General features: G+C 57.5%; 107 protein-coding genes (2 of these 107 only partly in view). 49 read left to right on the plus strand and 58 right to left on the minus strand.

What is annotated here, in order from left to right; all coding sequences use genetic code 11:
- Together Q0802_RS10415 and Q0802_RS10420 are read left to right on the plus strand one after the other, a co-directional pair.
- On the plus strand, positions 1-205 hold the end of the coding sequence (locus Q0802_RS10415; RefSeq protein WP_298917525.1) for an AMP-binding protein. The gene continues 1,301 nt to the left of window position 1, outside the view; only the last 205 of its 1,506 coding nucleotides appear in the window; its start codon lies beyond the left edge, outside the window; it ends in the stop codon at positions 203-205.
- A 100-nt stretch (positions 206-305) separates the two neighbouring features.
- The gene (locus tag Q0802_RS10420) at positions 306-1,355 is read left to right on the plus strand and encodes a hypothetical protein (protein WP_298917528.1); all 1,050 of its coding nucleotides are present in this window, start codon (positions 306-308) and stop codon (positions 1,353-1,355) included.
- 29 nt (positions 1,356-1,384) lie between these two features.
- Here the strand turns inward: Q0802_RS10420 and Q0802_RS10425 are convergent, their stop codons facing one another.
- The 5 genes from Q0802_RS10425 to Q0802_RS10445 all read right to left on the minus strand — a co-directional run bounded on the left by Q0802_RS10425 (position 1,385) and on the right by Q0802_RS10445 (position 6,674).
- Positions 1,385-2,140, minus strand: a complete 756-nt coding sequence (locus Q0802_RS10425; protein WP_298917530.1) for an ABC transporter ATP-binding protein — start codon at positions 2,138-2,140, stop codon at positions 1,385-1,387.
- A gap of 57 nt (positions 2,141-2,197) precedes the next feature.
- On the minus strand, positions 2,198-2,962 hold the full coding sequence (locus Q0802_RS10430) for an ABC transporter ATP-binding protein (protein WP_298917533.1): 765 nt from the start codon (positions 2,960-2,962) through the stop codon (positions 2,198-2,200).
- Between the two features lie 10 nt (positions 2,963-2,972).
- The gene (locus Q0802_RS10435) at positions 2,973-4,172 is read right to left on the minus strand and encodes a branched-chain amino acid ABC transporter permease (protein WP_298917536.1); all 1,200 of its coding nucleotides are present in this window, start codon (positions 4,170-4,172) and stop codon (positions 2,973-2,975) included.
- A 4-nt stretch (positions 4,173-4,176) separates the two neighbouring features.
- Positions 4,177-5,208: a branched-chain amino acid ABC transporter permease gene (locus Q0802_RS10440; RefSeq protein ID WP_298917539.1), complete on the minus strand. Its 1,032-nt coding sequence runs from the start codon at positions 5,206-5,208 to the stop codon at positions 4,177-4,179.
- A 116-nt stretch (positions 5,209-5,324) separates the two neighbouring features.
- Positions 5,325-6,674 carry a substrate-binding protein gene (locus tag Q0802_RS10445; protein WP_298917542.1) on the minus strand — a complete coding sequence of 450 codons (1,350 nt, stop codon included), beginning with the start codon at positions 6,672-6,674 and terminating at the stop codon, positions 5,325-5,327.
- 234 nt (positions 6,675-6,908) lie between these two features.
- Here Q0802_RS10445 and Q0802_RS10450 point away from each other — a divergent pair, with 234 nt between their 5' ends.
- The 5 genes from Q0802_RS10450 to Q0802_RS10470 all read left to right on the plus strand — a co-directional run bounded on the left by Q0802_RS10450 (position 6,909) and on the right by Q0802_RS10470 (position 13,060).
- On the plus strand, positions 6,909-8,198 hold the full coding sequence (locus Q0802_RS10450) for a helix-turn-helix transcriptional regulator (protein ID WP_298917545.1): 1,290 nt from the start codon (positions 6,909-6,911) through the stop codon (positions 8,196-8,198).
- A 165-nt stretch (positions 8,199-8,363) separates the two neighbouring features.
- Complete coding sequence (locus Q0802_RS10455) at positions 8,364-8,747, plus strand: response regulator (RefSeq protein WP_298917548.1); 384 nt, start codon at positions 8,364-8,366, stop codon at positions 8,745-8,747.
- Positions 8,748-8,750: 3 nt separating this feature from the next.
- Positions 8,751-9,029: a hypothetical protein gene (locus tag Q0802_RS10460; protein WP_298917550.1), complete on the plus strand. Its 279-nt coding sequence runs from the start codon at positions 8,751-8,753 to the stop codon at positions 9,027-9,029.
- On the plus strand, positions 9,029-11,722 hold the full coding sequence (locus Q0802_RS10465) for an ATP-binding protein (protein WP_298917553.1): 2,694 nt from the start codon (positions 9,029-9,031) through the stop codon (positions 11,720-11,722). Before Q0802_RS10460 ends, Q0802_RS10465 begins: the two co-directional genes overlap by 1 nt.
- 126 nt (positions 11,723-11,848) lie before the next feature.
- Complete coding sequence (locus tag Q0802_RS10470; RefSeq protein ID WP_298917556.1) at positions 11,849-13,060, plus strand: flagellar motor switch protein FliM; 1,212 nt, start codon at positions 11,849-11,851, stop codon at positions 13,058-13,060.
- Positions 13,061-13,066: 6 nt separating this feature from the next.
- Here Q0802_RS10470 and Q0802_RS10475 read toward each other — a convergent pair whose 3' ends face one another.
- The 3 genes from Q0802_RS10475 to Q0802_RS10485 all read right to left on the minus strand — a co-directional run bounded on the left by Q0802_RS10475 (position 13,067) and on the right by Q0802_RS10485 (position 14,801).
- Complete coding sequence (locus Q0802_RS10475; RefSeq protein WP_298917559.1) at positions 13,067-13,498, minus strand: TIGR01244 family sulfur transferase; 432 nt, start codon at positions 13,496-13,498, stop codon at positions 13,067-13,069.
- A gap of 133 nt (positions 13,499-13,631) precedes the next feature.
- Positions 13,632-14,495 (minus strand): MBL fold metallo-hydrolase, encoded by an 864-nt coding sequence (locus tag Q0802_RS10480; protein WP_298917562.1) that lies wholly within the window; start codon positions 14,493-14,495, stop codon positions 13,632-13,634.
- Between the two features lie 63 nt (positions 14,496-14,558).
- On the minus strand, positions 14,559-14,801 hold the full coding sequence (locus tag Q0802_RS10485) for a hypothetical protein (RefSeq protein WP_298917564.1): 243 nt from the start codon (positions 14,799-14,801) through the stop codon (positions 14,559-14,561).
- A 217-nt stretch (positions 14,802-15,018) separates the two neighbouring features.
- Here Q0802_RS10485 and Q0802_RS10490 point away from each other — a divergent pair, with 217 nt between their 5' ends.
- On the plus strand, positions 15,019-15,303 hold the full coding sequence (locus tag Q0802_RS10490; RefSeq protein ID WP_298917569.1) for a DUF2312 domain-containing protein: 285 nt from the start codon (positions 15,019-15,021) through the stop codon (positions 15,301-15,303).
- 108 nt (positions 15,304-15,411) lie between these two features.
- Here the strand turns inward: Q0802_RS10490 and Q0802_RS10495 are convergent, their stop codons facing one another.
- Entirely contained in the window at positions 15,412-16,314 is a 903-nt protein-coding gene (locus Q0802_RS10495) for a LysR family transcriptional regulator (RefSeq protein ID WP_298917572.1), read from the minus strand.
- A gap of 94 nt (positions 16,315-16,408) precedes the next feature.
- On the opposite strand from Q0802_RS10495, the gene Q0802_RS10500 reads away from it, so the two are divergent.
- Positions 16,409-17,485, plus strand: a complete 1,077-nt coding sequence (locus tag Q0802_RS10500) for a sodium-dependent bicarbonate transport family permease (protein ID WP_298917576.1) — start codon at positions 16,409-16,411, stop codon at positions 17,483-17,485.
- A gap of 128 nt (positions 17,486-17,613) precedes the next feature.
- On the opposite strand, the gene Q0802_RS10505 is transcribed toward Q0802_RS10500, so the two are convergent.
- Positions 17,614-18,615: a D-cysteine desulfhydrase family protein gene (locus tag Q0802_RS10505; protein ID WP_298917579.1), complete on the minus strand. Its 1,002-nt coding sequence runs from the start codon at positions 18,613-18,615 to the stop codon at positions 17,614-17,616.
- A 269-nt stretch (positions 18,616-18,884) separates the two neighbouring features.
- Here Q0802_RS10505 and Q0802_RS10510 point away from each other — a divergent pair, with 269 nt between their 5' ends.
- Genes Q0802_RS10510 through Q0802_RS10535 form a run of 6 tightly spaced genes read left to right on the plus strand, consistent with a single transcriptional unit; the run spans position 18,885 to position 25,663 of the window.
- Positions 18,885-19,637, plus strand: a complete 753-nt coding sequence (locus Q0802_RS10510; protein WP_298917582.1) for a GntR family transcriptional regulator — start codon at positions 18,885-18,887, stop codon at positions 19,635-19,637.
- Positions 19,627-20,532, plus strand: coding sequence for a dihydrodipicolinate synthase family protein (locus Q0802_RS10515; RefSeq protein ID WP_298917585.1), 906 nt, complete (start codon positions 19,627-19,629; stop codon positions 20,530-20,532). The genes Q0802_RS10510 and Q0802_RS10515 overlap by 11 nt, the downstream gene beginning before the upstream one ends.
- Complete coding sequence (locus tag Q0802_RS10520; protein ID WP_298917587.1) at positions 20,532-22,022, plus strand: aldehyde dehydrogenase; 1,491 nt, start codon at positions 20,532-20,534, stop codon at positions 22,020-22,022. Before Q0802_RS10515 ends, Q0802_RS10520 begins: the two co-directional genes overlap by 1 nt.
- Positions 22,019-22,777 (plus strand): NAD(P)-binding domain-containing protein, encoded by a 759-nt coding sequence (locus Q0802_RS10525; protein WP_298917590.1) that lies wholly within the window; start codon positions 22,019-22,021, stop codon positions 22,775-22,777. Before Q0802_RS10520 ends, Q0802_RS10525 begins: the two co-directional genes overlap by 4 nt.
- Positions 22,774-24,324: a trimethylamine methyltransferase family protein gene (locus Q0802_RS10530; RefSeq protein WP_298917593.1), complete on the plus strand. Its 1,551-nt coding sequence runs from the start codon at positions 22,774-22,776 to the stop codon at positions 24,322-24,324. Before Q0802_RS10525 ends, Q0802_RS10530 begins: the two co-directional genes overlap by 4 nt.
- 7 nt (positions 24,325-24,331) lie before the next feature.
- Positions 24,332-25,663, plus strand: a complete 1,332-nt coding sequence (locus tag Q0802_RS10535; RefSeq protein ID WP_298917596.1) for an FAD-binding oxidoreductase — start codon at positions 24,332-24,334, stop codon at positions 25,661-25,663.
- Positions 25,664-25,667: 4 nt separating this feature from the next.
- Here the strand turns inward: Q0802_RS10535 and Q0802_RS10540 are convergent, their stop codons facing one another.
- A complete protein-coding gene (locus tag Q0802_RS10540) occupies positions 25,668-27,071 on the minus strand; it encodes a helix-turn-helix transcriptional regulator (protein ID WP_298917599.1) in 1,404 nt (467 codons plus the stop codon).
- A 137-nt stretch (positions 27,072-27,208) separates the two neighbouring features.
- On the opposite strand from Q0802_RS10540, the gene Q0802_RS10545 reads away from it, so the two are divergent.
- The 4 genes from Q0802_RS10545 to sucD are packed head-to-tail and all read left to right on the plus strand — an operon-like array spanning position 27,209 to position 31,488.
- Positions 27,209-28,411: an aminotransferase class V-fold PLP-dependent enzyme gene (locus Q0802_RS10545; protein WP_298917602.1), complete on the plus strand. Its 1,203-nt coding sequence runs from the start codon at positions 27,209-27,211 to the stop codon at positions 28,409-28,411.
- A gap of 33 nt (positions 28,412-28,444) precedes the next feature.
- Complete coding sequence (locus Q0802_RS10550; protein WP_298917605.1) at positions 28,445-29,386, plus strand: CoA ester lyase; 942 nt, start codon at positions 28,445-28,447, stop codon at positions 29,384-29,386.
- Positions 29,387-29,402: 16 nt separating this feature from the next.
- Positions 29,403-30,578 carry a malate--CoA ligase subunit beta gene (locus Q0802_RS10555; RefSeq protein ID WP_298917608.1) on the plus strand — a complete coding sequence of 392 codons (1,176 nt, stop codon included), beginning with the start codon at positions 29,403-29,405 and terminating at the stop codon, positions 30,576-30,578.
- 13 nt (positions 30,579-30,591) lie between these two features.
- Positions 30,592-31,488: a succinate--CoA ligase subunit alpha gene (gene sucD / locus Q0802_RS10560; protein WP_298917611.1), complete on the plus strand. Its 897-nt coding sequence runs from the start codon at positions 30,592-30,594 to the stop codon at positions 31,486-31,488.
- Positions 31,489-31,863: 375 nt separating this feature from the next.
- Here the strand turns inward: sucD and Q0802_RS10565 are convergent, their stop codons facing one another.
- The 15 genes from Q0802_RS10565 to Q0802_RS10635 all read right to left on the minus strand — a co-directional run bounded on the left by Q0802_RS10565 (position 31,864) and on the right by Q0802_RS10635 (position 52,119).
- Positions 31,864-32,499 carry a response regulator gene (locus Q0802_RS10565; protein WP_298917614.1) on the minus strand — a complete coding sequence of 212 codons (636 nt, stop codon included), beginning with the start codon at positions 32,497-32,499 and terminating at the stop codon, positions 31,864-31,866.
- Complete coding sequence (locus Q0802_RS10570; protein WP_298917617.1) at positions 32,483-34,828, minus strand: cache domain-containing protein; 2,346 nt, start codon at positions 34,826-34,828, stop codon at positions 32,483-32,485. Before Q0802_RS10570 ends, Q0802_RS10565 begins: the two co-directional genes overlap by 17 nt.
- A gap of 156 nt (positions 34,829-34,984) precedes the next feature.
- A complete protein-coding gene (locus tag Q0802_RS10575) occupies positions 34,985-35,443 on the minus strand; it encodes a GAF domain-containing protein (protein WP_298917622.1) in 459 nt (152 codons plus the stop codon).
- Positions 35,444-35,748: 305 nt separating this feature from the next.
- Positions 35,749-37,137 (minus strand): PepSY domain-containing protein, encoded by a 1,389-nt coding sequence (locus Q0802_RS10580; protein WP_298917626.1) that lies wholly within the window; start codon positions 37,135-37,137, stop codon positions 35,749-35,751.
- A gap of 934 nt (positions 37,138-38,071) precedes the next feature.
- The gene (locus Q0802_RS10585; RefSeq protein WP_298917629.1) at positions 38,072-40,210 is read right to left on the minus strand and encodes a bifunctional diguanylate cyclase/phosphodiesterase; all 2,139 of its coding nucleotides are present in this window, start codon (positions 40,208-40,210) and stop codon (positions 38,072-38,074) included.
- Between the two features lie 24 nt (positions 40,211-40,234).
- The gene (locus tag Q0802_RS10590; protein WP_298917632.1) at positions 40,235-40,870 is read right to left on the minus strand and encodes a glutathione S-transferase family protein; all 636 of its coding nucleotides are present in this window, start codon (positions 40,868-40,870) and stop codon (positions 40,235-40,237) included.
- A 197-nt stretch (positions 40,871-41,067) separates the two neighbouring features.
- Positions 41,068-41,520 carry a carbon monoxide dehydrogenase subunit G gene (locus Q0802_RS10595; RefSeq protein ID WP_298917635.1) on the minus strand — a complete coding sequence of 151 codons (453 nt, stop codon included), beginning with the start codon at positions 41,518-41,520 and terminating at the stop codon, positions 41,068-41,070.
- Positions 41,521-41,614: 94 nt separating this feature from the next.
- Positions 41,615-42,385: an XdhC family protein gene (locus Q0802_RS10600; protein ID WP_298917637.1), complete on the minus strand. Its 771-nt coding sequence runs from the start codon at positions 42,383-42,385 to the stop codon at positions 41,615-41,617.
- Positions 42,386-42,411: 26 nt separating this feature from the next.
- Positions 42,412-43,593 carry a VWA domain-containing protein gene (locus Q0802_RS10605; RefSeq protein WP_298917639.1) on the minus strand — a complete coding sequence of 394 codons (1,182 nt, stop codon included), beginning with the start codon at positions 43,591-43,593 and terminating at the stop codon, positions 42,412-42,414.
- The gene (locus Q0802_RS10610; RefSeq protein WP_298917641.1) at positions 43,590-44,465 is read right to left on the minus strand and encodes a MoxR family ATPase; all 876 of its coding nucleotides are present in this window, start codon (positions 44,463-44,465) and stop codon (positions 43,590-43,592) included. Before Q0802_RS10610 ends, Q0802_RS10605 begins: the two co-directional genes overlap by 4 nt.
- A gap of 50 nt (positions 44,466-44,515) precedes the next feature.
- Positions 44,516-46,933 (minus strand): aerobic carbon-monoxide dehydrogenase large subunit, encoded by a 2,418-nt coding sequence (locus Q0802_RS10615; RefSeq protein WP_298917643.1) that lies wholly within the window; start codon positions 46,931-46,933, stop codon positions 44,516-44,518.
- Positions 46,930-47,424, minus strand: coding sequence for a (2Fe-2S)-binding protein (locus tag Q0802_RS10620; protein ID WP_298917645.1), 495 nt, complete (start codon positions 47,422-47,424; stop codon positions 46,930-46,932). The genes Q0802_RS10615 and Q0802_RS10620 overlap by 4 nt, the downstream gene beginning before the upstream one ends.
- 12 nt (positions 47,425-47,436) lie before the next feature.
- Positions 47,437-48,291: a xanthine dehydrogenase family protein subunit M gene (locus Q0802_RS10625; RefSeq protein ID WP_298917647.1), complete on the minus strand. Its 855-nt coding sequence runs from the start codon at positions 48,289-48,291 to the stop codon at positions 47,437-47,439.
- A 138-nt stretch (positions 48,292-48,429) separates the two neighbouring features.
- Complete coding sequence (locus tag Q0802_RS10630) at positions 48,430-49,554, minus strand: MHYT domain-containing protein (protein WP_298917648.1); 1,125 nt, start codon at positions 49,552-49,554, stop codon at positions 48,430-48,432.
- Positions 49,555-49,698: 144 nt separating this feature from the next.
- Positions 49,699-52,119, minus strand: a complete 2,421-nt coding sequence (locus Q0802_RS10635) for an FAD-dependent oxidoreductase (protein WP_298917649.1) — start codon at positions 52,117-52,119, stop codon at positions 49,699-49,701.
- 189 nt (positions 52,120-52,308) lie between these two features.
- On the opposite strand from Q0802_RS10635, the gene Q0802_RS10640 reads away from it, so the two are divergent.
- Positions 52,309-53,835 (plus strand): trimethylamine methyltransferase family protein, encoded by a 1,527-nt coding sequence (locus tag Q0802_RS10640; protein WP_298917650.1) that lies wholly within the window; start codon positions 52,309-52,311, stop codon positions 53,833-53,835.
- On the opposite strand, the gene Q0802_RS10645 is transcribed toward Q0802_RS10640, so the two are convergent.
- From Q0802_RS10645 to Q0802_RS10655, 3 genes are all read right to left on the minus strand, one after another.
- A complete protein-coding gene (locus tag Q0802_RS10645; protein WP_298917651.1) occupies positions 53,819-54,805 on the minus strand; it encodes a LysR family transcriptional regulator in 987 nt (328 codons plus the stop codon). The two genes, Q0802_RS10640 and Q0802_RS10645, sit on opposite strands and share 17 nt — an antisense overlap.
- Positions 54,806-54,924: 119 nt before the next feature.
- Positions 54,925-55,848, minus strand: a complete 924-nt coding sequence (locus Q0802_RS10650) for a kelch repeat-containing protein (protein WP_298917653.1) — start codon at positions 55,846-55,848, stop codon at positions 54,925-54,927.
- Positions 55,849-55,952: 104 nt separating this feature from the next.
- The gene (locus Q0802_RS10655; protein WP_298917655.1) at positions 55,953-56,630 is read right to left on the minus strand and encodes an HAD family phosphatase; all 678 of its coding nucleotides are present in this window, start codon (positions 56,628-56,630) and stop codon (positions 55,953-55,955) included.
- Positions 56,631-56,716: 86 nt separating this feature from the next.
- Here Q0802_RS10655 and Q0802_RS10660 point away from each other — a divergent pair, with 86 nt between their 5' ends.
- The 5 genes from Q0802_RS10660 to Q0802_RS10680 all read left to right on the plus strand — a co-directional run bounded on the left by Q0802_RS10660 (position 56,717) and on the right by Q0802_RS10680 (position 62,527).
- Complete coding sequence (locus Q0802_RS10660) at positions 56,717-57,472, plus strand: DeoR/GlpR family DNA-binding transcription regulator (protein ID WP_298917657.1); 756 nt, start codon at positions 56,717-56,719, stop codon at positions 57,470-57,472.
- Positions 57,465-58,601 (plus strand): MFS transporter, encoded by a 1,137-nt coding sequence (locus tag Q0802_RS10665; RefSeq protein WP_298917659.1) that lies wholly within the window; start codon positions 57,465-57,467, stop codon positions 58,599-58,601. The genes Q0802_RS10660 and Q0802_RS10665 overlap by 8 nt, the downstream gene beginning before the upstream one ends.
- 449 nt (positions 58,602-59,050) lie before the next feature.
- Positions 59,051-60,958 (plus strand): hypothetical protein, encoded by a 1,908-nt coding sequence (locus tag Q0802_RS10670; RefSeq protein ID WP_298917661.1) that lies wholly within the window; start codon positions 59,051-59,053, stop codon positions 60,956-60,958.
- Complete coding sequence (locus Q0802_RS10675) at positions 60,955-62,073, plus strand: hypothetical protein (protein ID WP_298917663.1); 1,119 nt, start codon at positions 60,955-60,957, stop codon at positions 62,071-62,073. Before Q0802_RS10670 ends, Q0802_RS10675 begins: the two co-directional genes overlap by 4 nt.
- 154 nt (positions 62,074-62,227) lie before the next feature.
- Positions 62,228-62,527 carry a hypothetical protein gene (locus Q0802_RS10680; protein WP_298917664.1) on the plus strand — a complete coding sequence of 100 codons (300 nt, stop codon included), beginning with the start codon at positions 62,228-62,230 and terminating at the stop codon, positions 62,525-62,527.
- Between the two features lie 138 nt (positions 62,528-62,665).
- On the opposite strand, the gene Q0802_RS10685 is transcribed toward Q0802_RS10680, so the two are convergent.
- The 5 genes from Q0802_RS10685 to Q0802_RS10705 all read right to left on the minus strand — a co-directional run bounded on the left by Q0802_RS10685 (position 62,666) and on the right by Q0802_RS10705 (position 66,861).
- Positions 62,666-62,944, minus strand: coding sequence for a hypothetical protein (locus tag Q0802_RS10685; RefSeq protein ID WP_298917666.1), 279 nt, complete (start codon positions 62,942-62,944; stop codon positions 62,666-62,668).
- A gap of 154 nt (positions 62,945-63,098) precedes the next feature.
- Positions 63,099-64,097: a peptidyl-alpha-hydroxyglycine alpha-amidating lyase family protein gene (locus Q0802_RS10690; protein ID WP_298917668.1), complete on the minus strand. Its 999-nt coding sequence runs from the start codon at positions 64,095-64,097 to the stop codon at positions 63,099-63,101.
- A gap of 5 nt (positions 64,098-64,102) precedes the next feature.
- Positions 64,103-65,017 (minus strand): dihydrodipicolinate synthase family protein, encoded by a 915-nt coding sequence (locus tag Q0802_RS10695; protein ID WP_298917670.1) that lies wholly within the window; start codon positions 65,015-65,017, stop codon positions 64,103-64,105.
- 21 nt (positions 65,018-65,038) lie between these two features.
- Positions 65,039-65,956, minus strand: a complete 918-nt coding sequence (locus Q0802_RS10700; protein ID WP_298917672.1) for a phytanoyl-CoA dioxygenase family protein — start codon at positions 65,954-65,956, stop codon at positions 65,039-65,041.
- Positions 65,953-66,861 (minus strand): PfkB family carbohydrate kinase, encoded by a 909-nt coding sequence (locus Q0802_RS10705; protein WP_298917673.1) that lies wholly within the window; start codon positions 66,859-66,861, stop codon positions 65,953-65,955. The genes Q0802_RS10700 and Q0802_RS10705 overlap by 4 nt, the downstream gene beginning before the upstream one ends.
- Before the next feature lie 133 nt (positions 66,862-66,994).
- Between Q0802_RS10705 and Q0802_RS10710 the strand changes: the two genes are divergently transcribed.
- The 6 genes from Q0802_RS10710 to Q0802_RS10735 all read left to right on the plus strand — a co-directional run bounded on the left by Q0802_RS10710 (position 66,995) and on the right by Q0802_RS10735 (position 73,495).
- Positions 66,995-67,870, plus strand: coding sequence for a dihydrodipicolinate synthase family protein (locus tag Q0802_RS10710; RefSeq protein WP_298917675.1), 876 nt, complete (start codon positions 66,995-66,997; stop codon positions 67,868-67,870).
- Positions 67,867-68,523 (plus strand): GntR family transcriptional regulator, encoded by a 657-nt coding sequence (locus tag Q0802_RS10715; RefSeq protein WP_298917677.1) that lies wholly within the window; start codon positions 67,867-67,869, stop codon positions 68,521-68,523. The genes Q0802_RS10710 and Q0802_RS10715 overlap by 4 nt, the downstream gene beginning before the upstream one ends.
- A gap of 72 nt (positions 68,524-68,595) precedes the next feature.
- Positions 68,596-69,588 (plus strand): TRAP transporter substrate-binding protein DctP, encoded by a 993-nt coding sequence (dctP, locus tag Q0802_RS10720; protein ID WP_298917679.1) that lies wholly within the window; start codon positions 68,596-68,598, stop codon positions 69,586-69,588.
- Positions 69,589-69,676: 88 nt separating this feature from the next.
- Complete coding sequence (locus tag Q0802_RS10725; protein WP_298917681.1) at positions 69,677-70,234, plus strand: TRAP transporter small permease subunit; 558 nt, start codon at positions 69,677-69,679, stop codon at positions 70,232-70,234.
- Positions 70,231-71,526 carry a TRAP transporter large permease gene (locus Q0802_RS10730; protein WP_298917683.1) on the plus strand — a complete coding sequence of 432 codons (1,296 nt, stop codon included), beginning with the start codon at positions 70,231-70,233 and terminating at the stop codon, positions 71,524-71,526. Before Q0802_RS10725 ends, Q0802_RS10730 begins: the two co-directional genes overlap by 4 nt.
- 148 nt (positions 71,527-71,674) lie before the next feature.
- The gene (locus Q0802_RS10735) at positions 71,675-73,495 is read left to right on the plus strand and encodes an ATP-binding protein (RefSeq protein ID WP_298917685.1); all 1,821 of its coding nucleotides are present in this window, start codon (positions 71,675-71,677) and stop codon (positions 73,493-73,495) included.
- 24 nt (positions 73,496-73,519) lie between these two features.
- Here the strand turns inward: Q0802_RS10735 and Q0802_RS10740 are convergent, their stop codons facing one another.
- Positions 73,520-74,053, minus strand: coding sequence for a GNAT family N-acetyltransferase (locus tag Q0802_RS10740; RefSeq protein ID WP_298917687.1), 534 nt, complete (start codon positions 74,051-74,053; stop codon positions 73,520-73,522).
- A 171-nt stretch (positions 74,054-74,224) separates the two neighbouring features.
- Here Q0802_RS10740 and Q0802_RS10745 point away from each other — a divergent pair, with 171 nt between their 5' ends.
- From Q0802_RS10745 to Q0802_RS10755, 3 genes are read left to right on the plus strand one after another with little or no spacing between them, the layout of a single operon-like run.
- Positions 74,225-74,569 (plus strand): metalloregulator ArsR/SmtB family transcription factor, encoded by a 345-nt coding sequence (locus tag Q0802_RS10745; RefSeq protein WP_298917689.1) that lies wholly within the window; start codon positions 74,225-74,227, stop codon positions 74,567-74,569.
- Positions 74,562-75,002: an SRPBCC domain-containing protein gene (locus Q0802_RS10750; protein ID WP_298917690.1), complete on the plus strand. Its 441-nt coding sequence runs from the start codon at positions 74,562-74,564 to the stop codon at positions 75,000-75,002. Before Q0802_RS10745 ends, Q0802_RS10750 begins: the two co-directional genes overlap by 8 nt.
- Positions 75,002-75,379 carry a DUF1761 domain-containing protein gene (locus Q0802_RS10755; RefSeq protein WP_298917692.1) on the plus strand — a complete coding sequence of 126 codons (378 nt, stop codon included), beginning with the start codon at positions 75,002-75,004 and terminating at the stop codon, positions 75,377-75,379. The genes Q0802_RS10750 and Q0802_RS10755 overlap by 1 nt, the downstream gene beginning before the upstream one ends.
- 60 nt (positions 75,380-75,439) lie before the next feature.
- On the opposite strand, the gene Q0802_RS10760 is transcribed toward Q0802_RS10755, so the two are convergent.
- From Q0802_RS10760 to Q0802_RS10770, 3 genes are all read right to left on the minus strand, one after another.
- The gene (locus Q0802_RS10760; protein ID WP_298917694.1) at positions 75,440-75,754 is read right to left on the minus strand and encodes a Rieske 2Fe-2S domain-containing protein; all 315 of its coding nucleotides are present in this window, start codon (positions 75,752-75,754) and stop codon (positions 75,440-75,442) included.
- 141 nt (positions 75,755-75,895) lie between these two features.
- Positions 75,896-76,633: an SDR family oxidoreductase gene (locus tag Q0802_RS10765; protein ID WP_298917696.1), complete on the minus strand. Its 738-nt coding sequence runs from the start codon at positions 76,631-76,633 to the stop codon at positions 75,896-75,898.
- Between the two features lie 29 nt (positions 76,634-76,662).
- The gene (locus tag Q0802_RS10770) at positions 76,663-77,346 is read right to left on the minus strand and encodes a GntR family transcriptional regulator (RefSeq protein ID WP_298917698.1); all 684 of its coding nucleotides are present in this window, start codon (positions 77,344-77,346) and stop codon (positions 76,663-76,665) included.
- Between the two features lie 180 nt (positions 77,347-77,526).
- Here Q0802_RS10770 and Q0802_RS10775 point away from each other — a divergent pair, with 180 nt between their 5' ends.
- Positions 77,527-78,546, plus strand: a complete 1,020-nt coding sequence (locus Q0802_RS10775; protein ID WP_298917700.1) for a sterol desaturase family protein — start codon at positions 77,527-77,529, stop codon at positions 78,544-78,546.
- Between the two features lie 55 nt (positions 78,547-78,601).
- Here Q0802_RS10775 and Q0802_RS10780 read toward each other — a convergent pair whose 3' ends face one another.
- The 6 genes from Q0802_RS10780 to Q0802_RS10805 form a co-directional block, all read right to left on the minus strand.
- A complete protein-coding gene (locus tag Q0802_RS10780; RefSeq protein ID WP_298917703.1) occupies positions 78,602-79,546 on the minus strand; it encodes an ABC transporter permease in 945 nt (314 codons plus the stop codon).
- Positions 79,543-80,481 (minus strand): ABC transporter permease, encoded by a 939-nt coding sequence (locus tag Q0802_RS10785; protein WP_298917705.1) that lies wholly within the window; start codon positions 80,479-80,481, stop codon positions 79,543-79,545. The genes Q0802_RS10780 and Q0802_RS10785 overlap by 4 nt, the downstream gene beginning before the upstream one ends.
- Position 80,482: 1 nt before the next feature.
- Positions 80,483-81,958, minus strand: a complete 1,476-nt coding sequence (locus Q0802_RS10790; RefSeq protein WP_298917707.1) for a sugar ABC transporter ATP-binding protein — start codon at positions 81,956-81,958, stop codon at positions 80,483-80,485.
- 23 nt (positions 81,959-81,981) lie between these two features.
- Positions 81,982-82,998 carry an ABC transporter substrate-binding protein gene (locus Q0802_RS10795; RefSeq protein WP_298917709.1) on the minus strand — a complete coding sequence of 339 codons (1,017 nt, stop codon included), beginning with the start codon at positions 82,996-82,998 and terminating at the stop codon, positions 81,982-81,984.
- A gap of 170 nt (positions 82,999-83,168) precedes the next feature.
- Positions 83,169-83,906 (minus strand): response regulator transcription factor, encoded by a 738-nt coding sequence (locus Q0802_RS10800; protein WP_298917711.1) that lies wholly within the window; start codon positions 83,904-83,906, stop codon positions 83,169-83,171.
- Entirely contained in the window at positions 83,903-85,225 is a 1,323-nt protein-coding gene (locus Q0802_RS10805) for an ATP-binding protein (protein ID WP_298917713.1), read from the minus strand. Before Q0802_RS10805 ends, Q0802_RS10800 begins: the two co-directional genes overlap by 4 nt.
- Positions 85,226-85,431: 206 nt before the next feature.
- On the opposite strand from Q0802_RS10805, the gene Q0802_RS10810 reads away from it, so the two are divergent.
- Both Q0802_RS10810 and Q0802_RS10815 read left to right on the plus strand, forming a co-directional pair.
- Entirely contained in the window at positions 85,432-86,322 is an 891-nt protein-coding gene (locus Q0802_RS10810) for an SMP-30/gluconolactonase/LRE family protein (protein WP_298917715.1), read from the plus strand.
- Between the two features lie 328 nt (positions 86,323-86,650).
- Positions 86,651-89,827: a PAS domain-containing protein gene (locus Q0802_RS10815; protein WP_298917717.1), complete on the plus strand. Its 3,177-nt coding sequence runs from the start codon at positions 86,651-86,653 to the stop codon at positions 89,825-89,827.
- Between the two features lie 171 nt (positions 89,828-89,998).
- Here the strand turns inward: Q0802_RS10815 and Q0802_RS10820 are convergent, their stop codons facing one another.
- Both Q0802_RS10820 and Q0802_RS10825 read right to left on the minus strand, forming a co-directional pair.
- Positions 89,999-91,126 (minus strand): amidohydrolase, encoded by a 1,128-nt coding sequence (locus tag Q0802_RS10820; RefSeq protein WP_298917719.1) that lies wholly within the window; start codon positions 91,124-91,126, stop codon positions 89,999-90,001.
- Complete coding sequence (locus Q0802_RS10825) at positions 91,119-92,138, minus strand: pyridoxal-phosphate dependent enzyme (RefSeq protein WP_298917721.1); 1,020 nt, start codon at positions 92,136-92,138, stop codon at positions 91,119-91,121. Before Q0802_RS10825 ends, Q0802_RS10820 begins: the two co-directional genes overlap by 8 nt.
- An 83-nt stretch (positions 92,139-92,221) precedes the next feature.
- Between Q0802_RS10825 and Q0802_RS10830 the strand changes: the two genes are divergently transcribed.
- The 3 genes from Q0802_RS10830 to Q0802_RS10840 all read left to right on the plus strand — a co-directional run bounded on the left by Q0802_RS10830 (position 92,222) and on the right by Q0802_RS10840 (position 94,782).
- Positions 92,222-92,698 carry an Lrp/AsnC family transcriptional regulator gene (locus Q0802_RS10830; RefSeq protein WP_298917723.1) on the plus strand — a complete coding sequence of 159 codons (477 nt, stop codon included), beginning with the start codon at positions 92,222-92,224 and terminating at the stop codon, positions 92,696-92,698.
- Positions 92,699-92,871: 173 nt separating this feature from the next.
- Complete coding sequence (locus tag Q0802_RS10835; protein WP_298917727.1) at positions 92,872-93,756, plus strand: bifunctional 5,10-methylenetetrahydrofolate dehydrogenase/5,10-methenyltetrahydrofolate cyclohydrolase; 885 nt, start codon at positions 92,872-92,874, stop codon at positions 93,754-93,756.
- Positions 93,757-93,759: 3 nt separating this feature from the next.
- The gene (locus tag Q0802_RS10840) at positions 93,760-94,782 is read left to right on the plus strand and encodes a helix-turn-helix domain-containing protein (RefSeq protein ID WP_298917730.1); all 1,023 of its coding nucleotides are present in this window, start codon (positions 93,760-93,762) and stop codon (positions 94,780-94,782) included.
- Positions 94,783-94,784: 2 nt separating this feature from the next.
- On the opposite strand, the gene Q0802_RS10845 is transcribed toward Q0802_RS10840, so the two are convergent.
- Positions 94,785-95,630, minus strand: coding sequence for a DMT family transporter (locus Q0802_RS10845; RefSeq protein WP_298917737.1), 846 nt, complete (start codon positions 95,628-95,630; stop codon positions 94,785-94,787).
- Positions 95,631-95,883: 253 nt separating this feature from the next.
- Here Q0802_RS10845 and Q0802_RS10850 point away from each other — a divergent pair, with 253 nt between their 5' ends.
- From Q0802_RS10850 to Q0802_RS10860, 3 genes are read left to right on the plus strand one after another with little or no spacing between them, the layout of a single operon-like run.
- Positions 95,884-98,265 (plus strand): aminomethyltransferase family protein, encoded by a 2,382-nt coding sequence (locus tag Q0802_RS10850; RefSeq protein ID WP_298917739.1) that lies wholly within the window; start codon positions 95,884-95,886, stop codon positions 98,263-98,265.
- Positions 98,262-98,663: a group II truncated hemoglobin gene (locus Q0802_RS10855; RefSeq protein WP_298917742.1), complete on the plus strand. Its 402-nt coding sequence runs from the start codon at positions 98,262-98,264 to the stop codon at positions 98,661-98,663. The genes Q0802_RS10850 and Q0802_RS10855 overlap by 4 nt, the downstream gene beginning before the upstream one ends.
- Complete coding sequence (locus Q0802_RS10860) at positions 98,660-99,052, plus strand: hypothetical protein (protein WP_298917744.1); 393 nt, start codon at positions 98,660-98,662, stop codon at positions 99,050-99,052. Before Q0802_RS10855 ends, Q0802_RS10860 begins: the two co-directional genes overlap by 4 nt.
- Here Q0802_RS10860 and Q0802_RS10865 read toward each other — a convergent pair.
- From Q0802_RS10865 to Q0802_RS10900, 8 genes are all read right to left on the minus strand, one after another.
- On the minus strand, positions 99,033-99,185 hold the full coding sequence (locus Q0802_RS10865; RefSeq protein ID WP_298917746.1) for a hypothetical protein: 153 nt from the start codon (positions 99,183-99,185) through the stop codon (positions 99,033-99,035). The genes Q0802_RS10860 and Q0802_RS10865 overlap by 20 nt on opposite strands.
- Positions 99,186-99,257: 72 nt before the next feature.
- Positions 99,258-100,592: an NAD(P)/FAD-dependent oxidoreductase gene (locus Q0802_RS10870; RefSeq protein ID WP_298917748.1), complete on the minus strand. Its 1,335-nt coding sequence runs from the start codon at positions 100,590-100,592 to the stop codon at positions 99,258-99,260.
- 78 nt (positions 100,593-100,670) lie between these two features.
- A complete protein-coding gene (glnT, locus tag Q0802_RS10875; protein WP_298917751.1) occupies positions 100,671-101,999 on the minus strand; it encodes a type III glutamate--ammonia ligase in 1,329 nt (442 codons plus the stop codon).
- A 60-nt stretch (positions 102,000-102,059) separates the two neighbouring features.
- Positions 102,060-103,403, minus strand: a complete 1,344-nt coding sequence (locus Q0802_RS10880) for an FMN-binding glutamate synthase family protein (protein WP_298917754.1) — start codon at positions 103,401-103,403, stop codon at positions 102,060-102,062.
- 11 nt (positions 103,404-103,414) lie between these two features.
- On the minus strand, positions 103,415-104,092 hold the full coding sequence (locus Q0802_RS10885) for a GXGXG domain-containing protein (RefSeq protein WP_298917757.1): 678 nt from the start codon (positions 104,090-104,092) through the stop codon (positions 103,415-103,417).
- Positions 104,092-105,021 carry a glutamine amidotransferase family protein gene (locus Q0802_RS10890; RefSeq protein ID WP_298917759.1) on the minus strand — a complete coding sequence of 310 codons (930 nt, stop codon included), beginning with the start codon at positions 105,019-105,021 and terminating at the stop codon, positions 104,092-104,094. Before Q0802_RS10890 ends, Q0802_RS10885 begins: the two co-directional genes overlap by 1 nt.
- Positions 105,022-105,159: 138 nt before the next feature.
- The gene (locus tag Q0802_RS10895; protein WP_298917762.1) at positions 105,160-105,375 is read right to left on the minus strand and encodes a hypothetical protein; all 216 of its coding nucleotides are present in this window, start codon (positions 105,373-105,375) and stop codon (positions 105,160-105,162) included.
- A 14-nt stretch (positions 105,376-105,389) separates the two neighbouring features.
- Positions 105,390-106,754, minus strand: coding sequence for an ammonium transporter (locus Q0802_RS10900; RefSeq protein WP_298917764.1), 1,365 nt, complete (start codon positions 106,752-106,754; stop codon positions 105,390-105,392).
- Positions 106,755-107,032: 278 nt separating this feature from the next.
- On the opposite strand from Q0802_RS10900, the gene Q0802_RS10905 reads away from it, so the two are divergent.
- From Q0802_RS10905 to Q0802_RS10925, 5 genes are all read left to right on the plus strand, one after another.
- On the plus strand, positions 107,033-108,181 hold the full coding sequence (locus tag Q0802_RS10905; protein WP_298917767.1) for an aminomethyltransferase family protein: 1,149 nt from the start codon (positions 107,033-107,035) through the stop codon (positions 108,179-108,181).
- Between the two features lie 58 nt (positions 108,182-108,239).
- The gene (locus tag Q0802_RS10910) at positions 108,240-108,836 is read left to right on the plus strand and encodes a dimethylamine monooxygenase subunit DmmA family protein (protein WP_298917770.1); all 597 of its coding nucleotides are present in this window, start codon (positions 108,240-108,242) and stop codon (positions 108,834-108,836) included.
- Complete coding sequence (locus Q0802_RS10915; RefSeq protein WP_298917772.1) at positions 108,833-109,819, plus strand: PDR/VanB family oxidoreductase; 987 nt, start codon at positions 108,833-108,835, stop codon at positions 109,817-109,819. Before Q0802_RS10910 ends, Q0802_RS10915 begins: the two co-directional genes overlap by 4 nt.
- Positions 109,820-109,839: 20 nt before the next feature.
- Entirely contained in the window at positions 109,840-110,907 is a 1,068-nt protein-coding gene (locus tag Q0802_RS10920; RefSeq protein ID WP_298917775.1) for a DUF3445 domain-containing protein, read from the plus strand.
- A 74-nt stretch (positions 110,908-110,981) separates the two neighbouring features.
- The gene (locus tag Q0802_RS10925; RefSeq protein WP_298917778.1) at positions 110,982-111,641 is read left to right on the plus strand and encodes a PAS domain-containing methyl-accepting chemotaxis protein; all 660 of its coding nucleotides are present in this window, start codon (positions 110,982-110,984) and stop codon (positions 111,639-111,641) included.
- On the opposite strand, the gene Q0802_RS10930 is transcribed toward Q0802_RS10925, so the two are convergent.
- On the minus strand, positions 111,619-112,248 hold the full coding sequence (locus tag Q0802_RS10930) for an XRE family transcriptional regulator (protein WP_298917847.1): 630 nt from the start codon (positions 112,246-112,248) through the stop codon (positions 111,619-111,621). The genes Q0802_RS10925 and Q0802_RS10930 overlap by 23 nt on opposite strands.
- A 130-nt stretch (positions 112,249-112,378) precedes the next feature.
- On the opposite strand from Q0802_RS10930, the gene Q0802_RS10935 reads away from it, so the two are divergent.
- Positions 112,379-113,383 carry a helix-turn-helix domain-containing protein gene (locus Q0802_RS10935; RefSeq protein WP_298917781.1) on the plus strand — a complete coding sequence of 335 codons (1,005 nt, stop codon included), beginning with the start codon at positions 112,379-112,381 and terminating at the stop codon, positions 113,381-113,383.
- Between the two features lie 29 nt (positions 113,384-113,412).
- Here Q0802_RS10935 and Q0802_RS10940 read toward each other — a convergent pair whose 3' ends face one another.
- A complete protein-coding gene (locus tag Q0802_RS10940; protein WP_298917784.1) occupies positions 113,413-113,973 on the minus strand; it encodes a sarcosine oxidase subunit gamma in 561 nt (186 codons plus the stop codon).
- Positions 113,966-115,343 carry the 3' end of a sarcosine oxidase subunit alpha family protein gene (locus Q0802_RS10945; RefSeq protein WP_298917787.1) on the minus strand. 1,568 nt of this gene lie beyond the right edge of the window, so the window shows 1,378 of its 2,946 coding nt (coding positions 1,569-2,946); its start codon lies beyond the right edge, outside the window; it ends in the stop codon at positions 113,966-113,968. Before Q0802_RS10945 ends, Q0802_RS10940 begins: the two co-directional genes overlap by 8 nt.

The following is a 115,343-nucleotide window of genomic DNA, read 5'->3' on the forward strand; positions in this document are numbered from 1 at the left end:
GGGCCGTCCGCATCCCGAATGGGGCGAAGAGGTCGTGGCGTTTGTTGTGGGCTCTGCCCCGCCTGCGCGTCTTGATGCGCTCTGTCTGGAGCATATCGCTCGGTTCAAGCGACCCAAGGATTACATCCCCATCGACGCCCTGCCCAAGAACAACTACGGCAAGGTGCTGAAAACGGATTTGCGTGCGCGGTTTGAAAGCACCTGAAGGGCGCCAGCAGCCTTTGTGACGCGGATCACAGCACCGGCGCATGACGCCGTGTTAACCTGTTCGGGCAAACCGCCAGATTGAACAGGAAGACCGCATCATGCCCACGCCAAAGACCCAGCTCGCCGCCCTCAATACGGATGCCAAGGCGATTTACGCCGACATCCAGTATTTCGTCACGCCGCTTGACGAGGTGCATGGCCTTTTGTCGCAGGTGCAGGACCTGCTGAAAAAGCCCGAGGACTTTGACAAGAAACTGGGCGACATATTCCAAGTTTTGCGCGGTCTGGAGAAGGCCTGCAAATCCGGATCGTGGATACCCGAGGTGGGCACGCTTGCCAAAGGCGCAGGTGAGTTCATCGCTGGGATCAACGGGTTCATCAAACCCACGCGCGATATCCTCAGCCAGATCGAACGCGACATCAAACCTTTGCAGGACTGGATCAGGAAGCTGCAAAAACCGGTGGACCGGGCCTGGGGGGCCGTGGGCAATGTGGAAGGCAAGATTGAAGCGCTCGCCAATGTAACAGACAGCCTGCGCAAGCACTATAAAGATGCCCCGCCCAAGGGTCTGGAAAACTGTGCCGCTGTGCTGAACCGACCGCTGCATCCGGTGACACAAACGCTCAATGACGCCAAGGACGAGGCCAACGCCGGGCTGAACACGGTCGAACAACCGCTGCGGCAGGCGTGGAATGCGCTGGGGCGGCTTCTGGATTATGCCAATGTGATCGACAAGGCCTATAACGCCCTGGGGGGATTGCGCAGTTTCATCAACACGATCACCGCAGCAGTCACCAAAGCGGCCAACTATGGCAAGAAGGCCATTGAAGACGCCATTTCATGGGTGGGGCGACATACCTTTCCAAAGACCTACAAAAAGGTCAAAGCAATGATGGATGAGGTCGACCGCCAGATTGCGAAAATGCGCAAATCCTTGACTGATTTCCTGTTCAAGCCGGTGCAAGATATGGTTGCGCGCGTGGCCCGGGACATCGAGAACCGTTTCAAAGCGCTGCCCGCCGTCAAGGCGCTCAAAGCCGCGGTCGGTCAGGTGGAGGCAGCGCTGGAAACGGTCCTGCATGCCATCGAAAATCAGGCGGACCCGTGTCGTGACATGCTTAGCGGCAAGCAAAGCCCGGGTGGCTAGCGGCACCACCGGGAATTTGGCGGTGGGCGTCAGATGGCGAGGTATTCCTCGCGCAACTCCTTGTTCTCCAGCACTTCCGCTGCGGTGCCGTCAAAGACGATGCCACCGGTGTCGAGGATCACCGCCCGGTCGGCCAGTTGTAAGGCGCGCACGGCGTTCTGTTCGACCAAAATGGTGGTGATGCCCTGCTCCTTGATGATGCGCAGCGTCTTTTCGATCTCATCCACGATCACCGGGGCCAGACCTTCGTAGGGTTCATCCAGCAGCAGCACCTTGATGTCACGACAGAGCGCGCGGGCAATGGCCAGCATCTGCTGTTCGCCGCCTGACAGGGTCACGCCTTCTTGCGCGCGCCGCTCACGCAGCCGTGGGAAAAGGTCATAAACCCGGTCCAGCGACCAACCGACGGGCGGGGCGATCTGCGCGAGCTTGAGGTTTTCCTCGACCGTCAGCCCGGCAATGATCCGGCGGTCTTCGGGCACAAGACCCAGTCCTGCCTGTGACGCCTGATGGCTGGCCATCTTGTGCAAGGGTTGGTGATCAAGCCAGATCTCGCCTTTGCGTACTTCCGGGTCACCCAGCCGCGCAATGGCGCGCAGCGTCGAGGTTTTGCCCGCCCCGTTGCGGCCCAGCAGGGCCAGAATTTCGCCTTCATGCACGTTGAAGGTCACGCCCTGCACAATGTAGCTCTCGCCGTAATAGGCATGCATGTCCCAGACAGAGAGGAAGGCAGGCGCGGTCGCTGCCTGATTGGCGTGTTTGGAAAAATCCGGTTTGACGTTCATATCCATGTCCTCGCATGTTGCGGGTAAGGTGGGCTTCAGACCACCGTTGTCAGAAAATTACGCGGCGGTCTGGGTCTCTCCCAGATAGGCTTCGCGCACTTTCGGATGGCCTTTGATGTTGTCTGGCGTGTCTTCGACCAGCGGCGTGCCCTGCGCCAGCACGGTGATGCGTTCGGCAAGCGAAAACACCACATGCATGTCGTGTTCGATGATCGCGATGGTGATGTCACGCTCGTCGCTGATCTGTTTCAACAGGTCGATGGTATTGTTCGTATCGGCGCGCGCCATACCCGCCGTGGGTTCGTCCAGCAGCAGCAACCGCGGCTCCTGACTGAGACACATGCCGATCTCAAGGCGCCGCTTGTCGCCGCGTGACATCGCCGCCGCATGCATATGCCGCTTGTCGGACATATTCATGTCGTCCAGCATGTGTTCAGCGCGTTCGACGATATCACGCTGCGAGGTCACGCTGGCAATGGCATTCATCTCGAAGGCCCCGTCGCGTTTGGCAAAACAGGGGATCATCATGTTTTCCATCACCGTCAGATCGCCGAAGATTTCCGGCGTCTGAAAGACCCGCGAAATCCCCATCTGGTTGATCTCATAGGGTTTGCGCCCCAGTACTGATTGCCCGTCAAACATCACCGATCCGGTATCCGGGATCAGCTTGCCCACCAGACAATTCAGCAGGGTCGATTTGCCCGCGCCATTGGGTCCGATGATCGCATGCACCGAATTTTCCGCAATGCTCAGGTTTACGTCTCCCAGCGCCTGAAGACCCCCAAACCGCTTACCTACGTTTTTAACCTCAAGAATACCCATGTCAGTTTCCTTATTCCGCAGGTGTTGTTTTGCCATCAGCGGCATCATCGGAGGGTTTTTTGCGTTTGAACAGGCGCCCAATACGCTGTCCACCCTCGACCAGACCGCCGGGCAGGAAGATCACCACGAGCATGAAGAGAATGCCCAAGGTGAGGTGCCAGCCCTTGCCGATGAACGGGTAAACGATCGCGATCAGGAAATCCTCGATCCCGTCGGGCATGAAAGCAAACCATTGCTCCAGCACGGATTTGTTGATCTTGGAGATGATGTTTTCCATGTATTTGATGAAACCCGCCCCCAGGACAGGACCGATGAGCGTACCGGCACCGCCAAGGATCGCCATCAGCACAACTTCACCCGATGCGGTCCAGAACATGCGTTCGGCACCCACCTGCGTGTCCATGGCCACCAGCAGACCGCCCGCCAGACCGGCATACATGCCGGAGATGACGAAGGCCGCCAGCGTATAGGGTTTGGAATTGAGGCCGGTATAATTGACGCGCTGCTGGTTCGATTTGACCGCCCGCAACATCATGCCGAAAGGAGAGCGGAAAATGCGGATCGACAGGTAGAACGCCAGGATCATCACGACCGCCGCGATGTAGTAGCCGGCGTTGAAGGTGAAAACCCAATTGCCCAAGGAGAGCTCGTAGCTTGCTCCCATTTCCAGCCCGAAGAAGTTCGCGCGGGGTGTCTGGCCAGCGACAAGCGCGCCGTCCAGAATGCGTGGATCATCCACCTTGGGCTGAAGCCCGGTTTCGCCGCCGGTGATCGGTGTCAGCACCGAATAGGCCAGCGAATAGGACATCTGGGCGAAGGCCAGCGTCAGGATGGAGAAGTAGATGCCCGAGCGGCGCAGGGAAATCCAGCCCACCAGCAGGGAGAAGAGCCCCGCGACAACCACCGAGATGATGATTGCGGGCACCACATTCATGGTCAGCAGTTTCATCATCCAGATCGCCGCGTAGGAGCCGACACCTAGGAACGCCGCGTGACCGAAGCTGAGGTATCCTGTGAGCCCGAAGAGGATGTTGAAGCCGATGGCAAAGATGCCAAAGATCACCAGCCGCTGCATCAGATCCGGATAGCCCGCGTTGAACTGCGCCATGGCGGAGCCTTCGGGGAAAGGGTTGAGGATGAAGGGTGCAAAGATCGACAGACAGATCACAATGATCAGCAGGGTGGAGTCGCGTTTTGTCAGACCAAACATGATCCTATTCCTCCATGACGCCCTTGCGGCCCATCAGGCCACGCGGACGAGTCAGCAAGATGATGATGGCGACCAGATAGATGATGATCTGGTTGATGCCGGGCAGGATTTCGAGAACCGCCGACATGGAGGCGAAGCTTTCAAGAATACCCAGGAGGAAGCCCGCAAGCACGGCACCGGGCAGCGAGCCCATGCCGCCCACGACGACGACCACGAAGCTCAGGACCAGAAAATCCATGCCCATGTGGTAGTTGGGCGAGTTGATCGGCGCGTACATCACGCCGGCCAGGCCTGCTACGGCGGCGGCAATGCCGAACATGATGGTAAAGCGCTTGTCGATGTTGATGCCCAAAAGGCCCACGGTTTCGCGGTCTGCCATGCCTGCGCGCACGACCATGCCAAAGGTGGTGAATTGCAGAAAGGCAAAGACCGCACCGATGATCAGGGCAGAGAAGGCGAAATAGACCAGACGCCAGTAGGGGTAGATGATTGTGTTAGGGTCAAAGCCGAGCATCGCGCCGAAATCGAACGATCCGCGGAACGCGTCCGGTGCCGGGGTGGGGATCGGGTTGGCACCGTAGAAATACTTGATGATCTCCTGCAGCACGATGGCGAGACCGAAGGTTACGAGGATCTGGTCGGCGTGGGGACGCTTGTAGAAATGCTTGATCAGCCCGCGTTCCATGATGAAGCCAATGGCGACCATGACCGGGATGGCAAAGAGGATCGAGATGGGAACCGCCCAGTCGATGATGGCATCCCCCGTAGCCTGTCCGAAGATGTCGTAGATATAGGGCACTTCGACTTTCAGCGGATTGCCAAGAAAATCCTTCTGCGTCTCGTCAATGACGATGTGGCTCAGCGTCAGGATACGGCTGAGCGTCACGGCACAGAAAGCGCCGATCATGAACAGGGCGCCGTGGGCGAAGTTCACGACACCCAATGTGCCGAAAATCAGTGTAAGGCCCAGAGCGATCAGCGCATAGGCCGATCCCTTGTCGAGGCCGTTGAGGATTTGCAGGATGATTGCGTCCATGGTCCCACCTTCATGAAGCGATTATCGCCCGGAGCCCGGGCAAAGCGGATGGCAGGGGCTGCCGCCCGCAGTTGTTGAGAGGTGCGGGTGGCGCGCTCACGCCACCCGGCCGGGATTTATGCGCCCGGGTTACAGGTGCCCAGATTACCGCCAGCGAACTGCGGGTGATCGGGGGCATAGGTAACCTGCTCAACCGGTGTGACTTCGACGACTTCCAGCAGGTCGAACTCGGACTGCGGGTTCTCTTTGCCTTTCACGACCAGAACGTCCTTGAAGCACTGGTGGTCGGAACCGCGATAAAGCGTTTTGCCGTTGCCCAGACCGTCGAACTCGTAGTCTTCGAGCGCTTCGACAACCGCGCATGGGTTGAACGAACCGGCCCGCTCGACCGCATCCGCATAAAGCAGCGTTTGCACGTAGCAAGTATGCGCCGCCTGGCTGGGTGGGAAGCCGTATTTGGTGCCGAAGGACTGAACGAATGCCTTGGAGCCTTCGTCCTGCAGCGACCAGTGCCAGTTTGTGGAACCGAAGATGCCTTTCACGTTGGCACCCGCGCCCTTCGCCATCAGGCGCGAATAAAGCGGCACGATGATCTCGAAGTTCTTGCCGTTCACCTGCTTGTCGCGCAGGCCGAACTGAACCGCGTTGGTCAGCGAGTTCACCATGTTGCCGCCGTAGTGGTTCAGCACCAGCACGTCCGCACCCGATTGCAGAACCGGCGCGATATAGGAGGAGAAGTCGGTCTGGGTCAGCGGCGTTTTCACGGCGTTGACGGTTTCCCATCCCAGCGCTTCGGTGGAGGATTTCACCGCTTCTTCGGTGGTGTAGCCCCAGTTGTAATCGGCTGTAAGGTGATAGGCCTTGCGGTCCTTGCCGTAGTTCGCAGCAAGCACAGGCGCGAGCGCGGCACCGGACATGTAGGAGTTAAAGAAGTGACGGAAACCATTGGCCTTGCGGTCTTTGCCGGTGGTGTCATTGGAATGCGTGAGGCCGGCCATGAAGATGACGCCTGCTTCCTGACAAAGCGCCTGAACCGCCACGGCGACGCCCGATGACGACCCGCCGGTGATCATCACGGCACCATCTTTTTCGATCATCGAGCGGGCAGAGGCGCGCGCCGCGTCCGATTTGGTTTGCGTGTCGCCGGTGACATATTCGACCTTCTTACCCATGATGCCGTTACCCTGCAGCACCTTGGACGAGAACGTGTTCATCATGCCGCCGTCGCCGCCGCCATTGAGGTGTTCGACAGCAAGCTCATAGGCGCGCAATTCGTCGGCACCTTCGTCCGCATAAGGACCGGATTGGGGCACATTGAAGCCCAGCGTCACGGTGTCGCCCGTAGGTGCATTGGTAAAGCCCGAGTGCCCGTCAGCACGCAGATACGTCGGCAGCGCCAGTCCGGCGGCACCGGCAAAAGCACCGGTCTTGATCAGACCGCGACGTGTAAGTTTCGAATTGGACATGAAATCCTCCCAGTTGTTAAAACGGCGCAGTCGGTCAATTCCTCAATTACGCGACGCGTCCGGCACATTAGTGCAAATAACTTATCGCTGATGATCTGAAAACTCCGCAACAAGTGCCTTGAAATGAACAACTATTTTGTAAATTAATGAACAGGTGTTTGTGAGTGTTTGTAAATTACGTAATATTGCAGCGCAGAAACCGGTGGAAAAAGCCAAGGATTGTAGGGAGTTTTCATGGCACGCGAGGGATTGACGGGCAGCCGTATCAGGGAGCGCAGATCTGTTGTGGGCATGCGGCAGGCCGATCTGGCGCGCGCCTTGGGAATATCGGCGTCCTATCTCAACCTCATCGAACATAACCGGCGCAGAATCGGCGGCAAGCTGCTGCTGGATATTGCCCGCATCCTTGGGGTTGAACCCTCTACGCTGACCGAAGGCGCCGAAGCTGCGCTGATCGCCACATTGCGCGAAGCGGCCACGGGGGCCAATCTGCCAAGCTCGGAAATCGCCCGCGCAGACGAATTGGCCGGGCGGTTTCCCGGCTGGGCGGAAGTGCTTGCCAACGGTCATCGGCGCATCGCAAGTCTGGAGCGTCGCGTGGAATCCCTCTCTGATCGCTTGACACATGATCCTCATCTGGCCGCTTCCGTGCATGAATTGCTGACCACAGCCGCAGCCATCCGGTCAACAGCGGCTATTTTGGCCGACGAAAAGGAGTTGGAGGCAGAGTGGCGCGACCGCTTTCATGCAAACATCAACCAGGACAGCCGCCGTCTTGCAGAGAGTTCGAAATCTCTGGTGGACTATCTGGATGCCGGTCAGGGCAGCGAAGATGCCGCCGCCAGTCCCCACGATGAATTGGAGGTCTTTTTGACCGAAAACGCCTTTGAATTCGCCGAATTGGAAACGGGTCAGACGTCGGTGGAGGTATTGATTGCCGAAGCGCAGATGCTGAAATCCAATGCTTCACGGCAAATGGCGAAATCCATACTGGACCGTATTGCAGAAGATGCAGAACAGGTTCCGCTTGAGATTTTTCGGGCGGCCCTGGCCGAGGTCGGCAACGACCCGGTAAAGCTGGCGCGCCACTTGGACGTGCCCGTGGGCGTCGTGTTGCGGCGGCTTGCAAGCCTGCCGGAGCTTGAGGCGGGGTTGGTGGTCTGCGACCGTGCTGGCAGCCTGCTGTTTCGCAAGCCAGCGCAGGGTTTCGTCATTCCCAGATTTGGTGCGGCGTGTGCATTGTGGCCTCTTTTTGCGGCATTGGGGCAGCCCGGTCAGGTTTTACGCATGCCGCTGGTGCAACTGGGGCGGGGGCGTTCGGTTTTCAACTGTGTGGCCGTCGCCGAAGTTGTTGGCGGACCGACCTATAATCAGGCACCTCTGGTGCAGGCCAGCATGTTGATCCTGCCCAACGCGAGCCAGGAGCCTGATGGGGCAATTGAGGTCGGGGCTACATGCGGCGTGTGCCCGCGCAACGGATGCCCCGGGCGCCGGGAGCCGTCGATTTTGAGCGGTGGAATATGAATTCTGATGTCGCAACCCTACGCGGCTCAAACCAATGGTTGTATTTCTTTGTCGGTGGCGCGAGACTTTTGACAGTGCGGATAAAACCGACAATAGTTCACCCTCACCCCTGAGGGAGACAGACCATGGGTCTGGCAGGGCGGAGACCTTTGGGAGGAGGGCGCAATGGGCAAGCATGTGCTTTTGGTCGAAGATGAGCTGAACATCATTGAAGCCATTCGATTTCTGCTCAGCCGTGAGGGCTGGGAGGTGGACACCCATTCAAACGGGACTGACGCCGCACAGGTCATTCGGGAGCGCAAACCCGATCTCGTGGTGCTTGACGTGATGCTGCCGGGCAAGAGCGGGTTCGACATTCTCGAAGAGTTGCGCAGCCATGAGCAGACGGCGGATTTGCCGGTCCTGATGCTGACGGCCCGGGGGCAAAGCCGGGATCGCGAGATGGCCGAGAAAGCGGGCGTGAGCCGGTTCATGACCAAGCCGTTCTCGAATACCGAAGTGCTGACAGCGGTGCGCGATCTGCTTTACGTTCACGGGCAAAGGACCTGATCCATGGCCAAACCCGGCACGCCGCTCTTTCTGGAACGTGACGGATACCGCAGGCGTCGGATGATGGATGCGATACGGTTGCTTGTGATCCTAGGGGCAGGGCTTTGGATGATCCCTTTGTTATGGCCTACCCAAGGCGTCGCCGACGGGCAGGCCGTACCTACGTCAAAAGCGCTGCTCTATGTCTTTGGTGTCTGGTGGGCCCTGATTGCAATTTCGGCCTATCTTGCACGCCGTCTGGGACGCATCCCGGCACAAACGGATGATACCGGAGCCTTGTGATGGCGTCTTTGAACGCACTCATTGCCGTCTGTCTGGCTTACGTGTTTTTGCTTTTCTGCGTGGCGTTTCTCGCGGAGCGCGCCGGCATGAAGGGGCAGATGGGCTGGCTGTTGCGCTCGCCGCTGGTCTACACCCTGTCACTTTCGATCTATTGCACCGGCTGGACGTTTTACGGGGCGGTTGGGTATGCCGCACGCTCCGGGTTGGAATATGTGACGATCTATCTGGGTCCGAGCCTTGTGATCGTCGGCTGGTGGTGGGTCCTGCGTCGTCTGGTGCGGATCGGTCGTAGCCATAAGGTGACGTCGATTGCCGACCTGATTTCGTCGCGCTACGGAAAATCCAATGCCCTGGCCATTGTCGTCACGATCATGGCCGTCATCGGCGTGACACCTTATATTGCGCTTCAGTTGCAATCGGTTACCTCGTCACTGGCGATCTTTGCCGCGGCCGACGACGGCACTTTCTCGCAATCTACCGATGCGTCTGCCGCAGGCTTTTGGATCGCGGTGGGGTTGGCGCTTTTCACGGTGCTTTTCGGAACGCGCAACCTCAATGTGAATGAGCGGCATCATGGTGTGGTCATTGCTGTCGCCGTCGAGGCGGTGGTCAAGCTGATCGCGCTGATGGCGGTGGGTGCTTTCGTAGTTTGGGGGATCGCCGGGGGCGTGTCTGATACGCTTGAGCGGATAGACGCGTCGGCTCTGGGCACCTGGCAGATTGATGGCAGCCGCTGGGCAGGGTTGACCTTCCTGTCGGCTGCTGCCTTCTTGTGCCTGCCTCGCATGTTTCAGGTCATGGTCGTTGAAAATGACGATGAGCGCCATCTGCAGATCGCCAGTTGGGCCTTTCCGCTTTACCTGATGTTGATGAGCCTTTTCGTGGTGCCCATAGCCGTCATCGGCCTTGATCTGCTGCCGGCGGGGTCCAACCCGGATTTCTTTGTTTTAAGCCTGCCGCTTAGCCAGGGGCGCGAAGGGCTTGCCACATTGAGCTTTCTGGGGGGGTTTTCCTCTGCCACGTCCATGGTGATCGTCGCGACACTTGCCCTGTCGACCATGGTGTCCAATCACGTGGTGATGCCGATCTTCCTCTATCTGCGGCAGGGGGGTGCCACACAATCGGGCGATGTGCGCAACGTGGTTTTGCTGTCGCGGCGTTTGTCCATTCTGGGCATCATCGGGTTGGGCTATGTCTATTATCAGGCCTCCGGCGGCTCCAGCGCCTTGGCGGCGATCGGGTTGATTTCTTTTGCCGGGGTCGCCCAGTTTCTGCCCGCCATGTTGGGGGGGATTTTCTGGCGGGGGGCCACCCGCGTCGGGGCTTTGGTGGGCCTGGGCGTTGGCTTTTCACTCTGGGTTTTCACGATGCTTCTGCCCAGCTTCGGACCGGGTGTGGTGCTGAGTGTAGATACCTTTCAGAACGGATTTCTGGGTATCGGCTGGCTGCGGCCACAGGCGCTTTTCGGCATTCCCGGCATCGATCCTACGGTTCATGCGGTCTTTTGGAGCCTTCTGCTGAATGCAGCGAGTTTTGCCTGTGTCTCGCTGGTGACCTTTCCGCATCCGCTCGAAAGGCTTCAGGGGGCGCAATTCGTCAATGTTTTTCAGCATTCAGCCCAGACGCGCGGATGGCAGGTGTCGGTGGCTGAAAGCGAGGATTTGATGATCATGACTCAGCGAATCTTGGGAGCCCGGGAGGCCCAGCTGCTGTTTCAGCGCGAAGCGACGATGCAGGGGCGTCGGGGGTATCTGCCTGAACCTACCCCGGATTTTCTGCAACGGCTCGAAAGAGAACTGGCGGGTTCTGTTGGTGCTGCTACCGCGCATGCGATGATTGGCCAGATCGTTGGGGGGACATCCGTTTCCGTGCAGGACCTGTTGGCGGTCGCGGACGAATCCGCGCAGATGCTGGAATATTCCAGCCAGCTTGAGGCCAAATCCCGCGAACTCAGCCAGACAGCGGCCCAGTTGCGTCAGGCCAATGACAAGCTGACCCGGCTCAGCCATCAGAAAGACGCCTTTCTCAGCCAGATCAGTCACGAATTGCGGACGCCCATGACGTCCATCCGGGCCTTTTCGGAAATCATGCGCGATACCGAGGGGCTGGAGGATCGCGAAAAGGCAAAATATGCGAATATCATTCATGTGGAGGCCATTCGCTTGACGCGCTTGCTGGATGATCTGCTGGATCTGAGCGTTCTGGAAAACGGTCAGGTGACCCTAAATGTCCAGTCAGGGGAACTCTCGGATCTGCTCGACCGGGCTGTGGCGACGGCGCAGGCCAGCGAATCTCGCGAAATAGAGGTGCAACGTGAAGCTCTGCGGGAAAATGTGCAGCTTCATACGGATCTGGACCGTCTTGGTCAGGTTTTCATCAACCTGATCACCAATGCTCAGAAATACTGCCGGGCCGAGAAACCCGTTCTGCGCATCGAGGTGTCGCAGCTTGGCAAGGCCGTCGCGGTGGATTTTATTGATAATGGGTTTGGGGTGCCCCACGCTTCCCGCGATGTGATGTTCGAAAAATTCAGCCGTGTCGGCGCAGAAGATGGCAAAGGCGCAGGTCTTGGCCTGGCCATTTGTCGCGAAATCATGACCCGTTTGGGCGGTGACGTGACGTACCTCGACGGGACTGGCGGCACCGGCTTTCGGGTGCTGCTGCCGCAATCGCAGGCCCTTGCTGCTCAATAGTTTTTATCCAGAAACACCATAGATTCTGGGATCATAAAGGCAATGGTAACCATTCCCCCTTATTTCCGGGCAGAACAAAGCCACGCGTCGCGGGATCAGTGCGGGCTATTCTAACAAGGGCCAAAGATGTCAGTTTTGCAGCGCAAGGCGCAGGCAGGTAAACAGGAACATCAGGCGCGGGCCATGACCGTGCCCAAAGCGCTGCGCGTCAGCGTGGCCAAAATTGCCGACGAACTTTTCGAAATGGCGCTGGTGGTGATCGGCGTGACGCAGGAACGTTGCGACGGCGACCACATTGCCGAGAAGTTTGATGACACCTCCTTGTTGATGTTGCTGGACGGACCAACGGATAGTTCAGGTGGGGCCATGATCGGTCCTGAGCTGGTTGGTGCCATGATCCAGCAGCAAACCACCGGAAAGGTGTCGAAAAACCCCGCCACCGAACGGGTTATGACATCCACCGATGCCGCTCTCTGTGCGCCTCTGGTTGATGCATTGTTCCGTCGTGCGCATGGTCTTCTGGAAGCAGATGCAGATCGTGACACGCTGGCGGTCCTCAGGTTTGGTGCGCGGGTGGAAAACGCCCGCCTCTTTGGCCTGGCTCTGGACGCAACCGAATACAACATCTTTCGCCTGACCATTGACGTGGAAGGTGGTGCTTTCCAGTCAGTCCTGACGCTATTTTTGCCGATTGTTGAAAAGCGGCCTGAACTGGCGGCGCATGATCATGAAGAGGATGCGGCCCCGACCCCGCCAGTGACGCTGGAGAAGACGGTGATGGGTCTCAAGGCTGACCTGACTGCGGTTATGGGGCGATTGAAGTTGCCGTTGGCGGAATTAGGGCGATTAGCGCCCGGTGATGTTCTGACTTTGCGCCCGGATGCATTCGATGCTGTCGAGGTTATCACACGGGACGGGCGGGTGGTCAGCCGCGGGGCACTGGGGCAGGTGGATGGTCAGCGCGCCGTGCAACTGGAAACCAACGTCGCCACCACCGGCAATCCGAAGCGTCGCGCCGCAGATCGGGACGAGTTGGATCTACCTCAGGTGCAACCCGCTAAGCCCGCCGCCGGTGAGATGTTTGCCGATCCGGCGGCGACAATCGACATGCTTGAAGAACCCGGCGCGCTTCCGGATTTACCGGACTTGCCGGAGCTGCCCGATTTGCCTGATTTGGATGCCGCCCCGGCGCTTCCGGATTTGCCGGACATCGATATCGATGAGGCCGCGGCATTGCCTGATCTGCCCGACCTGCCGGATTTACCTGATCTGCCGGATTTTGACGGTGCAGAGGAACTCCCGGCGCTTGAAGACTTGCAGGACATCAAAACCGCCTGATCAGCGTTACTCTGTTTGACGCCTGATGGCGTCAAAGGTCGCCCGCAGATTTTCTAGATCATATCCCCAGTCCCGCGCCGCGCTAATGATGTCATCCGCCGGCATTTCCCGCGCTGCTGAGAGCGCCCAAGCTATGGTGGAGCGGGTCCCGGACGCGCAATAAGCCAGCACCGGGCCATCGACACTGTCCATCAATGCCCGGTTCGCCGCGATAATATCCGGCGTCATGGTTTGATGCGTCAACGGCTGGACCGCAAATTTCAACCCTGCCGAGATTGCCGCGGCTTCGATGGCGGCGCACTGGTGGCTGGGGGGGACCTCGACGTCAGGGCGATTGCAAATTACCAAACGAATACCAAGCGCTGCGATTTCGCGCAGGTCATCGACGCAGATTTGAGGGGCAGCAAAAAAGTCGGGTGTGATTTGACGGATATCCATGGTCAAAGACCTATGGCCAGAGAAATGCGGTGTCCAGTCTGCAACTTTTCCCAGACCGCCGGTTTTCGCAAAATTGCGCTACACATTCTGTTGACTTCGACCCGAAGTGTTGCGCGCGTCCCTGAACACGCCATCAGAGCTTGTTGATCGGCAATTTTAACATCACGTCGCCATTCTGATCGGGTTCGGGCATGTTGCCCGCCCGCATGTTAACCTGCAAAGACGGCAGGATCAGCTTTGGCATTCCAAGCGTTGCATCACGCGCTTGCCGCATTTCGACAAAACTGTCCTCGTCCTGCCCTTGGCCGATGTGGACATTTCGGGTTTTCTGCGCACCAACAGTGGTCTCCCAGGCGAATTCTTCGCGACCGGGCGCTTTGTAGTCATGGCCAACAAAAATGCGGGTGTCATCCGGCAGGCTGAGAATGCGTTGGATCGAGCGATAAAGATCATGTGCCGAGCCCCCGGGGAAGTCACACCGGGCGGTTCCGAAATCCGGCATGAACAACGTGTCACCGACAAAGGCTGCATCGCCCAGGACGTAGGTCATGCATGCCGGCGTATGCCCGGGGGTATGCATGACGTCCGCCCGCATCTGTCCGATGTGAAAGCTGTCTCCGTCGCCGAAAAGCCGGTCAAACTGGCTGCCGTCCCGTTGAAATTCAGTGCCTTCGTTGAAGACTTTGCCAAAGGTATTCTGCACCTCTGTGATCTGATCGCCGATACCGATTTTGCCCCCCAGCTTGTCCTGCAGGTAAGGCGCTGCTGACAGATGATCGGCATGCACATGGGTTTCCAAAATCCACTGTACCTGCAACCCGTTGGTTTCGACAAAGCTGATTACGTTGTCTGCGGATGTCGTGTTTGTACGGCCCGAGGCATGGTCAAAATCCAGAACGGAATCAACGATCGCGCAGGATGAGCCCTGGGGATCTTGCACGACGTAGCTGACGGTGTTTGTTGCTGGGTCGAAAAATGCGTTTACATGTGGGGACATTGTGCTGGCTCCCTTGTTTTGACCAGATTAGGCCGGAGCACTTCCTTCTGGCAAGGGTGCCCGCTATGCCAAGAAGATACCGAGGATCACCAGCATAAGTCCAATCACAGAAAGAAATAGCGCCGCGAGGTTCATCGGCAGCGCCTTTTTCAGCTTGGCACGCATTTCCTCATCCTCAAGCTGCGCTTTCCGGGCGCGCGCGATATAGATGACACACCAGATCAGGCCCAAAAAACCCGCAAGGGTCAGCAGCGCGCCGCCCCAAATGAGCAGATCAAAAACCGAAGTGGTGCCAGCGTTTTCCATGTGTGCAGCGCTACCCAATCCCTTTGAGCGGCGCAAGTAAAAGCTGGTGTAAAACTTAGGCCCGGAGATGGCGTTGGAAAGAACCTGCCGCCGCAGGGGCTGATGTCATGCCATTTTTCTCTTTCTTACGCCTCGGGTCATGAATGCCGCTTGCAGCGATGAGATCGGAGCGCTAGGCAAGGCCCGTCCGTCAAACTGGAAATGCAAGGAACCATCCATGAGTGATACTGCAACCGACCCTGCCGTTGTCGAAGCCCCGGGGGATGCGACCTACCGCGTGACCGCCAATGAGCTGCGTCAGTTTGTTGAGCGGATCGAACGGTTGGATGCAGAAAAGAAGGACCTCGCTGAGCAGCAAAAAGAGGTCATGGCCGAGGCCAAGGCACGCGGCTATGACACGAAGGTGATGCGCAAAGTCATCGCGCTTCGCAAGCGCGATGCGGACGATATCGCCGAAGAAGAAGCGGTGCTGGAAATGTACAAAGAAGCACTCGGAATGTAGTGCCTCCGGGAGCTCGATCAGGGTTAACGTAAGGCCAAACGGTTTTCGGATTGACGCGGCCACGAATGCTGGCGCCTCCCGTTTCAGCCGCGGGTCGGGCGCATTCTTTCAGCCGCCCGAATAAGATTTTTCTGGCGCGTCTGAAAATCGCGCCTGTACCAGATCACGAAGTGCTGGGTGGGGAAATTTTCGGGGGAGCGTCACCGCGAAAAAGGGTTCCATGATTTCCAGATCAAAAGGCGCGGTCATGACCGTTCCGCTTGCAATTTCATCTGCCAGAACCACGGCCGGCGCTATGGCAAGACCAGCGCCCTCACGCGCCAGCAACCGCACCATGGCCATGTCGTCGACGTTGGCTGCAATGCGCGGTTGTATGTCCAGGTTCGCGATCAGGTTCTCAAAGCCTGCTCGAATGACGCTTTCGGTCGGCAGGATCAGTGGTTCATTGGAAAGAAGGGATGTGAGCGAGCCGTAGTTGAGGCACTCGGGACGCCCATGAATGCCGACCGGTTGCTCGCTGAGCTTTTGCGCGGCAAAGGTCGAAGCGGACCCGCTCTGAGGCATTTCTGTCGTAAGCACCACGTCGAGCGCCAGGGTTTCCAGATCGGCCAGCAGTGTTTTCGTATTGCCCGATTTCAGGACAATGTTGCATTCCGCCGTTTCAAGCAACGGGCGCAGGAACTGGAGTTGAAAGTTACGTGATAGCGTTGAGAGCGCCCCGACCCGCAAGGGCGGGCTGGTTGTGCTGCTCTGCCGAAGTGTCGCCAGCAGGTCGTCGCCAGCGGTAAAAATCCGATACGCGTGATCAAGCGCGATCCTGCCTGCTTCGGTCAACACCAGGCTCCGGCCAACACGGTCAAAGAGATCATGCCCGAGGCGGGCCTCCAACTGTCGAATTTGAATAGAAAGGGCGGATTGGGAGACGTTCAACCGGGCCGCCGCACGCCCCAGGTGCCCTTCGATGGCAACCTCCCGAAAATAGCGCAGATGATGATAGTTCAATTGACCCATTGTTCTATTAAATAGAATGATTTCTTCAAAAAGATATATTTTTTTATTCTTTTGAGGCGCGGTATCAGCATCCCAATCACGAAAGGAACCGCCGATGGATACCCTCTTCACCATTCTCAGCACGTTGGTTGACCAGTTTCAGAAACCCACGCTCGCCTTCCTGATTGCAGGCATGTTGCTTGCAGCTTTGGGCAGCAAATTTGAAGTTCCTGATCCGGTTTACAAGTTCATCGTCATCCTTCTGCTGCTCAAAGTGGGTATGGGCGCGGGAATCTCTGTCAGAGAAGCCAATTTTGTCGAGCTTTTTGTGCCTGCCGTCGGCGCGGCGATTGTCGGCATCACAATCGTTTTCCTGGGCAGTTGGACTCTGGCGCGCTGGCGCGGCGTGTCGCAGATTGACGGTTTGGCGACCGCCGGCCTCTTTGGGGCGGTATCGGCGTCAACATTGGCGGCGGGCATGGCAATCCTTGATGACGGGGGCATTCCGTACGAAGGGTTCATCGGTGCGCTATATCCTTTCATGGACATCGCGGCACTTGTGACGGCAATTGTCATGGCAAAGCTGAGTGCTGCGCGGCGGACGGCGCCCGACGTATCCGTCAACACGGATGGTACACTGGCCAGGTTTGGGGCGGCCGGGCGGTCATCGGCACCCGCGGGTACGATCGAGCCCGGTCTGTTGCGTGGCATCCTTGTCGACACGTTCCGAAGCCCGGCGATTTCGGCTCTGCTTGTCGGATTGGCTCTTGGCATCCTTGCTGAACCGGACTCTGTCTATCGGAGTTTCTACGAACCCCTGTTCCGGGGCCTTCTGTCGATCCTGATGCTGATCATGGGGATGGAGGCCTGGCTGCGGATCGCAGAGCTACGCAAAGTTGCGCATGCCTATATTCTTTATGGTATTGCGGCACCTATCCTTCACGGTTTGCTTGGCTTTGGCGTGGGATATATTGCGCATGAGCTGACTGGGTTTTCTGCGGGCGGCGTGGTCTTGTTGTCGGTAATGGCGGCGTCAAGCTCCGACATTTCAGGTCCGCCAACGTTGCGCGGCGCGTTGCCTGAAGCCAATTCATCGGCCTATGTCGGGACGTCCACCGGCATCGGAACGCCGGTCGCCATTCTGAGCATTCCGATGTTCATCGCCTTGGCGGAGGTTTTCATCGGCTTGTAAGAAGGGCCAGCCCGAGAGTCGGCCGCGTTTTACCCGCTGGCCAGATTGCGGACCTTCTGCCAAAGGGCGCGAAGGTCCGCTTGGCACTTGCGGCAAATGAGTTCTCATCCATGACGCAAAACGGCCGTTCAGGGGTGAGGGAAGGCATTTTCCAATGACGATTGGTAGGCAAAGAGGGAAGCCAGGCCCCCGGTATGCACGAACAACACCCGGCTCCCTTCGGGTATTTCGCCGTTGTCAACCAACGCCGGGATCGCAGCAAAGACCTTGGCCGTATAAACCGGGTCCAGAACGATGCCTTCTGATTGTGCCATCATGGCCATGGCTTGCGCGGCGCTTGGCCCCAGCTGACCATAGCCGGGCGAGAATGCTCCATCCCAGATGACGACGTCAGCGTCGGTGACCGGAACCTTGCTGCCCAACAATTCCGAGAGGGCTTCAAGAACGGTGCTGATCCGCTGCGTCTGTTGCGTTGCATCGCGTCGCACGCAGCTGCCGATGACCCGTGCGGGGTGACCTATGGACCGCAATCCCGCGAGCATTCCCGCATGCGTCAATCCGCTACCGGAGCCGATGACAACAACGTCGAAATCGGCGTCCTGACTGACGACTTCCTCGGCGGCGCGCATGTAGCCCAAAGCGCCCAGTGGGGGATTGCCCAGAGCAAGCGGAATGACGTAGGGCACGCGACCTGCCTTGCGCTCAATCTCGGCGCGTTCACGCAGAGCGGCATCTGCCCCGGCTTCATCTTCGCCTGCAGCGTAACGCATGACCTCCGCGCCCAAAAGGCGCGCCAGCAGCACATTTCCATTTGATCCATAAAGTGCGTCCACATCCGGGACGCGATCCTCCAGTTGCACGATGGTTCGCATTCCGAGTTTCGCTGCCGAGGCCGCGGCCGTGCGGACAAAATTGGACTGAACGGCCCCGGTGATCAGGACGGTCTGCGCGTTCTTTTGCTGCGCCGCGCCGAGGTAGTATTCCAATTGCCGGGATTTATTCCCGCCCATCGTCGTTCCGGCCAGATCGTCGCGTTTGATGTGCAAATCGATGCCCAGACGGGCCGACAGATTAGGCAAATGTTCAATGGGTGTAATGGCGCTGACCAGCTCTGCTCGGGCGAAAGGCATAGACACTCCCTTTTTTGGTGATTGCAGTCACACGATTGCGAAGGCGAATGAGACATCCCATGGGAGCGTATCAGGTTGGTGCTCGGAGGTCCAAAAATCTGAACAGCTTGGTGAAATTGAGGGGTGCCACTGTGACGTCGGTCGGGATGCGCTTTGGGGTTTAAGCCAAACTTGCCCGCAAATTGATCCACAAAGGGGTGTTTCGAAACATGTGCTTATGGCCATCCACGTGATGGAGCCCGCAAAGGGGGATTGACTGGAAATTCTGAATGTATACAAAAAGTATACATTATGATGTGATCGATGTGAACCTCGCTATGCGCAAGATGACCAAGGATGAATGTCTGGACGATCTGAAGCATCGCATCCTGTCGACAGATTTGGCACCCGGGAGCGATCTGGATGAAACGGCCTTGGCCGAACACTACGGGATTTCGCGAACCCCAATGCGCGAAGTGCTGCATCGGCTTGCGGGGGCCGGGTATATTTCCAGCACGGAAAACCGCGGCTCAAAGGTCGCCTCGATGGACATCGGAACCATGCGGACGTTCTTTCAGACGGCCCCGATGATCTATGCAAACATCGCAAGTCTGGCCGCAGAGGCCCGGACGGGCCCGCAGCTCGAGGACCTCAAGGCGGCACAGCGGGCCTTTACCAATGCGACAGCTGCCAATGATGCGCAAGCTGCGGCGTTAGCCAATCATCACTTCCATGCCGTGATCGGACAGATGGCCCACAATCCTTATCTGGTGGCTTCGCTGGGCCGGCTGCTGATTGATCACACGCGTCTCAGCCAGCGGTTTTACAGGCCCGCGTCCGAAGAAGAAGAGCGCCGCATTGAAAAGGCCGGAGAGCAGCATGATGCGATGATTTCTGCAATCGAGGCCTATGAGGCACCCCTGGCTCTGGATTTATCTTTGCAGCATTGGGATTTGTCCCGGGATCGGATGGAGCGCTACGTGCGTCCTGATCCTTTGCCTGTCGATGTTGTTTCACTCAAGGATCACCGAAATGCAGTTTGAAGGTATCTACACGCCGCTGATCACGCCTTACAACGATGATTTTTCGCTCAATGAGACCGCGCTGGCCGAGACCGTGGAGCATCTGATCGGCGCAGGCGTACAGGGCCTTATCGTGGCAGGAACGACCGGCGAATATTATGCCCAATCCATGGACGAACGGGTTGAGATGATGCGCCGTTGCAAGGATCTCATCAGGGACCGTGTCCCGATGATCGTCGGCACCGGAGCCATTCGCACCGAAGACAGCATTGCCTATGCGCAGGCGGCCAAGGACGTGGGTGCCGACGCTTTGCTGGTGGCCACGCCGCCCTATGCCTATCCGACGGGGCGCGAGATTGCGCTGCATGCTCTGGCGATTGACCGCGCCGTCAACCTGCCGGTGATGCTTTACAACTACCCCGGGCGGATGAGTGTGAACATGGACGCGGAATGCCTCGACCGTTTGGGCCGCAGTCCGAATTTCTGCGCCATCAAGGAAAGTTCCGGCGATCCCGACCGCTTGCACATGCTGGCGCGGGACTATCCGCATATCGCGCTGAGCTGCGGGATGGACGATCAGGCGCTGGAGTTTTTTGCCTGGGGCGCGCGGTCCTGGGTCTGTGCGGGGTCAAACTTTGCGCCCGAAGCGCATATCGCGATGTATCGCGCCTGTGCGGTGGATGGCGATTTTACCCGCGGTCGGGCGATCATGTCGGCGATGCTGCCGCTCATGCGTGTGCTGGAACAGGGCGGCAAGTTCATTCAATGCATCAAACATGGTGTGACGATGCGCGGCATCGCGGCAGGCCCGCCACGCAAACCCCTGCAACCGCTGAATAAAGACGACAAACGCGCCTTGGAAGAGGTCATCCGCACGATGAACACCACCATTGCCGCCATTCCGGGAGCCTTTTGATGACCGACCTTCTGACCCGCGCGGAATATGCCGCCATTGCCGCCGAGCTTGATTTCCCCGCAACGCCCTTCATAGACGGGAAGTTCCGCAAAGGAACGGGGCCGATGATGCCCACACTGAACCCCGCGACCGGAGAGGAGATCACCCAAATCTCCAACGCCGGGCCAGAGGACGTGGCGCTTGCAGTGACAAAGGCGCGCGAGGCGTTTGAGCAGGGGCATTGGGCGCGCATGCATCCGTCGGCGCGCAAGGATGTGCTGATCAAACTGTGCAAATACATCACGCGGCGCAAACGGGAACTGGCGGTGCTGGAAAGCCTTGAGTCCGGCAAACCCATCCGTGACTGCGAAGAGATCGACATTCCCGAAACCATTCACTGCATCAAGTGGCACGCCGAAGCCACCGACAAGATTTATGATCAGACGGCCCCTGTGGGCGATGATGCGCTCTCTGTCATTGTTCGCGAACCCATCGGGGTGGTCGCGGCGATTTTGCCGTGGAATTTCCCGCTGCTGATGCTGGCCTGGAAGATCGGCCCGGCGCTGGCGGCGGGGTGTTCGGTGATCGTGAAACCGGCCGAACAGACCTCCATGACCGCGCTCAGGATTGCGGAGCTGGCCCATATGGCGGGCGTGCCGCGGGGTGTTTTGCAGGTGTTGCCGGGGGATGGTCCGTCGGTGGGTGAGCCGTTGGGCCGGCACATGGATGTGGATATGGTCTCCTTCACCGGATCGACCGAAACCGGCCGGCGGTTTTTGCACTATGCAGCCGACAGCAACCTCAAAAAGGTTGTGCTGGAATGCGGTGGCAAGAACCCGGCGGTGGTGCTGGCGGATGCGGAAAACCTCGATCACGTGGCCGCCCATGTGGTCAATGCCGCCTTCTGGAACATGGGGGAGAACTGCTCCGCCGCTTCCCGTCTGATCGTGCACCGCGATGTCAAGGCACCGTTGATGGCGCGTATCCAGGCCCGCCTGAGGGAGTGGAAAACCGGCGATCCACTGGATCCGGCCAATCATCTGGGCGCGCTTGTTGATGCAGGTCACGTGGCCAAGGTTGGTGCGTATCTGAAAGGCGAGGCGCTTGCAGGCGGGCAAGCCGACGGGCCGTTTGTGCCCCCAACGATCTATGAGGTGAGCCGGGAGGACCCGCGCGCGCGGGAGGAGATTTTTGGCCCCGTTCTGAGCGTCATTGAGGTCACGTCGACCGAAGAGGCCATCGCGGTCGCAAATGACACCGATTACGGGCTGGCGGCCTCGGTCTTTACTGCCAATACACGTCAGGCGATCCGCGGGGCCCGTGACATTCGCGCCGGGACCGTCACGGTGAACTGCTACGGCGAAGGCGACATGAGCACGCCTTTTGGCGGCTACCGGCAATCGGGGTTCGGCGGGCGCGACAATGGTTTGCACGCCCATGATCAGTATACCGAGATCAAGACGATCTGGATTGACCTGACCGATCCGGCAGACGGAGACGCAATCTCATGAGCCGCATCGGGTTCATCGGCACCGGGCATATCGCGGCCCCCATGGTGCGGTTTCTGGCCGGCAAAGGGCATCGCCTGACGGTCTCCGACCGCAATGCCGCGGTCGCGCATGCGCTGGCGCAGGGCCATGGCGTCACCGTTGCGCCCAATCAGGCGGTTCTGGACAGCAGCGATGTGATTTTTCTGTGCCTGCGCCCGCAGATCGCCGAGGCGGTGCTGGAGACGCTGGTGTTTCGCGAAAACCAGCAGATCGTTACCGTCATGGCGGGAGTGTCTCTGTCGCGGTTACGCACGCTTTGCGCTCCTGCCTCTAAGATCGTGGCGACGATCCCGCTGGGCTATCTCGAACAGGGCGGATGCCCCTTGCCAGCCTGTCCCGATGCGCAGCTGTTGGGCGCGCTTTTTGCCCCGGGAAACCCTGTGTTTGCCGTCGCCGATGAACGCGCGCTGAACATGCATTTTGCGGTCTGCGCAATGCTGCCGGGGGTGCTTGACCTGATGGCTACAGGCGCGCAGTGGCTGGCAGAGGACACGGGTGACGCGGCTCAATCAGATTTCTATGCCGCGCAGTTGATCGGCGGCTATCTGGGCGCCATGACCAAAGAGGCCGGGGCGCTGGCGCGGGAACGCGATGCGCTGGCAACAAAAGGCACGATCAGCCTGCAAATGACCCAAAGCTTGCGGGCAGCAGGCACGCATGCTGCGCTGCGTGACACCATGGCGGCGATTGGCAACAGGCTGGGGGGCGAGACATGAGTGTGGCCGCCGTCGGCACCACGCGGCGCGGGCGCGGCGCACGCAAGGCGCAGCGCCAGACCCGCGATGTGACCATGCTGCCCGCGTTGAAGCGGAACTTGCCCTTGACCGAGCCGATGACGGAAGAGCAGGTGGCGCGCATCGACGCGGCCTCAATGGATATTCTGGAAAACGTCGGCGTGGTTTTCCGCGACGAGATTGCCCTGGCGGATTGGAAGCGTACCGGGGCCGATGTTCGGGGCGAGCGCGTGCATCTCGACCGCGCGCTCGTGCGCGATTTGATCGCCACGATCCCCGAAACCTTCACCTATCACGCGCGCAATCCGGCCAATAACCTGCCTTTCGGCAAGGACCATGCGATTTTTGTGCCCATGACCGGCGCGCCCTACCTGCGCGATCTGGACGACGTGCGGCGCAATCCGACGCTGGCGGATCTGGCAAATTTCCACAAGCTCAGCCATATGCTGCCCGGCATGCACTCCTCGGCGCATCACATCGTGGAGCCTTATGATCACCCGATCAGTCAGCGGCATCTGCGCATCACCTATTCCTCGATGAAGCATTCCGACAAGACCTTCATGGGCATGACGACCAGCCCGAAGAACGCCGAAGATGTGCTTGATATGGCGGCTATTCTCTTTGGTGACGACTTCATTGATGCCCACCCGGTTGTGACCGGCAATTGCAACGGTAACTCGCCACTGGTCTGGGATGAAACCATGTTGGGCGCGATGCGGGCGTTTTGTCGGCGCAATCAGCCGGTGCTGTGCTCGCCTTTCGTGCTGGGCGGGGCAAATACGCCTGCTTCCGTCGCACCGACCGTTGCGCAACTGAATGCCGAAGCGCTCAGCGCGTTGGCCTATACACAGGTGATCCGCAAGGGCGCACCGGCGATCTACGGTCATTACCTCAGCACCGTATCGATGAAATCCGGCGCACCCATGGCGGGGACCCCGGAAATCAGCCTGATGAATTTCATGATCGGGCAGATGGCGCGGTTTTACAAAGTGCCGTGGCGCACATCGAACACGCTTGGCGGGGCCAAGATCTTCGATGCGCAGGCCGGGTATGAGAGTGCGATGACTCTGAATGCGGTGCTGATGGCGGGGGCCAATTACATCTGGCATTCGGCGGGCTGGAATGAGGCCGGCATGCATTGCTCCATGGCCAAATTCGTCGTCGATGCGGAGATGTGCGCCATGGGGTATCGCATGGCGCAGGGCATCAACTGGGACGACTTTGACGAAGCGCTGAGGGCGGTGGGCGATGTCGGGCCCGGCGGGCATTACCTGGGTCACCCCCACACATTGGAGAATTTCCAGCGCGCGTTCTTCATGCCGGAGATGTTTGACAACAACTCCATTGAGCAATGGCAGGCCGAAGGCAGCGTTGAAATCACCCAGCGTGCATTGCAACGCGCGCGCGAACTTCTGGACACCTATGAGGAGCCGAAACTCGACGTGGCGACGGATGAGGCCCTGCGGGACTACATTGCGCGGCGCGAACGCGAGATCCCCGCTGCCGATGCGCTCAACCAGACCGATTGAGGGGCCGATGCAGGTTACCCGTCTCCCACGTGATCCCGGCCCGGCGGGCTGGAACTGCCTTTTGCCTCCAGCCGCACCGGCACTGCCGCTGGAGGCAGATACCACCGCCGACTGGCTGGTCATCGGGGCAGGCTTTGCCGGGTTGTCCGCCGCAAGACGCCTGTCACAGCTTTGCCCGGGCGCGCGCATCGTCATTCTGGAAGCCGGTCGCGTCGGTGAAGGACCCGCCGGGCGCAATTCCGGCTTTATGATCGACCTGCCGCATGATCTTGCGTCCGAAAACTACGGCGGCGCGCTGGAGGCGGATGCGGCGCAAACGGCGGACAACCGGCGCGGCATAGATTTCGCCGCCGAAATGGCCGTAGATTTCGACCTGAGTGACGAAGCTTTTGCGCGTTCCGGCAAAATCAACGCCGCAGCCACGCCAAAGGGCCATCAGCACAATGAAGATTATGCCCGGCATCTGACCGCCATGGGCGAGAAACACACACTTCTGGATGCCACGGAAATGCAGGCGCTGACTGGCACGGACTATTATCAAAGCGGTCTTTTCACGCCGGGGGCGGCGATGATCCAGCCCGCATTATACGTGCGTTCCGTTGCCAGAGCGTTGGTGTCAAATTCAGTTGTCTTGCATGAATTGAGCCCGGTTACCGGTTTGACGCGCAAGGGTGACTGGACGGCCCAAACACCCAAAGGCAAGGTCACGGCCCCCAATGTGATCTTGGCGGTGAATGGTCATCTGGAAAGCTTTGGCCATATGACTAGCCGGTTGATGCATGTCTTTACCTATGCCTCGATGACGCAGGCGCTTTCTGCGGAGGCGTGTCAGGCACTGGGGGGCGCATCTACTTGGGGCGTGACGCCCGCCGACCCGCTGGGGACAACGGTGCGGCGCATTTCGGGCAACGGCGGTGACCGTATCGTCGTGCGCAACCGGTTTACCTTTGATCCGGGCATGGAGGTGGATGACAGGCGCATAGCACGGGTGGCGCAGGATCACGACCGTGCCTTTGCTGCGCGCTTCCCGATGCTGGCAGGCGCGCGCATGGCCTATCGCTGGGGTGGGCGGTTGTGTCTGAGCCGCAACAACGTGCAGGTGATCGGTGAGTTGGAACCGGGGCTCTGGTCGGCGTGTTGTCAAAACGGTCTGGGTACGGCCAAGGGCACTTTGGCGGGTGTTCTGGCGGCAGAGGGTGCGAACGGGGTCGGCTCTCCCGCGCTGGACCGGGCCTTGTCAGCAGCCGCACCAAAGCGCTTGCCCCCGCTACCTCTTGCGAAAATCGGTGCCTTTGCGCGGCTGCGCTGGGGCGAGGCGCGGGCGGGTCGCGAGTTATAAGCCGTCAGCTTGCATAGCGGGTGGCGCCGCGCCTTTTTTCATCCACCGGGTCTGACAGAACCACCGCATGATGCGCGCGCTGGTCACATGTGACCCGAGGGCAGATGCGGCAGTTGATCCCGATAGGCGTCATCCGAACAGCACTCAGGCTGCGCCCTTCGGCATAGCCGATGGCGTCGACATGTTCGGTGCTGCACCCCATCGCAACCGCCAGACGCACATCCTGCGCAAACCGCGTCACGCTGGGCCGGTCTACCGTACGGGCAAAGACAAAGAACTGGCTGCCATCGGGCATTTCGACAAATTGCGGCACGATGCGCCCCGGTGTGCGAAAGGAAGTGTGGACATCCAGCCGGGGACAGGCCCCGCCATATTCGGCCAGTTGGAAATCCGTGGAATTGAACCGCTTGGACACGTTGCCAGCCTTGTCGATCCTGAGAAAGAAAAAGGGAACGCCTTTGGCACCACGGCGTTGCAAGGTCGTCGCCCGGTGGCAGGCCTGCTCAAAGCTGACCCCGAACCGCGTCGCCACATGGTCGAAATCATATTCGCTGGCCAGTGCTTCTGCCAGAAAGGGGCCGTAGGGCATCAGCACCGCCGCCGCGAAATAGTTGGCCAGCTCAACCCGGCATCGCGCCCGCCCCAAAGCATCGCTGATACCGGATTTGGTGAGCAGGTCATCCAACGTGTCCTGTTGTTCGATGAGGCCGGTAACATGCACAAGCTGGAAGACGCGATTGGGGTGGTCGAGCGCTTCGGAAAGTAGAATCTCGCGCCGCTCCTCACTATATTCCCGCAGCGTATCGGGCAATTCGGCCACCGGGACAACGCGGACCTTCAAGCCCAGTGTTTCATACAATCGGGTTTTGAGCGCGGCGTAGATGTCATCGGTCGCAATTTTCTGACCGACCCAGAAAGCCTCAGCCGCCAGTTCCAGGCTGTGAAAATAATTATCGTTCTTGCGAAAGAAATTGTGGACGGAGGACTCAGTGGATTTGGGCAGCGATGTCTGCGCAGTGTCACCGGCTTGTGCAACGCTCATCAACTGGTCGGTTGCCGCCAGATAGGCCTGATGCAACCGCAAAAAACAGGTGGCCAGATCCGGGCTATGGGTCAACGCACCGCGCAGCTGTGTCAGATCCGGGCGATCCGCTTCGAAAAGAGGATCCTGCAAGACACCGCGCAAATCCGCCAGTTTGGATGTGTCATCGTCTTCGACCAGATCGCGCCAGTCGACACCGTAAACTTCGAGCAACCGTAACAGAACCGGCACGGATACACTGCGCTCGTTCTTTTCCAGAAGATTCACATAAGACGTGCTGATGCCCAGAGCCTTGCCCATTTGACCCTGGGTTTGCCCGTTATCCGTGCGCAGCCGTCGCAATTTGGGTCCAATAAAAGTCTTCATGACCATTCAATACTGAAAAGTTTACAAATTTACAAATGTTATTGTTTGTAAATTTTTGCATCCACAGCAGGACCCGGTTCCGTTTTACCTGCACCCTTGATGGTTGCATGGTTGACGAAATCTTAAAGGAGAGCCTCATGCGTACCGGTCACACCCATCTGTTCATCCCCGGCCCCACAAATGTGCCGGAAGACGTGCGTCAGGCCATGAACGTCCCAATGCAGGACATGCGCGCGCCAGATTTCGGGGATGTCACCTTAAGTCTCTTTAGCGACCTCAAAGGGATTTTTCGGACGGAAAAAGGTCAGGTGATGATGTTTCCCGGTTCCGGAACCTCCGCCTGGGAAGCGGCCATCACCAACACGCTCAACCCCGGTGACAAGGTTCTGATGGCACGCCACGGCCAATTTTCGACCCTCTGGGCAGAGATGGCTGAACGTCTTGGCCTTGATGTGCACCTTGTCGATGTTCCCTGGGGGGCAGGCGCGCCGGTGAAGGAATTTGAACGGCAGCTGGCGGCAGACACGGATGATGAAATCAAGGCCGTTTTTGTTACGCATAATGAAACTGCAACCGGCGTGACGTCGAACGTGGCCGGGGTGCGCAGGGCGCTCGATGAAAACTTCCATGACGCGCTTTTGTTTGTGGATGGTGTGTCCTCCATCGGATCGCTCGATTTCCGGATGGACGACTGGGGCGTCGATCTGGCCATCACTGGCAGCCAGAAGGGGCTGATGATGCCCGCAGGTCTGGGCATTCTAGCCGCCAGCGAGCGGGCGATGGAGATGTCGCAAACTTCGACAATGCGCCGGGCCTACTATGATTTCGCCGACATGGTGAAGATGAATGCTGATGGCTATTTCCCTTACACGCCGCCCACGCAACTGCTGCACGGGCTGCGCAAATCGCTCGACCGGATCGCCACGGAAGGGTTGGACAACGTCATCGCGCGCCACACGCGGTTGGCCGAGGGCGTGCGCCGCGGTGTTGCCGCTTGGGGTCTTGATCTGGTCGCCGAGCATCCATCGCTTTATTCCAACACGGTTTCTGCGATCCGCACGCCGCAGGACGTGGATGCGCGCGACGTGATCCGCATCGCCTATGAAGATTACAACACGTCGCTCGGCAGCGGGTTGGCGCGGCTGGCGGGCAAAGTGTTCCGGATCGGACATATTGGTGACCTGAACGAAGGTATGTGCCTGACCGCCTTGTCGGTCGCCGAAATGGCCCTGATCCGCGCAGGTGTGCGATTGGAAATGGGCTCTGGCGTTGCGGCAGCTCAAAGCTGGTTCGTCTCCGACGTGCAGACAGAGCAGCATTTCCATGTTGCCGCAGAATAACAGTCATCTTCTCTACCAAAGGACGAAAATCTAGTGTCTCACACGTTATATCCATTGAAAAAACAACGTCTTCAACGCTCCGAACTGGCTGTGCCTGCGTCGAACCCCACAATGATCGACAAGGCGGCCAGCGGGGATGCGGATTACGTTTTTCTTGATCTTGAAGACGCAGTGGCCCCGCCGGAAAAAGAGCAGGCGCGCCGCAATGCCATTCAGGCGCTCAACGATATCGACTGGACCGCCCGGGGCAAAACCGTCTCCGTGCGCATCAACGGGTTGGACACACACTACATGTACCGCGATGTGGTCGATGTGATGGAACAGGCGGGTGACCGGGTGCACACGTTGCTGGTGCCCAAAGTTGGGGTGGCTGCTGATCTCTATATGGTCGATGCGATGGTCAACCAGATCGAACAGGCGCGCGGGTTGCGAACCCGTGTTGGTCTTGAGGCCCTGATTGAAACGGCGCTTGGCATGGCCAATGTGGAGGCGGTTGCGCAATTTGGCGGACGCCTTGAAGCGCTGCATTTCGGTGTGGCTGATTATGCCGCCTCGATGCGCGCGCGCACGGTGAATATCGGCGGGCTCAACCCGGATTACCCCGGCGATCAATGGCATGCGTCGATCACACGTATGGTCATTGCCTGCCGGGCCTATGGGTTACGGGCGATTGACGGGCCGTTTGGTGATTTCTCCGATCCCGAAGGCTACAAGGCCGGTGCACGCCGCGCGGCAGCGCTTGGGTGTGAAGGCAAATGGGCCATCCACCCCAGCCAGGTCGCTATGGCAAATGAGGTTTTCAGCCCACCGGAGACGGAGGTTTCCAAAGCCGAGCGGATCATAGAAGAGCTCAAAAAGGCCGAGACTGAAGGCAGAGGTGCTGCGTCACTCGACGGCAAGATGATCGACGCGGCGTCGGAAAAAATGGCGCGCAACGTCATTGAAGTGGCCAAGGCGATTGCAGAAAAAGTCTGATCGGGAGGACGACAGTATGGACATTCACGAACATCAGGCCAAGGAAATTCTCGCGGGCTTCGGCGTGCCGGTGCCGCGCGGTGGTGTGGCCTATTCGCCCGAACAGGCAGGCTACCGCGCCCGTGAACTGGGTGGCGACGCCTGGGTCGTCAAGGCGCAGATCCATTCGGGCGGGCGCGGCGAAGCAGGTGGCGTCAAATTCTGCAATACCGAAAACGAGGTGCGCAAATGCGCCGCGGAGCTTTTTGGCAAACAGCTTGTCACCAAACAAACCGGCCCTGCGGGCAAAGGTGTTTTTCGTCTCTGGGTGGAGGAAGCCTCTGATATCCAGCAGGAACTCTATCTTGGCTTTGTGCTCGACCGGAAAACCGAACGGATCATGATCGTGGCCTCGGCCCATGGTGGTATGGAGATCGAGGATTTGGCTGAAAAAGACCCCGATAGCCTGCGGCGTATGATCGTTGATCCGGCTGTTGGATTGGCAGAATTTCAGGCGCGTGAGCTGGCGTTCTCCCTCGGGCTCTCAGGCGGGCAGGTGGCGCAGATGGTGAACGTTCTGCGCGCCTGCTACCGCGCCTATCGCGATCTGGACGCAATGATGGTGGAGATCAATCCACTGGTGATCCGCGGCGCGGGTGAACTGGTGGCGCTGGACGCCAAGATGAGCTTTGACACCAACGCGCTTTATCGTCGTCCTGAAGTCTCCGCGTTGCGCGATCCCAGTCAGGAGGACCCGCGCGAAGCCATGGCGGCAGATAATGGGCTGGCCTACGTGGGGCTTGACGGTGATATCGGCTGCATCATCAACGGTGCCGGGCTGGCGATGGCAACGATGGACATGATCAAGCTGGCCGGTGGAGAGCCCGCCAATTTTCTGGACATCGGCGGCGGCGCGGGGCCGGACCGCGTTTGCAAGGCGTTCCGTACGGTCCTGTCTGATCCGAATGTCAGTGTGATACTTGTCAACATTTTTGCCGGAATCAACCGCTGCGACTGGATCGCCGAAGGCGTCGTTCAGGCATATCGCGAGATTGGCCTGAACTTGCCGGTCGTTGTCCGGCTTGCCGGAACCAATGTGGCGGAAGGGCAGGAAATCCTGAGGGCGTCCGGTTTACCCATCACGGCATCAGACACATTGGCCGAAGCTGCGGATGCGGCTGTGGCGATGCGTGCGCAGCCCGCAGCAGCATAGGGAGGAAGACGAGATGGCGATTTTGATTGACGAGACGACAAAGGTTGTTGTGCAGGGCATGTCGGGCCGGATTGGCAAGTTCCATGCAGCGGAAATGATTGAAAACGATACTAATGTCGTCGCCGGCGTCACGCCGGGCAAAGGCGGCACCACCGTGCTTGACCGTCCGGTCTTCAACACTGTGCGCGAAGCCGTCGAGGCAACGGGCGCCAGCGCCAGCCTGATGTTTGTTCCACCCCCTTTTGCCGCCGATGCGATGATGGAGGCGGCGGACGCTGGTATCCGAACGGCCGTTTGCGTCGCTGACGGTATTCCAGCGCAGGATATGATGCGCGTGAAACGGTTTCTTCGGCGCTATCCTCGTGACAGAAAAATGCGACTTATTGGCCCCAATTGCGCGGGCGTCATTTCACCGGGTAAGGGCTTCATGGGTATCATGCCACCCCACATCTACGCGCCTGGACGGGTTGGCATCGTCGGGCGGTCGGGAACCCTGGGATATGAAGCTGCGAGCCAGTTGCAAGCCCTTGGTATCGGGGTGTCAACATCGGTCGGTATCGGCGGCGACCCGATCAACGGCTCGTCTTTCCGTGACATTCTGGAGCTTTTCGAACACGACCCTGACACTGATGCCGTGATGATGATCGGCGAGATTGGCGGACCGCAGGAAGCCGAAGCTGCGGCCTATGTCCGAGATCACATGACGAAACCGGTCATTGCTTATGTTGCCGGGCTTTCCGCGCCGAAAGGGCGGCAAATGGGTCATGCAGGAGCGATTATTTCAGCTTTTGGCGAAAGTGCTCAAGAGAAGGTCGAAATGTTGAACGCAGTCGGCATTTCTGTCGCGCCAAACCCGTCGGCAATGGGGGCCACGGTCGCGGATGTGCTGGCGCGGCAGCAAGCGGCGTGACGGTCTCGACCACTTTATAATAAGAACCCGGAAAACAGAAAGACCCGCAGTGATATGATCACTACGGGCCTCCCATAAATATCTTGGTGCTACAAATTTCAAATCCAGCGTGCAAGCGCGTCGCAACCTGCAATGTGACCCAGGTCGCAACGCCAGTCCGGACTGCCCCAGCATTAACTGCTCGAAATCATCGTCCGGATGCGAAAAATATCATCGAGTTGCACTTCTATCGAAACTCGCTCACTCACTAACGGCTTGCACAGAACTGTGCTCACGTTTCCCTACATTCAACACTCACATCGTTAGACTTTTATGCAATGTGAGTGCGAAATCGTAAATTGGTGTGGTTACCTAGGTAGTTTTACCTATGCGCGGTCAGGGCTTCTCGAAAAGCTTCGTACTAATGCACAAATCGACCAATTCCGCGACCGAATTGACGCGCAGCTTTTCGAGAATGCGCGCCCGATGATGGTCGACCGTGCGGGGGCTGATATCGAGATGCCGTGCCACGTCCTTGCTCGACGCGCTGGACGGGTTTGACACAAGGATTTCCGCGATTTCCTTTTCCCGGTCGGTCAGCTTTTCGAAACGCTCTTTCGCATTTCGGGCCCGGTCGCGACCCCGTCGCCCCTGAGCGTCGAGTTCCAGGGCGGCGTCAATCTGTTTGATCAACACTTCCTGGCGGAAGGGCTTTTCGAGAAAATCAATCGCGCCCAACTTCATGGCCCGCACAGATTCAGGGACCCCACCGTGGCCGGTGATGAAGATTACAGGGAGCGAATAGCCACGGGTGACAAGCAATTCCTGCAATTCCAACCCCGACATTCCGGGCATGCCATAGTCGAGGATCAAACAGCCTGATTGATCAGGTCCACAGGCGTCCAGAAAATCCGTTGCAGACGAGAAGGTTTCCGTCAGGTAGCCGCGGGTACGCAGCGCCCGGGACAGCGAGGTTCGGATGTCGTCATCATCGTCGACAATAAATACGCAAGGTTCAGGCACTGAATTCATCTAGTTTCTCTTGTGCCCGTTTCGGTACCAGCGCTGGAATGGTGAAGCAAAAACGGGAGTGGCCGTTCTCGTCCGTTTGATACCAGAGCTTGCCTCCGTGCGACTCAACAATTGTGCGGCAAATCGATAATCCCAATCCCATTCCGTCCTCTTTCGTCGTCTCAAACTGCTCAAACAAATCATTGGTTGGGTCAAATCCGGGCCCTGTGTCCACCACGTCGATCATGACGCCGTTGTCTATGTTGCTCGCCGACAGCGTTATTTGTCGTGCGTCGCCGCCACCTTCCGCGATGGCTTCAATCGCGTTCCGCAGAAGGTTCACCAGAACTTGTGCGATCTGCACACGTGATCCGTAGACAGGGTCCACGCCGGACGCTGCCGTCGTGATGTGAACGCCGTGCTCCTTGGCTTCCGAACGCATCAACTGCAGGGTTTGTTCCAGAAGTTCTTCAAAATCAAATTCGGCCTTTTCAGCCCCGTCTTTCTTGACAAACCCCCGCAGCGCCTTGATAATGTCGCCCGCGCGGTGGGCCTGATTGTCGGTTTCCTGAAGAATGGTTTCGAGATCCGCGATGTCGCCCGCGTTCTCCTTCAGAAGGAAAAGCGCGCTATCCATGTTCTGGGTGATCGCGAGGAGCGGCTGATTCAGCTCATGAGCCAGACTTGTTGCCATCTGACCCATGGCATTAACACGCGACGAATGGGAGAGATCCCAATTGAGCTGCTGTATTTTGCGCTCAGATGCCTTGCGTTCGGTGATGTCATCTACGGTTACAACCGCGTGCAAAGGCGTGCCAGCATCATCACGGATCACGATGACGTTTTCACTGACCCAGATAACACCGCCGTCTTTGCGCAAAAGACGCTTTTCATGGAGGTACTCGGACCTCGTGTTGCCGCGATCTTCGAAGAAAAATGCAGCAACCGGATCATCAGGATGAGAGATATCATGGGCCGTCAGTTTCAGGATTTCAGCATCGGTATAGCCCAACATATCTGCAAACCGCGCGTTCACCCGTGTGATCTGACCGGTCTTGGCCTGCATCTGAGCCATGCCCCTGGACGCCAAATCGAAAGTGCGGCCGAATTCTGCTTCGGATTTCTTGCGCTCGGCAATTGCCTGCACAAGCGTCTTATTTGCCCGTTCCAATTCGCGGTAGGTATTGGGAAGTGGTTCAGAGGCGGAAACCTCACCTTGAGACACCAATGACGATCTTACCGCAAAGGCGCGTACGGGTTTGTGGATGTAGTTCGCCAAAACCAATCCGAAAATTCCGGAAATGAGGGCAATCGTCGCAGCGATCCACACGTTTTGCGTCCGGTTCGCTTTGATCTGACCGGTGAAATCCGCCTCAGGCGCATAGACGGCAATGGTCCAGGGCAATTCTTCGCTGATGACAGGCATGACCGTCGACACGTAGGTCGACCCGCCATAGTCAAATCTGGACGAAATCTCGCGGTCTACGGACAGATCAGTAGCGTTTTTCAGATGCCCGAAAGCGGCCCGGGCGACCGGGTCTCCGATCTCGGAGATATTGACGAAACGGAAGGTGCCATCAGCGTTCCTGGTGCGGATCAGTTCTTGATTTGGGTGCGCAATCACATCGCCGTTTCTGTTCAGAATCAACGCGCTACCGCTTTTGCCTACATTCAGCCTTGAGAGGAATTCAGAGATCGCGTCAATTTCGATATCCACCCCGACGACGCCGCGCAGATTGCCAAGAGTGTCAAAGACCGGCGATGCGGCGGTGATGCCCGGGGTTTGTGAGGTGAAGAAGATGTAGGGGTCGGTCCAGATGCTTCCCTGCTGATCGCTGGCTGTCTGATACCAGGGCCTGCTCCGGGGATCGTAGGTATCACTGGGATCGTTGCGCTGCTCCACGATAGAATATGAATTGTCGCGCCAAATCAGATCGGTGAAACGATCACCTTCCTTCCACATGATCATTTTGGAGCGGAAAGGCCCCGGGCCGCCACTGCGCATCACATAGACAAAATTGCCCGTCTGATCCCCATAAAAGACACCGGCAAACTGCGGAGATATCTGAAGCTGCTGAAACAGCAGCTTTTCCAGCTGCTCAAAGTTGTCGCTGGAAATGACCTCGCTTTCGGCAAGTCGCGTTGCAAGTTCCGCAGCACCCCTCGCCGGTTTCAGGAACCCCTTAGAGTGTTCAATGGTGTTCGTGCCCACGTCGCTCAGCAGATCGCGCGCGTGCGTCAGCAAAACCTTTTCCGAGGTGAGAAAGGAGGAGAAGACCACAATCGTGACCGCGATGAACTGCAGACCGGCAAGGCAAAGAGCCAAGACCATTCCAAGTGAAATTCTCATGCAGACGACAGCCCCTCAATTCCATCGACGTAGTGAATGCCAATGGTGCCGGGGAACTGGATTATGATCAATAGTGTTCCGACCGTCGAGAAACAGGGTTGGAGAAAAGGCCGCAGGCTCATGAGCATTATCAGAAACAAGGTTTTTTATAATCAACTACCTTGTGCCACATATTTTCGACAGCCACACGGGGCAGCTTTCGATTTGAGCGACAATTCGCTCTAAGCGACTGATGTCGCAACTATTCCATTTCCGTGCCTTGGCGTCGATGGCACAGACAACCGCCAGAACCTGTGCTGTTTCGCAGCGGACCGGAGCGCCGATAAAAGCCGTCATACAGTGGCCCGACAGAATTTCCTGACGACGCACCAATGGATGCGCATAAAGATCATCAATGGCCAGTAATCGCCCAATTTCACGAACGTGGCATGCCAATGAAAAGGCCTGATCACGCATAATCTGGTCATGTTTTTGGGCGGGTGTTGGTGCAGGAGCGGTATTTTCAACCTCATTTCGATGAAACAGGAAGATAAAGGCACCGGTGGTAGTCAGCGTTTTTGAGATTGTGTGAGTGTTTATCAGATGTAAGGGCGCTGCTTTTTTTCGACGCTGCAAGAGCCGTCGCTGCAATGCAACGAGGCCGCCAAGCGCTTCGGATGAAGCAGGCAATCTGCCGGGTTTCTTTTTATCGTGGACAGGCAACACCGGGCTCCGAATGAAAGCGAAGGACATCGGATTATGCCTTGATACGGACTTGTTGAGTATTGGGGCTTTTACCTAGGCAATTCTACGCAATCGCGTGGAAAAAGCCTGTTTTTGTATATTTTGACGTCAGGGCGCTGGTCGGTTTTCTGTTCAGATAAAAATTTTGCGAAAAAGGGGCCGTGCCACACCGATCTTCGTGGCGCGGCCCATGGTTATCAATTCAGAAGCTGGCGGAGAAAGGGGAGCCGAGAAAGCACCAGCGCATCAACTGCGAGTGCTGCAAACAGCGCGACCCCGGCCATAGGAAAAGCCAAGGAAACACCCAGTCCTACCAGCACCGCGCCCTGCCAGAGGGGCATGTCGCGGGGTAAGGGAGGCGCTGCCAGCCGCGAGCTGCCGATCGGTCTGCGTTTCCACCACAGAACAACCGAGCTGACACAGAGAAACAGCACGCAAAGGCACATAAGGGTGTTGGCGAGCACGCTCCACAAACCCAGGGTGCCCATATGCAGGGCGATGCCAACCGCCATGGCTTTGCCCGCCCATGAGTAATCCGTGTACTTGACGTCAGCCAGGATATTCCCGGTGTATTGATCAACATGAACCGTGCGATCAGACATCGGATCGGTACTGTCCGTGCTCATGGAATCGCGACTCAGGGTCCAGACACCGGACGCTGATTGCGGCAGGTTAAGCTGGTATCTTGCGTCAAAACCGATCGTGCGGGCCAAGGTATCAATGCTGTCAATTGTGACAGGGGCTTCTGCGACGCCGGCCACGCCTTGGTCGCTTCCGGATACGGGCATCGGTGTCAGTTCTAAAGCCCAGGGGACCTCGCGGCGCGCGTGATTCATATTTGCGTGAGTTTCGTCTGAAAGGGGTACGTTGTCCCATTTTTCAGCGGGGAACTGGCTCCAGGCCTGTACCATCTTGCCGCCCCAGATACCTGCCCATGCAAGGCCTGAGATCAGGAAAAACACCAGAAAGACAGACAACCATATACCGGTCACACCATGCAATGACTTCCATAAGCCGCGACCCCTGGAGAGTGTCGGAATCAGTGCAACCCGCCATCCGGCCTTGCGGGGCCACCACATGTAGAGACCTGTGGCAACCAGAACGAGCGTGAGCGACGCTGCCGTTTCCAACAGACGGTCGCCAGTGACGCCCAGCATCAGGCTGCTGTGAATGCTGTCAGCAAAGTCATACCAACCGCTGCGCCGTGGAAAAGTTTCCAACACCTGGGCCGTGTAGGGGTCGACGGCGATCATGATGGCATCGTCAGCCCTATCGACACGGAAGAGCGCTGCAACATCGGTGGTTCTGGGCGCCACATACTGTTTCAGCGTCCCGTCTGGGATGGCCGCAAGTGCCGCTTCTGCCTGAACGGAGACCGGCAGGGTGATCTCTTGCGGAAAGACGGGGGTGCGTTCCCCATCCCGACCGTCAATCCAGGCGATCCAGAGCATGGCCATGCCGGTAACGGCCAGAATTGCGAGGAAAGGGATGACGCAGAGGCCTGCATAGAAATGCCATCGCCAGGCAGCAAAGTAGAGTTTGTTAACGCCGTCATCCTGCGGCGCATTGGTGTCGATAGTTGTCATTGGAAGCTCCAAGCCATAAAGGGCCCGCGTTCTGCGGGCGTGTTTTAATCTGAATTTTGAATCGAGTTCAGGCTTGGGGCGGCGCGCGGGTTTGTTGCGCCGGATCCAATGGTTTGGCGTGATGTCGAAGCTGTGCGCGGAGGCGCATGCGTTGGATATGGGCCGTGACCTTGAGACGGAATTCGGACATGTTGCGTGCCGCAAGTGCGCTATCCATCAGCCTGCAAGCGTCGCAGTCCCGCGTTGTTCGATGAGGATCGCCTTCGAGATCGCCACAGATATCCGATAAAGAACCGCCAGCCTGCAGATAAGCGGTGAAAGACGGGTCCAAATCCGTTGGAGCGCTTTCGTGGACGATTCCAAGTGATGCCGTCGCAAGTATCAGCACTGTAGCGAGAAGAAAATTGGAGAAGGTGCAGAAGGCCGGATGCATGCGCTATCGGATATTGCGATTCTTCACCCCCTTTCCAGAGCGAAGTTTGGCCCTGCATTGGTATGACGAATTGCGTTGTCTCAGTTTCGTGGAAACGGTACCAGTACGAAGTTAACTATGACTTCTAGTTATATGATTAAGAACATTTTTATGAGACATAGCGAGATTTTTCATGGGGCACAGATGAGCGCAGTCACTTTTTCGATTAGGCAGCCACCGGCTTAAATTCGCTTACCCGGGCCCGCTGTGACATTCAACGCAACGCGCAGGGCTTTCACGGCATTGGCGATGATCGCCGTAGTTCTCGCGTTTTTGCTGAGAGATGTCCGCATTGTGTGACGTAAGCCATGTTGCCAGAGTTCTCTGGGTTAAGATGATTGTGCTGTCTCTTGACGACGTGGCTTAATGAGAAAACCTTGCCAGGTGATGCACCGACATAGATCAGGATGGGTGGGCTGGGAAAGCTGACGCAGGACTCGGCCCTTGATCGTGGCCGAAATTTCAGCGGTTTCCATGTGCCAATTTTTTGAGGGTCAAGTTGGAAGTATCAGTAGCGCTGCAACTCCCAAATGTGATCGGGTTGTTGTTGAGGCGTTCCGTGGTCGCCTCAAAAGCCTCCAGAGGCACTGGTTCGGTGAAATAGTAACCCTGAACCTGCTCGCATCCCGAGGCGGTGAGCTGTTCGATTTGTTCTGCGGTTTCAACGCCTTCCGCCACGGTGGAAACACCGATCTGTGCGGCCATCGTCAGGATTAGCTGAATGATGGGGATCGTATCCGGCAACTGATCGACAAAGGATTTGTCGATCTTGAGGCAGTTCAAAGGGAAACGAGTGATATAAGACAGGTTCGAGTAACCTGTACCAAAATCGTCGATGGCAATTCGGAAACCCAAATCCGTTATGGTTCGGAGCTTTTGAGCGATCATTTCGAGATCACCAATCAAGGCGGTTTCAGTAATTTCCAGCTCAATGTAGCCATGGGGAAAATCTGGCCGCTGGGCGAAGGAGCGCAGCGTTTCCATTAGCTGATCGCCCGAGAATTGGCGGGGCGACACATTGATCGACAATCCAATATCCAGTCCGGTCCGATGCCATTCAATCGCCTGATGGCAACCTTCCTCCAGAACGAACTGCCCCAAAGTTTCAATGATCCCGGTTTCTTCGCAGATTGGAATGAATTTACCCGGCAAGATCAGCCCGCGTTCGGGATGGTTCCACCGAACCAGCGCTTCCGCAGAAACGACCCGGTTGCTGCGCAGATCGAACCTGGGTTGAAAGTAAAGGACGAACTCTCGATTTTCCAGGGCACGCATGAGCTCAATTTCGAGCTGATTGCGTTCAGATGCCTCGGTTCCCATTTTCTCATCAAAAAACAAGAACTTGTTCCTGCCGCCCTGTTTGGAGGCATAGAGCGCGACATCAGCCCGCTGAACGGCATCCATGATGTTTTGATCGTCGGGTTTGATCATGGCGACACCGATGCTGATGGAGACATTCAGCAGGGTCGCTTCATATACCATGGGCTTGTTAATGGCGCGCCTCAGATGGTCAATTCTCTCGACCAACTGGTCGTCCTGCGCCACGTTCTTCAACAAAATGACAAATTCATCGCCACCCATACGCGCCAGAATATCCTGGTCACTTAGCTCCTCGTTGAATCTGGAGACCAGTTCTTTCAAGACCGCATCACCCATTTCGTGTCCAAAGCGATCATTGATCTGCTTGAAACGATCCACATCGAGATAAAGTAGAGCATAGGTCGTTGTCTTGTTCTTCTCCTCCAGCTCTTCCAATCGGGTCTGAATGAAAGATCGGTTGAAACAGCCTGTCAATTGGTCGCGTTCTGCAAGGTAGTGTGCTTGGTCACGTGCGTTTTTCAATTCGCTTACATCTATCGCGGTCACCAGAATGGCCGGGCTGCCTGTGACAGCATCAGAGCACCGTTTGGCTGAAATATCATACCAACGTGGATCCGTCGCCGTTTGAACCAACGCAACCCGCCGGTTTTCCCCATTTTCGTCCAATGTCGCATCTAAGGAATCGTAGTCCACAGGGTCGGTGAACATATCCGAAAATCTGGCCATAGACCGTGGTATTGCGTTGCGCGCGGCGGGGTTCATGTAAAGCGCTGGCCCATCAACATCAAACAACATGATCATCACATCGGTATGAAGCAGGGCTTCCGCGCTTCTGAGGTTTTCGGGCAGGTCTTCGACGCTGCCGGTTGCCTCGCATTGCATCGCCATACGACCATCGGCCAACCGGAAACCGGAAAAAACCACCATGACGGTCTCTGGCTTCCCGTTTGGATAGAGGGTCCAGAGCTCGTTGAAGCTCGCGTTATGTTCTTCGAAATCAATCTGATACTGCTTGAGGCGCGCGGAAACAGCTGACGACATGCCTTTCGACATGTCGCGTGCGCACAAGGCCTCCTCGCTGTCAGCCTGCCAGAGTTCATAAGCAGGCGTGTTGGCGTGAACGACACGTGCATTGTCAATGTCATAGATCCAGACAGCAGTGCGCAGATTACGTGCGGCCTGAAACTGATCTATGGCGTTGTCAGTGGGGGGAGGGTCGTCGGCCGCACACTCCAGGTCCGCGGGCATGCGAACGCGGGGCGCCTTGTTACCTTCTCCCATTTTGCCCACTCCGGACTGTTTCGGTTAAGCAGCCGCCGAAGCCGAATGGCCCAGTGCGACCAGCGGGCGATAGTTATCAGTGGCGGCGACATCATCGATCCAGCGTGCAATGGCGGGATAATCTTCCAAGGTTAGACCGGCCTCTTCAAGCACGTGGGTATATCCGTAAATCGCGATATCAGCGATGGAGTACCCCGAGGACAATACAAACTTGCGCTCAGACAGATGCGCCTCAAGGCGCATCAGGCCGTTCAATGCGTTGTCCTGCCAAACCGCAATATCGGATGCGCGTTCTTCGCGTTGCTGCGGCAGAATAGTGGTAAAAAACCGCGCGGGAGAGATGAAAGGCTCCAGTTTGGATTGCTCGAAAAACATCCATTGCAACGCCTCGGCACGTTCATCGCGCGATTGCGGCATGAGGTGGGTGTCTTCGGCAATGTGCCACAACATGGCATTGCTTTCACCGATCCCAAATCCTGTTTCTGTCACAAGGTAGGGAACGACACCCAGCGGGTTGACCTTCAGATATGAAGGCGATTTCTGCTCGCCCGCCAGCACATCGATAATTTTCAGTTCAAAGGCGCGATCCAACTGATGAAACGCGAGCCAAGGCTTGAAACAGTTTCCTGATCCCAGGCAGGCATAGAGTTCCGGTGTCATAAATGGTCTCCAACGGCAGTTTTGAACTCCCGATATGGAAAACCAACCCTAACATTTCTTAAATGACCGTCTGAAACGGGGAGGGATGGTTAATGATTTCAGAAGGGGAAATTTGCAGTTTGTATAAAATCTGGCGTTGTCTATTAGCCATGATCCGAAGCGGTAATCCCGGTGGACGCGCCCGTGCTGCAAACCCTTCAGGATACCCGTTCTTCGTCCAGAATCTCCGCAAAATTCTTGAACAACTTGGCTGCGAGCTTCTTGGCTGTGCTCTGAACCAGGCGACTGCCAAGCTGCGCCAGCTTACCGCCTATTTGAGCAGAAGCATCATAGCGCAGAAGCGTGTCTTCTCCGTCTTCTTCCAAGGTGACATCGGCACCGCCCTTTGCAAACCCGGCAACGCCACCATCGCCCTGACCCAAAAGGGAAAAATGATCCGGTGCCCGGGATTTATCGAGCGCGACTTCGCCAGAAAACTTGGCTTTTACAGGCCCCACTTTGAGTACCACCCGCGCTCTGAGTTCCGTGTCAGAATGCTGTGTCAGCTCTTCGCAACCTGGAATGCACTGTTGCAGGATATCCGGGTCGTTGAGCGCGGCATAGACACGCGCTTTGGGGGCTTTGATGACAATTTCGTCGGTCAGTTTCATGAGTTTTCCTTAGTTAACCGATGTGTTCAGCCGTCTCGGCGGACGCGTGCGCTTGCCGGGTTGGACATTAGAGAAGTTAATGGGTGCCATGATCTCAACCACTCACCGGATCGCCCGTTAAGGTTTGACGTCTGATCTGCGTGAGGTCGGCCAGAATAGCCAAGGCAATCTCTTCGGGTGTTACGGCACCGATGTTAAGCCCTGCCGGTGCTTGCACCTTGTCGATGCGATGGCGTGGTATATCATCAGTATCAAGCTTCTCTGTCAGCGAGGCATATTTCATCCGGCTGCCAACAAATGCCAGGTGCTCAACCTCTTGGGTGAGTGCCCTTCGCAGGGCGGCCAGATCTCCTTGACCTTGTGTGGCAATTACGATCACGCGTCGTCGACCTGGCACTGCCTTGGGCAGCGTGTCCTCTGAAGACAAAGCGTTGACGTCCCAATCAAACTGCGTCGCAAGTTGATTGAGAGCCGTTGCCACGGGTGACGCACCAAAAATCACCAGCTCGGGACGGGGCAGGCACGGTTCGACGAAGATATCGATCGTGCCCCTGGAAGGGCAGCCATTGCGTGCAAATTTCACGCCCTCCACTTCATCGCCTGCGGTCAGTCCTTTTTCGGAGAGAACATCGTCGGGAGCGATGGAAATCAATTGCGGCGCGTTCTCTGAAAAGGCCTTGAGCGTGGCTTTCGTTACGGCACCGCGCGTGCAGCCGCCGCCAAGCCATCCGTGCAGAATGGTGCCATCGCGGCGCAAAAGCGCCTTTGCGCCCGGTTTGGCAGCGGTGGCACCGGCTGTCCGCACGATCGTGGCCACGGCAAAGGGCTCTTCGCGCAGGCGCAGGTCTTCAAGTGCATCGGACATTTGCGGATCAAGGAGCTCTTTTGGCATCATATGCGTACCAGCTCCGGCTCCAGCGCCGCCAGATCGTCCAGCGTATTGGCTGCTTTGAACAGATCAAGATGGGGCAGGGCGGCGGCCATCCCGCGCGCTGTCGCTTCGTATTCCTGCCATCCTTTCAGAGGGTTAAGCCAGATGACTTTGCATCCGCGCTTTTTCAGCCGCGCGAGGGCTGCGGACAAAACTTCCGGCGCGTCGGTGTCATAGCCGTCCGACAAGATCAGAACGACAGTGCGCCCATCGACGAACCGTTTTGCATAGCTGTCGGCAAATTGGCCAAGGCTACCGCCGATCTTCGAGCCCCCGGCAAAACCATCCGCCATCAGCGACATGCGTGCCAGCGCCCGCAGTGCGTCCTTGTCGCGCAGCGCATCGGTGATGCGCACAAGGCGGGTATGAAAAAGATAGGCGTCGGCGGTCGGATCCGCCCGCATCAACCCGGCCAGAAAGGCCAGAAACACCTGTGCATAGACCGACATGGAGCCTGAGACATCACAGATCGCCGCTATTTTTCGACTGCGGTCGGGGCGATGTTTCAGGGGCAGCTGAAAGGGCTCACCCCCCGAGGCGAGGCTTTGGCGGATCACCTTGCGAAAATGCAATCGGTCGCCTTTGCGCGCGGCCCTGCGCCGACGCGAGCGCCGGTCCCGCAAGGCCGCGCCCAGCCGTCGGGCGACCTGTTCCGCTGCCTTGATGTCGGCAGGCTGCACCAGATCACGCAGGTCCTTTTTCATCAGATTGGTAACCTCGGTGGCAATCAGCTTGCCTTGTCCGCCCGCCTCCGACCTGCCTGATCCGGCGTCGGGTGACGTTGCTTCCCCGCCGCCCGACCGGGCTTCGCCTTGCGCGCTGCGCGACGAATGAACATGGTTTTTGGCGCTAATGCCCGAGGTGGGCGCGATCTTGCGTTTGACCCTGCCGCCGTTCAGCCAGAAGCTGTCGAAAAGCGCGTCGAAACGGTCCACATCCTCCTTGCAGCCGGTGCAAATTGCCCGTAGCGCCAGCCTGCTCTGCTCCGGCCGTGTTGCCTTGATCTGACAGAGGGCGCTCAGGGCCAGATCGGTCTCTGCCACACCCAGACGCAGGCCGTTTTCGCGCAGATGCGCCAGAAATCCGCTGATACGTGCCGCCGGTCCGGGATCACGGGCGGAAAACCTTGTGACCCGGCTCATGCGGCGCGCCCGGCGATGCGTTGGGCCACTTCGGTGGTGATATTGGCCTGATCGCTTTGAGTTTTCAGCAGGGTGGTCAGGCTGGCCTGCAACACTGCCGGATCCGCCGTCAGATCAGCGACACCAAGGCCCATCAGAGCCGCCGCGAAATCCAGTGTTTCCGCAATGCCGGGTGTCTTTTCCAACTCTTCTTTGCGAATATTTTGAACGAAACCAATGACCTGCGCGGCGAGTTCCATCTCAATTTCCGGGCAGCGCGCCGCGAGAATGGCCAGTTCCGTGGGTCGATCCGGATAGTCCACATAGGTATAAAGACAGCGCCTGCGCAGCGCATCCGACAGATCGCGCGTGCCGTTGGAGGTCAGCACCACAATGGGCTGCGTCACCGCCTTGATGGTTCCAAGTTCGGGGATGGTGATCTGATAATCGGCCAGTATTTCCAGCAGATAGGCCTCAAATTCCTCATCGGCGCGGTCAATTTCGTCGATCAGCAGAACCGGTGGTTTTTCCTGTCGGATGGCGGCCAGAAGCGGGCGCTCCAGCAGGAAATCTTCGGAAAAAATGCGCGCTTCGACGCTGGATCCGGTTTCACCATGTTCCGCAGCGGCCCGGATGCTGAGAAGCTGGCGCTGATAGTTCCATTCGTAAATTGCCTGTGCTGCATCCAGCCCTTCGTAGCATTGCAGACGCAGCAACCGCGTGTCCTGAACGGCGGCCAGCACGCGCGCGACTTCGGTCTTGCCAACCCCGGCGGCCCCTTCCAGCAACATGGGCCGGCCCAGTGTCAGTGCCAGATGAAGGGCGACTGCGAGGTCATCTGAGGCGACATACCCTTGTGTCGCCATGTCGGATTGCAGGTCAGTCCAGGCCATGATCACGTCTCTTGAAAAGGGGGGCGGATAGCGTGACCCGCCCTGACAGCTTAATCGTGCAGCCCAAGATCATTGGCGATCTTCCAGATGCGCCAGTGATCATGCGGCATATGTGCCTGACGCAGCCCGAAAGCGCGGAAGGCATCATGCACCGCATTGGAGAACGCCGGAACACCACCCACATTGGGGCTCTCCCCAACGCCTTTTGCGCCAATCGGATGATGCGGCGAGGGCGTTTCGGTGTGATCGGTGACATAGTTGGGCGTCTCCCAGGCGGTGGGGATGAAGAAATCCATCAACGTGCCGGTCTTGCAATTGCCCAGATCATCATAGGCAATCTCCTGACCCATCGCGATGGCCAGCGCTTCGGTCAGCCCGCCATGTACCTGTCCTTCGATCACCATCGGGTTGATCCGGGTGCCGCAATCGTCCAGCGCATAGAATTGCCGGATGTCGGTAGTGCCGGTGTCCACATCTACATCCATCACGCAGACATAGGCGCCAAAGGGATAGGTCATATTGGGCGGGTCGTAATAGCTGACCGCCTCCAGCCCCGGCTCTATCCCTGGGATCGCCTGATTGTAGGCGGCGTAGGCTATTTCCTTCATGGTCTTGAAGCGTTCCGGCGCGCCTTTCAGCACAAAGCGGTCCACATCGAATTCCACGTCATCGTCATGCACCTCCAGCAGATAGGCCGCGATCATCTGGGCCTTGGCGCGGATTTTGCGCCCTGCCAGCGCCGTGGCGGCCCCCGCAACCGGGGTAGAGCGCGACCCGTAGGTGCCCAAGCCATAAGGTGCGGTATCTGTGTCGCCTTCCTCGATGGTGATCGAATCCGCCGGAATACCGGTTTCGGTGGCCAGAATTTGCGCAAATGTCGTGGCGTGACCCTGCCCCTGACTGATGGTGCCGAGCCGCGCGATGGCGGAACCTGTCGGGTGAATTCTGATCTCGCAACTGTCGAACATGCCCATGCCCAGAATATCGCAATTCTTGACCGGTCCGGCCCCGACGATCTCCGTAAAGAAACTGAGGCCGACACCCATAAGCTTGCGCGTCTCGCCACGTTTGAACGCTTCGACCCGTTCGGCCTGTTCGCGGCGCAGATCGTCATAGCCAACCGACGAGAGCGCCTTGTCCCAGGCGGTGTGGTAGTCGCCTGAATCGTATTCCCAGCCCAGAGCGGACTGATAGGGGAACTGATCCTTGCGGATAAAATTGATCCGGCGCAGTTCCGCCGCATCCATGTTCAGCTCCATCGCCAGCACTTCGATCATGCGTTCGATGAAATAGGCGGCTTCCGTCACCCGGAAGGAACAGCGATATGCGACGCCGCCCGGAGCCTTGTTGGTATAGACGCCATCGACGCCCACATAGGCCACCGGAATGTCGTAAGACCCCGTGCAGATGTGGAAGAACCCGGCGGGGTATTTGGTGGGATCGGCACAGGCGTCAAAGGCTCCGTGATCGGCTGTCACATGGCAGTGCAACCCGGTGATCTTGCCCCCCTTGGTGGCGCTGATCTTGCCCTTCATCCAATAGTCGCGGGCAAAGGCTGTGGCCATCAGGTTTTCCATCCGGTCTTCCACCCATTTGACCGGCTGGCCCGTCACGATGGAGGCGACGATGGAGCAGACATAGCCGGGGTAGACGCCGACCTTGTTGCCGAAACCGCCCCCGATATCGGGGCTGACCACGCGGATATTGTGTTCCTCAATGCCCGAGAGCAGTGAGGCGACCGTGCGCACTACATGCGGGGCCTGAAACGTGCCATAAAGCGTCAGCTTGCCGTTGACCTTATCCATGGAGGCCACCGCGCCGCAGGTTTCCAGCGGGCAGGGGTGGGTGCGGTGGTAATAGACCATCTCTTCGGCCACGACCTCGGCGCTGTCGATCACCTCCTCCGTCGCCGCCTTGTCGCCTTCTTCCCACAGGAAGATGTGGTTGTGATGGCGGCGCGGACCATGGGCGCCATCGGCCCCGTCCTCAAGGTCCTCGCGCAGCACCGTGTCCGATTTTATTGCTTCGAACGGGTCGATCAGAACGGGCAGTTCTTCGTAGTCAACCTCGACCAGCTCCACGGCATCAGCGGCGACATAGCGGTCGCGCGCCACCACAAAGGCCACTTCCTGCCCTTGAAACAGCACCTTGCCGTCGGCCAGCACCATCTGTTTGTCGCCTGCCAGCGTCGGCATCCAGTGCAGCGACAAAGGCTCCAGATCCTTAGCGGTCAGAACGGCCACAACACCGTCCAGTGCCATCGCCGCATCTATGTTGATCGATTTGACGCGCGCATGCGCATAGGGCGAGCGCACGAAATCGCCGTGCAGCATGCCGGGCAATTTGATGTCGTCAACGTAGTTGCCCTTGCCTTGGGTGAAACGCACGTCCTCGACGCGTTTGCGGGCGCAGCCCATGCCCTTGAGGTTGGCGACGCGCTCTTCGCGGTTGTCCACTTCGTCCTTCATTCTGCGGCCTCCTTTGAAGCATTCATCTGCGCCGCAGCGGCCAGAATGGATTTCACGATGTTCTGATAGCCTGTACAGCGGCAAAGGTTGCCCGCCATGCCAAACCGCACCTCTTCTTCCGTCGGGTTCGGGTTTTCCTCCAGCAACTTGTGCGCCCGGGTGATCATTCCCGGCGTACAGAACCCGCATTGCAACCCGTGGTGTTCGCGGAAGGTTTCTTGCAGGACATGCAGCGCATCAGGGCTGCCCAACCCTTCGATGGTGGTTACCTCCGTGCCATTGGCCTGACCCACAAACATGGTGCAGGATTTCACGGATTTGCCGTTCACGATCACCGTGCAGGCACCGCAATGGGAGGTTTCGCAGCCCACATGCGGGCCGGTCAGGTTCAACCGCTCGCGCAGCGCGTAGATGAGCAGTTCGCGCGGCTCGGCGAGGAATTCCGCGTCCTGCCCATTCACGGTGAGTTTCACATGCATCTTGTCTGGCATTTCGCTTCCTTTCTATGCGCGCGCCCAGGCGCTCTGGATCGCGCGGGTCAGGATCACGCCAGCCACATGGCGCTTGAAGGCGACGGGGCCGCGGTTGTCTTCGGTGGGGTCGATGTCGGCAAGCGCGGCCTCAACGGCGGCCTTGATGGCCGTTTCGTCGACGGAGGTGCCCTGCAAAGCAGCACCTGCCGCTTGCGACCAGACCGGAACGTCGCTGAGATTGGTCATGGCAATGGAGGCGGCAGTACATTGCGCGCCCTCCTTGCCTAGCTGGACGGCGGCGGCGGCGGTCGCATAATCGCCGATTTTACGTTTTTGCTTTTCATAGGCGTACCCGCCCGCGGGCGCGGCAAAGGAGACGGAGGTCAGAACCTCTTCATCCGCGCGCTCGGTCATATAGGCGGCCTCGTAAAAATCGCGCGCCGCAACGCTGCGTTCACCGTCAGGACCGACAAGAGTGAATTGCGCATCAAGGCACTGCATCAGCCCGGGCATGTCATTGCCGGGATCGCCATTGGCGACATTGCCACCGAGCGTCCCCATATAACGCACCTGCGGATCAGCGATCTGCAAGGCCGCCTCGCGCAGAATGGGCGCGGCCTCGGCCAGCCCCGCGTGATCAATCAGATCGGCCTGCGTCGCCATGGCCCCGATGCGGATGGTGCCGCCTTCTATCGATATGCCGTCAAGACCGGCCACGTCTTGCAAATCAATCAGGTGCGGCACCTCTGCCATGCGCAGTTTCATCATCGGGATCAGGCTGTGCCCACCCGCCATCACGCGCGCATCGTCTCCATGTTCTTCGAGCAGGGCGATCACGCCCGCGATGTCCGTGGGCCGGTAATAATCGAACGGCGCTGGAATCATTGCTACACCTCCCTCGTATGCAATTTGTCTGGCTGAGGAGCAGGCTGCATCGTCGCGCCGCCACCTGCCTGTGCAATTCAATGAGCAGGGCTCAATTTTTCACGAAATGCGCCTCAGGCTGCATGAAATGCGATTGGATCAGGCGCCCAATGCGTCGCGCACGGCCTTGAGGTTGGAGCGGCTCACCGGGACCGGTGGCAGGTTCGCGCCGGCAAAACGGCACAGACCGTTGTCTTTTTGGCGTTCAAAGTTTTCCACATGTGCGGGATTGATCAGGTAACTGCGATGGGCTTTCAGAAACCCCTGTGGCAGCAACCGTTTTGTGGCTTCGGTGATCGGCCAGACACAGAAATGCTGTGCGCCATCCGTATAGATGTTGGTGTAATGCCCTTCGGCTCGCACGAAGGCGACTTTTGCGGGGTCGATGAAAAGCGTCGTGCCGTCCTTTTCGCAGGGAATGCGTGTTGGCTGCGGAGGCATTTGTGCAGGCTCGGAGGCAGGTTCCCGATCTGCCGGGGCTGGCGTGCGCTTTGAGTGGCGTATCGTGGGGTGCGGCACCAGAAAGGTGACGCCCATCCACAGGAATGCGCCGAAGATCACGAAGCTTGAGACCAGCACGCCAAGCGCCAGCACCTCGTTACTCATGATCGGGCCCAATTCGTTGAAGGATGGAACCTGCACAAAACGCGTGCCGGAAATCGCCACGAAGTGCACGGCAAAAACGGCGATGCCAAAGCACAGGGTTCCCAACAGGATGTTCTTTTTCGTGCGATGACCGTAAGCGATCCAGAAGGCGGTGGTACACAAGCCGAATGCGGCAATCACCGCAAGGGCCACACCCAGCGGCGTGTAAACGGCACGGCAGAGTTGCAGGCCGGCCATGCCCAGATAGTGCATGCCCAGAATACCGATCGCGACGAGGCTGCCTGCAAGTGATACCGTCTTCGTGGTCCGTTCTACGAAATGCAACAGGATCAGGGCGGCCCCTACGATCAGGATGGCCAGCAGGGCTGAGGCCAGCGTTATGGCAGAATCGTAGTAAAACAGGATCGGCATTTGCAGACCGAGCATGGCCACGAAATGCATCGACCAGATGCCGCCGCCCAGAGCGACCGAGGCCAGTGCAATGGCAACCTTGCGTTGACCGAAGGACTTGCGAGACAGGTCTTTGGTCAGGGTCAACCCGGTAAAACCAGCGACGAGGGCAACAACGAGTGAGGCCGCGACCAAACCGGCATGATGACTTACGGCCAGAAAATCCATGGCCAAATCATGTCGCCAAATCCTGCCCAATGCAACGCGTCATCGACCTGTAATCAACGTGTCAGGATCACATTTCCCGGCGCTCGGTATTGCGGGTAGAGCGGGTCAACCTTCTGTTGCTTCGCGAATCGTTTCGGTGACTTTTTACGCTCTGACGCGCGTATAATCTGGGTCATATGGTCCAGGCGCGATGATCTGGGCACTGATGCGGCTGCCCAACACGTCAATCTCAACGCGCTGGTCAATCTGCGCAAACTCAGCGTCCACAAATCCCAAAGCAAGGTTGGCATTGACGCGGTGTCCCCAGTCGCCTGACGTGACGGTCCCCACGACGGTGTCCGCTATCATGATCGAGGCCCCGCCATGGGCGGGCGCATCGGTGTTGTCCAATATTAATGAGACCAGCTTTTTGCGCGGCCCCGCGGCCCCGCGGTTTTCCAGCGCGGATTTGCCGATGAAATCAGGTTTGTCCATTTTGACAAACCGCGCCAGCCCGGTCTCGAAAGGGTCGAATTCTGTCAGGATGTCAGATTTCCAGTGCAGATAACCTTTTTCAAGGCGCATGGACTCGACTGCGCGGCTGCCGAACAGTTTCATCCCCTGCGCTTCACCCGCCCGTCGCAGCGCCAGGTAGCCCGCGTAGAGCTGGTTGTTGGGCAGGTGGATTTCATAGGCAAGCTCTCCGGAAAAACTCACCGACATCACCACGGCGGGGGCGATGCCGATGAAACAGCTACGCACGCTGAGCCAGGGAAAGGCGGCGCGCGACCAGTTTTCGCGGCTGACGGCCTGTAGGACATCACGCGATTTTGGCCCGGCCAGAACCAGAATGGTGTGATCATTGGTCAGCGATCTGATCTGCACGTCTTCATCCTTGCGCAGATGCCCTTGCAGCCAATCCATATCGTGGCACTCAGACGCGGCGGCAGACCCGTACCAGACGCGTCCATCCGGCAGATTGGCGATTGTTGCTTCGGATTTCAGCATTCCCTGTTCGTTGAGCAGATAGCCCAGCCCAACCTTGCCCGCCCGGCGTGGCACAGAACCGCAGATCATCCGGTCCAGAAAATCATGCACCCCGCTGCCGGTCATTTCAAACCGGTTGAAACCGTTGACTTCGGTCAGACCCACCGCGTTCCGGACGGTCGCGACTTCACCTGCGACAATGTCAAAGACGTTGTTGAACCTGAAACCATAATCCTCGTGGAAATCGGCAGCAGGTTTGATGTATTCCATCCGCTCCCAGCCGTTCACGACCCCAAAGGCAGCGCCTTCCGCGGCCAGAATGGGCGTCAGTGGTGTGGTCTTGACCGGACGCCCGGCAGGACGGTGTTCATGCGGGAAATGAAAGCGGAATTCGTTCTGATAGTCCTCGATGGCCTTAAGTGCGGTCAATTCGACATTGGTGTGTCCGGTGAAGCGGCGCGGGTCGATGACCCAGGTGTCATAACAGGCCTCGCCATGCACGATCTGCTGGGCCAGCAACCAACCATGCCCGCCGCCTTCACCCAGACCCGCGCGCAATCCGATGATGCAGAACGCATTGCGCTTGCCCGGGATCGGCCCGACCAGCGGTGCGCCGTCGATGGTGTAGGTGATCGGTCCGTTGACCACCGTGTGAATGCCGGTTTCCATCAGCGCGGGCATGCGGGCAAAAGCGCCTTCGAGCACATCCGTGACCCTGTCCAGATCATCCGGGCAGAGCGCATTGACGAAATTCGGATCAATCCCGTCCAGGCCCCAGGTCTTACAATCCTGTTCGTAAAAGCCGACCAGCAGGCCGTTTTTCTCCTGACGGCAATAGTAATCGCTGATCGGGCAGCGCAGCAGCGGCATGCGGTGGCCTGCTTCCCTGATGGCGGGGATTTCCTCGGTCAGGAAATACTGATGCTCCATTGAGGCCACGGGGTGGTGCACACCCATCATCGCGCCCACTTCATTGACCCGGTAGCCCCCGGCGTTGACGACGATTTCCGCATGGATGTCGCCCTTGTCGGTGCTGACGATCCAACTGTCATCGGGCAGTTGGCGCAGACCGGTCACGGGCGTGTTGCGGTGCACTTCGGCCCCGGCCTTGCGCGCACGTCGTGCCAGCGCCTGACAGAGCTGCGCAGGGTCAATATCGCCGTCCAGCGGGTCCCAAAGCCCGCCCAGCAGATTATCCGTTGAAATCAGCGGATGCCGCCGGGCGCATTCTGCCGCGTCGATGACCTCGAAATGCACATCCATGCCGCGCGCCATCGAGGCAAAATGCCGATACCCGTCCATCTGGCTTTCGGTATTGGCCAGCCTGATCCCGCCATCCGCATGATGGTAATTGATCGGATAATCCGGATCTTCGGCCAGTTCCTTGTAAAGCTGAATGGAATGGGTTTTCAGGCCGACCATGGTCTGGTTCATGCCGAAATTCGTCACCTGCGCTGCAGAATGCCAGGTGGTGCCAGAGGTCAATTCATTGCGTTCCAGCAACATGACATCCGACCATCCCTCCTGCGTCAGGTGATAGAGTGTCGAGCATCCCGCGATACCACCGCCAATAACGACGACTCGTGTTGAAGTTCTCATGCGATTGCCTCGGTTTGACGTTCAAAACTGGTGCCAGAAGCGCCAAATGATTGGGTCGGGTCAAGATTGTGGCCAGTTTCACCGAGAAATCAAAACTAAGTTTTCATTTTCTCGATGGGATAACGCAGTGCTTGTCGGCGAGGGGTTTCTATCGTCACCATATTGATCAACTTCGGGAGGATCGACGAGGTGACGCAGAAACAATCGCCACCGCGACGGTCAGGGCGGTCCGCACGCATTGCGCTCCGCTCTGCGGAACCCCTCGTCAATCCTGCGGCCCCCGGGGGGCAAGGCGGCGGCTACCGACCGCTCTCCGAGGCGGACCTTCGCGCCATTTTTGATACCGCGGTAAGGCTTCTGGCAGAACTGGGCATGGGCGACGTGCCAGACCGGCTCCGAGCCGATTTGCTTGGGGCCGGTGCCGGGGAGCGTTCCGATGGGCGTGTCATCTTCCCTAAAACCCTGGTTGAGGACGCCATTGGGCGTGCTGCCAAGAAATTCACCCTTCACGGGCGTGATGAGGCGCGATCCATTGACGTGGGTGGTGATGCCGTGTTTTTCGGCACCGGCGGCGCCGCTGTGCAGACGCTGGATCTCGAAACATCCATATATCGCCCATCCACCTTGAAAGACCTACATGACTTTACCCGTCTTCAGGACGTGCTGACCAATGTGAGTTGGTTCACACGGTGTTGCATCGCCACCGATGTCCCGGACCCGCTCGATCTTGATGTGAATACGGCCTATGCACTGATGAAAAACACCACCAAGCCGGTGGCCACAGCTTTCACGCTGGCGGAACATGTGGCCCCCATTGTGCAGCTTTTTGACATCGCGGCCGGCGGAGAGGGGCGGTTTTCGGCAAGACCTTTCGTCAAGGCCCATATCAGCCCGGTCATTTCGCCCATGCGCTACGGCGAAGATGCGGTGGATGTCACCTACGCCTGTCTGGCCCATAACATTCCGGTATCCTGCATCACCGCGGCACAATCCGGTGCCACGGCTCCCGCGACGCTTGCCGGATTTCTGGCGCAATCCCTGGCGGAGACGTTGGGGTCGCTGATGATGATAGATGCGGTCAAACCCGGCCACCCGATGGTCTTTTCCAACTGGCCCTTGGTGGTCGATCTGCGCACAGGCGCTTTTGCCGGAGGCGGCGGCGAGATCACCCTATTGAACGCGGCCTCCGCACAGTTGAGCAACTGGCTGGGATTGCCCTCAGGCGTGGCCGCCTCGATGACCGATGCAAAGGCCATCGACGCGCAATATGGTGCGGAAAAAGGCATGACCTCTCTGGCCGCGGCGCTGGCAGGCGGCAATCTGATATACGAAAGCTCCGGCATGACGGCCTCACTGCTCGGGGCCAGTTTCGAGGCTTTCGTTCTGGATGACGAAATGCACTCGGCCACCTACCGGGCCTTGCGCGGTGTTGAGGTGACGGAAGACAACCTCGGGTTTGACGCCATCTGCGAGGCGGTTCTAGGCGAGGGGCATTTTCTGGGCGGGCAACATACCTTTGCCGCGATGGAGCGCGATTATTTCTATCCCTCGCTTGCGGACCGCGACCCGCCGCGCACCTGGCAGGAGAAGGGGGCGCAAGACGCATGGACGCGTGCCCGCACCAGGGCCCGGCAAATCCTGAAAGACCATCAACCTGACTATCTTGAAAAAGATCAGGAAGCGGCGATCCGGCGCGACTTCAAAATTCTGGGCTGATGTCTTCGATATCCAGCAGGGCGAACTTGCCTGCCAGCCACGGCAGGTTTTCGACCGCCGGGTCCACCATGTGCTGACCAATCAGTTGCCGCATGCTGTCCCCGATCAACGCGCAGGTTTCCTGAGCAAAATCTGATTGCGAAAATAAGGCAATATGCCGCGCGAATGCCTTTCCGGGAAATGGAACAAGGTCGATCCTGTCCCGGAACCTGGCTGCACGGATGTAGTTTGTCGGCGTGGTGATCGCCCACCCCATACCATCGGCAATCATGCCCATAAGAGACTGATTGCTCTCGAACTGAAATCTCTTTGGCAGATCAATCCGCAGGCGCCGTAGATGGGCGCTTATTTGGGCGCCGATGATCTGTTCGTCGCTGTATCGCAGAAACGGCAGGGTATTCTGACCGCTCAGACAGGCGCGCGCATCCAGAGCAACATCTGCTGGCAGCGCCAGAACAAAGGGGTCACGCAACAAGGGTCGTGCTACAAGGCCTTCGGGCTCCGCCAACGGGACTGTCGCAATGCCGATGTCCACCGAGCGGCTGTGCAGGAGTGACAGGATTTCGTGGCTGGGTCGGGTCAGGTGAGAAAATGCACAAGCGGGCATGACTTTGGCGAGCAAAGCCGCCAGTTCCGGCGCGATCTGACTGTCAAAATCTTCGATCAACGCCAGTCTCAGGCTTCGCACATCGGAAAGGCGCCCTGACAGCGCCTCGGATTCCGCTTTGCGCAAAAGGGCAAGCGCTTCGTCGACATACCCCAGAAACGCCACCCCTTCGGCCGTCAGGACCATCGGGCGCCGCCCATGATCCAGCAAACGCACGCCCAGGGTTTCCTCAAGCCTTTTCAGGTGATGCGAGACTGTTCCAATGGATAACCCGCTGTCTTTTGCCACCGTCTGAATGTGACCTGCTCGTGCGGTTTCGCGAAAAATCTCCAGCGATTTGATGTTGAGATTGGAACGGTGCATGAAACCTCGGAATTCGCGTGTGAATACGTTCTGCAAGAAGCTCCGGCCGATTTCAACGCCGCCGTTGCATCGGGTCCGCGCCAGCTTATCCTTGTTTTTTGTCGAGCGCTCTGGCGACGCTATTCGATTTCGAGACACTCAATGCTGGTCAACTCCGGCGCGCCACCACGTGCACCACTTCCAGCGGCGATCCAGAGCTTGCCATCATGGACGCAGCAATTGGTGCCGTGCCGCGCACGATTAAGGGCTGGCCCGATTGTCCATTTGTCCGTCGCTGCATCGAAAACCTGCATCTCGGTGAAGGCTTCCATCCGGCCCGCTTCGCCGCCGACATAGTGTATCTTTTCGTTGATGACGCCGGCACCGCCGGCGGCTGTTTCAATCGGCAAGGCTGCATCGTGAACCGACCATTGCCCGGAGCTGAAATCATAAACGTCCACATCGCCTATGGTTGCTGAAAAAAGCGCGTTGTAATCCGCGCCGTTGTGTCGCCCTGTTTCCCGGCCACCAAAGAAATAAAGCTTGTCGCCCAAAATAGCGCAGGGCGCATGATCGCGTTTGTTTGGAGCATCCGGCAAGATCTGCCATTCGCCTGTGGCCGGATGCAACCGGTCAAACCAGGCTTGTGTGCCGGAATGGTGGCCATCGACGATGCCCCCGACAATGTAAATCCACCCATCACTATGGTGCACACAGCCTGCTGCACCGCGTCTGCGGGCTTCGGGAATGGGTGGTCCCTCGCGCCAGGTATCGGTTTCCGGTTCATAGACAAAGACGGTTTCAAGTGGCGTCTCACGCGGAAATTCCCCCGTCATCGTCCCAAGCAGCCAAATCTCGGTACCAATCACCACTGGCTGAAAATGGTGGATTTCCATCGGCGGTGCCGAGGCTGACGTCCAGCGGTTGGTTTTAGGGTCGAAGATGTCGACAGGTTGAATGCGCCGGCCACCGAAGAGGTAGAGTTTGCCCTTGTATGCGGCAAAGCCATTTTCGTGCCGGCAATGTGGGGTTCCCGTACAATCAATCGTGGTCCAGCGTGACATGATCGGTTTTCTCCCTCTAACCCGTTGACCTACTTGGCCCTATCGGGCGCTGTAGGGCAAGCGACACCTCGCAGTGCGCGCGGTTGGATGTTTGAACAGAAATGCTAGGGGGTTGCGGGAACAAGACTGGAAAGAGCCGCAAAGCTTTCTGATTGCCGATGACAGAATGAAAACTTCGGTTCTGTACATCCCGGACCGACCGCAAAAACGCAAATACCGGCAGAGGCAGCAGATTGCGCACCGGGCAGTGAATCCTCAAAGGCGCAGACGTCAGTTGCGTCCAGGGTGAGGGCGCGCAGCGTCTCTTGATAGGGCAGAGGATCCGGTTTGCCCTTTGGCAGTTCTGCGGCGGAGACAATCGTGTCAACAAGATTGCCAATGTTCAGCATGTCGAGGGCACCCTTGATGTGCCGCCGCGGCGATGAGGAGCAAATGGCGATCCTGAGCCCGCTCAGATGCAAGCTTTGCAGGCAATCAGCAGCACCGGCAATCGGCTCACGCATGCGGGGCAGCAGATCATCAGCAATTGCGCCGATTTCATGTGCGATGGCTGCGCGTTTGTCCGGCAACAGGGTTTCTTCAAAAGCCTCGTCAAGGAAACCATTCAACCCCCGACCGACATGGGCGTCCAGCAAGGCTTGGCTTGGTCTGCGACCATGATGGGCCAAGACCGAAATTTTTGCCGCTTCCCAAGCGTGTTCAGAATGAACCAGCGTCCCGTCGAGATCGAAAATCGCGGCACGAAACGGCCTGAATTCCCTGTCGTCAAAAACCTGTTTCATTTTCTTGAAGCTCCTCGGACATTTGGGGTTGGATTCTTCTCTTTTGCAGTGTTATGCATTTTTTTGCAAGAAAGTGCAGGAATTAAATGGATCTGAACGTCCCGGATACCCGCCAGCAAATACTGGAACGCCGTTTGGCGGATGGTGTTCACATTGTTGCGGCGGAAATCGCTGTAGAATTCGACGTGTCGATAGACACCGCGCGCCGCGATCTGATTTCGCTGGAACGGTCGGGCAAAGCGCACAGGGTTCGCGGCGGCGCAATCCCGGTCATGCCACCGGCAGCACCCATGCAGGAAAAAATCGCGCACGGCAAAAGACCTCCTGCGGCGATGATCGCTGCCGCCGTGGACAGTTTGGCGGATTGCAAGACTGTAATTTTGGACGGGGGCTCAACGGTTTGGGCGCTCGCCAAAGCATTGAAGCCCAGAGCAGGGTTGCTGATTGTAACGCCCTCTCCCTGGGTGGCGATCGCGTGTATGGAAAACGGTATCGAGGTGGTCTTGCTCGGGGGGCGTCTGAGCGGCCACGGGGGGGTAAGCGTCGGATTGGATTGCGAAGAACAACTGGGTCAGCTGGCAGCCGAGACGGCGGTGCTGGGGGCCTGTGCCATGGACGCTGATTTCGGGCTGAGTTCTGACAATATGGATGAGTCCCGGGTAAAAAAAATGATGGCGAATGCCGCAGTGAAGACGGTTGCACTGGCTGATCGTACAAAATTGGGATCGCGGGCCCGTCACCGAACGTTGCTCCCGACCGCGCTTGACGGCTTGATCACGGACGGCACGCCCTCGGAGTGTGCCGCGTTCCAAGCCAAGGGAATCATGGTTAAAAATGTCTGACTGGCGCACCCCCTGGCGCGCGGTCGCAGCCATGTTCATCCTGAATGGTGCGCTATTCGGCATTTGGGCGTCGCGCGTGCCGGCGGTGGCTGAAAAGTTTGGTTTGTCGCACGCAGCACTTGGATTCTTATTGCTGACGCTTGCGGCGGGCGCTGTCTGTTCATTTCCCATCGCAGGCAAGGCAGTTGATCGCCTGGGCGCAGTGCGGGTGACCCGCCTGATTGCCTTCACATATCCCGTGACACTCGTCGCATTGTCGCTTGCGCCAACGCAAATTACCCTGGGGGCCGCGCTTTTCTTTTTTGGCGCTGCGCATGGCGCGATGGATGTGGCGATGAACGGGTGGGGGGCCGAAACCGAACGCCGCCTTGACCGGCGCATGATGTCTTCATTTCATGCGATGTGGAGCTTTGGGGCAGGGCTGGGCGCTCTGAGCGGATACCTGGCGGTTTATCTGGGCATGGGTCTTTTTGTGCATTTCCTGATCTCTTCGGCAGCCGTATTTGCAGCAACATACTACGCCGCCAATATTCCCTGGGAGTCCGACAGAGCCGCTCACCGTGATGGCTCAATCTTTGCCTTTCCAACGGGAACATTGGTGTTGGTCGGTATCGTCGCCTTTTGTGCAGCTCTTGGGGAAGGTGCGGTCGCGGATTGGAGCGCCGTTTACCTGAAGAATATCGTGCAAACATCTGAAAGTGCTGCAACTTTAGGGTACACCGTTTTCTCTGTTGCGATGGTGATTGTCCGGCTGTTGGGCGACAGGCTGGTGACGGTTACGGGACCTGTGCGTGCCGCGCGGATCAGCGGTATCTGTGCCGCAGTCGGGGTGTTGATTACGGTCTTGCTGCCCTCGCTCACCGCCGCGCTGCTGGGGTTTGCGCTGATGGGGATCGGATACGCCGTGATCATGCCGCTGGCGTTCAGCCGCGCGGCCAATGACCCGGATTTGCCGGCAGGTCAGGCCATTTCCAGCGTCGCCACGCTCGGTTACGGAGGCATGTTGATCGGTCCCGCGTTCGTTGGTTTTGTTGCCGAAAGCACCGATCTGCAAATCGCATTTGGGCTCCTTGCGGTTTTGGCCATCTTGATCGTTTTCGCATCCTCGTCGCTGAAACACACGCCTTGAATGCGTCCTCAGGGATGCATTTGTACCTCTGGTTGAGACCGGTCGTTTGTGATTGCAAAACCGGCGGTCAACCTGCGAAAGACCAAATTCAACCTAGGCTATCTATCGCAATTGCCTGTGCCGGATCGGAGGCCGCGCACAACGGGAACAGATAAGATCGGGCGATCATATACTTAGCAGATCACGACCTGAATTGTCGAACGCGTTGTGGCCCGCCGCCAGCATCAATTTCAGGTTGAAATTTCGGCAGGTTTCCGCTAGGTTAACACATCATTAATTTAATCATTGAGAACAATTATGCTGTCCAAACTAGCCACCGTTGCGTTTCTGGCCGTGTTCATCGGGTCCTCCCCCTATTTTCCGGGGCCGGATCAGAACCCGCAAGCCGGTCCGTGTGATCCTTCCGTCAGCAACTGCTTGTAAAGCTGGTGTAAAACCTTGCTGAGCCAATGAACTCCCTCATTTACTTTGGGGTGGTTGTTGCCGGGGCTGTCACGCTACTCATCGAAGCCTACCGCAATTATAACTCCTCGCTGACCTCAATTCCGTTTCGGGAACACCCGATCCTGCGGAACGTCGAGGTTGCCAAGCTTTGTACGCCTCGCGAAAAGAACATCGGCTTCATGTTCTATTCGCTGCTGTATCTGGGCACCTACATTGTGGTGCTCAGCTCAACCGAAATCTATGAATTGGTCACGCAGACGCTGGCGTCGAATTCGGAGGTTGGTCCGACGGATGACCTGACCGGCACCGCCACGGACCCGATTGGCCTGATCGATTCACAATACGGACGCCCGATCTTCATCTCGGCTGCGATTATTTCCATCTTTTCCATTGGGGCCTTGCGACCGGTAGAGAACACCATGCGGTCGCTGTCTCACCGTTTGGCCGGCGTGCCACGCGGGGTTTACGCCGTTATAGAAGAACTGCACGCAATCGCTTTCCAGAACTTCAAGGTTGAGTGCCAGAAGCCCTTGTCCGACATGTTTACCCAAAATGTCGAGGAAGATTTCAAAAACAGCTATGACAGCAGCCAGATACCAGCCATTCACGGCTCATTGCGGACCATTGACTACCTCGCCCCGGCCATCACGGGAAAGCAGCGGGTCAAACATTTTCCATTTACGCAACTTGAGAAAATGGGCGAGCTGTCCGAGACCCTCGAAGGGCAGGTGGAAGACCTGAAGAACCAGCTCAAGAACGAGGTCAAAGGTGACGAAGCCGCCCGCAAGAAGATATTCGACATGGCGAATGCAGTGGCCAATGACACGATTGCGCTCTTTGCTGTTCATTTCCTGCGCAACAATCGGGCGATCAAAAATTACAACAGCGATAGCGCCATTGCGCGGATCAATGAGCGGATCAAGAGAAGCTACCAGGTCGAATTGAACTCCTTTGCGATGGGGATGATGTTTTCGACGCTGGCGATTCCGGCTGCGTTCTACACACTGCTGGCATGGAATTCCGCAGAATACCCCATCACTGCATCGCGGCTGCAACCAATTGTCGTCGAGACCATGGAGAACCAGCAGTTTGATGCCGAGCTGATCGAAACCTGTAAATCCAGACCGCCCGCGCCTGATGAGTTCGACGAGGAGGACGATCCCTGGGACAAGATTGACCCGGCGGTCGGCTCCCTTGACCCTCCCAAAGCCGAAAAGTGCCGTGCGGTTTGGAAATCGACCCTGAAAACGAAATATGCAGAACGCCGTCATACCATTCTGACGGTTTCGTTCTGGGAAGTCTTTGGCGTGTTCATGAGTACCTTGTTGGCGGCGATCACGGCCTTATTCGGTCGTGAGGTGCGCAAGGAAGACAATTCCTGGCCGGGATGGCACATCCGGCGCATACCGTTCCTGCGGCTGTTTTCGATGGCAGTCATCCCGTCGATAGCGGCCATTTTTGGTGTTATTGCGGGTACGTTTCTGGAACTGTGGATCAATGCGGGTTTTGCACTCACCGAGAACCAGATCGCCTTTTTCTTCCAGTCAAAATGGTCCTTCTTTGCGATGCATGCGGGCGTTGGGTTCATCGTCGCCATTGGCGTTCTGGTCCTGATTGACCAACACGACGAGCTAAGGGCCTTTGTCACGATACCCATGGGCGTGCTCTTCGCCTTCATGAGCTTGGGCTGGTATTACCTGATCGTGATTGCCAGCTATGGCCCTGGTTTCATCCGCGATACGCCGCCCGGATTTGACTACAGTTTTGAGGTCCGCGAGATGCTGATCTACGGCGCTCATCCATTCCTGTTCCTGATTTTCTTCGCCATCTTCCTGGAGATCACCGAGGACAGCCCGGCGCAAAAGACCAAGAAGCGCAGGTTGTTCAACCTCAAGAAAGCGAGCGCGGAATGACACGTATGTGGGTTATGTTCTTGATGTTGTTTGGTTGGGCAATGACACCAGCCACCGCACAGGTGACGAATGACACCGCGACAGAAACGGTTGCAGAGGCCGATGCACCTGGGCTGGAACTGCGCATCGGAGTACGCGGTGCTGCGCGTCCTTTCAGTTATGAAACTTTCAAGGTGCCCCGGAACGTGTCTACCGGTTCCGGTCCGATCCGGGCGGCTGGTTATGATGGATACATGGTCTACATTTGTGATGTCGTGCTCAAGCAGATGCTCATCCGGCAAGATGATACGCCCGACATCAAGGCCAGCCAGATCACGGTTCATGATATTGATGAATTGTCAAAGACCCGCCGGGATGAATTGAAAAAACTGGCTGAGGCTGCCAACGAAGAACCCGTCCCTTTTGATCGCTTTGACTTGCTTGGCGACAAGATTGACATCATGTGTGACCCGGCGACGATCAACACCGCGCGGGTCAAACGATTTGCCGTCTCGCCGCCGCTTTTTATCACCGGGGTCGGATATCTGACGCGTAAAGGGTCCGTAGCACCCGCATCTGCCTGCCGAAAAGACAAGGCTCTGATCGGGTTTGTCGGCACAACCAACGCGGCAAGCCATAGCATTCAGATTATCCTGCAGTCCGGCGAATGGCGCACCTATCGCGACTACATCATTGCCGCGTTGCGCAGCCCAAAAGACAGCAAGAACCACTGTAACAACACCAATGGGCTGGAAGAGCAGGGGGGCGTGTTCTGGGCCGGTGATACGCATGATGATGTGGCCAAGAAATTCTGTGACGGGTCCATTACATATTATGTCGGCGATCTGGAGATCATCGCTGAGCATGCCAGCCGTCACGCAGGATGTGCCTGGCTGCGTGGCCCGCGCAGTTTCACGACCGACCGATATGCGATATTTGCCAATGTGGATTACAATGAGATTCATAAATCGCTGTTGATCGGGCGCTTTTTCGAAGTTCTCAATCGAGAGATTGCGACCTCTGCTTCGCTGCTGGATCGTGCCTATATCGCGACATTCGGGGAAACGACCCGAAGCAAGAAGCTGGAAGCCTTCTTCTGGTCCCTGCGCGGCTCTCCCGGAGGGGCACTACCGTAGAGCCAGACGATCAATCCGGCATACACGCAACCCCGAACATGACCGTGTTGCCCTGGCTGCACCCCGACTCATTTGAGTTAAATCGTAATTTCATTTTCCTTGAGGCGCTATTTTAAGGGCGTTAGCGTAAATGCGGGGGCGTCTCGAGGGTAGAATGGTCAGTGAAAGCGCTCTTGCTATCTACATAGGTCTGGGGATGGTAACGGTTGCTGCCATCGGATTCACCTTCCAGCCACTGACAACACGCGGCGCCGCGGTCGCCTCGGATTCGGAAAGTCAGACGATATTCAGAAACGAGATGGCCTATTGTCGGTCTGCGCAATCCGGGATGGATTGTGCCTGTTTTGCTAGAACCGCCGGTCAGGTCATGGCCTATGAAAGCCCGGCGGTGCAGGGCTTTGTCTATGTGGACAAACGGGAACTGGCCCGCAGCCAGGCGGGCGTCGATTGCTAGCCCGGGAACGAAATTTGGTCCCGCGCAGATAGTGCTGAGCGCGGGACATGGGTAAAAGCTGATTTCTTTACCGGGAAGCTGGTTGCCCATTGTCACAGGGGCGCCGACAACTTCAACACACCCTCCTGCGAGGAAACTCTAGATAATCAACTCGTCATATTTGTCGATGAGATTGCGCGCAACAGACTCGCAATCTCCGGGGCTGTCCAGCACACAGGTTCTGGCCAGACCTCTGTAAACCACACGGGTCTGCGTGAAGGAACCGTTCGGCCCGGCCATCTCGCGCGTCCTGAGTTCGTAACGTTGGCCGTCGTTCAAGCCGCCCTCAAGGACCTTCTGCGTGCGCGTTTCGTTGTCTATCGTGGTGCAGGCACTCAAGGCCAGGGCCACGCCAACTGCTGCATATTTCAGTACCATCAAAATTACTCCATACCGTTTACTATGATTGCAGATGTAAGGCGCCATCGTCTGAGAGACAGCCCGTAAGTCCAGAATAACGCATATTTGAACCGACGTCAGGCCGCTTGCGTCCCGCTGGCAGGCGGGCTTTGGCTGACCAGATCGCCAACCATCACCTGTCGGACTTGGGATCAGTCCGTGCATCGGTGTCGGCAACACGCCTCAATTTCTGAAAGCGTCTGGGATGTTCCGGTTTGGGACTTTCACGCATGACTGCGTGCCAGTCCGCATCAACCACATCGCCGACATAGAGGTCGCCGGAGCTGTCATATGCGATACTATGGGGAGACAGGAACTGGCCGGCGCCCAATCCCGGACCTTTGCTTGCGTTAAGGCGTGAGATGACCCTGCTTTGCTGATCCATAAAAGTGACGAACGGGCCAAGGTTCGGGAAATCCCGATTGACGTGGAGATAAGGCGCCAACTCGCCTACAATGCACGCAGGGCAGGTCCTCGGTGTGATCGCCAACCCGCTCGGGCGGTGCATATTATTGATCTGCGTCTCAAATCGCCCGTTCTGATCGAAGACCTGCACGCGGGAGTTTTCCCGATCCGCAACATACACCCAGCCATCGACGTCACAGCAGATATTGTGGGGCAGGTTGAATTCGCCGGGTCCCGATCCGGGCGTTCCCCAGCTTTTCAGAAGATTTCCCCTTGGGTCGAACTTGTGAATGCAGGCGTTCTGATACCCGTCGGACACGAAGATGTCGCCGGATGCGGAGATTGCCGCATGGGTGCATTTGCAGAACGGTCGCCCGCTCATGAACCCGGAACTGACGCCAGCTGTGCCGATCTCAAGAAGCAATTTACCGTCCAGCGTGAATTTGCGGACGGTGTGGTCAAAATTATCGGTCAGGTAAAGGCATTGGTCCGGTCCAATCGACGCCCCATGAGGGTTCGTAAAGATGCCCTGTCCCCAGGCGGCCAGAAGGTCTCCGCTCTGGCTGAGCACAACGACCGGTGTGTCGCCCCGATTGAACAGATACACCCTGTCATTGTCGTCCACGGCAATGCCCGCAACGTCCCCCAAAATCACATCGGATGGCAGGTTGCCCCATTCCGGCAGCGGTTCATATCGATGCTGACCGTGACCCAAAATCTGTGACATCTTCGCTATCCGTCCTGTCTCATCGCCGCGGCTTCACTTGCTTGGCGTATCAATGCCATCGCGGCGTTGCGCGCGTGTCGTGCCTCCAGCGCCTGGATGTCATCGAATTGCGCCTGCGGCAGGCGGCATTGGTCCGTTTCAAACAGCCCTTCCGCTTTGCGCAATTCCTTGAAGAACCTGATGCTGATACCGATGTTCTGGTTGGAGAAATTGAGGATCGGCAAGACCCTTTCGAACAAGGCACGCGCGGCGGTGACTTCTCCGGTCTCATAGAGGCGTTGGATCGAGACATAAACGCGCTCCATGCCGGTCGGAATGAACGCATGAACGCCGCGCGCCAATGCGTCCATCAACTGCGTCACAGCCCAGCCACCGCAGACATTCAGCTTGCCGTCAGTAGCGCGCAGAACAGCCGAATACTTGGGACCTGCCTGCTGTGTCTCTATCTTCAGCCAGGAAAACCTATCTACCTTGTCAAAGAGATAGGTGATGTCATCAAGAGACAGACCACCCCCATCCCAATCCAGATCCTGCACCATCAGAATATCTGGTCCGGCATTCGCGATGTCGCGCAGGAATTCATGCATGCCTTGACGGTTCAGGTTTTCGGGGATTTGCACGCAGACGCCGGCAGCCCCAGCTTGAGTGGCGGTCCTTGAAAGCGCCAGGCTCTCATTTGGGTCCTGCGCGGTCACGCTGATGATAACAGGCACACGTCCGGCATTTGCGTCGGTCAGGGTCTGGATATAGCTGAGTTTTTCACCTTCTGTCAGTGTCGTGTGCTCCCCTGCGACCGCCAGCCCAAGCATACCGCCGCAGCCTGCGCCAATTGTATGCTCAACCAATCGCCTGAGGCATGACAGATCAAGGTGACCCGCGGGGTCAAACGGTGTATTCAGACTGGGAATAATTCCTTTCACATCGACGTCTTTCTTCCGTTTTCAGCGCAGTTTTCCGGTTTCCGTCATCGGCAGCGCCGCCGACAGGCAGCCGTATCCCAGCCCGTTGTGAGCTGTCGGGGATGATCCTGAAAAGCGGTGGTCCATCGGGTCTGCCGCGGGCTGGAACCGGGTATCGCAGGATAGGCGGATGCGACCTGTTTGGGAGGCGTTGTCAAAGGACCCATGCGCGGTGAACATGCCGAAAACAAGACAGTCACCCGGCTTGAACTCCGTGGTCAAGAACCGGCTGTTCTTGCGCTGCGCAAGGGCGATGGCGCTCTCCTCAATATGTCCCGGTCGCGTGGTATCCTGATCCACATCGTGGCCCTCGAATTGCCGGCGAATGTCGTCCCAGCGGTGTGATCCCTCAAGGATGTAAAGTGGCCCATCAGCAAGACTGATATCACAAAGCGGCGTCCAGCAGGTCACCAACCGCTTGGAACCCCGGTTCATGTAGGGGTGATCCACGTGTAGCGGTGATGCCCGGCCCGCCGTCATCGCGCGTAACCACGCAAACGAGAAATGCTGTGATTTCTCACCAAAGAGCCGGTCCATGATCTTGGCGATGCGCGGGCCGTTGATGACCGCACGAAGGGCCGGGCCTTCGCTGACGGATTGCCAGAAGGCACCAAGTTCAACGGTGTTCGGATAAATGTCGCGCCGATGCGACCGGCCCGATGCGATACCATCTTCGGTGGGCTCAGCAACCTCACCGACTTCTGCCAACCGGTAAAGAGCTTCCAGCCTCGCCGTGTCGACCTCGGTGGCGTCATGCGCCCCCCGCAGAAGAAGGTAGCCGTCGCGTGCGAGCTGTGCAAAGAGATCTCCCGACGCATCGGCCTCCGTCAAGGAACCGATCCTTTCATCCGGGAGGGGCTGCCCATTCAAGGTGAGCTTTCGTGTGTCCGTGAAGGTCATGTCAGATGCTCCAACGCGGGTTTGTCGGATTGCAGGAGGCTCTCGACTTCTGCGGTTGTTGGCAGATCCTCCATCTGAAGGGGCCGTGCGACCTTCAGGGCGGCCGCCGCGTTGGCCCAGTTAACGGCCTCGATTTCCGAGCGGCCCCGGGTAAGGGCCAGGGTGAATGCGCCATGCCAGACGTCGCCTGCGCCGAGCGTGTTCCGAGCATGTGTCTTCAAGGTGGGGATTTCGGTATTGTGCGCACCATCACTGCAAAGAACGGGGTTTGCGCCGCGTGTCACGGCGCACCATCCGCCAAGCTGACGGGCTGCATGTGCCAGGGTTGCGGCGCTCGCCTCTCCGCAAAAATCGGCCAATCCCTGTTCGGAGAAGATGACATGGGTTGCATCCTCAAGTACCTCTGTGGCGATGGAAACGGGCGCTTCAGCGTCAACAACGCAGGGCTTTCCCGCCTGCCGGGCTGCCGCAGTGACGTTTCTTGCCAGCGCTGGAAATCTTGTGTCCACCAACACGGCATCAAAAAGGAGATCTGGATGTAAAGCTTCCGACTCGCCAGGCGGTTCTGCGTCGCGATGGTTTATGATCGTGCGCTCCCCGTCAGCTGTGATGACAATCGCGGATCGTGGTGTCGAAGCGCCTGCAACCTTCTGAACCAAATGATCGTCAATGCCGTGCGCTTTCATCCTGTCTCTGACAAATTCGCCCAGCGGATCATCCCCGATAGCGCCCGCCAGTATCGCCTCGCCCCCCAAACTGGTGATGGCCGAGGCCGCGTTCATGGCCCCGCCGCCTGCGATCATCCGAGCGCCTTGCGCCCTGATTTTCGTACCGCTTGCAGGAAACTCCCCGACCTCGAACACAAGGTCTGTGGCAATCAACCCCGCGCAGAGAATTCTTGGCATCTCAGGTCGTTCACCCCGCACGTTCCAATGCATTAATCTGGTGAACAATCTAACATGTTACGTTGACAGTCAACTTGTAACGATTACCCTGAAAACTCGAATCATACGTGCGGCAAACGATGAAAAGGGGGGCATGAGTATCGCGCACTTCGGGATATCCACAGCCCTTTTGACTCCATTTCATGCGGACGGCAGTTTGAACCTCGGGCTGCTGTGTCAGCATGCACAGGATATGCTCGGCAGTGGGCTTCAGGGCGTCACGCTCTTTGGAACCACCGGAGAGGGCGCGTCCATCGGGCTTCAGGAACGGCAGGACGCGCTCGTGGCGATGACCGGTAGCGGCATCAATCCAAAACAGATCACACTCGGTCTGTGTGGTTCAGCCCTTTCGGACGTGCATACGCAGCTGCGGCAAGGTCTGGAGGCAGGCGTCACCCAGTTTCTGCTGATGCCCCCTTTCTATTTCAAGGGGGTGGATGATACTGGCCTCTTCGATTGGCATGCAGGTCTTTTCGAGATGGCCGATTCAGCGGCGCAGTTCATTCTCTATCATATCCCGCAAATTACCCAGATACCGCTGTCCCTTGATCTGATCATGCGTCTCAAAAAGGCATTCCCGGATCATGTGCTTGCGGTTAAAGACAGTGCCGGGAACTGGGATAACACGCGCGCGCTTCTCGAAAGCGGCAAGATCGCCACGCTGGTCGGGGACGAACGGCTGCTGCACAAGGCTGCCGCCCTGGGGGCCGCAGGGTCGATCTGCGGCATGGCGAATCTGTACCCTGCGCGTCTGAAAACCCTGTTTGAGACACATCTGGAAGATAGCGCGCTCTGTGCGGATGTGGATTTGATTGTCTCCGGTCCGGTTATTCCGGCATTGAAATTGGCCATGGTCGCCAAAACCGGCAACGCCCAGTGGGCGCACCTGCGTGCGCCCTTGCGACCGCTGGAAGGCACGGCGTGTGATCTGATTGCCGCAAGGTTTTCGTCAACGAAGGCGACAGCATGAGCGCTCAGGCATCTCTCCGGCTACGTGATCACGCCTATTCCAACTTTACCGCAAAATTGCTGTCGCGCGACATTCAGCCCGGACAGATCGTTTCGCAGCGCGAGCTTGTGGAGTTGACGGGCATGCCCTTGGGGGCGATCCGAGAGATGATCCCGCGCCTTGAGGCGGATGGGCTGATCAAGACGGTGCCCAAGCGCGGGTTGCAGATATTGTCCATTGATCTTGAGCTTGTTCGTAATGCCTTCCAGCTTCGCAGCATCATTGAGGGGGAGGCGGTCATGGCATTTTGCAAGACCGCCACATCGGACGACATTGACCGTCTGATCAGGCAGCACCAGGATGTGCGTGATGCGGCTACCTCAGCAGTTTCGCCCGACATTTTGCAGAAAGCCCAACAGATTGACTGGGATTTTCATGACCTGATCATTGACGCCATGGGGAATGCGATCATTTCGGACATTCACCGGGTCAATGCGATAAAAATCAGACTTATTCGGAACCAGGATACGCGGATGCTGCCGGAGCTTGTCGTTTCGGTCCTTGACGAGCATCTTGTCATATTGGCGGCGCTGAAAGAGCGTGATGTTGAAGGAGCCGTGCGGGCCCTTCAAGCGCATATCGACAGCGCGAAACGGCGCGCTCTTGGCATGTGAAGGAATTTCGATGGGCGACAGCCTGACGGATAATATGCGGAAAAGCCGCAAGTTAAACACGGAGGAACTAATATGATCATGAATTTCATCAGGCGTGCACCCATCGCGGTGATGGCGACCGCACTGGCTGTTCCGGTCTATGCAGCCGACATTACCTTGCGGATGTCCACACCTGCGTCCGAGACCGACCAACGGTCGGTGGCGCTGGCCGAGGTCTTTGCCCCGGCTGTGGCAGAGTTCGCCACGTACGAGCCGCATTACAATGGCTCCTTGATTGCCCAGGGGTCTGAGCTGGAAACGATCGCGTCGGGTGATCTTGAAATGTCGATCACCTCGGCACAGGAGCTGGCGCAGTTCTTCCCTGAATTCTCGATCTTTGCGACAGGCTACGTTCATCAGGACGCGGCCCATCAGGTTGCCGTTTTCAATGACCCTTTGATGGAACCGTTCCGTCAAAAGGTAGAGGATGAATTGGGCGTGAAGCTGCTTGCGGTCATGTACCTCGGCCAGCGCCATGTGAACTTGCGCCAGACCAAAGATGAGCTGACCGTCACCTCCCCGGCGGACCTCGCCGGTGTCAACCTCAGAATGCCCGGCACAGACGCCTGGCAGTTTCTGGGCAAGGCACTGGGTGCAAACCCCACGCCGATGGCCTTCACCGAAGTCTACACCGCCTTGCAGACCGGATCGGTTGATGGTCAGGACAATCCGCTCCCCACGGTCGTGGACGCCAAATTCTATGAGGTAACCAAACAGATCGCCCTGACGTCGCATCTGGTTGATCTGAACTATGTTGCCTTCTCGAAAGCAGTCTGGGACGGGTTGACCGCTGACCAACAGGCCACCGTTCAGGCCGCAGCAGAAGCGGCGGCAGAGAGCGGGCGGCAAAAGCAGCTGGAAAAAGAGGCCAATCTCGTGTCCTTCCTGCAAGAGCAGGGGCTAGAGGTTTACGAGCCTGATCTCAAGGCTTTCCGTGACCATGTTCAGGCGCAATACGCAGGCTCCGAACTTGCGGCAAGCTGGCCCGATGGCGTGCTGGACAAAATCAACGCGCTCGGCAACTGATCTGTTGTGATATGACGTTTGGAAGGACGGGCAAACCGTCCTTCCCATGATTTAGGCCGGCAAAGACTGGCCATCGCGGGGGCCACAGATGAAATCAATTCAGGCGGGTGCAGGCCACTTTGCGCGCAGTGTTGCCGCGGCGATGATGGCGATCATGTTTCTGACCTTCGTTCTGCAGATTGTGGTGCGCTACTCTGCGCGTCTCGAATGGCTGCCTGACCGGTTTCCTTTTCTTGATCCCTCGCTTTATGGCTGGACCCTCGAATTTTGCCTGTTTCTATGGGTCTGGATCGTTTTTTGGGGCAATGCTTTTGTGGTCAGAGACAGCGATCATGTGACCTTTGACATCCTCTTCCACGCTGTGCGACCGGCGGTGCGCCGTTGGTTCATCATCATCTCAGGCGTCACCATCGCGGTCGTGCTGATCTTGTCCGTTGAACCCACATGGTCGAAATTCTATATCCTGCGGCTCAAGAAAACGGCGACATTATCCGCTGTTTTCGGAGACTGGATTCGCATGAGGGATATCTACGCGATATACATCTTCTTTCTGATTGCCGTCGCACTGCGTTATGCCTGGGCTGCCTACAGCGCAGTGCGTTACGGTGTGGACGCGCCAACACATGGCAGTGACGAGATACGATGAGTATCGAATTTTTTATCTGCATCGCGACGCTGTTCTTTCTGGCTGGCATTGGCACGCCCATTGCCTACGCCATTCTGGTGGCGTCGGTGGCTTATGTGACACTTGCGGGGCAGGGGGTCGGCATTGTTGGCAAGGTCCTGATGGATGGCCTCTATCAGAGCTTCATCCTGCTTGCGGTGCCGCTCTTTATCGTGGCGGCCAATATCATGAATGCAGGGACCATCAGTGACCGTCTGCTTGGGTTTTGCGTAGCACTTGTCGGGCGGTTTCGCGGCGGGCTGGGACACGTCAACGTTGTCGCATCGCTGATCTTTTCGGGCATGTCGGGTTCTGCTGTGGCCGATGCTGCGGGCATTGGCAAAATCATCATTCAGATGATGACGAAAAGCGGCCATTACACACGTGGCTACGCGGCCGCGATCACTGCCGCCTCTGCGACGATTGGTCCGATCATTCCGCCATCGATTCCCATGGTCCTTTACGCTTTGGTTTCCAATACCTCCATCGGATACCTCTTTCTGGGCGGGATCATACCCGGGTTACTGATGGGGGCGGTGTTGATGGCGATGAACCTTGTGCTGTCCCACAAACGCGGGTTCGCTCTCGAAGAGCCGGTGCCGCTATCAGAGCTGCCGCGCCGTACGGCCAATGCATTTCCGGCCCTGCTGATGCCTGCGATCCTGCTCTACGGGATTTACGGGGGCGTCACCACGCCGACGGAGGCTGCCGCGGTCGCCGCATTTTATGCGCTGCTGCTCGCCTCGATCTTCTATCGCGCACTCAGCCTCCGCGCGCTCTACGAGATATTGGTTGAAAGTGCACGCTCTTCTGCCGCCGTTGGTCTTGTGATCGGAGGGGCCCTGATCCTCAACTACGTTGTGGCCTCCGAGAACATCCCGAGCCTGCTGGCCGAACGCCTCGTCGGGCTGGACGTAAAACCGATTGCCTTTCTGCTGGGTGTGAACCTGTTGCTGCTGCTTTTGGGCTGCGTGCTGGATGCCACAACGATCATTCTGGTGATCATACCGCTGTTTCTGCCCACCTGTCGCGAGCTTGGCATCGACCTTGTGCATTTTGGCGTCGTGGCCGTCGTCAATTGCATGATCGGGCTGATCACGCCGCCTTACGGGATTCTGCTTTTTGTGCTCAATGCAGTCACACGCATTCCGCTCGCAGAAATCATCCGTGAAATCTGGCCCTTCCTTATCGCGCTGCTGATTGCCCTGTTGAGCTTGGTTTTGTGGCCAGGGTTGGTCCTGTGGCTGCCGCGTCTGTTTGGCTATGCCGGGTGAGTTTTGACGCGAAATCGTGTTTATTGCGCGGCCAGCGAGGTCGTCTTTGATAGCGTTATCGCCTGCCTGCCGGGCTAGCCAAGAATAGGCGATTCAATCATAGTTGGTATCAAGGTAGAATTAGTCTCCTTTTGCGGGATAATAATCTTTGACCAATTCTCAGACCCCCGAGACCGCTGCTCGTATTCGGGCGCAGCAGGTCCATGCGTTGGTGCGACTGATGCCTGCGTTGATGATTGTGAACATGGTCAACGCGGGCACCCTCGTAGGAGCGCTCTATGTGACCGGTGAATTTACACCGGTGATCGCACTTTGGGCGGCAGTGATCGGATATGTGTCCGTACCCGCCTTGTGGAGGGCACGACGTCATCGGCTGCGCGAGGCTCCTGAAAAAGTCAGCAAGCGCTCGGTCAAAAGGGTCGTGCGGCGCTCAACCGTATTCGGTTTGATCTGGGCCTATCCAAGCATGTTTGTGCTTCCGGTTGTCGATGGTTGGGTCCAGATGTTTTTGGCCGCCCTTGTCACCGGCATGATTTGTGGCGGCGCAATCGCGCTTTATCCTGTTCCCATGGCGGCGGTTGTCTACTCTGGGCTCGTGACCATTGGGGCCCTTGCAGGTCTGTTGTCCGCAGGGCACCCCGCAACCTTGGGGGGGGCTATCATCGCGGTGAGCTTCTTCTTCATCTTCTTCCAGGTCATCAAACGGCATGCGCAGCTATTCGTGTCGGAATTCGTCGCGAGGCTGGAACTTGAGGAAAGCCACCGATCGATAGAGCGTTTGTTGCTGGAGACGAAATCCGAAGCCAGCGAGGAAAAACGCCGATCCGAAAAACGTTTGGCCGAGGCGCAAAAGATGGAGGCGATTGGCCAGCTGACCGGGGGAATTGCGCATGATTTCAACAATCTGCTTGCCGTTGTTCAAGGGAATGCAGAGCTGTTGGAGCAGTTGGATAAGAGCACGCAATCTCAACCGATGATTTCCGCGATCATTCATGCAACCGGGCGCGGTGCCGAGTTGACGCAACGGCTTCTTGCCTATTCCCGCAAACAGCCGTTGAGGCCTGAGCCGATCAATGTGCAGGAACTCATCGCGAATATGTCGGAGCTCCTGCAACGTATGTTGGGTGAAACCATCGCGGTGACCACGCGTGCGCAGCACAGTTCCTGGAGTGCATTTGCGGATCCGGGTCAGGTGGAAGCGGCCCTGCTGAACCTTGGCATCAACGCCCGGGATGCGATGCCACAAGGTGGCACGCTGACCATTGAATGCGCGAATGTCACTTTGGATGAAGACAGCTCTTTAAATGGTGCCGAGATCGCTGCGGGACATTACGTTGTACTCTCCGTGACCGATCAGGGGGAGGGTATGACGGAAGACGTTCGCAATCGTGCCTTTGAACCTTTCTTTACCACCAAGGAGGTGGGGCAGGGCAGTGGGCTTGGTCTATCAATGGTCTACGGTTTCGCCCAGCAATCGGGTGGGCAGGCAACGATCCGCAGCGGGGTCGGACAGGGCACCACTGTCAGGATTTATCTGCCTCGGGCCGATGTCGAGGTTGATTGGTCGGAAACGCCACGCGCTGAAGCGGTTCCCTGCGGCAGGGGTGAAACCATTCTGGTGATTGAAGACGATGCAGAGGTCAGAAAGCTCGCCGAGACGATGCTGAAGAACCTGAACTACAAAGTGATCTTGGCAAGCGGCACCGCAGCCGCAAGGGACATTGTGGCTACGGGGACAAAAATTGACCTAGTGCTCTCCGATGTCGTCTTGCCGGGTGGCGAAAGTGGTCCGGAATTTGCCGAGGAAATCAAAGCGGTTCGCCCAAAAATCAAGATCATCTACATGTCCGGCTACCCGGCGACTACCGCAAAACGCGCAGGTTTTCCGGGATCAGATACGGTGCTGTTGAACAAACCGTTCAAGGTGGCTCAATTGGCGCGCGTCGTCAAAAATGCGCTTACCGGTTGAGCCAACCGCTTTGACGAATGCGCACTACCTAGCGTTCGGCGTTCCGGGCGGGTGCACCCAGATTTCAGCGTCAGGTTCATGTGGCGCGCGCGTTCCATCTGTCGTTGCTCCCAGACGTTTCGCAACGGCCTGTGAGGCTTGGTTTTCGTGGTGAATGTAGCTGAACAGCTGCTCGATGTTTTTTTGAAGATAGGCCCATTGGCGCACGGTGCGGGCTGCTTCGGTTGCATATCCAGACCCCTCGGATCCTTCAAAGAGATGCCAGGCCAATTCAACCTCTGGCCAATTGGAATGCTTGAGCAATCCGACACGGCCCAGGGGCGCATCGTCATCGTGCAACCTGAGCGTGAAAAAGCCGAAACCATGCCATTGCCAATGCCCGATACCGGTCAGGAAACCGTACCAAGCCTCTTCTTTGCTAACGGTTTCGCCTTGCGACACCATGCTTGGAGCGCTGGTCATGAAACGGGTGAATTCTGGCAGGTCACCCCGTTGCGGGCCGCGCAAAATCAAACGTTCCGTTTTGAGGGTTGGTGCAGAGGTCAGCGGGGTGTTCATATCCGGGCTCGGCTTTTCAAGAAGGTCGCGTGATCTGAACCCAGTTGCATGGATATGGAAAGCTGAATCTCGATCATCCTGTTGGCAGTGAAGGCTGTGTGACGGGCCGATATCGAAACTTCCATTCATCCAATTGGTTGACTGACAACGTATGCCTTGTTATTCATCCATATGGTTGAACGACTCGATTCAGAGCTTCTGAACGACCTGCTCAAGGCTGCCAGCGATCCCACACGACGGGAAATTCTGACGCTTCTTGCTCAGAACGGACCGATGCGCGTGACCGATATATCCAAGCGGTTTGAAATGAGCCTGAACTCGGTTTCCAAGCATATCAAAGTGTTGGAACGCGCGGGGTTGGTCATCAGGCGAACGGAGTGGCGGGAACATCTGATCGAAGTGCAGATGTCGCCCCTGTCTGAAATCGACCGGTGGTTCGCTGATCTGCGGTCCATTTGGGAACTCAGACTAAAGGCTCTGGATGCGTTGATAACGAAGGGAGACAAGAATGAATGAACTGAACCTGATGTTGGAGCGCACCATCAATGCGCCGCAAATCGATGTGTTCAATGCTTGGTTGGACCCGGAAATGCTGAAGAAATTCATGATGCCGGCGGCGGGAATGAGTGTCCCGCACGCCTCCAGCGAGCCCGAGGAGGGAGGTCGGTTTGAAATCGTCATGCAGGCTGGCGACAATGAAATTCCACATGCCGGAACCTATCGCGAAATCAACAGATACGAGCGGCTTGTGTTCACCTGGGAAAGCCCCTTTTCGGTGGAGAACAGTACGGTAACGCTTACGTTCAAGCCGGTGGCGGCAGGCACACATGTGACACTCGAACATGTGCGCTTCATTGATGCTGAGACGCGCGACAACCACAAGGGCGGCTGGATGGGCATCCTTGAAACACTCGACGCCAAGCTCAATGCACTTCAGGAGACCGGGTGATGGATGTCACGCTAATGAACTGGCTTGCGGTCGGCGTTGGTACAGTCGCGGCTTTCGGATTGGGGATGTTGTGGTTCGGGCCCTTGATGTTCGGCAAGGCATGGGCGACTGGCAGTCACGATATTTCTCCGCCTGCATCGCCTCCGATGGCCGCGATGGTTGTTCAGTTCTTTGGAATCTTACTGCTCGCCCTTGTCGTGGGCATGACCGAGACAAACGAGGCCATTATGACCGCAGTTGGCGCCATTCTCGCTGTTGCCTTCGTGGTTGCCGGGATGGATTTGTTCAGCCAGAAATCGGGCCGCGCGACGCTTGTCGATGCGGGGTACATCGTGGCTGCCGGTGCGGTGATGATCCTTGCGCAAGGGGTGCTTTGACGCAGAGCCATTTCTAGAGCATGGGGCGGCGAATAAGCTTGAGCGATATTGCAAGACCTGTCAGGTCAGGCTGATATAGACGTCATTGCCCTGCAGTTTGACCTGATAGATCTTGAGTTTGACGCAGGCGGGTGCACCTGTGGGGTCGCCCGTGCGGTAGTCGAAAGTACCGAAATGCAATGGGCATTCGATATCGTGATTGTCGACCACACCCTCCGCAAGATGGGCCTTTTCATGGGTGCAAAGGCCGTCTGTTGCATAGAATTCGCCTTCGGGGCTGCGAATAATCGCAAATGTCCGATCTCCATGATCAAAGCGCAGAACGTCTTCTTCCTCAATGTCGTTGACGCTACATGCGCGAATTAGGGTCTCCATAAGGCACCTTTCAATTTGTGAAACCAGTCTTGCGGGTGGCTCGGGCCGCGCAGTCTGCGAAATTCAGACTACGGCTGTTGGATCAATGAGCGTCAGTGCGGAACTCGATTGGGACGTGAATATTTTGAATTCCGCTCATGCTCAACCGCGCCCGATGAACGGCATCGCGGTGGCCATCACGGTCATGAATTGCACATTTGCCGACAACGGCAGGTTGGACATGTGCAAAACAGCGTCTGCAACATGTTGCACATCCATAACCGGTTCTGGCTTGATGGACAGGTCAGCCTGTGGCACGCCACCGCTCATTTTGGCGGTCATTTCGGAAGCCGCGTTGCCAATGTCGATTTGGCCGCAGGCAATGTTATAGGGGCGACCGTCCAGTGAAATCGTCCGCGTCAAACCGGTGATCGCATGTTTCGACGCGGTATAGGGGGCCGAGCCGGGGCGTGGCACCGCAGCAGAGATCGACCCGTTGTTGATGATCCGCCCGCCCTGCGGGTCTTGCGCCCGCATCAGGTTGAATGCGCCGCGCGCCGCCAGAAAGGCGCCAAAGAGGTTTACATTGATGACGTGCAGAAAATCCTCTGGCGGGATGTCACCGATCGGTGCTGCTGCCACGTTGTTTCCGGCGTTGTTGAAGAGCACATCCAATCGCCCGTGATCTGCCTTGATCCGGGCGTAGAGCGCGTCAACTTCCTTGGGGTCGGTAATATCCGCAGCGATTGCGGTGCCGCCACCCGCAAGGTCAAGGGTTTCGTTCAGTTGTGCGCTGCGGCGGCCGGTTACGATAATTTCGAATCCGGCCTGCGCCAGTGTGACGGCGCAAGCGCGACCAATTCCTGATCCTCCGCCGGTGATCAATGCGATCTGTGTCATAAGTTCCTCCCGTTCAGTGTTTCGGTTTTCTATTCCGGCGGCAATTTCGACGATAAGGCGGCGCCGCTGCGTCGACCTTCCTGGTAAAGTGTCAGGTGACGTTCAATTGCAGCCAGGCAGCCAGGCACGTCACGCGCAATGGTGGCTTCGTAGATGTCGAGATGTTCTTTTGCAGTGATCTCGGCACCAAAACCAAAATGCGCGTAGGTCGAGACCGCATACATGCGGAACGTGTCAAAGGCAGAGCGGTAGGCGTTCATCAGCAAATCAGAACCGCATGCCGACATGAGTGTTGCGTGAAACTCCCAATCCTGAATCGACCAGTGCCGGACATATTTCTGGACGTCTTGTGTTTCGATCATTTGCTTTTCGACATAGGCCAGTTTCTGATAGGCCGCTGTCACTGCCATTTCCCAATTGAAATCACCTTTTTGTAGCGAAAGCGTCGCCGCTTCACGCTCCAGGATCAGGCGCAGATGCGCGGCCTCGCAAAAGGTTTCCTCACTATGTGTAACGGTTCGAAAACCCTGGTTCTTTTCCGAAACAATAAAGCCTTCGCCAGCGAGCCGCAGCATGGCTTCGCGCAAAACCGAACTGGTACAGCCGAATTCAGCTTTCAGATGTTGCGGGATCAACCTTTCACCGGATTTCCAACGCCCCCAGATCAGGCCGGTCCGCAAGGCATCGTAGGGATTGATGACATCTTTCGACATGGTGCCCGCGCGATCATTTCCTTTTGAGATTTGGTGCAGGATAACGGGTCATGCGTGGAGTTCAATATCAATCGAATGATGAGTATATAATCGTATATTTGATGATCTTTCGAAAGTTATTGACGGGGTCAGAGGCCAAGAATACTCTTGGGGTGCAACCGCGGCGAGGGGGAATTCGTCATGGCCAAGTCGAAGGCAACGATTGACGAACATGGACAGATGCGGGACCGGCGCGGCGAATGGCGCTCCGGACGGCCGGTTTTTCTTGAACCTCTCCTGGATCGGCCTTCGGATATCCGGGGGCTGCTGCGCTGGATGTTCGGATTTCCGGGCATGCTGTACCCGTGGTTTGCGCTCTACATGGGCATCATCGGTGTTTCCTATGCGTTTTTCACGCCTGAATTCGCGGTAATGCGGTCATGGTCCATTGGCTGGGTGCTCGAAATCGTCCTGCGCAATGCGGTTATTCTGACCCTGTGGAATGGCGTATTCCATCTGTGGTTCATCAGGTTCCGGATGCAAGGGCGCAAGAAGAAATACAACGCCAACTGGATGTCGACGAACAACCCGACGTTTCTGTTCAACAATCAGGTTTATGACAACGTCTTCTGGTCATATTCGGGCGTGCTATTCTGGAGCGGATATGAATGTCTGATGTGGTGGGCTTATGCCAACGACATACTGCCCTTTGTCAGTTTTGACACCAACCCCGTGTACTTTTGCCTGCTGATGCTGGCGGTGCCCTTCTGGCGCAATTTCCACTTCTACTGGATACATCGTCTGATCCACTGGAAACCGCTTTACGATTGGGTACATTACCTGCACCACAAGAACGTCAATGTGGGGCCGTGGTCGGGCATGGCCATGCATCCGGTCGAGCACCTTTTGTACTTCAGCTGCATTCTAATTCATTTCGTCGTGCCCAGTCACCCGCTGCATATGATGTTCAACGCCTTTCAGACCAGCCTTGGCCCTGCGGTCAGCCATTCGGGCTTTGACGAGATCGTTTTTGGGGACGAGATGGCTTTGCGCAATGATCGCTACATGCATTATCTGCACCATCGTTTTCACAACGTGAACTTCGGAGAAAGCAATGTGCCCTTGGACAAATGGTTCGGCTCCCTACACGATGGCTCACCTGAGGCGGATGCTCACTTTCGTCAAGTGCACATGGAACGGATCAAGGCGCGACAGACTTGAAAAGCAACCCTTTTGATTGCGGGTCAGAATCTGTGTTCAGGCCGCGAGACCTTTATCAGATCGCGGATTTCCTGCCTGAAATAGCGATGATGCCGACAATGATCGCGCCGGTGACGATCAACCTGTATCCGGCTGACAAACCCAGGGTGTTGAGCATCGAAACCAGAAGGAATATGAAAAGCGATGCCCCCCACAAGCCTGTCAGATTGGCATCGCCACCAGCCACGGAGGTTCCTCCAATGACGACCACTGCGATGGACATGAGCAGGTATTGCTCGCCCATATTCAGGGCGGCGCCACCCGAAAACCCGGCCAGAAAAAAGCCGCAGATGGCGGCCAGCACCGCATACATCAGATAGGTCAGAAACCGCACGCGTTCGACGCGGATGCCTGCCAGTTTGGCGGCTTTCTGGTTTTGCCCCACGGCCAGCACGGACAAACCAAACCGTGTGCGGTGCAAGGTAAAGGCCATTGCGACGCTCAGGATCAGAACCACAATCGTCAGGATCGGGACACCCAGAATTTTACTGACCGCGAAATCGCCCAGAACTTCGGGGGGTTTAACCCTGAGACCGCGGTTCGACCAGATCGCAGTGGATTGGTAGAGGAACGAAGCGGACAGCGTCGCGATGATGGGGGGGATGCGCAAAAGCAGGATCAGCAGGAAATTCAGTGTACCGATCACCAGCCCGACACTCAGCGAGATCAGAAAACCCGGCAGCAGCAGGTTTGGATCGCCGTTCATGAATTTCATTGCCAGCGTGGCCGACAGCGTGATGCAGGCGGGGATCGACAGATCGACATTTCCCGGCCCCAGCGTGATGACAAACATCTGCCCGATGGCGACGATAACGAAGAACGTCCCGAAGGAGGCAGCGGCGGACATCACCTGACCGCCCGCGACAATGCCGGAGACACTCATGATGATCAGCCACATCAAGATTGCGCCGATCCATGCCCAGATCCAGGGCTTTTGGGGCAGGGAGGTCAATGGGCTCATCTGCGCACCTCCCGGGCGCTGATCAGCAGCCGCAAGGCCAGAACGAGGATCAGGATGGCGCCTTGCGCGCCGATCTGCCAATCCGGGTTGAGCCTGAGGAAGCTCAGGAAAGACCCGGCGAGCGCCAGTGTTATGGCCCCGATGACCGCCCCGATCGGTGAAACACGCCCGCCCACGAACTCGCCGCCGCCCAAAATGCCGCCCGCAATGGACAACAGCGTATAGCGCAGCGCAATATTGGCGTCAGCGGAAGTGGTCAACCCCACCAGCGCCATGCCCGACAGTACGCCAAAGAGCCCTGCGAGCGAAAACATCGTGACCTTGACCCGCAACAGCGACCAGCCCGCCCGCGCCACCGATTTGGCGTTGCCACCCGCCCCGCGCAGCACCACACCCGCGGCAGAGCGCATCAGACCCACGTGCACGACAAGCCCGATGACCACCAATGCGATGATCGGGAAGGGTACCAGCGCCGGTTTCAACGTCATCAGCGTGCGGATCCAGCCCGGTGCGGCCCCTCCGGGGGTCGGCAGCACCAGAACCGCGATTCCGGTCCAGACAAAGGACATGCCCAGCGTGACGACGATGGACGGCAGGTTGCGCAGATGGATAAGCGCCCCCAGCGCCCCATAGGCGACGATACAGGCCAGTAGCGCCAGAACGCCCAGCAGTGGGGTCGTGTTCAGCCAGGTTGCGGTGATACAGGCCGTCAAGGAAATGAAAGCCCCCAGTGACAGATCGAGGTCATTCACACAAAGGATGAACATCTGCGCAATTGTCGCCAGTGCGATGGGCACGGCGAGGTTGAGCAGAAGGTTCAGGCCAAAATAGCTCATCGTGCGGGGTTGCAGGTAGAAGATCGCGAGCAACAGGGCCGCAAGCGACAGGCCGGGCAGAAGCGTGCGCAGAAGATTTGGGCTCAGCAGCCGGGTCATGTCAGGCGGTATCCTTTTCAAAGGAATGGCTGAGGATATTTTCCTCCGACAGCATCTCGCCGGAAAGCTCCGCCACGATCCGGCCTTCACGGAATACATAGACGCGGTCGCAATGTTTCAGCTCATCGGTCTCGGTGGTGTACCAGATCAACGCGCGCCCGTTTGCGGCCTCTTGGGTCAGGATTTCGTAAACCTCCTGTTTGGTGCCCACATCGACGCCGCGCATGGGATCATCCATCAAAACGATACGGGCATCCGCACCCAGTGCACGGGCAAAAAGCGCTTTTTGTTGATTGCCACCTGACAGGGACAGAATGTTGTTGGCCATGTCCGGCGTGCGTACCGAAAGGCGTTTTTGCCAGTCCTGTGCTTCCTCTTCGGCCTGACCGAAATCCAGCGAGAGGCCTTTGGTCAGGCGCGTGAGTGAGCCGACAAAGATATTCTGCGTGATCGACCACAGCGGGAACACCCCGTCAGTTTGCCGATCTCCGGCGACGAAGACCGCCTTTTCAGTGGCCGTGATTTTGCCGCGCGCGCCTTGTGACGCTTCGAAGATACGCACCAGCATATCGGTTTGACCATGTCCGCTCAGCCCTGCAAATCCGATGATTTCACCGGGATAGAGTTGTAGATACTGGTCATTCTCTTCGGGCCCGCTCACCAGCGCAGGGCCGTCGCGCCGAGTGCTCTTGCGCCCCCCGAAAGCGTTGTTTTCCGCAAGTACATCGCCCATTTCGCGCACCAGGCGTGGCCGGTCGAAATGGCGCGTTGCATCAACGGCGGCGGTGGCACCGTCCTTCATCACGACAATCTGGTCGGTGGCATCCAGAATTTCACCCAGCAGATGCGAAATCAGGATCACGGTGCCGCCCTTGGCCACAAAACCGCGCACAAAGGCCACCAGTTGTGCGGCGGAGTTCTGGTCCAGCGAGGAGGTCGGCTCATCCAGGATCACAAGTTCGATGCGGGAATTGACGTTTGAAAAGGCGCGCGCAATCTCCACCATTTGGCGCCGCGCGATCGAGAGCGTGCCCACTTCGGCGTCCGGTGAAATGCCATGGCCGGGAAAGATGCGGTCAAGTTCTGCCAGAATGACCTGCCGCGCGGTCTTGCGCCAGCCGATCCCTTTGATTGAGGGGTGAAAAATCCGCAGGTTTTCCGCAACGGTCAGATTGGGACACAACGACAGTTCCTGAAAAACGACCCTGACACCCTGTTCTGCTGCGCGCGCCGGATCATACGTGGCATCAAGCAACGCACCGTTGATCAAGATTTCCCCCTGATCGGGGGATACCACACCCGCGAGCACATTCATCAGCGTCGATTTTCCGGCTCCGTTGTGGCCTACCAGACCCACGCAACACCCACGCGCGGCATCAAAATCCACGCCCGTGAGCGCACGCGCGGCGCCGAAACTCTTTTCGACACCGCGCATTCTGACAAGGGGGAGATGGCCTTGCCGGTCTGGGTCACTCATCTGATCGGTCTGCAAGTTTCGGATTAGTTTCCGGTGATCACCGCAATCGAGTCGTCCAGCGTATATTCGACATTCGCCACACCACCCGCTTGCGTATTGGCGAGGCTTTCTTCGAGCGTGTCCTGCGTGATTTCGAGGAAAGGCACGGTCAGATCCTGCGGGACGGAATTGCCATCAAGAACCTGTTGCGCCACCCAGAACGCCAGTGTGGAGACACCCGGTGCGATGGACACGGACATGGTTTCGTAACCGCTGGCGTCCTTTTGCTCCTTCCACCATGTCAGCTCATCGTGACGATTGCCCATGACGATGATCGGGGTTGGGCGTCCGGCGGCTTTGAACGCCTGTGCCGCACCATAACCGTCACCGCCCTGGGTCACGACGGCCTTGATCTCCGGCAGGCTCGGCAGAATTCCAGCGACCGCCTTTTGCGCGACATCCTGCGCCCAGTCACCATGTACCGAACCCTGAATTTCAAACTGCGCATTCTCTTCGACGCCCGCGTGAATCCCGGCAGAGATTTCATCGTCGACAAAGACACCGGCCAGACCGCGAATTTCCAGCAGGTTGCCGCCATCAGACAGCCGGTCGGCCAGATATTCAACCTGCACCTTGCCCATCTGCTTGAAATCGACAGCGATGCGGTAGGCGCAGGGTTCCGTCACGATACCGTCAAAGGAGACGACCACAACGCCCGCATCGCAGGCCTCCTTGACTGCGCCGTTCAGCCCTTCGGGCGAGGCGGCATTGATCACGATGGCATCATAGCCTTGCAGGATCAGGTTCTGGATTTGCGCGGCCTGCTCCGTCACCTGATTTTCGGCCGTTGTGAAAGCATCCGCCGCTGCAACCACCCCATCGGCAACAGCAGCGCTGCCAACCTTGTCCCAGCTTGTCAGCATCGCCTGCCGCCAGGAATTGCCCGCATAATTGTTGGACAGCGCGATCCGTTTGCCGGAGGTGTCGGCAATCGCGGATGTTGTCGCCATGCTACCCACCGTTGCCAGAATGCACAGTTTTCCAATGGTATTGATCTTCATGTCTTCCTCCCGTCGACATCCATTCGGTGCAAGACATCCCCCGGACGCCCGCGAATGGTTTTTGGTTTGCATTTTCTAATGACGTTATGAAAATGCATGTTTTGCGAAACCCGTGTCTGCGTCGGAACGGTTGCGCATCTCTACAAGCGTGGCTGCGGATACCCGCAAATTCAGCTGTCATAGCGGTTTTTACTGTCCAGCCAGATGCTCAACTGGTCTTCGGCAACGGACATACCTTCGAGGTTCAGCAGCCCGCGTGACAGCGCGATGGCAACGGCGCGTGTCCGGGAATTGAAGGTGGGGCCAATGTCCTCATCCACAATAGTCGGATCAATTCCAAGCTTCTCATAGAGCTGTTTCAGCCGACTCTGCACCGAGCGGGTCGAAATCCCGCGCCGCGCTGCGATGGATTTGTCCGTCATGCCAAGCGCGATATCCAGCAAGACCTCGAATTCGGTATTCGACAGCCCCTCATGAATGTCCTGGGTGCGCTGCTGCACGCCCCTGATTTCGCGGTCGATAATGCATTGATCTTCCTGGAAAACTCCCAAAACGGCGAGGCCAAGGCGATGCTCTGACGCGGTTTTGAGCAGATAGCCGTAGACCGCTTCCTTGGGCACAATCCGCGATATGCCACGTACGTAAGCTTCATCCGAATAATTCGACCAGAAAAGGATGCGCATTTCAGGGTATTTCGCCCAGATCGACGAGGCCGCCGCGATCCCGCTGGCGTTAGGCATCTGCAAATCCATCACAACCCCATGCACATCGTTTTGCATGACCAGATCGACGGCTTCGGTGCCATCCACGGCTTCCAGCAGGGTGTCGCAATCGGGCAGGGCGCTGCGCACGGTATTGGACAGAAACGTGCGGTGAAACGGGTCGTCTTCGGCAATGAGAATGTTCATCCGGTGTCCTCCAGCCGTGACGGGTTTTCGTCGGCGCCCGCAAGATGACGCATCCGGGCCGAAAGATCACCTTCCGGGTCTTCGGCATTCTGATCGTCAAAAACCGACAAGGGGATGGTCAGAATGGTCTGGCTGCCGACGTTTTGCGGAGTGCGTTCAAAAGCGATATCCGCCCCGATCAATGCCGCACGCACCCTGACATTGTTCACACCCCGGTTCGAGCGGCGCCAGCCCTCGGGAGGTTCAATGCCGTCATTGGTGACGGTGATGCGGATCGCCGCGTCCTGCCGGGATAGCGCCACGCTAATCCGGTGGCATTCGGAGTGTTTGACCGCATTTGTGACCGCCTCCTGCACGATGCGAAAGACCGCCAGCCGGATGCGGTACGCCCCCTGATCGAGAAAATCCGCCGTCGTGTCGGTCACATCCGTCGCAATCTCGCGGTCGAGGCCTTGGGTGGAGCGTTTGAGCTGTGCCTCGATGGCTTGCGTCAGGCCAAACAGGTCCAGAACACCCGGTTTGGCGTTCTCGATGATCCCGCGCAATTCGCGCGTGCACCGTGAAATGGCCGCGGACACCTGTCGCAGCTCCTGCGCTTTGGGATGACTATCATCGCTGAGCTTCTCCACCCGGTGATAGATCGCGGAGAGATCGGCCAATGTCTGATCGTGCAATTCCATGCCAAGGCGCTGGCGTTCGGCCTCCATGGCTTCGGTCAGTTTCTGGGCCCCGACGCGCAGCGACTGTTCACGCCCGCGCGCGGCTCCTTCGGCGAGTGCCGCCAGACGGGCCTGTTCGCTCATGTTGAGCGCGTAGATGTAAGGCGAAATCAGATCCGCAATGTTGCGGGCGGTGTCCACATCCTGCGCAGTATAGGCATTTTTCGAATGCGAGGAGATGTTGAGCGCACCCAGCAATTCGCCATGCACGTTCAGAGACACATGGATACGGCTGCGCAGGTTGGCCTCGAATATCGGGGCATCGAAGGACCCGTCGAAATGAAAACGCGAATCCTCCCAGGCATCGCCGGTCGTCAGCACATCCACCTCGCCATTCAGCATCTGGCGGATCGGGGAGAGGGCGTTTTGCTGGTGTTTCCCATTCTGACCCCAGAAGGTTTTTACCCCGGTTTCAATGGCAATATGCATGGATTTGTCGTTCGGCAGGATCACCGCCACATCCATGTGATCATAGTCCAGCAGTTTGGATTTCACCGCACCTGCAATACGGTTGAGTACCTTCTGGAAATCAAGCTCGCCGCCAATTGCCCGCGAAATGGCCAGGTAGTGCTCAAGTCTGATGGCTTCCGGTGCGCGCATGGGGTGGTCCTTTGCGCAAAGGCTAGGGCATTGCCCTTGCTGCGCCAAGCTCGACTTTGAGCCAGCACTTGCACATTTGGGCAGATTTTTCTGCGGATGTCCGCAAGGCAGCATTCGCCGATGCGAACAGGATGCACGGGCACACCCGGTATCTGGCGGTCCTGATCTGCTGGCAGACTGGCGGGCAAAAGCCCTGCGGACACCTTATGACAAACAACGTGCTCGTTCACGACCCGAGATTTCGCGACCTGATCCTGCCCAATGCGGAATTGAAAAAACTGGCGGGCGGCATGCTCTGGACGGAAGGGCCTGCGTATTTTGCGCAAGGCGACTATCTGCTGTGGTCCGACATTCCCAACAACAAGGTCTGGCAATTGGCAGAAGGGCTGGGGAGCCGCGTTTTTGATCACGACGCCAATAACTGCAATGGGCATACCATTGATGCGCAGGGACGTCTGATTTCCTGTGAACATCTGACGCGCTGTGTGACCCGGCGCGAGCATTCCGGCGCGGTGACCGTCCTGGCCAGCGCGCACGCCGGAAAACGGCTGAATTCGCCCAATGATGTTGTGGTGAAATCCGACGGCTCAATCTGGTTCACCGATCCGCCCTACGGCATTCTGAGCGACTATGAAGGCAAAAGGGCCGATCAGGAACAGGACGGATGCTACGTTTACCGTGTGGAGGTCGGCGGCACGCCAACGCCTGTGGCGCTGGATTTCGACAAGCCCAATGGGTTGGCCTTTTCACGCGACGAAAGCCGTCTTTATGTATCGGACACCGGGCTGAGCCACGCAGAGGATGGCCCGCATCACATCCGCGTTTTTGATCTGGATGGTGACCGGTTGACAGGTGGTGAGGTTTTTGCCGAGATTGAGCATGGCGTGTCGGACGGGTTTCGCGTGGATGTTCATGACAACCTCTGGACAAGTACCGGGCGCGGGGTGAGTTGCTATGACCCTCAGGGAGTGCTGCTGGGCGAAATTCTTGTGCCGGAAGTTGTCGCCAATCTGTGTTTCGGCGGGCCGAAGCGAAATCGTCTGTTTATCACGGCAACCACATCTCTCTATGCAATCTACGTGGCGGTGAGCGGCTAAAGCGCTCCTCGACCCGTTTCGCTGGAACAAGTACGCCGACTGCTGCTAAGCACAGGATTAGCGGTGTCGAATTTTCCGGGTTCAAGCCCTTTCAAATCTGATCTGTTTCAGCGATTTTCATATTCTGCGGAACATACGGCGTTGGAGGGAGGTGGTGCCAAAACACGTGCTGGGACCTCTGAAATTCTTATCGTTTCTTGACGGAATTCTAGACATGCGTCCGTCGCCGCATTGACTTTGGACAACCTGAAGTTGCACTATATTGATCACGAGATCAGAATTGACGTCTCCGTAGCATCAGGACCGGCTTTGAGAGGGAGACAGGCCATTGAATATTAACTCAGAATCCTTCGACTCCCAATTTCTGAACGAGGCGCTTGATCCAAACGGCCCCGTGCCGACATGGGTCTTTGATATCGATCAGCACCGTATTATCTGGGCAAATGAAGCCAGTTTGCCCATTTGGCGCGCGACGTCTGTCAGAGATATTCTGGATCGCGATTTTTCGACGGACAGCCAAGTGATCCGCACAAGGCTGGCTGAAATCTATGAAAATGGCAGGGCCGAAGGCACGCAGGAAACCTGGACGCTTCACCCTAATGATATGCCGATCACCGTGGTGTTGAACTTGCGCCCTTTTGCTGTGAAAGGCGGCATCAGGGCATTGAAGATCACCGCGCTCAGGGAGCTGGATTTATCATCGGAACCGGGAACGCTCAGATTGCTGGAGGCGTCGCGGTATACGACCTCACTGGTCAGTCTTTATTCGCTGAACGGGGCCATTCTGGCACAAAACCCCGCATCCGTTGCTTATTGCCGCAAACATGAATTGAACCGCGCACAGGGAAAATCCCTGTCCGAGTATTTTGCTGACAAGACTGTCGCGTCCCGGATCGTCGCGGCTATTGAGAAAGACCTCAGCTTTGAAGCGGACCTTGAGGTGGTCTGTAACGGCTCGGTGCGCGTTCATGCGGTGCTGGCGCGACGCGGGCGCGATCCCGTTGGCGGGGAGCCCGTCATTTCAGTTACCGAACAGGATATTACCGAACGCGCCATGAAGTGGCGTGAATTGTCGGATCGGGCCACTCGGCTTGAGACCGGCATGGCCGAACGTGCCTCCGCGCTGGAGCATGCAAACGCTGAATTGCAGCGCGAAGTGGAGGAGCGCAAGCGGGCAGAGGTTGCCCTGCGGGATCAGATCGTGGTCTTGCAATCCTTCCTGCAGGCCATTCCGGCGCCCGTTTTCTACAAGGACAATCGCGGGCGGTATCTGGATGCAAATGATGCTTTCGCAAAATTCATCGGGGTGGAGAAAACACGCCTCGCTGGACATCGTATTGACGACTTCGTGCCGGCAGAAGTCGCTGAAATCTGCAACAACACCGACGCCAGGGCACGCGAAACGGATCGCGTTTATGAATATGAGCTGTCGCTGACTGACCCAGAGGGCAACCCGCTGGAGTATGTCGTGCACAAGGCGCCCTTCAAGAATAGTCAGAGCAGTGGCATGGGCGTCGTCGGCGTGATGATGGACATCAGCCAACAAAAGCAAAGTGAGGCGGCAATCAAGGACCGCGATCAGCGGTTGTCGGATATTGCCAAGATCACCACGGATCTGTTTTGGGAATTGGATGCCGACCAAAGGTTCTGCTTTATTTCTGACAGATGTGAACAGATTACGGGCGCCCCTCAGGAGGCGTTTCTTGGAAAGCGTCCGGACGAGGTATTCCGCGCATCTTTAGAGCAGAATCCGGCGTTGTGGCAGACCTACTACAAGGCCACTCAAGCGCATGAAGAGCTTGTGGATTTTGTGCATAACCATGAATGCCCGCGATTGGGAACTTGTTATCTGTCTTGCACAGCCCATCCGGTCTTTGACGAAAAGGGCAATTTCGCGGGTTACCGCGGCGCATCAAAGGACGTGACGCAAATCATAAACGCCATGGAAACGCTCAAGGCCAATCAGGCGCATCTCAGCCATGCGCAGCGCATGATGGATCTGGGTGTTCTGGTGTGGCGGGCCAATCAGCAGTCGGCGACCTACCAATCCGATAACATCTCGAAAATCTATGGCATAGCCGATGGCGAAACCTCGGGCTGGGTCATGACCCGCGCGCAGGCAATTGATTTTGTGGCAGAGGATGACAGGACGCGGTACATCAACGCGATAACGCGCGCCGAAGAAGAGCAGTTGGCATATGATATCGAGTTCTCGATCCAGCGCGCTGATGGCCAGATGCGCACGTTGCGCGAGATCGGTGAACCTTCGGGCAATGTGCGGGGGGTCAACGGGCAGATCGTCTCAACGCTTCAGGATGTGACCAATATCAAGATGGCGGAACGGCATCTGCGGCAGGCTCAGAAAATGGAAGCTCTGGGCAAATTGACGGGCGGCATCGCGCATGATTTCAACAACCTTCTGGCGATCGTACAGGGATCAACGGAATTCATGAAAATGAACGGAAATTTCGAAGATGACCTCGCAGATGACATCTTGCATGCCACCTCCCGGGGGGCTGATCTGACCGCGAGTTTGCTGGCCTATGCGCGTAAGCAACCCCTGCATGCGCAGCCAGTGCACTTGGGTGATTTGGCCCGAGGTCTGCGAGACATGTTGCAACGCGCATTAGGGGCTGCCATTGCCGTGGATATCCAGGTCCCGGAAGACCTTTGGCCCGCCTTTGCTGACCCGGGCCGCGTTGAAGATGCCATTCTGAACCTTGCCATCAATGCGCGCGATGCGATGCCAAAAGGCGGGCGTCTGGTGATCACCTGCGAAAACAGACGGATTGACACGTATGATGTTGCGCAAAACCCAGGTGCCATCACCGGCGAATACGCAACGGTGTCGGTCACAGACACAGGGTTTGGCATGAGCGAAGATGTCCAGACCCACGCGATGGAGCCGTTTTATACCACCAAGGCAACGGGTGAGGGCAGTGGGCTGGGCCTCTCGACCATCTATGGATTTGCGCGTCAATCCGGCGGTTTTCTGTCTCTGAGATCGCGCTCTGGTCATGGGACAAGTGTGCGGCTGTTTTTACCCCGTCACATGAGGCCGCTTGAAAGGCAGGCTGCGACGCCTGCGCCATCGGGTGTTTCCTCGAAGCGCACCGGGCAGAATGTCCTGCTGGTAGAGGACAATGATATTGTGCGGCGTGTGACGACGCGGATTCTCATGTCGCTGGGGTACAATGTGGATGGCGTTGCGGATGCCGACGAATTCCATCGCTTTCTGAAATCGGGCAAGCACTTTGATGTTGTTGTCTGTGATGTGATTCTGCCCGGTGGAACAAGTGGGCCGCAACTTATCAATTCGCTACGCAGCACGCAGCCCGATATCCCGGTTATTTTCGTCTCCGGTTATGCGCCAGAGGTGTCGGCAGGCCATGGGTTGGACATCTCCCGGGAGGTGTTGATTGCAAAGCCCTTTACCCGCGAGGCGCTGGGAACAGCGATACGCGAAGCTCTTGAGCAGGCAGAAATCTCGGAAGAGGCTATTTGAGGCTGACCTGAGGTGTCGGCGCGCGATGAATCCACGCGGATCATATGCAGCCAGAAGCGGTTGAAGCCTGCAAATGCGATGTTGTGGCGCCAACTGTTATCTTTGCCGGAGCGTTGGGTCAGGGTGGCATAATGATGGTTGCCACTGAGGATGCCTGACCGTTCAAAGGTGCTAACCGCTGAGAGCGAGGGCCTCCCAGTAGCGGACGCCTGTATCAATGGCACCATCATTAAAGTCATAGCCAGGATTGTGCAGCGGCATCGCATGGGCTCCTTCGGTGCCATTGCCCATCAACATGAAAGCGCCAGGCCGATGCGACAGAAACTCAGCGAAGTCTTCCGAGAAACCGACGCGTCCATAGCTGGCATCAATCTGGCCCGTTGAGGCTGCGGCCATTGCAGCGGTCTGCGTCTCTGCCGGGGAGTTGACAAGCGGGCGAAAAGAGGTCCCGTAATCAATCTCTGCCGTCGCTCCCTGTGCGGCGCAGATGCCGTTGGTGATCTGCGACATTCGGGCTTTGATCAATTGCGAAACCGATGCATCAAACCCGCGGCAGTCGCCGGTCAGCACAACGTTGCTGGCTAGAATGTTGCGCGCACCATCTGTTTCAAACCCGGTGACAGAAACCACGCAGTGCTCCGTGGCGGCGACTGACCTCGCAACGATGGTTTGCAATTGCCCGACGATGGCGGCACCGACCACAATCGGATCGACACCGACCTCTGGCATGGATGCATGACCGCCCTTGCCGGCGATGCGGATTTCGAAATTATCCTCGAAGGCGCAGAACGGGCCGGGTTGCGTCGCAAAATGCCCAACTGGCATGCCGGGCATGTTGTGAAGACCGTAGATCGCAGACATGGGAAAACGTTCGAACAGCCCATCGTCGATCATTGCCATGGCGCCCCTGCCGTTTTCCTCGTCGGGTTGGAAGACGAAATGGACGGTTCGCGTCAGCGCGCTGGACTGGGCCAGCTTCAATGCAGCCCCCAGCAACATCGTGCTGTGCCCGTCGTGCCCGCATCCATGGAATTTACCCTCTTGGGTCGAGCGATGGGCAAATTCGTTCGCTTCGGTGATCGGCAACGCATCCATATCTGCCCGCAGCCCGATCGCCGTCTCCTCGGGACCGCGCCGAAGACTGGCCACGATGCCAATACCGCCCACACCCTGGCTGACCTCAAGCCCCGCGTCTTTCAGCCGATTAGCGATCTTGTCGGATGTCCTTTTGAGGTCAAAACCGGTTTCCGGGTGCGCGTGCAAATCCCGCCGAAAGGACTGCAATTCCGCATCAGACATGATCAACCGCACCTTCGGACAGAATGATCAGCGGATTTTCTGGCGGGTCTTTTTCAAGAAGCAGTGCGCCCAGACCAGCAGCACCAGATGGCGTGCTTTCATAACCCAGCTTGCGCGCAGCTTCCACGCCCGCCATGGCCTGCGCATCCGTTACGATCTCGAAACGGTCTGCGACCTTTGCCAGAATATTTAGTGCCAGCATCGAAGGCGCCTTGCAGTCCAGCCGACCCATGGTGGAGACCGGCCCCTCCACGGTCACCACTTTGCCGGCTTGCGCGCTGCGCTTGAGGCACGGGGCTGCATCGGGTTCGACCACGACGATTTGAGGTTGCTGATCCCATGTTTCGCGGATCATGTAGGCTACGGCTGCCGCAAGCCCTCCGACACCTGCCTGCAAATAGACATGTGAGGGCCATGCGCCGGTCGACTGGAACTCAGTGCGCATCTCTTCGGCCAGCACCGTGTAGCCCTCCATCACCAGCCGGGGCGGTTCGGTGTATCCCGGCCAGGAGCCATCGGCCAGATGAATGGCACCGGAGCGCTCGGCGTCCTCGATAGCGGCTGCCACACTTTCCTCATAGGTCGCGCCGGAGCGTACAACCTCTGCCCCTTTGTCTCGTAGCCTCCCGGCGAAACCTTCCGGAACCGTCGCTGCCAGATGAATGCGGCACCCCGCGCCGAATATCCTGGAGCCGGCCGCGACCGCCAAACCGTGATTACCTGCGCTGGCGCAGACGAAAGTGAGCGCTGCGGCCTTGTCGCGGACCTGATCGGATATGTAATCTGCGGGCGCAATTTTGTGCCCGATGTGATGCTCTATGAGCCGTGCAACAGCGTAAACGCCGCCCAGGGCTTTGAATGCGCCAAGGCCCATGCGCCCTGTTTCATCTTTGATCCAGAGGTTGCGCCCCTCCAGCTGATGATGCGTCAGAGGCGACGCCGCATAGGCGGGGCAGGCAGCAAGAAGTTCGCGAGGGTGCGCAGCGTGAAGCGGCTGTATTTCTGTTATCATGCGTCATACATATCTCCATTTGTTGACTCTGCATCGGCAAAAAAACCAGTATAATGAAAATATTTTGCAAATGAGGGCTTCTGGTGAGAGAAACTATAGACGCCGCCGATGCGACGCTTTTGAATCTGTTGCAGCGCAACGCGCGGCAATCGCTGGATGCACTTGCGGGCCAGACCGGGTTGTCGCCAGCAACTGTGCAGCGCCGGATCAAATCATTGCGGGACCGGAAAATTCTGACGGGTGACATTGCTTTGATTGATCCTGCCAAGGTCGGAACCGGAATGACCTTTGTTGTTATGGTGGAGCTGGAGCGCGAACGCCTCGATCAAATAGATGCGTTTTGCAAGCGCGCGCGGGATGAGCCGATGGTTCAGCAATGCTACTATCTGACCGGCGAGGCTGATTTCTGCTTGATCTGCACGGCATCTGATATGGCCGATTTTGAAGAGCTTACAAAACGGTTGTTTTTCGAGGATTCGAATGTGCGTCGTTTCCGGACATCTGTGGTGATGGGGCGGAAAAAGGTGGGGCTACAGGTCCTGGTCGAGCAGTTCGACTAACTGATTGCTTGCCATGATTTTCGATGCCGAATGCTGTGCCAACAGCGGGAAATCGCCATCGTGATGTTTAATTTTAAGGAATATATATTGAATTTAAGGAAAATATCTCGCAGGGTATGCGCGGGAAATCTGTGGTGGGGTCAACCTGTGTGCGGGAAGTGGGACTAAAGGCAATGAAAGATTCAGCAAGGGCACACGGCGATCTGGTCGGGCAAGAGATTGCTGCGAAGATACTTGATGAATGCGTTGCCTACCGGACGCAGCAGTCCGGCATTGGGAAACTTGTATCGGTCTCGATTGGGCATAATCCGTCTGTCGCCATCTACGTCCGAAACCAGGCGCGCGCAGCCGCACTGGCCGGATTGCCTTTTGACCAACAGGTCTGGAATGGCGAAATCGGGCAGGATGAGGCCAAGCAGCTCATTCAAAGCATGAATGATGACCCGTCAGTGCTTGGGATCATATTGCAAAGACCCGTGCCAGAGCATCTCAATATCAGATCGCTGCAATCGGCCATTCACCCGCTGAAGGATGTGGAGGGTATGAATCCCGCATCAATTGGCAACATTGTCTATTCCGATGTCGCACTGGCCCCGTGTACGGCTGCTGCCAGTGTCGAGTTGATCAAATCCACCGGTCTTGACCTGCAGGGGCTTGAAATTGTGGTGATCGGACATTCGGAAATTGTCGGTAAACCGGCCGCGATGATGTTGATGGCCGAAGGCGCGACGGTGACGGTTTGCCATCACATGACGCGGTCTGTCGCGCTGCATTCAAGGCGGGCGGATGTAGTGGTTGTAGCTGTTGGCATCCCGCATTTTCTGGGGCCGGATATGATCAAACCGGGTGCCGTGGTCATTGACATCGGCATCAACCAGATTGAAGGCTCAGATGGCACGCGGCGTATCGTCGGAGATGTGGATACGGATGCGGTGCGCGAGATTGCCGGCTGGATCACACCGGTACCGGGTGGCGTTGGCCCGGTGACAGTCGCCATATTGATGCGCAATGCGACGGTGGCGCACCAACGGCAGATTGCGGCAGGATGGATGGAGTAGCTCATGGCACGTTTTGAAACAGATTTCCAACCGACCCGTGCCATCCGGCAACCGCTGTCGAAGGGCAATGGGCAGGTCAGCTTCGAGATTTTCATCTCTGCAGGATTTTGCGCGCATGAAGCGACCAGCGTCACCCATACGCTAGCGATCGCAAATGAGGTTGTGGGGCGGGAGATGTTCACCTGGCGCTGCACCTCGGATGTGCCAGGGCTTGTGAATGGGTCGGGCGGCTTCATGCTGCGCGCCGCTCCGGCCATTGATAACCATGGGTTTTCCGATGTGATGATTGTGCTGGGAGGGGCGTGCCGGTCGGCGAAACCATGGCTGGGCCGAGCCCGTCAGATGCAGCGAAAAGCCTTGACCATTGTGGCGCTTTCCGATGCGGCGACGGCCTATATTCAGGCGACAAATGCGCCTTCCGGCAAGGTAACCACCCATTGGCGTGATGCGGCCAGCCTGCGCGAAACCGGATACCATCCTTCGCTGACGGATAATCTGGCGGAGAGTTCCGACGGGATCATTACGGCGGCGGGATCAGGGTCGACGTCTGAGCTGTTGATCGGATTGATTTCGTCGTCATTCGAAACCCGGCAGATCGCGGAGCTGTCCAGCCGGTTGTTATTACCCTCCATTCGCAAAAGCAATGCCGCGCAGCCCAAGAGTATCTCGGGCAATAATAGTATGTTCAACAGTCGGATAGCGGGGATCATTGAACTGATGGAGGAGACAATTTCCGAACCTTTGTGCATGGTTTCCTTGACACAGAAGGTCGGCCTCTCGACCCGTCAGGTCGAACGCCTCTTCCGCGACACGTTCAACCAATCGCCCGCGCGGTTTTATAAACAGCTCCGCACCCGGCAGGCCTGGGCCCTTGTAGAGGAAACTCTGCTGCCGCTTGCAGAGATTGCCGTGGTCACCGGTTTCGGATCGACCAACACGATGTCGCGCGCCGTCAAGGCGGAATTCGGCACGTCGCCATCACAGGCGCGGGCGCGAAAAGATCCCGCGTTGATGAAGTTCGCCTGACCTCAGAGGGCCAGATAACCAATCCCCGCAAAGGCTACGGCGCAGCCAATCCACTGGGCGGATGTCAGGCGTTCGCGTAGCAGCGCCCAGGCTAAAATGACCGTGACCATGCCAAAAACCGAAGACGCAACAGCCGCGTATTGAGGCGAAGGCAGGCTACCGGCTGAGAGAACGCACAGCAGGGCAATGCCATCCAGAATACCCATGACGGCGATGAATGGTACCGCGCTGCGCCCCGGCCAGAATGGTAGCGACAGGATTGGAAAGACCGGTAGCAACAGCAAAATGCTGGTGACACGCGTGATCAGGATGGAGGGTAAATCATCCGCGATCCGTGCCGCTTCGTGGCCGAGAGCAAATGTCGAAAAGAAGCCGAATGCGGCTGCAATTGACAGCAGAATCGTTGGGAGCTTTGGCGGATATTGGGTTTCTGTATCATCGGAGAACACCGACACGATGGCGATCCCGGCCACAACCGCGAAAACAGCCAGCCATTGGAAGAGGGTTACCGTCGCTCCGCCAAGTGCGGCCCAGCCGACCGAGAGAATCGGGTAGCTGCCGATAACGGGGGCGACGATGCGTACCGGGCCGCGATGAAAAGCACCGTAAAGAGAGGTGCTGGCGATCAGGAAGGCAACACCCGCCGCGATTGACAGATAGATGGCTTGTGAGGGCAGGGCGGTGAACCCATCGGTCACCAACATGACCCCTATCTGAAATACCGCGCCGGTGAGCAGCACCCCCAGCAAAGTTGCCATCAATGGTGCGGTTTGGCTGATCTTGCGGATGGTCACGTCGTGGATGCCCCAGCTGAGGGCAGCGATCAATCCAAGGCTCAAAGCGGTCATGTGAAATTCCTAAATGGTGTCATGCCTTTACCAGCGGCGATTGTCGGCGTCACGCCCAGAGTGCCGGGTGTTTGTCGATCCCAGGGAAGTGAGGGTTGTTATGCGCACGGCTGGCAGAGCAAAATGTGCTTATGTCGCCCACAAAATCAGATCGGTTGCGTTATCCTTGCGAGAATTGGAGACCTTGGTTATTCTTATGGTTAAATAATTATTCCACAGATGCAACGTGCTGAGTCGCGGGAGAGAGAGACGGATGCTGGATGACATGTACCCCAAAGTGGTGCCGGGCCCGCCCAAGCCAAGCCGCATCATTCGACCGCGTGTCTTCAGCCTGCCGCCGGGCACAGAACGCTACGTCGTCGAGGGTGGCGGTGCCGTTCTGGTGCGGGTCGAAGCCGGTGACAGGATTTGCGTTGAAAATACCGAAGGCGGGCAGCCTTGCGAGATCGTTTGTGCCGGTCCTCAAGGCAAAGCAGATACCGGATTGTTGAACGCGCCAGCAAATGGCAAGCCTGTTGGCCTGATGGCCCTGTTGTCAGGGTCCGACCAATCCTTGCGCGGTTTGCGAATGGGCGTGGAAGCGCGCGGTATTGATCTGGTAAAGAGCACCGCTCTGAATGTCTTTGACAGTGGCACGCCTGCGGGCACCAAGCAGGAATTTACCGCCACCCGGGAGGGCTTGATCATTGTCGCGGCACCTCATCTGAACCCGACCGGGATGATGAACGCGCAGAGCCAGGACACGGTGACACCCCTGACGCTCTGGTTGACCCGTGCGGTGATCAAATCGACCGCGCGATTTGAACTGCCCGACCCGCTGGCTGATCCCGTCAGTGACATCCGCATCCACACCCAGACTGCCGAGGCCTATTTTGTAAAAGCCGGTGATTACATCCAGATCATTGACGTGGATGGGCGACAATGTACTGATTTTGAATGTTTTTCCGCGCGCAAGCTCGACAAGGGGGTCGAGCATGCATTAGACGTCACCACCACGCGGACCTTGATGGGGCATGCCTATCCCATGCCCGGCCTTCACGCAAAGTACTACGATCAGGAGATGGTGCCGCTGGTTGAGGTCGTGCAGGATACCTGCGGGCGTCATGATGCTTTCGCGCTGGCGTGCTCTGCCAAATACTACGATGACATCGGCTATCCGGGGCATGTGAATTGCTCGGAAAACTTCAACGCGGCGCTGGCCAAGTTTAACGTGTCGGGACGACCGGGCTGGATGGCGATCAATTTCTTTTTCAACACCTTTCTGGATGAACACGGGGTGATGTATTCAGACGAGCCCTGGTCGCGTCCGGGGGATTACGTTTTGCTGCGGGCGCTGACGGATATCGTCTGCGTCTCCTCCGCCTGTCCCGACGATACAACGGCGGCCAATGGCTGGAATCCCACCGATATCCACGTGCGCACCTATTCTGGTGAAGAGAAATTCCAACGGTCGGTTGCCTATCGGCCCACTCCTGATGCGGAACCAAAAATGACAAAACAAACCGGTTTTCATGACAGCTTTGCCCAGCACACGCGCAATTTCGTTGAATACAACGGATATTGGCTGGCCAATTGTTTCGCCGAGGCAGGGCCGATCGAGGAATATTGGGCATGCCGAAAACAAGCGGTTATCATGGATTTGTCGCCGCTGCGTAAATTCGAAATCACCGGCCCCGACGCGGAAGCGCTCTGCCAGTACATTTTCACGCGCAATATGAAGACGTTGGCCGTGGGTGGCGTTGTCTACACGGCCATGTGTTACGAACACGGCGGCATGATCGACGACGGCACGGTTTTCCGTCTGGGCAAGGATAATTTCCGTTGGATCGGTGGCAACGACTACGGCGGTGAATGGATCAGGGAGCAGGCGCAGAAGTTGGGTTTGAGCGTTCTGGTGCGCTCGTCCAGCGATCAGTTGCACAATGTGGCCGTGCAGGGCCCGGAAAGCCGCGATCTGCTGCGCAAGATCGTCTGGACCGCGCCGCATAATCCCGAATTTGACCAGTTGGGATGGTTCCGCTTTACGCCAGCGCGCCTGAACGATGAAAGCGGCACACCCTTTGTGGTCTCGCGTACAGGCTATACCGGCGAGCTGGGCTACGAGGTGATGTGTCATCCCAAGCATGCCGATGAAATCTTTGATGCGATCTGGGAGGCTGGCCGGAACCATGGTCTCAGACCCATGGGCCTCGAAGCGCTCGACATGGTGCGGATCGAGGCCGGGCTGATCTTTGCGGGTTATGATTTCTCAGATCAGACCGACCCTTTCGAGGCCGGGATTGGTTTCACCGTACCGCTTAAATCCAAGGAGGATGATTTCATCGGCCGGGAGGCCCTGATCCGGCGCAAGCAACATCCGGCGCGCAAACTGGTCGGTCTTGATATCGACAGCAATGTGACCGTCGGTCACGGTGATTGTCTGCATGTGGGACGGGCCCAGATCGGCGAGGTGACATCCTCCATGCGCTCGCCGCTATTGGGCAAGAACATTGCCCTTGCGCGCGTGGATGTGGCCCATGCGGATATCGGTACCGAACTTGAGGTGGGCAAACTGGACGGTCACCAGAAACGGCTGCCCGCGCGCATAGTGCCCTTCGCGCATTACGACCCCAAGAAAGAACGACCGCGATCATGACCGGCTCTGTTTTGGAACAAATTGGCGGCGAGCCCGCGTTGCATGAATTGGTGGAGCGATTTTATGATCTCGTGGAGAGCTTGCCGGAAGGCGCGCAGTTGCGGTTCCTGCATATGGAAGGGCACGGGCTAGCGCATACGCGCGTTGAGCAGTTCAATTTCATGTCCGGCTTCATGGGGGGGCGGCAATACTACATGGAAAAACACCGCCACATGAACGTGAAGCAGATTCATGAACATGTGCCCATTCGCCTGGAAGATGCGGAGAACTGGCTCGCTATCATGGATAAGACACTTGCGGGGCTCGGTCATGCAGGCCCCCATATTGACCGGTTGCGGGCAACATTGCGCCGTGTAGCGATGCTCTTGGTCAATGACGGTCAGGTTGCGGGGGCATGAGGCGGCGGTATCTACTGGGCGCAATCTCTTGTCTGACGCTTCTGCCGGCAATCGCCGTTGCACAGGCTGTGAAGCTCAAACCCCATGAAATATCGGCTCTTTTGACCGGCAATACGGCTGTCGGAAAGTGGCAAGGCGTTCGATACCGTCAGTATTTTGCCGCAGATGGCGTGACTCTGTTTGCCCAGCAGGGCATCAGGACGGTACGCGGCAAGTGGCGCGTCGACAGCGGGCGCGAGCAATACCAAAGCCTCTGGCCCAGCGATGCGGCGTGGGAAGGGTGGTTCGTGATGGAATGGGACGGTGATTTCTATTGGGTCAGCAAATCGACGCCACCGACGCCCTTTCGGGTCGAACAGGGGCAAAGGCTCAACTGGCCTGATCAATAGCGACGGCACGTTTTTCCGATACCAGCCATGGGTTGGCCTGCTCTTGCCAGACATCCATCTGGCCGCCCATCACCAAAAGCGCATCGCAGGCGCGCAGATCAGGGATGGTATCGTCGTCAAATAACCGAACCACCGGCCGCTTCGATATGTTTTGAAAATGCGGCCGGCGGTTTCGCAGCGACGTGTTGGAACACCAGCAGATGCATCAGTTTTTCAGGTAGACTTCCAGACTGTCATCCAGCGCATCTTTCCAGGGCGTATGGTGCAGCGGTGCTTTGGTACCGGTAATCACAGAGGTATAGGCATTGTCACGAAACGTCATGATGTTTTGTTTCTTATGACCTTTCCATTCCTTGAAGGCCTGGCAAGCACCTTCGATGTCAAAGCTTGGATAATCGGTCTCCGCGATCAGTTCCTGTGTGTAATCACCCTGATACCAGATGCAGGCATAGTCGTCTTCCAATGCGTCTTCGCGTCGAATTCTGTCGGCAACATCTGCATCCATGGTCGCGGTATCTGGCAGGGCGATCCGGTCTAGCATCACGTCGCGTGCCCACCAGGCCTGTGCGTCAAACATGTTGAAGGTGAACCATTGATCCTGCATGCCGAGATAGAATAGCCGGGGGTTCGGCACATAGGCGACGCCCTTGTAAAGGTCGGCCGTTGCCAACCTGTTGGCCGTCTTGAGACGCAGATCATCGGCCATGAACGGGAAATGGTGTTGGTAGCCGGTACACAGAATGATCGCGTCCACATCCCGGCTGCTGCCATCTTTGAAATGTGCGGTTCGTCCATCCAGATGCGTCAGCAGGGGCAATTCCTGCCAGTTTTCCGGCCAGTCATAGCCCATGGCGGCGGTGCGATGGCTGACGGTGATGCTCCTGCAGCCGTATTTCCAACATTGCGATCCGATGTCTTCTGCCGAGTAGGAGGTGCCAATGATCAGAATATCCTGCCCGTTGAACTCCACCGCATCACGGAAATCATGCGCATGCAGCACGCGGCCGGGGAATTTGTCGAACCCATCGAAGGAAGGCACGTTTGGCGTGCTGAAATGGCCCGTGGCGCAGACGACGAAGTCGAACGCTTCGCAATAAAGCCGGTCGCCCGGCAGGTCCCTGACCGTCACCTGAAACTTATGACCGTCAAACCTCACGTCCTTCACGGCGGTTTCAAAGCGTATCCAGTCACGAACACGCGCTTTATTCACGCGGCCTTCGATATAATCAAGCAGAACGGCCCGGGGCGGATAGCTGGCGATCTGTTTGCCAAAATGTTCCTCAAAGGAATAATCCGCGAATTCCAATCCTTCTTTTGGACCGTTGGACCAAAGATAGCGGTACATTGAGCCATGTACCGGCTCGCCGTATTGATCCAGGCCCGTGCGCCATGTGTAATTCCAAAGCCCGCCCCAGTCGGATTGTTTTTCGAAACAGACGATTTCCGGGATCTCTGCGCCTTTTTCGCGGGCCGACTGAAAAGCCCGCAATTGTGCCAATCCGGAAGGACCGGCCCCTAAAACAGCAACGCGTTTTGTCATATTCATACCCCTCTAAAAGGAAATGCCAGCGCGATGATCGCAGCACTGGCATTGCAACGTTTCAGGTCTCGTCTGGCATCAGATATCCAGCGTGTTGTCACGTTCCCACTGACTGAAGTGAGAAACATAGGAATTCCATTCCTGCATCTTCATTTTCAGATATGCCGCGCTGAATTCCGCGCCCATAGCCGCCTTGAGACCCTTGTCCTTGTCATATTCCCGCAGGGCATCGAGCAGGTTCAAAGGCAGCTTCGGCGCGCCGCGCACCTTGTGGCCTTCGGCATACATATCAATGTCATAGCGCTTGCCCGGATCCGCTTTGGCGCGAATGCCCGAGAGACCTGCCGCGATGATCACGGCCTGCAGCAGATAGGGGTTGGCCGCGCCATCGGGCAGGCGCAACTCGAACCGACCGGGGCCGGGGACGCGCACCATATGGGTGCGGTTGTTGCCGGTCCAGGTCACGGTATTGGGGGCCCAGGTCGCCCCGGACATGGTGCGCGGCGCGTTGATGCGCTTGTAGCTGTTGACGGTCGGGTTGGTGATCGCCGCCAACGCACTGGCGTGCTTCATGATACCGCCAAGGAAATGTTTGCCCCGCTCGGACAGGCCCAATTCGCCGGTCTGGCCTTCGCCTTCGCCCGCAAAGATGTTGGCTTTGGCCTTGTCGCCCGGCGCGTCCCAGACCGAGATATGCGCGTGGCAGCCATTACCGGTCAGCCCTTCGATCGGCTTGGGCATGAAAGTGGCGCGGAACCCGTGCTTTTCCGCCACGGATTTGGTCATGAACTTGAAAAAGCTGTGTTTGTCGGCCGTGCGCAATGCGTCATCAAATTCCCAGTTCATCTCGAACTGGCCATTCGCATCCTCATGGTCGTTCTGATAGGGGCCCCAGCCCAGATCGAGCATGTAATCGCAAATCTCGCGCACCACATCGTAGCGCCGCATCACGGCCTGTTGGTCATAGCAGGGCTTCTCTGCGGTATCGAATGGATCGCTGATCTGGTCGCCCTCGGGGGTCAGCAGAAAATACTCCGCCTCGATCCCGGTCTTGACGTGCAGCCCTTCGTCGGCGGCCTCGTCAATCAGGCGGCGTAGCACGTTCCGCGGGGCTTGCGCCACGTCCTCGTCTTCCATCACGCAATTGCCCGCGACCCAGGCAACTTCTGGCTTCCATGGCAGCTGGATAACGGAACCTGGGTCCGGTACGGCCAGCATATCGGGATGTGCGGGCGTCATGTCCAGCCATGTGGCGAAACCGGCAAAACCTGCGCCATCTTCCTGCATATCTGCAATCGCCTGCGCCGGGACCAGTTTGGCGCGCTGCCCGCCAAAGAGATCGGTGAAGGAGATCATGAAGTATTTCACGCCGTTGTCTTTGGCGAATTTTGCGAGGTCAGTCGTCATTGGTGTTTCCCTGTTCGTCAAAAAGTGAGGGCGCGTGCCATGACGACCGCGCCCTTCGTGTTAGTAGGATGTTCCGGGCTTACCGGGGTACCAGTCAGTGCCCGCCAAGGGGATTTTGGCCATGGCTGCCGCCTCCATCGTCAGCGCGCAGAGATCTTCGGGCTCCAGATTATGCAAGTGGTTCTTTCCGCAGGCACGCGCAATGGTCTGGGCCTCCAGCGTCATCACCTTGAGATAGTTGTTGAGGCGCCGACCCCCTTCGATCGGATCGAAACGGGCCATCAGGTCAGGATCCTGCGTGGTGATGCCAGCGGGGTCGCGCCCTTCGTGCCAGTCATCGTAGGCCCCGGCAGTGGTGCCAAGTTCATTGTACTCAGCCTCCCAGCGCGGGTCGTTGTCCCCCAGCGCAATCAGGGCTGCGGTGCCAATGGCCACGGCATCCGCCCCCAGAGCCATGCATTTGGCAACATCCGCGCCGTGCCGGATACCACCGGAGACAACAAGCTGCACTTCGCGGTGCATGCCCATGTCCTGCAACGCCCGAACCGCCTCGCGGATGCAGGCCAGGATGGGTTGGCCGACATGTTCGATAAACACGTCCTGCGTTGCCGCCGTGCCGCCCTGCATCCCGTCAAGAACAACCACATCAGCACCCGCCTTGATCGCCAGCGTGGTATCGAAATAGGGGCGCGCGCCGCCAACCTTGATGTAGATGGGCTTTTCCCAATTGGTGATTTCGCGCAACTCAAGGATCTTGATTTCCAGATCATCGGGCCCGGTCCAGTCAGGGTGGCGGCAGGCCGAACGTTGGTCGATGCCCTTTGGCAGATTGCGCATTTCGGCCACTCGGTCGGAGATTTTTTGACCAAGCAGCATGCCGCCACCGCCCGGTTTCGCCCCCTGACCGACGACGATTTCAATTGCATCACAGCGGCGCAGGTCATCGGGGTTCATACCATAGCGCGACGGCAGATACTGGTAGACCAGCTTGTTGGAATGGCCGCGTTCCTCTTCGGTCATGCCGCCGTCGCCGGTCGTCGTCGATGTGCCTGCAAGCGTCGCACCCCGCCCCAGAGCCTCCTTGGCGGGCCCTGATAACGCCCCGAATGACATGCCTGCGATAGTGACGGGAATATCGAGCTGAATAGGGTTTTTTGCAAAACGCGTGCCCAGTGTCACCGATGTTTCGCATTTCTCGCGGTAGCCTTCGAGCGGATAGCGCGAAATGGATGCACCGAGAAACAGCAGGTCGTCAAAATGCGGGACCTTGCGTTTCGCACCGCCGCCGCGAATGTCATAGATGCCGGTGGCCGCGGCACGCCGAATTTCCGCATTTACCGGGTTCGAGAAGGTTGCGGATTGAACGGGAACCGTGCGCGGTACACCATTGTGGTCGTCTTTCATCACGTGTCCCTTTAGTATGCGTTGTCGATGTTGAAATTGTAGAGTTTGCGCGCCGATCCATAGCGTTTGAACTCTTCGGGTTTGGCGTCACACCCCCCCCGTTCAAGCAGGTCCGCCAACAGAGTGAGGTGTTCAGGGCGCATCTCCTTTTCAACGCAATCAGCGCCGAGGGATTTGACCGAACCGCGTACAAAAAGCCGCGCCTCATAGAGGGAATCTCCCAATGCGTCGCCCGCGTTCCCGCAAACCACAAGATTGCCCGATTGCGCCATGAACGCCGACATGTGACCGATGTTGCCATGCACAATGATGTCGATGCCTTTCATCGAAATGCCACAGCGTGACGAGGCATTCCCCTTGATCACCAGCGTGCCACCATTTCCGGTGGCCCCGGCATATTGTGACGCATCACCTTCGATCACCACGGTGCCCGACATCATGTTTTCCGCAACACCCGGACCGGCAGAGCCATGCACATGCACGGTCGCCTGTTTGTTCATGCCCGCGCAATAATATCCGGTGGACCCTTTGACGTTCACTTCAATGGGCGCGTCCAATCCGACAGCAATTGCGTGGCTGCCTTTGGGGTTGACGATTTCCCAAGCGGTCTGGTTGGTGTCCGTGGATTGTGCGTGCAGAGTGGCATTCAATTCGCGCAGGCCTTGCGCTTCTAGGTCAAAAACTTGCATCAGGCGGCTTTCTCGTGAGCGGTTGGCGCAGTGGTGTGAGACCAGAAATAAACCGTCGCCGGTTCAGGTTCCCAGACGCGGGCATCGTCGATCCCGGGCAGGCTGACCAGGGCGCGATACTCGGACCCGAAAGCCACATATTGATCGGTTTCTGCCATCACCGCAGGTTTGCAGGCGATCGGATCACGCACTACGCCAAAGCCATCCTTGGTGCCGACCACAAAGGTGAAGAATCCGTCAAGATCATCCAGGCTGGATTCCAGCGCCTGCCCAAGTGTTGCACCCTCCCTCATTTTCCAGGTCAGGTAGGCCGCGCCGACTTCCGTGTCGTTCTCGGTCTCGATGTGAACCCCTTCGCGGCGCAGCTTGCGGCGCAGGGAGTTATGATTGGACAGCGATCCGTTGTGGACAAGGCACTGGTCGAGTCCAGTGTTGAAAGGGTGCGCGCCCATTGTCGTCACAGCTGATTCCGTGGCCATCCGTGTGTGCCCAATGCCATGTGATCCAGACATGCCGCGCAGATCGAACCGGTCTGCGACATCTTTTGGCAGACCCACTTCCTTATAGATTTCAAGGGATTCGCCCCGGCTCATGATCCGAATCTTTGGTCGCTTTTCCGCCAGAACGGCACGTGCCGCATCCAGCTGAGCGCCCTGGATTTCCAGGACCGCATGGGTGTCCTTGATCGTCATTGCCGTGGTTGTGCTAAGGGCTTCGTTCAGGATCGCGTCCAACCCGGCGAAATCCACCTCTGGCGTGTCTGACTGAACCGTCAGCTTTGCGTTCCCATTCGCGCCGCCGGCATAAATTGCGATGCCTGCACTGTCTGGTCCGCGGTCCGTCATGGTGATCAGCATGTCGGTCATCAGATCGCCCAGACGCGGTTCCAGCGATTTGTCCTTGAGAAATAGTCCAACGATCCCACACATCAGAGCGGTCCTTTCAATCGAGGTCGGTTCAGTTGAGTCGCAGGCTAGCAGTTATTAATTTCAGGCTCAACTATCAGGAAAGTTTTTTTCCTGTGGGTGTTTGTGCGGGGCGGTCAGAAACCGCCCCGATTTGCGTCATCAATATCGTTCGAGGGCCGATTTGACCTTCTCCGGATCGCCCATTTTCCGGGCTTTTTCCAGATGCTCGTTCTCGCGCACGAACTGGATGCGATGCCAGCCGAGCCAGAAGAGAACACCAACAACGGTCATGGCAACTTCCCATCCCTGGAAGGGATAGATTGCTCCGACCTCAGCAAGGTCAACGGCCCAGTCTTTATATCCGATTGTGGACATGATTTTCTCCCAATTCAGGTCGATTTCGCTTGAAGTGCGGCTTTGTCTGCCGCGATGATATCCGCCTTGGCATCCTCATAGGCATGGTGCTCGGCATAATCGAGACCTTGCAGTTCCACTTCTTCAGGAATGCGCAGAACACCTGCGGCGGACTGCATGCGGGCCACGGTGTAGCCGGGCAGGAACCCCAAGACGAAGAACATGATGATCGCCCCGATGAACTGTCCGACAGGATTGATTGCCGCGTAGCCTTCGTAAGGTGACGAGGGTGCGCCCCACAGAACAAACCCTGAGATGACCAGACCGATGAAGCCCGCGTAGCCGTGGACTGCAACCGCACCCACCGCATCATCAAGCTTGAACTTGCGCTCGACCCAATAGTGCAGCTTGTAGACAAGCACCACGCCGATCGCCGCGATGATCATCGCCTGGATCGGGTGATAAAGGTCATTGCCCGCCGAGGCGGTGATGACGCCTGCCAGGCCGCCCGAGAACGTCCAGAAAGCATCGCCTTTTGAGACCACGTAAGCCGCCATCAGGCCACCGGAGAGCGACATCAGGAAGTTGAACGTGATTGCCGAAAGCGATGTAGGCGCAAGGTAGATATTGGTGGCTGTCCACGTCTCGCCGGTGATTTGCCCGCCGATTGCCTCGGGGGAAATTGCGGGAACATTGCATGCAGCGTAAAAACCCCAGAATCCCGTGTAGATCAGGAAAATTCCGATGGTCAGAAGCCAGGGGTTATGCGGAGGAATGTCGCGCGGCGTCCCGTCTTCGGCGAATTTGCCAATGCGCGGACCCAGCACCATGATGACACCCAAAGCATATCCCCCTGCAATGGCGTGGATCACACCGGAAGCATAGGCGTCATGATAGCCCAGATATTGCACCATCCAGCCGCCGTAGTGCCAACCCCAGGCCGCGTCGATGATCCAGAAAACCGATCCGATCAGGACAGCGTGTACCCAAAGGGCGGATGATCTGATCCGCTCGATAACCGATCCCGATACGATGGAGGCCGCCGTCCAGGAGAACAGCAGGAAGGCTGCCCAGAAGACACCGGTGATGCGGTCCCCAAGGTTCGTGGCCATGTTTTCTGACCAGGGCAGGTTGGCGCTGGCCGCTTCATGATCCAGTCCGCCAAAGAACGGGAACATGGGGAACGCCCAATAGATCCACCAGCCAAAGAAGAAGAATGTGACCGTGACCAACGGGATGATCATGATGTTTTTCATCAGGGTGTGCATGTGATTCCGTCGCCTGCTGGCGCCCACTTCGTACATGCAAAACCCGACATGGATCAGAAACATGAATACCACCGTGACCCAGTAGTAAAACTCTGTAAAAACTGTGGTTAACGCATTTAGATTGCCATCCACTTTGTAGCTCCCTTGGTTGGTTCTCAGGCGCGAATTTGCCTGTGAGTAAACAATTTTTCCTTTACTTAATCTCGGTTAGAGTGATTTTGTCAACAATCCTGTGAGGGCAAATCGGTTTCTTTGTTTTTTCAGATGTGGCGGGAAGGGGCGCAAAAAGCCTCCCAGAAAATGTGAATTAATTGCCTGACAGGAAAAAAAGTTGCACGCCAATGTTGCTTTTTGACCGACACTGAGGCTCAATACCCAAAACAAAGACTCAAAATGACAGGGAAAATCTAATGGCCATTATTTGGAGAACGTCCGCGCTGGCGCAGCGTCATGCTGAAATCGGTGGCGCGTTGGAAGACTGGAACGGCATGGGAACCGCCTGGTTCTATGACCATACACCCGAACGCGCGAAAGCCGACTATGAAGCCGTTCGGACCAAGGCGGGCCTGATGGATGTGTCTGGCCTGAAGAAAGTGCATTTGACTGGACCTCACGCCGCTGCGGTCATTGACCGGGTCACAACGCGCAATGTCGACAAGATCATGCCGGGACGCTCCGTCTACGCCTGCATGCTGAACCCCGAAGGCAAGTTCATCGACGATTGCGTCATCTACCGGATTTCGGTCAACCACTGGATGGTTGTGCATGGCACCGGCACCGGCATGGAGCAGCTGACGGCGGCAGCAGGTGCCAAAAACGTCGCTGTCATTTTCGACGATGATCTGCACGATATGTCATTGCAGGGCCCGGTTGCGGTCGATTTCCTTGCCAAACATGTCGATGGCATCCGGGATCTGGCGTATTTTGGCATCATGCAGACCAAGCTTTTCGGCTGTCCGGTGATGATCTCGCGCACGGGCTACACAGGGGAACGCGGCTACGAGATTTTCTGTGAAGGGCGCCACGCCGTGCATCTGTGGGATTCCATTCTGTCGGATGGCGCCGATATGGGGATCGTGCCGGTGCAGTTTTCAACGCTCGATCTGCTGCGCACGGAAAGCTACTTGTTGTTTTATCCCGGCGATAATTCGGAAACCTATCCGTTTGAAGATGGCAGCCCTTGCGGCGATACCCTCTGGGAGCTTGGTCTCGATTTCACAGTCTCTCCGGGCAAGGTGGGCTTTGTCGGCGCCGAAAACCACTACGCGCTTGAGGGCAAGGAGCGGTTCAAGATCTACGGGGTCAAGCTCGAAGGCACGGCGCCCGCCGATGAAGGGGCGGCCTTGCTGCAAAACGGCGAACAGGTGGGCCATGTGACCTACGGGATGTATTCAGAACTCAACGGCCACAATGTCGGAATTGCACGGATGCCGGTTGCTGCTGCTACGCCCGGTACGGCGCTGACGGTGCGCAATGGCGATGGCACAGAAATCGCCTGTACTGCAGAAGAAATGCCCTTCTACGACGTTGAAAAGAAAATCCGAACGGCCAAGGGCTGATCAGTAGTTGAGGGCGCGGCGATGACGGCGCGCCCTTTCGCGATCCAAGAGGACAGCCATGTCAACATTCGATTTCCCACCTTCGATCAAGAGCCGTCCGGTTTGGGGCAGGCTTGAGGCGCGCGCAGGCAAGCATCACCTGATGATTGCAGACGCGGAAGGGGCCGAGGCCATTATCGCCATTGCGACGCCGGACCTGATGGCCCGCACGCACATCATTTTCATCGCCAAGGGGACGTCTCATGGGGACGCTCTGCGCGCGCTCAACCCGGCACAATTCTATGAGGGCCCGACCTATGCGGCCTCGGTTCAGCGCATTCGCCGGGTGTTTCAGGATGCCCACATGGGGCTGCAAGTCTATCTGGCGGGCACCGAAGGGGTGATGGGGCAAGCGATGCGCGAAGCCATCGAGGCAGGCATCCCCCACACCGCCATTCAGACCGAGCACCGCGGATCGGTCGCGCGACGGATGCAATGTGTCCATTGCAAGGGGATCACCGAAGACGTGGAAACTGATCCCTTTGTCTGCGCTCACTGTGGTCTGAATCTCTTTGTGCGTGACCACTATTCGCGGCGTCTTGCGGCCTATCAGGGCGTGCGCGTCGATGCCGAAGATCATGGTAACGTACCGGAACCAAGGGGGATTTACGAATGAGCGCCGCCCCGCAGAAAGCCAAGCCGGGCGCTGAGAAGATCGACGTGGTCGTCAGCGCTGTGGTTCCTGTCAATGATCTTGTCACGCGATTTGAATTCAGCCGCAGAGATGGCAATCCGTTTCCTCCGTTCTCGGGGGGGGCCCATACGGTTGTCGAAATGCGGGATGGCGATCGTGTGCGTCTCAATCCCTATTCCCTGATGTCAGACCCCGGTGATTTGAGCATCTATGCGATTTCGGTGCGCCGTGATGATGAGGGCCGGGGCGGGTCGCTGTTCATGCACCGCAATGTTCAGGTTGGCGATGAAATGGTCATCACCTTTCCGGTGAATCTGTTTTCGCTTGATCTCAGGGCGCGCAAACATGTGTTTCTGGCCGGCGGCATCGGGATCACGCCCTTCATGTCAATGATTGCGCAGCTTCAACGGATGAATGGGAACTGGGAGTTGCATTATTCGGCCCGCAGCGAAGCGCTTGGCAGCTATGTCGACGTGCTGTCTTACAAACACGCGGGCAGGGTGCATGTGTATTATGATGACCAGAACCAGGCGATCCCGCTGGAGAACCTGCTGGACGGGCAACCTTTGGGCACACATGTCTACGTTTGTGGGCCGTCGGGCATGATTGACTGGGTGCACGCCACGGCCGCAAAGGCAGGATGGCCTGACCCGCATGTTCACTCAGAGGAATTTCTGGCACCACAACCGGGTAAGCCGTTCGAGGTGCGCCTGTGCAAATCCGACAAGACGATCCTCGTGGGTGAAAACGAAAGCTTGCTTGAAGCGATCGAACGGGCGGGGGTCGAGGCCCCGTTCCTGTGCCGGGGTGGGTCATGCGGCCAATGCGAAACCGATGTGGTTGAGGCTGATGGCACTTTTGTTCACCGTGATCACTGGTTGGACGATGGTGAAAAGACCGGTGGCAGGAAGATCATGCCCTGTGTCAGCCGATTTATCGGAAAATCCCTGGTTCTGGACCGCTAAAGCGTCGCGAGGAGAAAACCATGACGATCCAATTCAACGATGAAACCTTCCGTGACGATTATTCCTTCTACAATTCAGAATGGGCAATCAACCGGTTCCCCTTTCCCTTCGACAAAGACAGCTACATGTATGCGGTCAATATGGAGCAGCACCGCGGCGGTCCGGACGGGTCCGTCTACGAAAAGCGGTTCGATGTTGATGAACATTACGTCAGCGAAATGCGCGACCGGGCGATGGTATTGGCGGATGACCCTTTGCGCTGCCAATCCTTGCCGCATATGACGTTGGCGGGTTGGGATCTTCTGGAACTGATCATGGTGTCGAAATCCGAGGATTATCCGGATCTTTTCGAGTTGCACCGCGATGGTGACCAATGGCGCTGGATCAACAAGCCGTTAGGCATTGATGACAGTTTCACCTTTCTGGATGAAACCACGCTGCCCTATGGTCCGATGGAATATATCACCCGGCAGGCGCAGGGTGATTATTGCATTCTGGATCAGCGTGATGACAACCTCTGGATGGATGCGGGAATGGTTACCACGCAGGCGGACTGGTCGCTTGATTTCGACATCGGGATGAATTTTTTCGAATGGCATGCGCCCGTCCCGTTGGCACATGAAAAAGGGATATTTGTCAGGGCCTTGAAGTTCCTTCTTAACATTCAGCAAGGCGCACCTGCTCGACGATTGAACTGGACGATGACCGTCAACCCGTTGCTCGACACCAGTCCGGAAAACTATCACAAATGGGGCATTCAAAAGACCACGCTGACGCCAGAGAACATCGGCGCCAAGCAGCATCTGCGCGTGGAGTTGCAGACCTTCTTCCGCCTGCCGCGATCAAATGCGCTGGTGTTTCCGATCCGTTGTTATCTGTGCAGTTTTCAGGATTTGATGACGGTTCCGAAATGGGGGCGCCGCCTGCACCGGGTTATCCGGGACCTGCCGGACGAGCTGGCAACCTACAAGGGTTTCATCGACAATCGCCCCATGATGCTGGACTATCTTTCCGCCTTTGATGACGGGCTTCCGACAAGCCTCGGCGTCTGGCCGGAAGTCGATACGGAACCCCCCCTGCAAAAGTAGGCCGGCGCTTCAGTTTTAAGCAAATTGTAAGGAAAGCTGTGGCATATCCGCTTTCAGTTTTTGGAGTTTGCCGGATGCTGGATATTTACGAGAGCATTTTCGCGACGATTGACGCGTTTGCGTACCGCTGTCGCAATGACGACGCCTATACTATGGAGTTCATGCAAGGGGCTGTCCAGAACCTCACGGGGTATGCCCCTGACGATATTCTGGGCAACAAGAGGGTTTCTTATGTGGGCCTGACCCATGAGGCGGATGTCGATCGGGTGTTCAAGGAGGTCGACAGATGCATTGAAGCTGGCCAACCCTGGGATGTCGCGTATCAATTGACCCATGCGGACGGCCATCTGGTGAACGTGCGTGAAAGAGGTTGCGCAATTTATGAAAACGGCGAATTGGCCTTCTTGCAAGGTTTGGTCACAGGGGCAGCAGCCGAAATCGAGCTGCGCGAGACATTGCAGGAAACGCTGGACAGCAGCCAGTCACAAACGCTGGAAATCACTGAGCTGACTTCCAAAATCACTGAATCTCTCAAACAACTCAATATGTTGTCAATAAACGCGCGGATCGAAGCCGCACGTAGCGGCGATGCAGGCAGAGGGTTTGCTGTGGTGGCCGAAGAGATCAAGTCACTGGCTGACCAAAATACCAAATGGGCGCAGGTCATCCATTCGGTGCTGGCCAACGAGGGCGTTTCGGAAGCGGCGCGATCTACTGCGTCTGCGGATAGCTGATGATGGAAAGATATCGCGCTGGTAGTTTTACCAATCGTTCAGGCCCATGGGGCGCATCGGCGTCGAAAAACAACGTGTCACCGGGTTTCAGAGCATGCACATTTTCACCGTGGCGGTAGTCCACTTCGCCTTCCAGCATGTAGATCGTTTCAATCCCGCCGTGTTGAAAGGTGGGAAAGACGTCCGATTCCTCGGACAATGTGATCAGGTAGGGTTCGACCATCACGCCTGAGGCATTTGCACCGATATGGCCCAGGAGATTGTATTGGTGATTGGCCCGCGTGCCCCCGCGTTCCAGTTCCACGCCTTTGCCGGATTTCGTGTGCACCGCCTCGCGTTGTTCCTCGAAACGGCGGAAAAAGCTTGTCAAAGGGACCGATAGGGCGTTGGCCAGCGTTTGCAGGGTGGTCAGGGACGGCGAGGTGTTACCGTTTTCGATCTTGGAGAGCATCCCAATGGACAAACCGGTGAGGCCCGCCAGCTCTGCCACTGTGATCTCTTGTTGCTTGCGGTAGCTCCGCACTTCACGTCCAATTGCGACCTCAAGGACTTTTTCGCGGTCGCCTGATCGAACGCTGTGGGGGTCCTGCGTCAGTGGGGAGGCCATATCCTGTGAGGGCTTTTCAACGTTCATTTTCGATCCTTGCCCAGCCATCGGAGGACAAATCCGGCCCCGATGAGCGATGCGTTTCATTTAGAGTATCCTATCGCATTATTTTCCTGATAGGAAAATAAATATGGACCATGAAAGCCGTATTCATATTGGATTTCTGATCTTCGAGGGCTTTCCGATGGCTTGCCTTACGTCAATGATCGAACCGTTGCGCGCGGCAAATGAAATCGCCAACCAGCCCGCCTTTGCCTGGACGTTGATAGGTGAGAAAAAGGGCCGCGTGATGTCGAGCGCTCAGGTAGCGTTTGAAGCGACGCAAAGCCTTGCAGAAGCCAATGACCTGGACAGCCTCTTCTTGCTGAGCAGTCCCACGGAGCGGTTTGCGGATGCGCAAAAGAGCCCCGCCACCTTGCGCAGTCTTGCGCGTCACGGGGTCACCTTGGGCAGCATCAGCGGTGGTGTATTTCCTCTGGTGCGCGCGGGCATCGTGCACCGGCAACCGGTCTCCGTTCACTGGTGTTACGAGGCGGCATTCCGAGCTGAGTTTCCCGATGTCGATGCCCGAAGCGACGTGATTGTCGCAAGTGCGCGGTTGCAGACAGTGTCCGGGGCGGCGGCGGCATTTGATCTTGCGCTACGTCTGGTCGAAGGGCAACTGGGCCGTGAGACGGCCCATGAGGTGGCCTGCTGGTTCCAGCACCCCTCGATGCGGGGCGAGGGGGTCCGCCAAAAGGTTCCTGTCGCACAGGCGCCACACACCGGGGACGACCTGCCCGATCTGGTGCTTCGGGCCGTGGATATTTTTGCCTCCCGGATTTCCGACGCGGTGACTGTTGCTGAGGTCGCCCGCAAAACCGGAGTGACACCGCGGCAAGTCGAGCGGGCCTTCAAGGCGGCCACCGGCCAAAGTCCCACTCATTACTATCGCGCGATGCGGATGAAGGCTGCGCGCCAGTTGGTCATCTATTCCGGAGATGCCATCGCCGATATCGCTGCCGCTGTTGGCTACGGTTCAAGCGTGCCCCTGGTGTCGCATTACAAGGCGGCCTTTGGGGTGACACCCCAGCAAGACAGGCGGCGCGCAAATCAGTTTCGTGTGGACGCCAATAAACCGGTGCCGTCAATCTGACCCGTCTGACCCGTCTGACCCGTCTGACCTTAGAGCGCAGCTTTCATCGCTGTATGGATGGCATGTTGCAAGGAACCCGCTGAGGCGCGCGGGCCGTAGATGCTGAATGTCTCTTCGGCGCGGCACAAGACAAAACATCCAAGGTGATGGATAGAGGTGCGTTGCGCCGAGCCCGGTTGGCTGTCGCGGATGTTGAGCGCACAAAGCAGCTCAAATACATCCCGCACACCAGCCCCTGTCAGGTCGAACCGCGTCCAGCCGTCAGTCTGTTCGGTGACAGAGGCATTGACTTTGGTCAGCGACTTGATGTGAGCGGCAATGTCTTCATGCGTCTCGAACGGGGCCTCAATCATATATTGGTCAGGACCGGTCCAGAAGGCGCAGAGCGATGCTTCCGCAAAACGCGCGATATCTGGTGCATCTGCACCAATGGCTTTCTTGACCGCCGCACGGGTCGGGCTTTCCTTGCCCATCCGCGCGGCGACCGCCGCCAGCGCCACCTCCGGCACCTCGCGACAGGTCACACCAGCGACGGAGAAGGTTTCAGCGTCGGATCCGCCCAAGGCGGTGATCTGCGTCAGGTCATGCACGTAAACGCTCCCCATCTGGATCTACGAAATGAGCCGAAACAATTTCGACGTCGACGGTCAGGTCGGTCACGGGAGAGACCAGCCGCATCTTTTCACCCTGCCGGTCCGCGCCGCGCTTTAAAAATCCAAGGCCGATCATCGACCCCATCGTCGGAGAGAACGCCGCCGAGGTCACATATCCCTGATCATGCGCGGCATCGATAGGGCCCGTCGCTGCCATCAGATGGCCTCCCGCGGTAATTTTATCATTCGGGTTCAGGGGTTTGATCCCGACCTGCAACAGCGCGTCCTCTTCATTCAGCCCTTCGCGCTCAGACAGCACCGATCCGATGGAATCCTTGGCCTTGGAGACCATGCGCCCCATGCCGAGGTTCAGCGCGGTGGTTGTGCCGTTGAGTTCATTGCCCGCCGCATGGCCTTTTTCGATGCGCATGACACCAAGCGCTTCGGTGCCATAGGGCGTTACGTCAAACTCTTCTCCCGCCGCCATCAGGCGTCGCATGAGCGCATCGCCGTAGCGGGCAGGCACGGCGATTTCGAATGCCAGCTCCCCGGAAAAGGAGATGCGGAAAAGCCGTGCCCGCAGGCCACCGCATACGGTGATGTTGCCGCAGGCCATGAAGGGGAAGCCTTCGTTCGAGATGTCGAAGGCCGGGTCGACAACTTTCTGCAAGAGCCTGCGGGAGTTAGGTCCGGCCACGGCGTATTGTGCCCAGGCTTCCGTCGTGGAAATCAGCTGTACGTCCAGACCCGGGAACAGACATTGGCGCACAAATTCCATGTGCTGATAGACCTTTGCAGCGTTGGCGGTAGTGGTTGTGACCACGAAATGATCTTCAGCTAGCCGTGCGGCAGTGCCGTCATCCATCGCCATGCCATCTTCGCGCAGCATCAGACCGTAGCGCGTCTTTCCCACCGCCAGCTTGGCAAACCCATTGCAGTAAACCTTGTTGAGAAAAGTCGCGGCATCCGTGCCCTGCACATCAATCTTGCCCAAGGTCGTGCAGTCACAGACCCCGACGGACGCACGTGTCTGGCGGACTTCGCGGTCCACCGATTGCCGCCAATGGGTTTCACCGGGGAGCGGGAACCATTGCGCGCGCAGCCAGTTGCCGACTTCGACAAAGACCGCGCCGCGCTCCTTCGCCCAGTAATGGGAAGGGGTCAGACGGGTAGGGTGGAACTCCATCCCGCGCATGCGCCCGCCAAATGCTCCGATGGCGACGGGCGTGTAAGGGGGCCGGAAGATGGTGGTGCCAACCTCGGGGATAGATTTCCCGGCCAGTTCGGCCATGATGGCCAGCCCGCCAAAGTTTGACGTTTTTCCCTGATCGGTTGCCATGCCAAGGGTTGTATACCGTTTGAGATGT

Origin of the sequence: uncultured Roseobacter sp. (assembly GCF_947495275.1) — a bacterium.
Classification (GTDB): Bacteria; Pseudomonadota; Alphaproteobacteria; order Rhodobacterales; family Rhodobacteraceae; genus Roseobacter.

Coding starts and splice junctions, on each gene's coding strand:
- Q0802_RS10595 (WP_298917635.1), bottom strand. CDS start 41,520: ATGAAACTGACCGACGAAATTGTCATCAAAGCCCCCAAAGCGCGTGTC.
- Q0802_RS10665 (WP_298917659.1), top strand. CDS start 57,465: ATGTCTGACTGGCGCACCCCCTGGCGCGCGGTCGCAGCCATGTTCATC.
- Q0802_RS10795 (WP_298917709.1), bottom strand. CDS start 82,998: ATGAAGATCAATACCATTGGAAAACTGTGCATTCTGGCAACGGTGGGT.
- Q0802_RS10885 (WP_298917757.1), bottom strand. CDS start 104,092: ATGCAAGTTTTTGACCTAGAAGCGCAAGGCCTGCGCGAATTGAATGCC.
- Q0802_RS10740 (WP_298917687.1), bottom strand. CDS start 74,053: ATGAACACCCCGCTGACCTCTGCACCAACCCTCAAAACGGAACGTTTG.
- Q0802_RS10435 (WP_298917536.1), bottom strand. CDS start 4,172: ATGTTTGGTCTGACAAAACGCGACTCCACCCTGCTGATCATTGTGATC.
- Q0802_RS10800 (WP_298917711.1), bottom strand. CDS start 83,906: ATGAACATTCTCATTGCCGAAGACGACCCGTTTCACCGCACGTTTCTG.
- Q0802_RS10660 (WP_298917657.1), top strand. CDS start 56,717: ATGGATCTGAACGTCCCGGATACCCGCCAGCAAATACTGGAACGCCGT.
- Q0802_RS10545 (WP_298917602.1), top strand. CDS start 27,209: ATGCGTACCGGTCACACCCATCTGTTCATCCCCGGCCCCACAAATGTG.
- Q0802_RS10605 (WP_298917639.1), bottom strand. CDS start 43,593: ATGAGCCGGGTCACAAGGTTTTCCGCCCGTGATCCCGGACCGGCGGCA.
- Q0802_RS10715 (WP_298917677.1), top strand. CDS start 67,867: ATGAGCGCTCAGGCATCTCTCCGGCTACGTGATCACGCCTATTCCAAC.
- Q0802_RS10765 (WP_298917696.1), bottom strand. CDS start 76,633: ATGACACAGATCGCATTGATCACCGGCGGAGGATCAGGAATTGGTCGC.
- Q0802_RS10505 (WP_298917579.1), bottom strand. CDS start 18,615: ATGCCTTTCGCCCGAGCAGAGCTGGTCAGCGCCATTACACCCATTGAA.
- Q0802_RS10880 (WP_298917754.1), bottom strand. CDS start 103,403: ATGAAAGACGACCACAATGGTGTACCGCGCACGGTTCCCGTTCAATCC.
- Q0802_RS10725 (WP_298917681.1), top strand. CDS start 69,677: ATGAAATCAATTCAGGCGGGTGCAGGCCACTTTGCGCGCAGTGTTGCC.
- Q0802_RS10600 (WP_298917637.1), bottom strand. CDS start 42,385: ATGTCCGATGCACTTGAAGACCTGCGCCTGCGCGAAGAGCCCTTTGCC.
- Q0802_RS10805 (WP_298917713.1), bottom strand. CDS start 85,225: ATGCGCGCACCGGAAGCCATCAGACTTGAGCACTACCTGGCCATTTCG.
- Q0802_RS10585 (WP_298917629.1), bottom strand. CDS start 40,210: ATGGGAGAAGGTAACAAGGCGCCCCGCGTTCGCATGCCCGCGGACCTG.
- Q0802_RS10590 (WP_298917632.1), bottom strand. CDS start 40,870: ATGACACCGGAACTCTATGCCTGCCTGGGATCAGGAAACTGTTTCAAG.
- Q0802_RS10655 (WP_298917655.1), bottom strand. CDS start 56,630: ATGAAACAGGTTTTTGACGACAGGGAATTCAGGCCGTTTCGTGCCGCG.
- Q0802_RS10440 (WP_298917539.1), bottom strand. CDS start 5,208: ATGGACGCAATCATCCTGCAAATCCTCAACGGCCTCGACAAGGGATCG.
- Q0802_RS10465 (WP_298917553.1), top strand. CDS start 9,029: ATGGCGTCTTTGAACGCACTCATTGCCGTCTGTCTGGCTTACGTGTTT.
- Q0802_RS10915 (WP_298917772.1), top strand. CDS start 108,833: ATGAGCGCCGCCCCGCAGAAAGCCAAGCCGGGCGCTGAGAAGATCGAC.
- Q0802_RS10525 (WP_298917590.1), top strand. CDS start 22,019: ATGAGCCGCATCGGGTTCATCGGCACCGGGCATATCGCGGCCCCCATG.
- Q0802_RS10690 (WP_298917668.1), bottom strand. CDS start 64,097: ATGTCACAGATTTTGGGTCACGGTCAGCATCGATATGAACCGCTGCCG.
- Q0802_RS10675 (WP_298917663.1), top strand. CDS start 60,955: ATGACACGTATGTGGGTTATGTTCTTGATGTTGTTTGGTTGGGCAATG.
- Q0802_RS10565 (WP_298917614.1), bottom strand. CDS start 32,499: ATGAATTCAGTGCCTGAACCTTGCGTATTTATTGTCGACGATGATGAC.
- Q0802_RS10495 (WP_298917572.1), bottom strand. CDS start 16,314: ATGGGTCAATTGAACTATCATCATCTGCGCTATTTTCGGGAGGTTGCC.
- sucD (WP_298917611.1), top strand. CDS start 30,592: ATGGCGATTTTGATTGACGAGACGACAAAGGTTGTTGTGCAGGGCATG.
- Q0802_RS10615 (WP_298917643.1), bottom strand. CDS start 46,933: ATGAAGGACGAAGTGGACAACCGCGAAGAGCGCGTCGCCAACCTCAAG.
- Q0802_RS10905 (WP_298917767.1), top strand. CDS start 107,033: ATGGCCATTATTTGGAGAACGTCCGCGCTGGCGCAGCGTCATGCTGAA.
- Q0802_RS10475 (WP_298917559.1), bottom strand. CDS start 13,498: ATGGATATCCGTCAAATCACACCCGACTTTTTTGCTGCCCCTCAAATC.
- Q0802_RS10750 (WP_298917690.1), top strand. CDS start 74,562: ATGAATGAACTGAACCTGATGTTGGAGCGCACCATCAATGCGCCGCAA.
- Q0802_RS10645 (WP_298917651.1), bottom strand. CDS start 54,805: ATGCACCGTTCCAATCTCAACATCAAATCGCTGGAGATTTTTCGCGAA.
- Q0802_RS10630 (WP_298917648.1), bottom strand. CDS start 49,554: ATGGATTTTCTGGCCGTAAGTCATCATGCCGGTTTGGTCGCGGCCTCA.
- Q0802_RS10670 (WP_298917661.1), top strand. CDS start 59,051: ATGAACTCCCTCATTTACTTTGGGGTGGTTGTTGCCGGGGCTGTCACG.
- Q0802_RS10780 (WP_298917703.1), bottom strand. CDS start 79,546: ATGAGCCCATTGACCTCCCTGCCCCAAAAGCCCTGGATCTGGGCATGG.
- glnT (WP_298917751.1), bottom strand. CDS start 101,999: ATGACGACTGACCTCGCAAAATTCGCCAAAGACAACGGCGTGAAATAC.
- Q0802_RS10745 (WP_298917689.1), top strand. CDS start 74,225: ATGGTTGAACGACTCGATTCAGAGCTTCTGAACGACCTGCTCAAGGCT.
- Q0802_RS10460 (WP_298917550.1), top strand. CDS start 8,751: ATGGCCAAACCCGGCACGCCGCTCTTTCTGGAACGTGACGGATACCGC.
- Q0802_RS10925 (WP_298917778.1), top strand. CDS start 110,982: ATGCTGGATATTTACGAGAGCATTTTCGCGACGATTGACGCGTTTGCG.
- Q0802_RS10705 (WP_298917673.1), bottom strand. CDS start 66,861: ATGCCAAGAATTCTCTGCGCGGGGTTGATTGCCACAGACCTTGTGTTC.
- Q0802_RS10470 (WP_298917556.1), top strand. CDS start 11,849: ATGTCAGTTTTGCAGCGCAAGGCGCAGGCAGGTAAACAGGAACATCAG.
- Q0802_RS10480 (WP_298917562.1), bottom strand. CDS start 14,495: ATGTCCCCACATGTAAACGCATTTTTCGACCCAGCAACAAACACCGTC.
- Q0802_RS10570 (WP_298917617.1), bottom strand. CDS start 34,828: ATGAGAATTTCACTTGGAATGGTCTTGGCTCTTTGCCTTGCCGGTCTG.
- Q0802_RS10890 (WP_298917759.1), bottom strand. CDS start 105,021: ATGTGTGGGATCGTTGGACTATTTCTCAAGGACAAATCGCTGGAACCG.
- Q0802_RS10540 (WP_298917599.1), bottom strand. CDS start 27,071: ATGAAGACTTTTATTGGACCCAAATTGCGACGGCTGCGCACGGATAAC.
- Q0802_RS10455 (WP_298917548.1), top strand. CDS start 8,364: ATGGGCAAGCATGTGCTTTTGGTCGAAGATGAGCTGAACATCATTGAA.
- Q0802_RS10530 (WP_298917593.1), top strand. CDS start 22,774: ATGAGTGTGGCCGCCGTCGGCACCACGCGGCGCGGGCGCGGCGCACGC.
- Q0802_RS10625 (WP_298917647.1), bottom strand. CDS start 48,291: ATGATTCCAGCGCCGTTCGATTATTACCGGCCCACGGACATCGCGGGC.
- Q0802_RS10910 (WP_298917770.1), top strand. CDS start 108,240: ATGTCAACATTCGATTTCCCACCTTCGATCAAGAGCCGTCCGGTTTGG.
- Q0802_RS10685 (WP_298917666.1), bottom strand. CDS start 62,944: ATGGTACTGAAATATGCAGCAGTTGGCGTGGCCCTGGCCTTGAGTGCC.
- dctP (WP_298917679.1), top strand. CDS start 68,596: ATGATCATGAATTTCATCAGGCGTGCACCCATCGCGGTGATGGCGACC.
- Q0802_RS10610 (WP_298917641.1), bottom strand. CDS start 44,465: ATGGCCTGGACTGACCTGCAATCCGACATGGCGACACAAGGGTATGTC.
- Q0802_RS10785 (WP_298917705.1), bottom strand. CDS start 80,481: ATGACCCGGCTGCTGAGCCCAAATCTTCTGCGCACGCTTCTGCCCGGC.
- Q0802_RS10535 (WP_298917596.1), top strand. CDS start 24,332: ATGCAGGTTACCCGTCTCCCACGTGATCCCGGCCCGGCGGGCTGGAAC.
- Q0802_RS10790 (WP_298917707.1), bottom strand. CDS start 81,958: ATGAGTGACCCAGACCGGCAAGGCCATCTCCCCCTTGTCAGAATGCGC.
- Q0802_RS10490 (WP_298917569.1), top strand. CDS start 15,019: ATGAGTGATACTGCAACCGACCCTGCCGTTGTCGAAGCCCCGGGGGAT.
- Q0802_RS10835 (WP_298917727.1), top strand. CDS start 92,872: ATGAAAGATTCAGCAAGGGCACACGGCGATCTGGTCGGGCAAGAGATT.
- Q0802_RS10855 (WP_298917742.1), top strand. CDS start 98,262: ATGACCGGCTCTGTTTTGGAACAAATTGGCGGCGAGCCCGCGTTGCAT.
- Q0802_RS10760 (WP_298917694.1), bottom strand. CDS start 75,754: ATGGAGACCCTAATTCGCGCATGTAGCGTCAACGACATTGAGGAAGAA.
- Q0802_RS10845 (WP_298917737.1), bottom strand. CDS start 95,630: ATGACCGCTTTGAGCCTTGGATTGATCGCTGCCCTCAGCTGGGGCATC.
- Q0802_RS10895 (WP_298917762.1), bottom strand. CDS start 105,375: ATGTCCACAATCGGATATAAAGACTGGGCCGTTGACCTTGCTGAGGTC.
- Q0802_RS10920 (WP_298917775.1), top strand. CDS start 109,840: ATGACGATCCAATTCAACGATGAAACCTTCCGTGACGATTATTCCTTC.
- Q0802_RS10860 (WP_298917744.1), top strand. CDS start 98,660: ATGAGGCGGCGGTATCTACTGGGCGCAATCTCTTGTCTGACGCTTCTG.
- Q0802_RS10555 (WP_298917608.1), top strand. CDS start 29,403: ATGGACATTCACGAACATCAGGCCAAGGAAATTCTCGCGGGCTTCGGC.
- Q0802_RS10510 (WP_298917582.1), top strand. CDS start 18,885: ATGTATACAAAAAGTATACATTATGATGTGATCGATGTGAACCTCGCT.
- Q0802_RS10650 (WP_298917653.1), bottom strand. CDS start 55,848: ATGTCACGCTGGACCACGATTGATTGTACGGGAACCCCACATTGCCGG.
- Q0802_RS10420 (WP_298917528.1), top strand. CDS start 306: ATGCCCACGCCAAAGACCCAGCTCGCCGCCCTCAATACGGATGCCAAG.
- Q0802_RS10425 (WP_298917530.1), bottom strand. CDS start 2,140: ATGAACGTCAAACCGGATTTTTCCAAACACGCCAATCAGGCAGCGACC.
- Q0802_RS10755 (WP_298917692.1), top strand. CDS start 75,002: ATGGATGTCACGCTAATGAACTGGCTTGCGGTCGGCGTTGGTACAGTC.
- Q0802_RS10515 (WP_298917585.1), top strand. CDS start 19,627: ATGCAGTTTGAAGGTATCTACACGCCGCTGATCACGCCTTACAACGAT.
- Q0802_RS10635 (WP_298917649.1), bottom strand. CDS start 52,119: ATGAGAACTTCAACACGAGTCGTCGTTATTGGCGGTGGTATCGCGGGA.
- Q0802_RS10935 (WP_298917781.1), top strand. CDS start 112,379: ATGGACCATGAAAGCCGTATTCATATTGGATTTCTGATCTTCGAGGGC.
- Q0802_RS10450 (WP_298917545.1), top strand. CDS start 6,909: ATGGCACGCGAGGGATTGACGGGCAGCCGTATCAGGGAGCGCAGATCT.
- Q0802_RS10430 (WP_298917533.1), bottom strand. CDS start 2,962: ATGGGTATTCTTGAGGTTAAAAACGTAGGTAAGCGGTTTGGGGGTCTT.
- Q0802_RS10930 (WP_298917847.1), bottom strand. CDS start 112,248: ATGGCCTCCCCACTGACGCAGGACCCCCACAGCGTTCGATCAGGCGAC.
- Q0802_RS10520 (WP_298917587.1), top strand. CDS start 20,532: ATGACCGACCTTCTGACCCGCGCGGAATATGCCGCCATTGCCGCCGAG.
- Q0802_RS10445 (WP_298917542.1), bottom strand. CDS start 6,674: ATGTCCAATTCGAAACTTACACGTCGCGGTCTGATCAAGACCGGTGCT.
- Q0802_RS10500 (WP_298917576.1), top strand. CDS start 16,409: ATGGATACCCTCTTCACCATTCTCAGCACGTTGGTTGACCAGTTTCAG.
- Q0802_RS10710 (WP_298917675.1), top strand. CDS start 66,995: ATGAGTATCGCGCACTTCGGGATATCCACAGCCCTTTTGACTCCATTT.
- Q0802_RS10825 (WP_298917721.1), bottom strand. CDS start 92,138: ATGATAACAGAAATACAGCCGCTTCACGCTGCGCACCCTCGCGAACTT.
- Q0802_RS10810 (WP_298917715.1), top strand. CDS start 85,432: ATGACAAACAACGTGCTCGTTCACGACCCGAGATTTCGCGACCTGATC.
- Q0802_RS10870 (WP_298917748.1), bottom strand. CDS start 100,592: ATGACAAAACGCGTTGCTGTTTTAGGGGCCGGTCCTTCCGGATTGGCA.
- Q0802_RS10840 (WP_298917730.1), top strand. CDS start 93,760: ATGGCACGTTTTGAAACAGATTTCCAACCGACCCGTGCCATCCGGCAA.
- Q0802_RS10820 (WP_298917719.1), bottom strand. CDS start 91,126: ATGTCTGATGCGGAATTGCAGTCCTTTCGGCGGGATTTGCACGCGCAC.
- Q0802_RS10620 (WP_298917645.1), bottom strand. CDS start 47,424: ATGCCAGACAAGATGCATGTGAAACTCACCGTGAATGGGCAGGACGCG.
- Q0802_RS10680 (WP_298917664.1), top strand. CDS start 62,228: ATGGTCAGTGAAAGCGCTCTTGCTATCTACATAGGTCTGGGGATGGTA.
- Q0802_RS10580 (WP_298917626.1), bottom strand. CDS start 37,137: ATGACAACTATCGACACCAATGCGCCGCAGGATGACGGCGTTAACAAA.
- Q0802_RS10770 (WP_298917698.1), bottom strand. CDS start 77,346: ATGTCGAAAGATGTCATCAATCCCTACGATGCCTTGCGGACCGGCCTG.
- Q0802_RS10730 (WP_298917683.1), top strand. CDS start 70,231: ATGAGTATCGAATTTTTTATCTGCATCGCGACGCTGTTCTTTCTGGCT.
- Q0802_RS10485 (WP_298917564.1), bottom strand. CDS start 14,801: ATGGAAAACGCTGGCACCACTTCGGTTTTTGATCTGCTCATTTGGGGC.
- Q0802_RS10700 (WP_298917672.1), bottom strand. CDS start 65,956: ATGACCTTCACGGACACACGAAAGCTCACCTTGAATGGGCAGCCCCTC.
- Q0802_RS10850 (WP_298917739.1), top strand. CDS start 95,884: ATGCTGGATGACATGTACCCCAAAGTGGTGCCGGGCCCGCCCAAGCCA.
- Q0802_RS10775 (WP_298917700.1), top strand. CDS start 77,527: ATGGCCAAGTCGAAGGCAACGATTGACGAACATGGACAGATGCGGGAC.